Here is an 86,259-nt window from a genome sequence, read left to right as displayed (position 1 = left end):
TAAAGGTATAGGCATACTTTATATGGGACTGGTACAGGTGGTGAAAGATTACCTTATCGGCAGAGCCTTCCAGTATATTTAAAAATTCCCTTAAGTTCTGGGCTCTCTGCCCGGTGGGGCTGACCAGTACTATGCTGTCCATAAATACAAATTTTTCAGGTTTTTTCTTGCCCATTACATCCGGTTATCAATAAATTAATACCAGGGCTGACACCTAGCCATTCCCTGGTATTAATTATGTTAAAAATAAGGGCGAAATACAAATTGGTAAAATTTATCAGTCTATGAATTCCGCCTGCAAATCCACTTTGGGAAGCTTGATCAAATGATAGGGAGAGGTCAAAGCCTGGGTAACCATATCCGAAGGGTCAGGTACGGTTTCATTTATGTACACTTTAAGGTTTTCTGTTGTGCGAACCACTTTCTCCACTTCTATCTCATACCCTCCGGTGGATTGCCGGCCCTGAAAAACAGCAATGACCATCTCCTGGCCAAAATTAACAGTATCTATTTGCTGCTGATCAATTTTTTCACTAATCTGCGCAAAGTTTTGCTGGTCGGCAACTACATAGTAGTTCTTATCTTCAGCACTGCTGTTGTAGCCCCGGGCTAATGTCTCAAAATCAATTTCTTCCTCTGCTGATTCTACTCCGCACCCGCTGAGCAAAGCCAGAAGCAGGATAAATATTAAGACCGAAAATATTTTACTTCTCATAATTTATGCCTCTTTAAACCCTAAACAACTGCTACTGCTCCAGCATAATTGAATAGATAGCAGCTACTGCCTGATTATCCTGGTTCATTATTAATCCTATCTCCTGTTTTCTGGGAATCCGGGATAAATCCAGGGCATTTATATACTCTTTTCCCTGGCCACCAGACCTTATTACAATCGAAAAATAAGCCTGGAAGTTTTCAGTTACAGAGACCTGCTCCCCTATCTCCTGCTGGTTGGGCTCATTTATAAGCTGTTCTACCACCAGGTTTTTGCCATCGGTTACACCTTTTAATATGGCATTGGCAAAAAACTCTGTCTGAGGGTCCATCTCTCTTATTGAAGCCTGTTGTCCGGTATCCATAGCCAGCTGGTATATTATCTCCTGCACTAGGCCATCTTCTATAACCAGCCCCACTTCCTGGCCGGTGGGTATACTTTCTATATCCATGTTTGTAGTATGCTCCGATTCGCTGTCATTTCTTACCAGTATGCTCAGTACAGCCTGGCAGTCCGAAGAATGGGTAATCTTCTCCCCTATTTCCTGCTGGTTGGGCTCATTTATAAGCTGCTCTACATACAGGGTTTTATTGGCCTTATCATAACTTTTAAGTATAGCCGAAGCAAACATTGATGGGCCTTCCGGTTGTGGCTGGGATTCTGCAGGTTCCTGATTTGCAGGCTGCTTTTCCTCTTCCTGTTCCTGCTCTGGCTCTGTTTGCGGTTCAACCTCCTGTTCCGCTGGCTCAGCCTGTTCGGGGACCTGACCATCTGTAGTAGATCCTGTAGGTAGAAAACACCCTGCAAGCATGAGTAAACCAGAGGTAATGGCTATAATTATTATGGTAGTGATAAGTTTGGTTTTTGTTGCTGTCATCTTTACCTCCTTTTTTTATCAAGGTCAAATTATAATGGATTATTTATTATTTTCAACCGTTAGCCAGCTCTTTTATTGCTGCAGCTCTTTTAACCGGCTGGCGGTATTATGTTTGGATAGTTTGATGATCATCGCTCCGCTTCTTGCTTGTCCTATTCTCCATAGGAACGACCGTCTATAACTATCCACGCCGCCATTTCAGTATTAGTATCACATAATGTCTCATGATACTTTACGTTTGTATGTCCGAATTGCGAACAAATATGCAACTACAAGAATACCAAGGCACCATGCCAGTGCAATCCAAATGTTATTGCCGACAGGCTGGCCTGACAATAGTGCGCGGATGGCTTCTACTATCGAAGTCACTGGTTGATTTTCGGCAAAGATACGAACAACCAGAGGCATGGTTTCAGTTGGAACAAACGCTGAGCTGATAAACGGCAGGAAAATAACCGGATAGGAAAAGGCGCTTACACCGTCCGCAGATTTTGCGGACAATCCTGCAATCACCGCAATCCATGTCAAGGCCAGTGTAAAAAGCGCGAGCATACCGGCCACAGCAAGCCATGACAGTACCCCCGCTGACGAGCGAAAGCCCATAATCAAAGCTACGAGAATGATGACAATAACTGAAATTGCGTTGGATATCAGTGAAGTCAGCACATGCCCCCACAGCACTGTCGAACGTGCGATCGGCATGGAGTTAAAACGCTCAATTATGCCCCGCTGTACATCGATAAACAGGCGGTAGCCCGTATAGGATATGCCGCTCGCAATAGCAATCAGCAAGATACCGGGCAACAGGTAATTCACATAGTTGTCTGTGCCAGTTTGAATGGCACCCCCGAAAACATAGACAAACAGCAGCATAAACGCAATCGGCATAATGGTGACCGTGATGATGGTGTCCATGCTGCGAATAATATGGCGCATGGAGCGTCCCAGCATAACGCTCATATCGCTGAGGAAGTGTTTCTTTGTAGCTTCCATTTACTTTTCCTCCCTTTTGCCAATGATGGAGAGAAATATCTCCTCTAAATTCGGCTGTTTTTCCACATACTCCAACTTTGCTGGCGGGAACATCTTTTTCAGTTCCGCGAGCGTGCCATTGGCGATAATTCTGCCTTCGTGCAGAATGGCAATCCGTTCGGCAAGTTGCTCGGCCTCCTCCAAATACTGCGTTGTCAGGAATACCGTAGTGCCACTGTCGGTAAGCTCTTTGACAATCTTCCAAACCTCAATGCGCGCCTCAGGGTCAAGTCCGGTGGTCGGTTCATCGAGGAAAATGAGCTGTGGTTTTCCTATAAGGCTCATGGCAATGTCTAGCTTGCGCCCCATGCCCCCCGAATAAGTGGATACCTTACGGTCGGCAGCGTCGGCCAAACCGAAGCGTTTAAGCAAATCATCCGCTGCCAGGCACGGATTTCTCAGGTGCCGCAGTTTCGCAATCATAATCAGATTCTCCCGTCCGGTTAAAATCTCATCCACAGCGGTAAATTGCCCGGTCAGACTGATTGACTTCCGCACATTAATGGCCTTTGTTATGACATCGAATCCGTTTACGACAGCCTTTCCTGCGTCTGGTTTGAGCAGAGTGGTGAGAATTTTGACAATCGTTGTTTTTCCCGCACCGTTGGAGCCGAGCAGTGCGAAAACACTACCCTTTTCTACTTCAAAACCCACATCCCTTAGAACATGAAGTTGCTTATAGGACTTTTGCAGTCCCTTCACTTGAATTGCTTTGTTTTCCATATTCTTAATTTCTTATATAACAGTAACTTTTGATAAATTGGCATCCATTCCTTTGAGTACGGCGTAAGTCAGCTTATCCATCATCGAGCTGTCAAAGCAAATGGTTTTAATAGCACGGTAGTATTTATTAGAGAAGGTATACGCCGGATGGAAGGATACATTTTTAAGTGTCGCACCCTTAAACGTAACTTCGTTCAGCGCCGCCTGGTCAAACTTTACACCAATAAAATTCAGTCCGTCCAGGCGCAACCCCCGCAGATCAGAGGACTTGAAGTCCACTCCTTCAAAGATACAGCTTTTAAAGGTTGTTTTTCTGAGATCGGTCATGGTCAGGTTAACGTCTGTCAGTTTTGTACCTATAAATTTTACTCCTGCCAATCCCGACTTGCTGAAATTGGTACGCACAAGGATTGATTGATGGAAGCTCGCTCCCGTAAGGTCAATAGCAGACAAGTTGCAGTCTGTCAGATTTGCCCCGTCAAAATTGGCTTCGCGCACATCACTGCCTGCAAACGAGCTGCCGGTCAAATCCGCGCCTGTAAAGTCGGAGCCGCGTAACGCACTCGATTCAAATTTTCCTTTATGTGCGGTAACTCCTGCAAAGTCGCTCTTTGGCAGGTTGCTCGCGCTTAAGTTTGTCAGTACCTGCCGTTCCAGTGAGCGAGAGACATTGGCGACCTCCTGTACCGTTTGTTCGATGTCGCCAATGCTGTCAATGGTCATCTCAAAGGCTGTTTCATCATCTTTTCCCTCATCTTTGAGTTCACGGAACCGTTCCTGCAAATCGGATAGCAGGTCGGCCTTAAGTTCAGCGACGCTTTTTACTCCATCATAAGGCGCAAAAACGCCGTTCAAATACCGGTTTAATTTTTCGTTCATATTATCCATCTCCTTACAATAAGTTATCAAGTACGCGTTTTGCATACTCCCAATTGTTTTTGTTCCTGGCGTAAGTGGTTTTACCTTTTTCAGTGATCTCAAAATACTTACGCCGTCCGCCCTGAGATTCATCGCCCCAATACCACTCGATATCCCCGTCCGCCTCAAGCCGTCGTACGCTGGAGTACATCGTAGCTTCTTTTAACTCATACTCACCGCCCGAGCGCTCGGCTATCAGCTTGACAATTTCGTAACCGTATCGGTCAGCTTCGGATAAAAGCCTTAATATCATAGTATCTGTATGGCCACGTAGCAGGTCAGCTGTGATTTTGTTCTCGCTCATATCATCACCTCGTAAAAAATTGTATATTACACTACTATGATTGTCAAGGTAATATATCAATCAATATACTATGGCTATTTATATATACAAGTTATTGCACAACAAACTCAAAAATGGATGCATCTTTTCACTAATCCTTCTTACAGGGATGAGCAGCACGCCATGTTACGCAATGAAATCTGCCATCAAGATGGTGGCGGTTTTGCTTCTGAAATGCGAAAAACCCAGTATTACTGGGTTTGTCGTGAATTAGCATTTAATCTATATTAACTTCTAAATATGGCGGAGGAGGAGGGATTCGAACCCTCGAGGCGGGCTTAATACCCACCTAACCGCTTAGCAGGCGGCCCGTTTCAGCCACTCACGCACTCCTCCTGAGCAAGTATTGTATATAATAACAACAATCATCAAAAAAATCATCAGCCTATCCGCAAGCTATTGTAATATATTTAAGCTATATTTAAAAATAGAAATTTAAAAATTATATTCCTTGAGATAGCCGGCTATAGCCATTAAAATAAAAAGGCAAATACTCAAGGATTAAAGTATTATTAAATCATTACCAATCAGCTAAAAAGGCAGGCATGCAGAATTTAAAAACAATAATCAACAGAATAGACCACCGGGGCTACAAAGCCTATAAGCAATTAAAGGGAAGCTATAATTTTGATAACTTCACCCTGTATATAGACCATGTGCAGGGAGACCCCTTTGCGGCCCCTTCCAAACTGAGGGCCAGGGTTTACCTGCCAAAAGCAAAGTTTGACCCAGACCTTTTTTCCAATAAATCCAGAAGGATAGCCCTGCAGGATTTTATTACCCGGGTTTTCAACCGGGCTATAAAATCCAGGTCAAACAAGAGGATGGGCAGCGGAAAATCTGGCCTGCTTAATATAGATTGCGGCAGGCAGCAAATTTTGGAAAGAACTTCATGTTATCTGAACCAGGATTTTATAGAAGTCTGTTTCTATGCAGGCCTGCCGGCAAGAGGCAGAAGGATACTGGGTTCAGAATGTATAACCCTGCTAACCTCCATAGTGCCGCAGGCAGTTTCCAGCTCCATGTTTTACTCCGAAATAGATAAACAGCAAGCCTTAAAATTTGTACAGGTAAATGAAGACCAGGACTACCTGAGAGAGCAGCTTTCTTCCCATAACCTGGTAGCATTTATCGCTAATGATTCAATTCTTCCCCGGAGAAGCGGAATATCGGACCGGCCCCTTCCGCCCTCGGAAGCAGTACCTTTTAAATCCCCTCCCCAGCTGGAAACCACTATGACTGCTCCCCATGCCGGGAAAATAAAGGGAATGGGTCTGCCTGCGGGAATAACCCTTATAATAGGCGGCGGTTTTCATGGCAAAACCACCCTTCTTTCCAGCATAGAAGAAGGAGTCTATAATCATATTCCCGGCGATGGCAGGGAGTATACAGTAACCATAGGCAGCGCAGTAAAGATAAGAGCAGAAGAAGGCAGAAATGTACAGAAAGTAAATATTTCTCCCTTTATAAACAACCTGCCCTTTGGTAAAAATACCCAAAAATTTAGTACAGCCAATGCCAGCGGAAGCACCTCCCAGGCAGCAAATATAATAGAAGCACTGGAACTGGAAACCGGAATGCTGCTGCTGGATGAAGATACCTCGGCCACCAACTTCCTTATAAGGGATGAAGTAATGCAGAAAATAGTTTCCAAGGATAAAGAACCCATCACTCCGTTTATAGACCAGGTACAGAACATGCGGCAAGATTATGGAACTTCTACCATAATGGTTATGGGGGGAGCGGGCGATTATTTTGAAGTGGCAGACCATATAATACTTATGGACTCCTATATCCCCCGCCTGGTAACCTCAAAAGCCAAAGACATCATAAGCCAGAAAAAAGATAAAAGAAAAAAAGAAGCTCCCCCCGGTTTTGGACCGGTCACCGAAAGGATTCCCAAACCTGAGAGCATAAACCCCTATAAAGGCAGAAAAAGAAAGATAAAATCAAGGGGACTTAATCAGATAACCTTTGGCTTTGAAAACATTGACCTTTCAGCTATCGAACAGATTGTTGATCCCAGCCAGGTTAATGCCATATCGGATATACTCTATTATGCCCTTAAAAATAACTACATTAACGGCAAAAATACCCTGAACCAATGCCTGAGCCTTGTTTATACAGATATTAAAGAAAAGGGCTTAAGGGTAATATCCCCATACGGCAGCCAGCATCCAGGAAGCTACGCCCTGCCCAGAAAATATGAAGTTGGCGCGGCCATAAACCGGCTGCGCAGCCTGAAAGTCTTACCCCGTCTCTAGATTATTCAGAAATAATTTCCAGCAGCCTGGTAGCAGCCGCTCTGGGGCCTTCTGTCTCCAGGCCTTCTATTCCCAGCCTGGTCCTTATCTGGCCAACCCTTATCGATTTTTGGTAGAAAGACTTAAAATATTTCTCAGCTATTTCCTGATGCAGTTTTTTATACTGTTGGGGACCAAATATATTGGCAAAATAGGAATGGGTCAGGCCGGTAGAAGTAGTGGTGCCCTTGCTCATTACCGTACCTTCCCTGAATATCCTCAGGGCATCAAGATAATTGTCGTTTATCTCTATTACCGGGTGATCGGCATCTACATTCTCATAATTGTTGGCATACAGTATCAGGTCAATATTCCACCCTTTAAGCACCGTATCTATGCTGGTAACCGGAAGCACAATCCGGGCATTGGTCATACTGGGACTCATAATAATAGCCCGGTCTATCTGTCCGAAAGCATATCCCGGCTGCAGGTCATCCAGCCTCAGAAAAGCGCCTATCTCTGTTCCATAACCCAGAATTCCCTCAGGTGAGAGCTCTACCGAACCCATATCATCAGCTATAATAGTCATTTCCCTGATATGCTCATCACCCAGAATTCTCAGGGCCTCCAGGGTTTCCGACTTGCCTGCCCCCGAGTCTCCCACCAATAAAATGGTGGCACTGCTGCCATCATTTAACATGATGTTTACCAGCGCTCCGTGGAAGGGCCATCTCCCCTTTTTCATCATGATTATATTATGCAGAGTAAGAACCATTTTCTTAAGGTAGCCAAAATACCCAAACCGGTCACTGTTGGGAACAGCAGCTACCATAATATGGTTATCCTTATCATCATAAAATACGGTAGGAAATTCAGCCAGACCGCTTATCTGCTGTTCATCTACCCCAAACAGGTAAACTGCATCCGGTTTCTGGTTAAGCTTGTGGTCATCAATTAATTCAAAAAGATTGGCCAGGGAGAACCCCAGCTCTAAAAAATTGCGGTGAATAAATATATGGATATTAAGCGGCCCTACCCTGGCCGGATATACTATCCATTCATCTTGGTTTATTTCTATGTTTTGCAGTGGGTTGGTTTCTATTTTTTGAAAGCTGCCGGTCCTTTTGTTCATGGGAGGATTTAAAACCAGTGGCAGGTATATAAGAGCCTGCCTTATAACCGGTATCCCCTCCAGTTTTTGATATAAGCCTCCGGGCAATCCAATATCCTTGGGCTGGGCAATTGCTGCCACTTCCGAACCGGCCCTTACCTGCCGGTATACCCTGGGGTGCTTTCCACTAATATTTTCCTGAAGATCCCGGTAGGTACCCCTGATTAAATGGGTTAACTTTTCCACAGTCTGGTTAAATGTACGGTAAGGCCTCTTGTCCAGAGCTTCTATATCAGAGGTGCAAATTATGAACCTTTCAAAATTCCTCCAGTAATTATAAAGGTATTCGACAAAATCATAAAGCAGCTTTGGGTCCTGTATAAAAATTGAATACTTCCGGTCCATTTCCAGCAGCAGGCTGGCCGGAAGCCCCGCCAGCAGTTTAAGGGCGCCGGCAAGGCTTTCGGCCATTCCTTCATCTATTTTTTTATCCTTAAAAATTGCCAGCAATGGTGAATTATGCCTTTTGAGGTGATTTATGCACCGGTTAACTATCTCTACAAACAATTCACTTTCCAGCAATTCCTCCGGAGTCTCACAGATCCTTCTTCTTATCTTTATTATTACTTTTTTTCCCGATATGCTGTAAGAATATATCCCCATGTCCAACCCCTATTTGGCCAGTTTTAATATGCTTAAGACATCCTCTTTTTTGAGCTCAACAAAACTGCCCAGGTTACCGAATTCCACAGCCTTATCTGCCATCTCTTCAAACCTGTCATCACCGATATTTATATCACTTAACCTGGTAGGTAGGTTAATTTTTTTATAGAACTGCTCCAGCCTGCTTATTCCCTCCAGGGCTGTTGACTGCATGTCAAACAGGTCAGGTTCAACATTCCAGACCCTGGCGGCAAACTGTACAAACCTCTCCACATCAGTCTTAAATACATACTTCATCCATGCCGGAAAAACTATGGATAATCCTGCACCATGGGCAATATCATATATGGCGCTGAGCTCATGCTCTATCATATGGCTGCCCCAGTCCCCCTGTCTGCCGGTAGTCAGCAGGTCATTATGGGCTACGGTGCCCGTCCACATAATCTCTGCCCGGGCATCGTAATTTTCAGGCTCTTCCAGGACCTGGGGAGTATATTTAATCATGGTTTTTAAAACTGATTCACATAACCTGTCGGTTAGATCCACATTTTTTACCCTGGTAAAATACCTTTCAAAAACATGGGCCATTATATCGGAAGCTCCGCACACAGTCTGATAGGGAGGCAGGGTAAAAGTAACTTCCGGATTCATAACAGCAAATCTGGGCCGGATCAACTCACTTTCCGCCGGCCTTTTATAATCAGTACTGTCATCAGTTATAACTGAACCATTACTGGCTTCGCTCCCGGCTGCTGGTATGGTAAGCACGGCGCCTACCGGCAAAGCCTCTTCTATAGTAGCTTTGTCAGTATAAAAATCCCATACATCCCCCTGGTACGGTACCCCTATGGCTATAGCCTTGGCAGAATCCAAAACTGAACCTCCGCCGACACCCAGTATAAATTCTATATTATTCTCCCTGCAGAGCTTTATTCCTTCTTTTACCAGGCTAAGCCGGGGATTGGGTTTTACACCTGCCAATTCCACAAATTCAATATCATTCTGCCTTAAAGATTTTAGAACCTTGTCATACAAACCATTTGCCTTTATGCTTCCGCCGCCATAATGAAACAGAACCTTGTCAGTATACTTCTTTATCTCCGGACCTATATTTTTTTCGGTATCCTTTCCAAATATTACTTTGGTTGGCATATTAAATTCAAAATTTTTCATAAATCCTTACCCCCTCCAATAATGCTTTTGTATAAAATGGCGCGCCTGAGAGGATTCGAACCCCCAACCGATGGATTCGTAGTCCACTGCTCTATCCAGTTGAGCTACAGGCGCCCCCTTAAGCTGGTTAATTTATAACAAAAATAGGCAGTAAAATCAATTAACTAAAATCGTCATCAGCGGTATCATTATAAGGGTTTGGCCTATTTCTGCACCCCATTTCTTGCCAGCAGGTATTAACACCTTATTTCAACAAGCATATTACCTCAGCCTGTGGTAGAAATAACAAAATTCTTCTATAAATTGTGATTATGCTTAAATTAGTATATCCTCTCCGCTATAATTGAATCGATTTATAATGTTTGCCGAGTATGCTATAATAAGTAAAAATTAACATATTAAATCTAGCTAACTTAATAAACAGATTTAGCTGTTATTTGTAAGCTTGAATCATCCCCTCTTAGTTAATAATTAATTAAACTTTGAAGGGATAATTTAAGGTATTTTTTGATAATATCAATATTAGATGTAGGTGATCAAAGTAGAAACGGAACTTAAATTAAAACAGATAAAACAACTTATACAGAAAGGAAAAGAGACAGGATCTCTTCAATTTCAGGACATCAAACATACCATATCAGAACTGGAGCTTTCAGAAGATCAGGCCAATAACATAATCAAAGCCATAGATAAGCTGAATATAGACATAGAGGGAAAACCCTCATCAGATAATGCTCCCAAAAAAAAGGTGGCAGTAAAGAAAACCGGTGAAACTTCCTTAAAATTTTCATCCAAGGATCCGGTACAGATGTACTTAAAGGAAATAGGCCGGACCAGGCTTCTGTCAGCCGTAGAAGAAACCCAGCTGGCAAAAAAGATAGAAGCTGGCGACCTGGCAGCAAGGCAGGCTCTCATTAAAGCCAATCTGAGGCTGGTAGTAAGTATCGCCAAGAAATATTCAGGCAGGGGTTTGCTGTTCCTAGACCTTATACAGGAAGGAAACCTGGGCCTTATGAGGGCGGTAGAAAAGTTTGACTACCGAAAAGGTTACAAATTTTCCACCTATGCCACCTGGTGGATAAGACAGGGAATCACCAGGGCCATATCCGACCAGGCCAGAACTATAAGGGTGCCCGTGCATATGGTAGAGAACATAAATAAAGTAATCAGGACCCAGAGAAAACTCATCCAGAAACTGGGTAGGGACCCAACGGTTGAAGAGATATCAGACTCAACTGAATTTACCCCGGATAAAATAAGGGAAATAATAAAGATAAGCCAGCAGCCCATCTCTCTGGAAACCCCTATCGGAGATGAAGGAGATACCAGCCTGGAAGATTTTATAGAAGACACTGAAGCCAAAAAACCTGCGGATGCCGCATCCTATTTTATGCTGCAGCAGCAGCTAAACGAGGTACTCTCTACCCTAAACGATAGAGAAAGAAAGATTCTAGAATTAAGATTTGGCCTACATGATGGACATCCCAGAACTCTGGAAGAAGTAGGCAGAGAGTTTAATGTAACCAGAGAGAGAATACGGCAGATAGAGTTTAAAACACTGGGAAAGCTGAAAAAATCAAGCGCAGGCAAGAACTTGAGAGGGTACTTTTAAAAAATCCTTATTAATAATAAAAATGGCTTACTCCAAAAATTTGGGGTAAGCCATTTTTATTTGCCAATATTTCTACTTTAATATCGTTTAAAGTCTCTATTAGGCCTGCTGGTTTTTGGTCTGGCTTCATCAACCCTTAGGGTTCTTCCGCTAAACTCTGAACCATCCAAAGCCTCTTTGGCCTTTTCTGCTTCTTCGGTAGAAGACATTTCAACAAACCCAAAACCTTTATTTCCGATTAGTGTAATTTCATTTACACTACCGTATTCAGAAAACAGCTCTTCTAACTGTTCCTTGGTTGTGGAGTAGCTAAAATTCCCTACATATAGTTTGCTACCTTGCATATTTACCTCCTTCAGTAATATTATTCCCCTAAGCTTGATAATATTTTTGTGAAAGAGGAAACAGAAAGAAACAAACCTTACCCTTACTCAAAATATTACTAAACAAAGAGAGACTTAATTCTAAACTTTTTCCTATATATTTGTCAAATAATATAATATGCAAAATTTTAAGGGCTGCAGCTGGTTTGGATTATGAAAATCATATGGTCGAAAAAGAGTGGCGGACCCGGATGCAACCTATTCGAACCATTTCCGAGATATCAGCTCATATTAATAAAATACCAGTAATCCAGATTCTCTTATATAAAAAGCTTTCTAATAAAGTAAAACAACTCCGGGCGTAGGAATGTCTTATGAAAAGATAGCCAGAGAATTAAATACAAATAAGCCCATTATTTTGCGACAAGCTATTAAATATCCCAAATAGGCCACGGTAATGCTCAGGCTACCTGGAACTTTTTTATTCTACTTAGCTCAACTTCTTTATGGATTTTTTCCTCTTCTATGTCATAATCATTCTGAAGACCCAGCCAGAATTGTGGAGTATTTCCAAAGAACTTTGCCAGTCTTAGAGCTGTGTCTGCAGTAATCCTTCTTTTTTGGTGGATTATCTCTGAGATACGTGTCTGGTCTAGACTTGTTTCCTTGGCAAGCCTGTAAGCCGAGATATTTAGTGGTTCTAAAAATTCTTCTTTTAGAATCTCACCAGGGTGAATATTTCTTAGTCTTTTCATTTTACTTTTCCTCCACTAAGAGTTGTTTAGCATCCTGAGTTTCTTTCGTGCGAGATCCTGTATATTTTCTGGATATCCCTTAGAGAAAACACCATTCCAGATCTTTTCAGTCTCTTTATAATTAAATGACTTTATCATGATAGAAATATCGTTTATATAGATACTTATGTCAAGCAATACTATTACTGAACACGACTATAATTTATAGGCATAGTCTTCAATAAAGGCTATTATTTTCATCTTTTCCCGCAATGGGGACACAATAATGGATCCACTTCATATATCTTCTGTATTAACCGTGCACAAACCATATTATATTGCACATACGAAGATCCAGACTCCGGCTCTTCTAGATGATAAGTATAAAAGTTCGAATTGGCTGTACTGGCGGAGGGGGAGGGATTCGAACCCCCGGAGGGAAAACCCTCAACGGTTTTCAAGACCGTCGCAATCAACCAGACTCTGCCACCCCTCCAGGCAACCTATTATACACACAAATTATGAATAAATAAAACCTATTTTTTAGGTTTTATTTCTTCTATTCCATTCATAAAGGGAACCAGGACTGAAGGTATTTTTATATGGCCTTCCCTGGTCTGGCAATTTTCATAAATAGCTATCAGCGTCCTGCCTATGGCACAGGCAGTACTGTTCATGGTATGTACATACCCCTTTAAATCATCCTGCCTGTACTTTATATTAAGCCTGCGGGCCTGATAATCGGTATCGTGGCTGCAGGATGCAAGCTCCCTGTAATTTTGCTGTCCGGGAAGCCAGGCCTCAAGATCATATTTTTTAGCATTGGGGTTGCCAATATCTCCGGTACACATATTCATAATCCGGTAGTGAAAGCCCAGGCCCCCCATTATTTCTTCCAGGGTATCCCTGAGTTTTTCGTACTCCGCCCAGGATTGGTCCGGGTCAGAAAATATAAACATCTCTACCTTGTCAAACTGGTGAACCCTGAACATGCCGCCCATATCCTTGCCATAAGCTCCAGCTTCCCTGCGGTAGCAGGTAGAAAAACCGGCATATTTTAAAGGTAAAAGATCCTGTTCTATAAATTCATCACTGTGGTAGGAACATAGGGGCACCTCGGCTGTACCCACCAGATATAGATCATCCAGCTCGGCCTTGTAATACTGGGTCTTTTCAGCAGGAAAAAAACCGGTTCCATACATGGCTTCCTGTTTTACCATGGTAGGAGGTATAACCGGTACAAAACCTTTTTTTACCAGTATACCCAGCACGTACTGTACCAGAGCAAACTCCAGCCATACCGCTTCATTCTTCATGTATACAAACCTTGACCCTGAAACCTTACTGGCCCGTTCATCATCAAGTAAATCCAGGCTTCTTCCCAGTTCTATATGGTTTTTTATTTCAAAATCAAACCGGGGTTTATCCCCCCTGTAATACAGGGCCACGTTGTCATTTTCGTCTTTGCCCACCGGGGTACTGTCATGTGATATATTGGGGTAATCAGCCATATGGGTAAAAAACTCTTCTTCTACCTTTTTTAACTTTTCCTCCAGTACCTCCAGCTCCTGGTTTAACTGTTTCATTTCAGAAATTTTTTCTGTTCTTGCCTGTTTATCCAGCCTGGGTATAATTTTAGAAGCCTCATTCTTTTTGGCCCGCAGCTGTTCTACCTCAAATATTAATCCTCTCCTCTTTTCATCCAGCTGGATGTCCGAATCCAGGTCAATATTCAAATTCCTTTTTTTTATCTCTGCCCTTATCATATCCGGATTATTTCTCAACAGCTCAATATCAATCAATTATTTCTCCTTTGCCTCTTTCCAAGCAGGGTAAGACCCCAGTATCTTTATAAGGTAAACTTTCTTCCTTAAACTCTCAATGGCATCAAATATCTGTTTATCGTGAATATGGCCTTCCACATCTATCATAAAAACATAATCCCCCAGGTTTTTCTTGGCCGGCCTTGACTCCAGCCGGTTCAGGTTAATACTGCGTTCGGCAAACTCCTTTAAAATATTATACAGGCTGCCCGGTTTATCCTTTTTTAAGAAACAAACCAGTGAAGTCTTATCATCCCCGGTTTTGGTAGGGACAAAATTTCCTACAAATACGAACCTGGTCCTGTTTTCTTTATTGTCTTCGATGTCCCGGGCAACTATCTCCAGATCATAGAGGCCGGCAGAAATCTCGGTACCGATAGCAGCGGTATCGCTATTGGTTTCTATAAGCTTTTTAACCGCCTCGGCGGTGCTGTTGGCCGCAATAATTTCCACTTCAGGGAAATAGGTATGCAGATAATTTCTGCACTGGGCAGTAGCATGGGGGTGGGATATTATTTTCTTTATCCCTTCCGGCTTATAGCCTTTTTTAGCAATTAAACTGTGCCTGACCGGTATGGTTATCTCCCTGACTATCTTGGATTCGCTTTCAAAGGTAAGTACATCCAGGGTAATATTTACAGAACCCTCAATTGAATTCTCTATAGGAACCAGGCCTTCCTGTGCCTGGCCCATATCTACATACTTTATCACATCGGAAATCGTGGGCAGGGGCAATTTTTCTACTCCATCCCTTTTTTCCATGTACCGGTTGAGCGCCTCCTCGGTAAAGGTCCCTTCGGGTCCCAGATAGGCTATTTTAATCATGATTATGCTCCACTAATAATGATTTAAAGATTATATAATAATAAATGGGTATTATAAAGGGTGTATTTACCCTCAAATCTATCTTAAACCGGTTATTCCCACTTAAAGAATTTTACCGAAAGACCAAGGGTTACTACCAGCCAGGCAGACACCACTGCTATCTCTTTTACCACCCGGGATATTCCCTGGCCCTCAACCATAGTGATCCTTAAAGCATCTTTGAGGTGGGTGGAAGGTAAAAAATTGGAAAAAGCTACCAGGAAGTCGGGCATAATGGAAGCCGGAAAAAATAGACCTCTCAGAAACATCAGCATAAAAAATACTATCATGCAGGCAGGGGTAGCTGCCTTGGAAGATTTGATGAAGCTGGCCAGAAAAAACCCGATACTTAAGAAGCAAAATGAACCCGGGGTAAATAAGAGCCAGAACAGGAAAAAATTGCCTTTTATCTGTGCCTCAAACATAAATACCCCCACTATCAGCAGCAGAATAGTCTGGACAATCATAACCAGGTATTTCTGTATAATCTGGGCTCCCAGCAATGTAGATTTTTTTAAGAGTGTCAGCGAGAATCTATGATATATGCCCTTTTCCCGATCTGAAATAAAGCTGATGGCCGAAGCCATAATACCGGAGACCATTAAAACCATAACAATTAGTCCCGGCATCATGTAATCTATGGCCCTTATGCCATAATCACTCCACTAGGTATCCCCGTACACAAATCCGTAAAGCAGCATAAAAAACATGGGAAAAGCCAGAGTCCAGGACAGGTCTTCTTTTCGTCTTATAAATAATTTTATTTCCAGAAGTATCTGTCTGCCCAGTATATGCATCAGTTCTCCCTTATTTTTCTTCCGGTTAAATGTAAAAAGACATCTTCCAAGGCGGCTCCCCGGGTATGAATGTTTTCAAGATTCAGGTTACTGGCCTGGGCGATATTAGTCAGCTGACTTAATGCCTTGGTACTGTCCTGGGTATATAGGATAGACTTATTGCCCCTTCGTTCAGATTTGCTTACCCCTCAAGCTGCGATGTAATCTTGTGGTAAGCATCCTGGCTGCAATTAAACTCTATGCTGGATTCAAGGCCGGTATTGTTTATAAGGCTGGCAGGAGAATCCATAGCTATTATTTCCCCATAATCAATTATACCCACTGTGTCACAGAGATGTTCTGCTTCCTCCATATAATGAGTGGTCAGTATTACCGTCTTACCCTGCTGCTTCAAATCTTCTATTACCGACCATATGTTCCTCCTGGCCTGGGGGTCCAGGCCGGTGGTGGGCTCATCCAAAAACAATATCCGGGGGTCATTTACCAGAGCCATTGGCTATCCTCTGTTTCTGGCCGCCGGAAAGGGTCACATAATAGGAGCTGGCTTTATCCTTAAGGGAAACTATTTTTAGGATTTTTTCGGTGTTGATACTGTTTCTATAGCAGCTGCCAAACAGGTCTATGGCTTCTCCCACTTTTATACTGTCATATATGGTGGTAGTTTGAAGCTGGACTCCTGTAAGGGGTTTGATCTTTTCAGGGTTTGCCTGTACCTCAATGCCGCAAACACTGATTTTTCCGATATCGGGCTTTCTCAACCCTTCTATTATCTCCACAGTAGTTGTTTTACCGACACCATTGGGTCCCAATAAACCAAATATCCGGCCTTCCTGGATGCTAAAAGTTATTCCGTCTACTGCTTTAAGCTTTCCATAACCCTTAACTAAATTACTTACTTCTAAAACTGTAGCCATATAAGCCCGGGTTTTAAAAAGATTGTAAATAGTCTAGGGCATAAAATCCTGGGGATTTTTAGGTATGCCGTCAACCAGTACCTCGTAATGCAGGTGCGGCCCGGTACTGTTGCCGGTGTTGCCCATAAGGCCTATGGTGTCGCCCTGCTTTACCTCATCTCCCACATCAACATCGATTGTGCTCAGATGAGCATACACGGTGGTATAATCAAAACCATGATAGACCATAACCTTCTTGCCGTATCCTCCGTGGTAGCCGGCATAAATAACCACCCCACTGGCAGTTGCATTAACAGGTACGCCGGTACTGTTGGCAATATCTAAGCCCTTATGATTATATCCCCATCTTCTTTCTCCAAATAATGAAGTCAACCTGCCCCATGTAGGCCAGATGGAGGGAGTATGTTCCATAAGGTAAATATAGTCTTCAATATTTTCCTTATCGGCAGAAAGCTTTTCTGAGAGCCCCGGTGCAACCTGCAGCAGCTGATCCAGCAAGGCATCTATATCGTCAAGTTCCTGTTCCTGGTCCATCACATAATAGAATACTTCATCCGGATTGTTTTCCAGGTCAACATCAGCATTTAACTCTGTATTATAAACTGCAACCTCGCTTTCAAAACCACCCTGTCCGGTTATATCCCTTACCACCCGGTCCAGCTCTTCCACCTCTTTTAAGTAATTCTCCAGTATCTTGGTCTTGGTTTCAATCTCGGAAGTCTTTTGTTCCAGATTATCCAGTTCTACCGTTTTATAATTGATTTTATATTCGATTCTTTCTATTTCTGCTATTTTTTCATCAAGTTTCTGGCGAGTTATATAAAGGTTTGAAACCAGTATCACTGCAGCAGCCAGCAGTATAACCCCGCATACATACAAACCCCTTAAAAAATTAAAGGAGATTCTAAGTTTTCTAACTTTAGACTTAGCATCGGATAATACCAGTATCGTAAACGACTTACTTTGTTTTTCTTCCATATAGTATCACTGTAAATTTCAAAACTGTCGAGTATTATAACTAATAATTCCCGGTTAGGAAACCCCCCTTATTATAGCCTTATCAATTTTCCATCATAAATTTGTAAGATGAGCTATTATTGGTCAACAGGGCTTCCCCCGGAACCGGGCCTGCGGTAACCTCCAGATCGCATTTTCTGCCGGGGTAAGCCGGGAAACCAGTAAGGGTAACCGCTTTCTGTTCTGAAGGGTTTATGCTTCTAATGGTATAACTCTTCTCTTCAGCCGGATTATCCTGTGCCCGATAAGTCATAACCACATTAACCTCGTTTTCCACCACATTACCCTGATTCTCTATTAAGATGGTTACACTTATTTCTGTGCCTTTGGATAGAATAAGGTAATCACCCTGTTCATTTATTACCTTGGGATCAAACTCTACGCTCTGCTCTACTACCGCCACTCCCCGCCTTTCCTGCAGCTTGGTAACTGTTTTAAGGTCAGCTATCAATTCGGCCACACTCTGGGTATCTGTAAGGTTTTTATCCTGAAGAACCACAGAATCTATTATGGTCAGATTATTTATTCCCATCTGTTCTCCGGCAGCCTGCAGCTCTTCCTGAAAGTATCTGTAGATCTCATCACTCATAAACATATAAAGGAAGGCATTGGTCATCTGGGAACTGGAAATATCTACATCTATATCCTGCAGGGCATTAAACAGGGCAGGTTTGAAGATTTCACAGGCCTGCCTTCTGGTATCAAATACCAGCTTGAGGTACCCGTGGGCCACTTCAAAGGATTGTGGCGGATTCAGTTCATTACAATTTTCAGCAATTACTGTGCTCTCTTCAATTATGGACAGCAGTTCACTGTCCAGTTCTTCCCTGGAAATACCCTTTATTTTATCCAGGGTTATAAAGAAATTAAAAGCCATTTGGTTGGATTGCTGTACCAGCACTGATACCGAGTTTACATAATCAGCTATGCTCAGTCTCTCTTCTTCGGTTAGATCTTTCCTTCCTGCCTCGCAGCTCCACAAGCCAGAAATCCAGCTAACAATTACCGCCGCAATTATAATCATGATTATAAGGGTGATAATTGATTCTTTTCTACCTCTTCTCTCCAATAAATCCTTCCTTTAGGGTGTATTCTTGGCATGCTAAAAATCAAATTCATTATACAGGCCAATATGACAAAATTCAAACCGGCACGGGCTAATTAATCACAAATTTATTTAAATAAATCAAGGTATTTATATATAATAACCAATATTAATAATTTAGGAAGGAACAAATATGGCAGATACTGGAAATATACCGGAAAGAAAAGATGTACCCCGGCACCTAAGGTGGCAGCCGGAAGACCTTTTTCAGGATTACGGGCAATGGAAAAGCCAGCTGTCTGCTGCCGGCAGTAAATTAAAAGTTGTTGCCGGTTTTAAACACCGTCTGCCTGAATCTACAGATACACTTTATGAGGCTGTTTCCACCTATGAAGAAACCGCAAAAACAGTGGAAAAAGTATTTTTCTACGCCCACTTAAAAAAGGATGAAGATAACAGCTGCTCACAGTATCAGGCCATGCTGGACCAGGCACAAAACCTGCTGATTCAATTTGAGGCAGCTGCATCATTCTTAATACCGGAAATATTATCATTGGATGAAGCATTCCTGAAAAATGCCCTATATGAAACCAGATTCAAAGACTACACCCATTTTCTTAACAACCTTTTAAGAAAGAAAGCTCATGTACTTTCTTCCCGGGAAGAAGAAATACTGGCCCTCAGCGGCGAGATAGCCCAGGCTCCCAGGTATATTTTTTCCATGATAAACGATGCTGATATTAAGTTCCCCAGAATAGAAGACCAGCAGGGAAATACCATAGAATTAACCAAAGGCAATTTTACAAAATTTATGGAAAACAGAGACAGGAAAATAAGGAAAAAAGCCTTTAACCAGCTGTACGGAACCTACAGCAAGCAGAAAAATACCATAGCCGCCGCCCTTGCCTATTCGGTTAAAAAGGATTTATTTTATGCCCGGATTAGACAATATGGTTCTTCACTGGATGCTGCTCTGTTTGAAGACAATATACCTTCGGCAGTCTATGATAACCTCATAGAATCAGTCCACAACTACTTACCGGCCTTACAGCAATACCTTGCGGTTAAACAGCAGGCATTGAAATTAGAAAAAATGCACTCCTATGACCTGTATGTACCTCTGGTGGAAGACAGCCAGTCAGATTACCCCTATCAGCAGGCCACCAGTATTATAAAAGAATGTCTAAAAGCAATGGGGCCTGATTATCTAAAAATTATAAATCTGGCCATGGGTAACCGGTGGATAGATGTGGTGGAAACCAGGGGGAAAACCAGCGGGGCCTATTCCTGGGGCTGCTATGACTGTCACCCCTTTATCCTGCTCAATTACCAGAACAATCTGGACAGCATGTTTACTATTGCCCACGAGCTGGGCCATGCGGTACACAGCTACCTCTCCAATAAAAACCAGCCCTATATCAATTCTTCCTACTCCATATTTCTGGCAGAAATTGCCTCTACATTAAATGAAATAATGCTAACCGAATACCTGCTTAAAAATAACCACAGCAGAGAGAAAAAAATATATATACTCAATCATTACCTGGAACAATTCAGGAACACTGTGTTCAGGCAGACCATGTTTGCAGAATTTGAAAAAACCATCCACCATATGGCTCAAAACCAGCAATCACTTACCCAGAAAAATCTATCCGATGTATATTTTGACCTGAATAAAAAATATTATGGGCCCGGGCTGTCGCTTGATGAAGGCATAGAAATGGAATGGGCCAGGATTCCCCACTTCTACAACAGTTTCTATGTATACAAATACGCTACCGGGTTCTGCGCAGCTTCCGCCCTTGCCCAGAAGATAAGACAGGAACAGGGTTACCTGGATAGATACACGGAATTCTTATCTTCAGGAGGATCCGATTATGCCATAAATTTATTAAAAAAACTGGGGGTAGATATGACCAAACCTGAACCGGTAAACCTGGCTTTGGATAGTTTTGCCCGGCTGGTAGACCAGCTGAAGGATTTGATATAATATCAGAAAGGAGGAAATATGGAAAAACAAAATAATAAACAATGGAAACAGTGTCTTTCTCCTCAGGCTTACCATATATTGAGGGAAAAAGGCACCGAGCAGCCATTTAAAAATGAATACTATAACCACAAGCAACCGGGAAAGTATTATTGTGCCGGCTGCGGGTCCCTGCTTTTTGACTCCAGCCAGAAATATGATTCAGGTACCGGCTGGCCCAGTTTCTATGATTATGCAATAGAAGAAAATATATCCACCAGGGAAGACATAGGCCATAATATGAAAAGAACCGAAGTCCTCTGTTCTAACTGTGGAGGCCACCTGGGACATTTATTCGAAGACGGTCCGCAGCCTACCGGTAAAAGGTACTGTATAAATTCAGCAGCCCTAAAATTTAAGAAAGGCTAAAAACAGTCGCTTAGCACAGTTTTTATAGCTTCCACCAAATCTCCTGGTTCCAGTCCCGGAGACCTTATCCCGTATTTACTGTAAACACTGCTTATTTTTTGCTCCACAGTTTCCGTGTTCAGGGGGCAGCTGATTAGTGAATTCTCAATATGGATAATCCCGGAAGAGGGTATGAGGGTAAAATCACCGGATATATTTATATCATCAATAAATCCATTATTGGTAGCGCAGGTTACCCTTATCAGCCCTCCGCTGCATTTATGGTTGCCTTCATAAATATTAACATCTGCATTTATTTTTACTTTCCGATCCAGAAATTTCCCTTTTTTATTCAGCCAGCTTTCATCGGTTAATATCTTTCTTAACAGCTCAAGCTGCTGTTCTTCCTCAGGATTCAGCTTTTCCTCCATAGTTACGGTCCTATTAAACTCTTTCTGGACCTGTTCTAAAAATACCCTGAATATCTCCTCTTTGCCAAACAGCGGTATATTTCTATTTTTGCACTCCTGGCCAATATTGGTTACATAGTCTTTTACGTTCTGATAGATCTTATCCCTGAATTTTTCAGAGGGAACCTTCAGTATCCGGGGCATTAATTGATAATTAAAATCAAACATGAAGCTTCCCACCACTACCATTGAATTTCCAATCTCCACCGCACCGGTGCCCCCAATTTTTTTATTATCTATATGCAGATCATTTATAGGGCGGTGATATACATCCAATCCCATCTGCCTATAGGCTCCGGTTACCGGCTCCAGAAATTTTTTATATATTTTGCCTACATCCCTGGATAATTTATCCTTGTTGAAAATATAGTGGAAAAACAGCTGATCAGAATCCAAAAGCACAGCTCCCCCTCCCACTTCCCTTCTTATAACCGGTATATGGTTTTCTTTGCAGAAAGGCAGATCAACCTCTTTTTCCAGTTCCTGAAAATACCCTATACTGACATAAGTTTGTTTTGGACTCATAATAGTAATGGTATCAGGGCTATCAGGTTTAAAAGAATGGGCAACTGCATGATAAATTGCCTGTGAATCAAGCCAGGATACCTCTCCAAAATTAATAACTCTTATCTGGTTTTCAGCCATAATCATCCTCTATATTATTGATTATAAATTATAAGTATTAACCGGTTATCTTCTGGGCCCTACAGGGCCGAAAATTATTAATATATTACTTTTAAAACTGTATTTTATCAACTGCAGATAACCGTCCGGTCATTTAAACCACACTGAAATTACTGCCCATACTGGTCTATTTTCTCCAAAGCCAGGTCCAATTGCTGCTTACCTTCCTGGATTTGCTGGAATGCTGCCTGGAGGTATTCAATTTTTTTATTTATGTTTAACAGGCTGGTATCCAGATATTGGTACAGGTAACTGACTGACTGCCTAAAATGCTCCAGGGCCAGGTTAAACTGTTTATCTATACTTTCTAAACCTTCCGGGGCAACCAGCCTGCGGTAACCGGCATCTACCTCTTCTACCTGTTCTATATATTCCTTGATATAGTTATCCATATCGGTTATTTTCAGTTGTCCCTGTTCATATTTCTGGACTCCTTTCAGGCCATAATCCACAGCCTCTTCCAGCTCAGCCCCCAGCACCACAAGCCGCTGGAGATAGCCATAAGTATCCAGACCCTCCGCCGCCTGTATTTCTTCCAGACTGGTTTCATCAAATCCCGGCTCAGTAACTGTATCTTTTTTCATTTCTGTTTTACTGCTGCCCTGAGATAAAAAACAACCCAGGCCAAATAAAATAATTAAAAACAAAGCAGATATGGCCATTAACGGTTTTAAGTTTTTTATTTTCAAAACACTACTCCCTGGCAAAAATTATATGTTTAGATTTATGAGAAAATTTTCTTTATAATTCTATATTAATTAAAACAGATAAGGAAGGGCCATGGATTACAATCAGCGACTGATAGATGTTGATGACTATAAACAGTTTGTGGATAAAAAAACCATTGACAGAATTAAAGAAAAAGCCAAACCTCTGCAGGGTGCTCATGTTGCCCACGTCAACTCAACATTCTATGGAGGAGGAGTGGCGGAAATACTCTCACCCCTTACCCTGCTGATGAACAGCGTGGGCATAAAGGCAGAATGGAAAGTTATACAGGGTTCGCCTGACTTTTTTAGCATCACCAAAAAAATACATAATGCTCTCCAGGGGGCAGAGATACATCTGACCGAATTAAAAAAAGAAATTTACGAAAGGGTTCTTTTTGAAAATTCGATCCGTAACCGTATGGATCACAATTTTATTGTAGTTCATGATCCCCAGCCCCTGGGCATGATTAAGTTTTATGAAAAACGGCAACCGTGGATCTGGCGATGTCATATTGACCTTTCTTCTCCGGACAGGAAACTGTTTTCCTACCTCAATGAATATATACAGCATTATGACACAGCCATACTGACCTTGAAAGAATACCGGCAGAACATAAAACCTCCCCAGGTGTTTTTTATGCCCGCCATCGACCCTTTCTGCATAAAAAATAAGAAATTGAGTGAAAAGGAAATTGAAGACCGTTTTCAGCATTACAATATACCCACCGATCTCCCCCTGGTGGTTCAGATATCCAGGTTCGATAAATGGAAAGACCCTGAAGGAGTTATAGAAGCTTTCAACATTGCCAGAAAAAAAGTAGACTGCAACCTGGTCCTGCTGGGCAATATAGCCACCGATGATCCGGAGGGCGAAGAGATTTACCAGAACCTGCTCAAACACCAGGATGACCATATTAAAATATTGAGCCACCAGGATTCAGCCCTGGTCAATGCGCTGCAGAGCAAGGCAGCTGTAGTTCTGCAAAAATCACTTAAAGAAGGGTTTGGCCTTACCGTAACCGAGGCTATGTGGAAGGGCGCCGCGGTTATCGGAGGAAAGACCGGGGGAATAGTCCATCAGATAGAAGATGGCGTCAATGGCTTTTTAGTGTCTTCGGTAGAGCAAGCAGCCCAGAGGATAGTACAGCTTGTACAAGATGAACAATTAAGGAAAGACATGGGAACAAAAGCAAGGGAAACGGTTAGATCCAGATTTCTGCTTATAAGGTACCTGGAACAGTATCTGGACCTGTTTAACTCATTTGAAACCATATACAGGTTTAATAAACACAAATACGTTAAAGGTACTGCCGGTTAATCAGATCTCAGACCTTCTTTAAAATCATCTATAAGATTAGTAATTTCCGGGCTTATAATATTTTTTTCTTTTAGCATATCCAGAACCCTGTCTGTACCTATTCTGCTGAGTATGTATCCCAGAAGAGCGCCTACAACTGCTCCTGCTGCAATAAAGCCTGCTTTCTTCTTATCCATAAGTATACCTCCTGTTTACTTGCCCTTAGTTTTCCTTACACCGCTTATCAGGCCAGATGCCGTACTTATTATTTTTATTATGGGACTGGTTACCACAATCCTGGCTAACCTTATAATTTTTTCCAGCTGCTCCACTATGGACCCAGCACTCTGGGTTATATCATTTATTGAAGCTATTTCTAAATTAAGCTTGTTTACCATTGAACCAAGATCTTCTACCATGGGATCTGCCTTATTGCTAAAACTGCCTATTATCCGGTTGGCTTTGGATAAAAGTTTAAACAAGGGTATGGCCACCACTATGGCCACAATAGAAAATGCCGACATTAATATAATGGCCACCAGTCCAACTATCTCTAGAGAAGTCATACCTATACTCCTTACCTACAGTATAATTTTTAATTAGTATCATCTATTTATTCTTCTTGCTTTTCCTGAAAAATACATAAGCATATAAAACTGTTAACCCCAGTACCAAACCTGAAAGCACTAGTATTAATCCCAGACTTCTATGCTGCACAATCGCGAACACCAAAAACCCAATCAAGAATACAAGTGCCAGCATTGCACAACCAATACCCTGCCTGCCTACATCTTTAGTTTTTCTGGTGTCTAAAATTATCCTTTTCATTTTCAGGATTTATTTAATAATATAATAAATTAGTTTAAACCTGAACCCAAAAAAAATAATTGCTTTTTACCCTGTTTGAGAATATTATTATCTCATTATTCAATATAAGCCCTGCGAGGTGAAAATGGCAACCAAAAAATCAAAAGGCAAGAAAAAGACAAAGTAACTAAAAACAAAAGTCCTGTATAAAATACAGGGCTTTTTTTATTTGGTGGGCGAAGGGGGACTTGAACCCCCATGCTCTTGCGAGCACTAGACCCTGAACCTAGCGCGTCTGCCAATTCCGCCATTCGCCCAACTATAGATAATCTCTATAATATCTTTTTCTGCTATACTATTAAAATTATAATTCATACAAATGTCAAGCTTAGTAGCTTTAGTTTTTTTACCGTCAGAATTTATTTCTATTCTATCTATTAATTTTGCTATTATTCTTTTCCAATTAGTATCTTCTAATTTACTCATTCCTAATTCTATACTACTTAAGAGGGTTTTTAAACTATTAATCCTCTTCTCCATCAATTTTTCTTTCTTTTCTTTATTTTTTAATCCCAAATATTACATCATCAATTGCTTTCAGCGCTTCTTCTTTCTCCTTCATTTTTTAGGCAATACTACTTTTTCTAATAGATTCATAAATGTCTTCATTTAAATATAACTCTAAGCGCCTGACGACGTCTTTCCTAATTCTATTCTTGTTATTTTCAAATTAAATTGCTTTAAAGCCATTATTTAGGCTTTTTTATTCTTATCCAATAAATAGTCCCTTATATTTTCAGGATTAAAGAGAAAATGTTTTACATCATTTTTAATAACATACTCTATTAATTTTTTCCTGACCTCTGCATTCTTGCATGGGTTGCTAGTTATTTCCTTCTTCTTGCCTGGATCACCATAGTAAAGCACTATACCCTTTTTAGTAGAATATCTTCCTCCACAATAGGGATATTTACATTTATGGCAGAACAATCTTCCGGTTAAAATATACATCGTTTTTACTCTATTATTATAATTACTCTTATTAGCTGCCAATTATTTTTTGCTTTAAGGAATAACCTTTTAGAAATTATTGGTTCTTTTTTAATGCTAACCGGTTTTACAAAATCAAATTTGCTGTTCTTTGCATAAATATATTCATCTTTATAGTAAAGGTCATTGTAAACGATGCTTTTTACATTATTCCTGTCCATTTATTTTCATAAAATCTATTATATCTTTTAGACTTTAAAGTCCTTCAAAGTTTCTTGAGCCTGGTGGGAATCCCCAGGGCATTCAAATCATCCGGCACTCTGTAACAGGACCAGCCGTGGTTTGCAATTAAATCAAATATCCTTCTTACAACCCTGGCTTCCTCCTCATCTATAACCAACCTATCCTCATCATCAAGTTTATATCCATAAGTAATACTGTTTCCTCCGGATGGAAATTTACCCTGCTTAGCTTTATAGTATCTCCCCCTGGCTGTCCGCTCCGCAATTACTTTCAATTCCCTTTTGCTAAAAATACCCTGGGTGTCAGACATAAAATCATCATCTTTATTATTAAGGTCCAGCACTATATCCTGAAGCATGAGTTTTACATTATTATATTTGAGCACTTCTTTTAAAACCTGGAGGTCTTTTATATTCCGGGACAACCTATCCTGGTCAACTGCCAGTACTCTGCTGTATATACCATTGCTGCAACCTTTTAGCATTTCTTTTAAGTGAGGCCTTGCTTTAATTGTTTCACCGGGAATCCCAAGATCCTTGTAAAGGTCGTAATCCAATTATTCCCTACCATATTATCCTTTATATTGCTATTATATTATTCATAGTAATCAACCTTTACTTTGTTAACTACCATGCCCTTATTGCCTGAAATAGAAAACGTAAGCATCAATACCGACACCACGATCCTGGTATATTTTGGCAATGGAATCATAAAAATATTCGACCTAAAACCCTTCTTATCAGAAACCAGCAAAAACCACCCCACAGATATAAAACTAAACCAGGAAGGCGCCACCCTAAATGACACTATAAATATAAGTGAATATGACCTCTGGGCTACTGGTAAATTCTACGGATGGAGCAAATAAATGGTTGAATTTATGAAATACTTTGAAAAATCACAAGACCCTGTACTGGCTATAGACAGCCGTAAACATATAGCAATAAACAGTGCCATGCACAATTTACTGGCCGCTAGCCATTTGCATGGCAATGAAAAATTGACTGTCCAAAATGTTAAATCTCTTCTAAATAAAGCCATAGCTGATAAGGAGAAGGCAGCAAAGCTGGCCAACGCTTTAGAAGATGTATCACTAGATAGCTTTAGGGCAGACATTGCTTTTAAGAACAAAGGAAAAGATGTAACCTTCAGTGTCTTGGTTTCACCTCTTACAGGATCAAAAGGAGAGGCGGTTGGTAAAATTTTTGTCTTTAGGGAGGTAACAGAATATATAAGCTTGCTGGACGCATTTAAAGAACAATCCATAAAAGATTTTCTAACGGATATCTACAACCAAAGATTTTTCTATAGCTGTCTATACAGGGAAATTAAAAGGTTTGAAAGGTATAGAAACCCTTTCTGTTTGTTAATGATAGATGTAGACAATCTTAAAAAAGTAAATGATACCCAGGGCCACTTAAAAGGAGATGTGCTGCTAAAGGAAACAGCTTCCATATTAAAGGCCAATACCAGGGATTGAATAGACTATGTGGCAAGGTATGGTGGAGACGAATTTGCTGTGATATTAGTAAACACTGAAATAGGCCCAGCCAAAGAAATAGCAGCGAGGATAATGGACAGCTACAATGGCCTAAAAGTTCAAGAAACCTCGCTTTCAATAGGTATATGTCAATATCGACAAGGGTTGGATACCTATAATATAATAGAAGAAGTGGATAAGGCAATGTATGAAGCAAAAAACAGCGGAGGAGATCTGATTAAATTGTGCTCCCTACCTTAAAAACCAGTCCCTTATATTATAAAAGTACGCTTTGCCTAGTTCAAAATATATGATGTTTGTAAACCGCCTCTCTTTTTTAATTTAAAGCCCCATATTGCTATTTTATTTAGAGTATTCTATTAACATATTTGTAATCACAAAACTCTTCTTACTAATAATATATATTAAAATAATAATAATTTTTATATAATGATAACAAAATATTTTTTAAGCAAATGAATTTTACCTATAAAAAGATAATGTTTGTTGCAGCTGGATATGCTCTGCTTGTTACTGCTTTTATATACTTTCTGCCCCCAGTTGTTACAGCCGTATTATTTCTTTTCCTGGTTGTTTTTTCTGCTTGGACGTGGAGATTGGCTGGAGGGCTGGTAGCTGCTGCCTGGTCTAGTATCATAATAGGGATATCTTCTTTATACCTTCATCAGCTTTCATTTATAAACTTCCTATTCATCTTATTTGCATATTTTGCTATTGCTGTTGGATTGGGCAAACTTAGCAGCTATGTTAGAGAGAAACAGATGAAGCTGGAAAAAAATGAAGGCTTTCTTAGACAAAGCCAGAAAGCTGCAGGCATAGGAAGCTATATTGTAGATATTTCTTCTGGTACATGGGAATGCTCAGAAGTTCTGTGTGAGATTTTCGGCCTTGATAAAAAGTCCAGGTATATGTTTGAAGAATGGACTTCAATTATCCATCCTGATTATAAAGATATTATCTTAAAGACTCATAATGCAACATATGAAGAAAGTTTAAATTTTGACGAGGAATACAAAATAATCAGAAAAAGTAACGGACAGGAGCGCTGGGTTTATAATGTAGGCAAAGTAATATATGAGAAAAATGGGAACCCGGCTAAATTAATAGGCACTATATTAGATATCACCGAAATGAAGAAGAAAGATGAAAAAATTATTGCTCAAAACAAGGAGTTTTCTGTCCTAAACTCCTTATCTGCACACCTGCGGACTACTGGGAACAGCAGAGAAATGCTGACTGTCATACTAAATCATGTCTGTAACTTGTTAAAAGCTCAAGATGGTATGGTGCTGCTACTGACCAAAGATAAAAAGCACATTATAGTAGCTGAAGCCAGAGGCCAGTGGAAAGAGGGTATAGGCAAACGCTTCTCCTCGGAGCAGAAGCTTTGCAATATTATGAAGCAAATTGACAAAACCATTGTATGTAACAAACTTACTGCCTTAGATGTCCTGCATTTAGACCGCACAGCCAACCTAGACCATTTGATTTTTACCCCCTTAAAATCTACCATGGAGCTTCTGGGTATATTGGCAATTCACCGCCCCAAGGAACCAGATAGGAAGCTTTTTTCCGCTTCTAATCTTCAATTGCTAACCACCATTGGAGAGATGACAGGTTCTGCTCTACATCGCCAACAACTTCACGAAAGCACCCAAAGGCATTTGGAGGAAGTACAGACTTTAAAAAATATTGATATGGCAATAACCGGAAGCCTGGATATAAGGGTTACCTATTGGGTCATTCTAGATGAAATCACCAAACATTTAAACAGCGCTTCTACCGCCATTTTGAGGCTTGACCGGCATACAGGGTTTTTAAAATATGAAGACTGGCGCGGTTTTAACGTCTTTGACCCTAAAAGCATTAATCTCAATTTAGGTGAAGGCTACGCAGGCCGCACAGCTTCAAAACGTGAGTCTGTACATATTCCAGACCTAAAACAGGTAGAAAAGGAGCCGCACTACGAGCAGCTTATAGAACAGGAGGGCTTTGCCTCCTATTATAATGCACCCCTTATTGTAAAAGGCCAGGTCCAGGGAGTACTGGAAATCTTTCACCGGAAACCAGTTGAACACAATGAAGACTGGTTGTCATTTCTGGATACCCTGGCCGGGCAAATAGCAGTTGCTATTGATAATGCGGATCTTTTTCACAATCTGGAACTTTCCAATATAGAGCTTCTTCAAGCCTATGATTCCACCATCGAAGGTTGGGCTTATGCTTTGGACCTAAAGGATGAAGAAACCGAGGGACACAGCAGGCGTGTAACCGAGATGACACTGCGTATAGCCCAGAAGCTAGAAGTAAATAAAGAAGAGCTCGCACACATAAGGCGAGGCGCTCTTCTGCATGATATTGGTAAGATGGGTATCCCTGATTCCATTCTACTCAAACCCGTCAAGCTGACAGAAAAGGAATGGGAAATTATGAAAAAACACCCCGAGCATGCCTTTAGGATGCTTTCTCCCGTCTCTTTTTTAAGCCCTGCTCTGGATATTCCCTACTGCCACCATGAGAGATGGGACGGAACCGGCTACCCTCGCGGTCTCGAAGGCAATCAGATCCCCCTGGCCGCGCGCATCTTTGCAGTGGCAGATGTCTATGACGCCCTAACCAGCGACCGACCTTACCGTAAAGCCTGGTCCAAAGAGAAAGCTCTTGGCCACATAAAGCAGCAATCAGGACAGCATTTTGACCCCCAGGTGGTAGAGACTTTCATAACACTTTTAGACCAAAACTGAAGGGTATCTCCAGAGTAGGTTTTCTGCTACTCATCCCTCGTAAACTTCTGCACAGTTCAATAAGTATAGTATTAAACTATAAGCTAAAAATTCTACGAATAGGACAAATAAAAATCGTAAAAATTGTTCTATTGACCAATACTCTCTCTGATAAATTAATAAGTGTCTTGGGACAAAGGATAATTTTTAAAGGCAAGCTGAAATTTGCAGACGAAAGGATGCAGAAAGTAAGTAAAAATCCTAAAAGCCCGATAAAAGTCCTAAGCAAGGACCCCAAGATGCGGAGTAGCCTAAAGTGTGAAAAGCAAAGGCGAAAGGTAACTTGGAGTCTCTTTTTTATCTTCAAGCCTACCTGTGACTGCAAGTTGCAGCATTATACTAACGGTAATAGAGTCTTTCATGCATAATAACTGGATATTTAACGTTACTTTTTCTAAGTGATATTATTATTCTTATATTAATATAAAAAGTAAGGATGATTAAAATGATGATGTGGCCAAATATGATGGGCTTCTTTGGTGGAGGCGGGCTTATCTGGATGATTTTTTTCTTTATTTTTATCATAGCTATAATTATTGCAATTATACTGCTGATTGTATGGCTGGTAAAAAAAGCAAGCTATGATTCTGGCAGTAACCCCAGACCTCAAACAAAAAATGCCTTGGAGCTCTTAAAGGAAAGGTATGCCAGGGGAGAGATTACTAAAGATGAATTTGAAACCATAAAGAAAGATATCGGGTAAATGAAAAAACTTTTAATACCGTCTGCAGTATTATTAATAATAGGCATACTTGGACTATTCTCTACCCTGATTATCGGCAATCTAGGTACCAGTTTAACAAATTTTGGTACTGGCAGGGGTTACGACTTTCGTTCTGAAGACAGAGGTCATATGTTAAGAGGTTTTCTACAAGGAGGTGCAGCCACAAGCTATTCTTTTGAAGAAGTAGAGAATCTCACCAATGAATATCTTGAAAGGAATAATCTATTAGGTTTGGAGATTGCTGAAATAATGGAGTTTTCCAGAAACTTCTATATTGAAATCTTTGAGTTGGATACAGGAATAAGTGCTATGGAGCTTCTGGTGGATAAAAATACTGGTGCCATCTTTCCTGAATATGGGCCTAATATGATGTGGAATTTAAAATATGGTATGCATCCGCAGATACCATTATCTCAAAACGATATTGATATGGACATAAGTGAAGACAGGGCCCTTCAGTTAGCAGAAAGATACTTGGCTAAGACAAATATCGGCGAATTTGTGGGAGATGAGATTGAGAAATTTTATGGATATTATACCATTCATACGCTAACAGAAGATGGGGATATTGCAGGAATGTTGAGTGTAAATGAATTCACTGGTGAGGTCTGGTACCACAACTGGCACGGTATATTTATTGATATGGAAGAATACCGTTGATATTATATCGAGGCTTCCTGCAATTGCCTTGATCTGAAAATTAATATTATTTATATATTTTCTGGAGGTTAATAGTATGGAAAACCATAAAAAGCATAAACAAAAAATGCCAAAGAAAGGCATGCATACGGATCATCACCAGCATATGATTGCAGATTATAGAAAAAGATTCATTGTTTCCGCAATATTAACCATACCGGTTTTATTGCTATCTCCTTTAATACAGAAACTTTTAAGGCTAGAAAATATACTACAATTTCCGGGAGATGTTTATGTATTGTTTGGTCTCTCATCTGTAATATTTTTTTATGGAGGCTGGCCTTTCTTAAAGGGTATATACAGTGAGTTAAAATCCAGACAGCCAGGAATGATGACCCTTATTGCCCTTGCTATCGTTGTTGCATATGTTTATAGTTCCGCCGTTGTTTTTGGACTTACAGGAAAGTTTTTCTTCTGGGAGCTTGCGACTTTAATTGATGTAATGCTCCTGGGCCATTGGATTGAAATGAAATCCATTATGGGCGCTTCGAGAGCATTAGAAGAACTTGCAAAACTTATGCCATCAGAAGCTCATAGAATAACTTCTGATGGTAAAACTGAAGATATTGCAGTAGAAGACTTAAGTAATAATGATAAGATTTTGGTAAAGCCTGGAGAAAAATATCCTGCAGATGGTCTGATTCTGGAAGGTCAAACATCTGTAAATGAATCAATGCTGACAGGGGAGTCAAAACCGGTTTCAAAAACTGTTGGGGGCAAAGTTATTGGGGGTTCAATAAACGGTGAAGGTTCTGTAACTGTAGAAGTCAAAAATACCGGAAAAGATTCTTTTTTATCCAGTGTTATACAACTGGTAAGAGAAGCGCAGGCAAGCAAATCAAGAACCCAGGATATAGCAAACCGCGCTGCTTTTTGGCTGACTATAATCGCAATCTCAGCAGGTGCTATAACTCTCATTATTTGGCTGACAGTTATAAATAAAGACTTTGCATTTGCCTTGGAGCGGACAGTAACGGTCATGGTTATAACCTGTCCCCATGCATTGGGTCTTGCCGTACCGCTTGTGGTTGCAGTATCGACCTCAATATCAGCAAAAAACGGACTTCTTATAAGGAACCGGGCCGCTTTTGAAAGGGCGAGAAATATTAATGCTATAATTTTTGATAAAACCGGTACATTGACAAAAGGTGAATTTGGCATAACCGATGTCCTTATGTTAAATGAAAATATTGAAAAGGAAGAGCTATTAAAATATGCAGCTTCAGTAGAATCTAAGTCTGAACATCCGATAGCCAAAGCCATAGCTAAATCAGTGGATAACAAATATGAAACCTCAAATTTTAAAGCAATAACCGGTAAAGGGGCAGAAGCAGATGTAAATGGCAAGGATATAAAAGTTATAAGCCCGGGTTACTTGCATGAAAACAATATTGAATTTAATAATGCCCAGATTGGCAGCCTTAGCTCACAGGGTAAAACCGTGGTATTCGTCTTAATTGATAATGAGCTGGCAGGTGCTATTGCTCTTGCTGATATCATAAGGGAAGAATCAAAAGAAGCTGTTAAAAAATTAAAACAGATGAATATCAAACCGATGATGCTTACAGGTGATAATAAAGATGTTGCAAAATGGGTAGCGGACGAAATTGGTATTGAGGAGTATTTTGCTGAAGTTCTTCCGCAGGATAAGTCTAAAAAAGTAAAAGAAGTTCAGGCTGAAGGTTTTATAGTTGCTATGACAGGTGATGGCGTAAATGATGCTCCTGCACTTGCACAGGCAAATGTAGGTATTGCAATCGGTGCAGGTACCGATGTAGCTGTGGAAACAGCAGATATTATACTGGTTAGAAGTAATCCTTTAGATGCTGTTTCAATTTTAGGTCTTTCAAGAGCGACATACAGGAAAATGCTTCAAAATTTAGGCTGGGCAACTGGATATAATTTTTTTGCCATACCTCTAGCTGCTGGCGTTTTATTTCCTGTTGGTATAATCCTAAGTCCCGCCGTCGGTGCAGCTTTAATGTCAATAAGCACGGTAATTGTAGCTATAAATGCAAAATTCTTAAGAGTAAAAAATGAGGAATAAACATTAAACCTCACCTGTTTTTTAAGCTTTATATATTTTTAGAGATCTTTTAAAAGATCCTAATATTTGAGGAGATAAATATTGTCCGGAGAAATTTCTTTGATAGTTAATTTTATTTTTCTAGGTTCATTTATCTATTAAGCAACTGTAAGTCATAAATTAGCTAGAAAAAGGAGCAAATTTAGAATATAAAGGAAGAAAAAATTCAAACTCTCCTCCTCCTTCACTCAAAAAATCTATAATTAATTTAAGTAAATCACTAACTATAACTGATTGCGTATAATTTTGGGGTTGTTGCCAAAATCTTCTTCCAGCATATCCACTGTGGCCATCTTGGAGGCAGGATTTGCAATTCTAGCCAGCACTATGTTTTTAAATATATTAACTTTGGATTTATTTCTGGATGGCCTCTGTATTACTTTTTTATATCCAAGATCATCAAACAGTTTATCGTATTCCTCATGTATTCCCCTGGAGAGTCGCTGCTCTTCTTTTAGGTTTTTAACATTTACTACATAATCCTTGTCGGGGTATTCTTTTTTGGAACCGGCAAGCTTTACTATCTCTTCGGGTTTAAATAGGAACTCCTGGCCTCTGGCTTCTAGCTTGAGCTTTATTGACTCTGCTAATAATTTTAGTTTTTCCAGTTCATCTCTATCTTTTGCTACACCTACATGGCGTACTATCTTTCGGGTAACTTTTTCACCCTTTCTTAGGGACTGTACTATCTGGACGAATGTTGTAGCACAGTTATTTGATGTTTTTACTCTTACAAACAAAAAATATTTATATCATTTTCTACATTAATTTACTATATATATGATAAAATATGGCACTACATTGGACTGTTTAACCCCCCAGCTGCATATAGTGGGGTTTTTTAAATTTTGAGCTTGAAATTAAATAAAAAATACAGAAGTCGGGAAATAGAAGAGACCAGAAGGAGGGTAAACGCCCTGGAATACAAGCTGATACCCGAGCTGGAAGAAAACATTAAATACATAACCATGAAACTGACAGAAAATGAGATGTCCAATACAGTAAGACTGATGAAGCTAAAGGATATTGTAAGGAGCTATTAAGCCTAATCCAGCCTTTTAGGCAGAGCTTTATAATCATTATCCGAAAAATCGTAAACAATGCAGCAATTGCCGTAAAAATAAATGGTGTGCACCGAAAATTCCCTATAATAACTTAAAAACTACAGAAAAACAGGAACCCTCACCCAGCTTGCTTTCTACATTTATGCTTCCGTTATGGATATCAACGATCTCCCTTGCTATTGAAAGTCCCAGCCCTGTACCGTTCTTGTGGAACTGGACAGCATTGTTTGAACGGAAAAATTCATTGAAAATACTATCCAGGTTCTTTTCCGGTATTCCTATCCCCTGGTCTTCTATGCCCACATAAAGTCCGGGACCCTCTATTTTTTTTACAGTAACCCTGACAGTGCTGCCGGAAGAGGAATAATTGATAGCATTTTCAATCAGAATGGAAAAAAGTATTTCAATCTGCCTTTCATTGCCATTTATATAGAAATCTCCTTTTGCAGGCCTGTAATCAATTTGGATCTGTTTGGCTTCTGCGGGTGCCATAAACCTCTGTACTGTCCCCGATATTATAGGGCTTAAATTGATTTTTTTAAGGTCAGATGCCCTGTCCTCCCCTGTCTTTAATTTCTCTAGCTCAAGCATTTCGCTGATAACCATGGACAGCAACTCACATCTTGCCCTAATCTTTAGTACAATATCCCTGGTTGACGGCAATATCTCGCCTGAATATCCTTCCAGGATAATATCAACATAACTCTGGATAGCTGCAAACGGGGCCTTTAGCTGATGAGTGGCATGCAGAAGGTATTTGGTTTTTTCCTGGTTGATTTCATGCAGCTTCTGGCTTATCTTCTCATATTCCAGCATCTCCTTTTCAAGTCTCATATTGATTTTTTCTATATCCTCGGTTCTGTCAATGATTTTTTTCTCCAGGTTCATCTTGTACTCATTTAAGTTTCTGTTTATCTCATTATAGGAGCCGAGCAAATGGAATATTATCTTGGAGCCATTGGCCCCGATAAGGCTTGTTTTGGGCAGTTTCTTGCTGCTTAGGTCATTATAGACGCGAAGGTCCCCGGTAGCCTCAAATATGAGGTCCAGCTGTTTGTCGCTTATGATCTTTTCATAATCCGAAACATAATCGATACCGTGGTTTTTGGCAAAAAGAGCCCCCACGGCATAAGAGTCGATATCGCAGACATACTTTATCTTTATGTCAGGTATATTCAGAAGGACCTTTAATAAGGCCATTCCTCCCTTGCCGGCCCCGACTATGGCAATTATTGCCTGGCTGTTGTTGTTCATATCTATCTACCTTAATGCAGCACGCAGCTTTCTAAATTTTTTGCCCTTCTTTAAGGGTAGAACCCACTATTCCCAGCAGCTCATCCGGCTTCACCGGCTTATCCAGAAACTTGTTTACCGGAAGCCAGCTCTGGTCGACATCCTGGTTGCTGAATCTGCCCATATAGATGCCCTTCTCATTTACTACCGAAAGCATGATAATCGGTATCCCTACAAGTTCCTCACTTCTTTTAATCTCCCTTGCAACCCTGAACCCTGCTGAATTGTCTTCGGGAAATATAACATCCAGGATAATCAGGTCAGGTTTGTACCTGGAAACATTCTCAACCACATTCTCATCATCATACTGGGCGGAAACCTCGTAACCGTTTGCCTTTAGAACCATCGATATGGAGTCTACGATATCCCGATCATCATCTATTATGTATACCTTCTTCATTTAACCTCCTTTTTATAATTAGTTTTAATTATATATTACTATATACATAGTAATAATCAAAATACTAAATTATAACCAAGCAAAAAGCTTTCTACTAGGACCCGGTAGCCTGTTACGGATTTTGGCCGCTTAGAAGGGTGCAGGCAAGGTCTGAATTAAAATATATTAATTATATCTTTGTTTCCGCAGGTTAAAAACACAAAAATCCTGAATTAATTAAACTCTTTTTTCTTCCTGGTTTTTACTATAATTTCTTTTAAATACCTATCTAAAAGCCTGCCCAGCCGTACTTCATTTTTCCTGATTTTCTTCTGTCCTTCCCTGAATTGACGGTAGTTTTGGGTAACTTTTTTTATCCATCCTACATTTTCCTCTCCGATAGGCTTAGTTTTGGGCTTTCCATCCTCGGGGAAGGTAATGCACCTAAAGGGATGTACCTTTCCGCTACTACACCAGCAGTTTTTCTTACCAATTCTTCAGTACACCTCCTTATATGAGCCGGGCACCATAACCTTTATGGAGAGAATCCTGTTCAAAAATAGCTTCATCCTGGTTGTATCAAGCCTCTGGAAGGGGGTATTGTTATGTTTTCTGTTAAGGTCTTGCAACAGCCTCATTTAGCTCTCCTCTATAGTAGAACACAAGGTTTCTAAGAGAGGCCAATACCCTCTGGTATGCAATTTTACCAAATTTTCAACTAATGCTTTATCCTTTGATTTTCCAGAACGGACGGGAAGTATTACCGTACCAGAATGCTTGGTAAAATCATCATATTCAGGGTTTATATCCGGCTAGTATTTTTCAGGTGAACTAACTGCGCTCTTTAGATTATCTGGCAAAAAAACAGCTCTTTACTCAACTAACTCTTAATTAACCTCATCTGTTAAAAACTTTTCAGTTAAATCTTTAATAAATAGTAAAAAACCCGGCATATTACCGAGCTTTTAATCAAATCAATTTTATTTTCTTTTTAAATTTTAGGTCTACATTTATCTCATCATCTAGGTTTTCTGTTAAGTCCAGTCCTTTATTCTCTAAACCAATAAAGCCTGCGCCAATCTTCTTACCTCCGCCATTCGCCTCAAATACATATCGATTTTAACCAATTCAGCCAAAAATTCAACAGCCGGCCTTTATTTTTTAAAAAATAATCTTTACTATTATACCAATTAGATAAATATTTTAACAACCATGGAACACATTGCCCTTACCGACATAGGTAACTACCGCAAAAAAAATGAAGACAGCCTCTATTCAGACTCGAATCTGTTTATAGTGGCCGATGGAATGGGTGGCCACAAGGCAGGCGAAGTTGCCAGTAAAAAGGCGGTAGAGGTATTTAGAGATTCTTTCTACAACTATTTAAATAAGCACCAAAAACCAGATATTGTAGAAATTAAAAACACTATGGGACAGAGCATGCAGGATGCAAACAAGGCTGTATACAATCTGTCTGTATCCGATACCGGTTATGCGGGCATGGGGACCACCCTGACTGTATGCTACCTGACAGAAAACATTGCCCATATCTGCCATGTCGGAGACAGCAGGCTCTACTTTAAAAGGAAAAAAGAGCTTTTTCTTAAAACTCATGACCACACCCTGGTAGGTGAACTTTACAGAGACGGCAAAATTGATGCAGAGCAGGCTTTCAGCCATCCTAAAAAGAATATACTAACCCAGGTTGTGGGTATGGAAAGTAATCTGCAGCCCCAGAGCCTCCAGCTAGAGCTAAAACCTGAAGACATTATACTGTTGTGCACCGACGGGCTTAACTCCATGCTCAAAGACCAGCTTATCGGAAAGATAATGGGAAAATATAATGATCTTTCCGATATGGGCCACAACCTTATAAAGTACGCCAAGCATAATGGCGGTTATGATAATATAACCCTTATACTCATAAGATATGAATGACACATCACTGATAGCTAACCGGTACAAAATTATAAAAAAAATCGCCAGTGGCGGTATGGCTGATGTTTTTTTGGGCCAGGATAGTAAACTTGACCGGCAGGTGGCCATAAAGATACTGTCAGAAAATTATGCCAGAAATAAAAGTTTTGTGGCCCGGTTTAAACGCGAGGCCCAGATACTGGCCAAATTAAATCACCCCAATATCGTGATGATATATGACTGGGGGCAGCATAACGGTTCCTATTTTATATGCATGGAATATATTGAAGGCTACAGCCTTAAGGAAATAATTGAAAGAAGAGGCATAATTTCTCCGCAAGAAGCAGCCAAATATGCCATACAGATATGCCAGGCCCTGGAAGCAGCCCATAGCAATAACCTTATACACCGGGATATCAAACCCCAGAATATCCTGGTGACTGCAGATAATACCTTAAAAGTAACTGATTTTGGAATAGCCAAACAGGCTTTAGACGATGCTACAAAAACCATGAACATAATCGGTACCGCAAACTACATATCCCCGGAACAGGCCATGGGAAAATCCCTTGATCACCGTTCTGACATCTATTCACTGGGAGTGGTGCTATATGAAATGATTACTGCTGACCTTCCTTTCCGGGGAGAGAGCAGTGTGGATATAAGCTTAAAACATATAAATGAAATCCCAGCCAGACCGTCACTGATGGTACAGGATGTCCCCCTTGCCCTGGAAAAAATTGTCATGCATTGCCTGCAAAAAGACAGAGAGACCAGGTACAGCACGGTAAGCCAGTTAAAGAAAGATCTTTTTCGTTATCTGGAAGGGAGAAAACTTTCAATTGAACAGCCGTCTAAAAGGAGACAGCAAAAAAGGCCCTTTTTTTTTAAGAAAGTTATGGGACCGTTAAGGATTGCAGATATTTTCTTTATATCCATTTCCCTGATTCTGGCTGTGGTTGCAGCCATTTTTATATTTGGCTATGTTAAAGACCAGGACGACAGCAAACCTTTTTTAATGCCCAACCTGGCCGGACAAAACTTCCAGACCGCCCAAACTATTTTGGAACATATGGAAATAGAAGTGGAGGCCAGCTACCAGTTTCACCATACAATTTCTGAAGATTCCATAATATCACAGATTCCTTCTGCCAATTCTGCCTTATCTGAAGAAGACTCGGTAAGGTTAGTGGTCAGCAGGGGTTCCCAGCAACGTTTTTTAAGTGTACCCAACCTTCTGGGCCTAACCCGGGAGCAGGTATCAGAAGTGCTCGAGGATATGGGCCTGGAAGAGGGACAGATTGATAAAGAAGTATCCAGCAACTTATTTGCAGGAAAAGTAATAGGCCAGTCACCTGCTTTCAACCAGCAGATAGAAGAAGGCGGTACAGTTGACCTGGTCCTGGGGGAAGGCCCTCAGATGGTAGTAATTCCTAATATTGTAGGTACAGATTACCCCTATGCGGCCAGCCACCTTCAATCACTGGGATTAACCCTGGATGCGGAGATAGCCACCCGGTACGGGACAAGCCCGGGGACTGTTGTAGATACCGTTCCGGCACCCGGCAATACCGTAGAAAGCAACAGCATTATTAAAATCCTTATTGCTACCAACCAGGAGCTGGCAACTGTTCCTGACCTGAACCAGATGGAGCTGAGCCGGGCAATTGAAGCCCTTAGTTCAGTTGCCCTAAATTACGAAGTCAAAGAGGTTTCTGCCTCCTATTCAGTACAAAAAGGTTTAGTGATGTCCCAGTTTCCCCGGGCAGGCAGCTCCGTATTTTTAAACTCGACGGTAATCATCTTTGTGGGAAGTTAGTCTCTGGTGATAAATTTACCCAGAGCTTCAAATTTTTCAGCCCGTTCCTGCTTTAGCTGATCTTGTGGTTTGCTCCGGTGTTCCTTTAGGGCCAGCACCAGATGCTTTTTTACAATATTTATACTCCTGTCCATATTGTTCTGGGCCCCGCCCAGAGGCTCATGTATAACCCGGTCCACCACCTTTAGCCGGTATAGGTCCCTGGCAGTAATTTTTAAGGCCTGTGCCGCCAGTTTGGACCCTGCAGCATCCTTCCAGAGAATAGCCGCGCACCCTTCCGGTGATATTACCGAATAAGTTGAATTTTCAAGCATTAAAACTTCATTTCCTATAGCCAGCGCCAGGGCTCCCCCGCTTCCGCCTTCGCCAATCAATACTGTTATTATGGGGACACTTACCTCAAACATAAGCTTTATGCTCTGGGCAATAGCCCCTGCCTGGCCGTTATCCTCTGCTTCCAGAGCCGGGTATGCACCCGGTGTATCCACAAAAGTAATTATGGGGAAATTAAATTTATCAGCCAGCCTCATTATTCTCTGTGATTTACGATATCCGGAGGGGCTGCTCATGCCAAAATTATATTTTACCCTTTCTTTGATATCCCTTCCTTTATTATGGCCGATTACCGCCACCGTAGTTTCATTTAGTTTTCCCAGCCCGGATACAATGGACTTGTCATCGCCGCCCAGCCGGTCTCCCTTTAGTTCCATGAAATCATCAAATATACGGCTTATGTAATCTATGCTCTGGGGTCTTTTTTCATCCCGTGAAAGCTGGACTATCTTCCAGGTCCTGGCAGCCTGTCTCTCTACCCTTCTGTAATCTTCTACTTTATTTAGAAGTTCTTTTTCCGCCTGCTTGAAATGCACCCGGTTAAAAAAGGATGTCTTCTTTAGTTTCTCCAGTTTTAGAAAAGACTTTAAGGTATCTTTTAAATAGTTCTTTGGTATATTTTTTAAATCTTTTAAATCCATTTATGCCCCTTAAAAAAAGTTTAGCAACCTTATCAGGGAATCCCTAATTTGATTTCTTTCAATAATCATATCTATCTGTCCGTTTTCAACATCTCTTTCCGCTGTTCCAAAATCTTTGGGCAGCTCTTTATTTATGGTCTGTTTTACCACCCTGGGACCTGCGAAACAAAACAGTGCCCCCGGCTCTGCAATTACAATGTCGGCTATGGAAGCAAAGCTGGCACTTACTCCCCCGGTGGTTGGGTTGGTTATTATTGACAAAAAAGGTATTTTTTTATCTGCCAGCCTCCTCATGCAGGAAACTGTCTTAGCCATCTGCATCAGCGAAAGTATGCCTTCCTGCATCCTGGCTCCCCCGGAAGCGGAAAATATTATTAAAGGCAATAAATTCTTCAGGCTGTACTGGCTTAAAATCTTTATCTTTTCACCCACCACGCTGCCCATGCTTCCGCCCATAAAAGAAAAATCCATCACGCCTATGGCCACCGGCCTGTCTTCTATGGCAGCAGAACCAACCAGTATAGCTTCATCAATGCCTGCTTTTGCCCTGGCTTCATCTAATCTTTCAGAATAAGCTTTAAGGTCTACAAATTTTAGAAAATCTTCTGACCTGATCCTGTCGGCAAGTTCATTGAAACTGTCCTTGTCAACAGTCATCTCTATCCTGTCTTTAGCCGAAACCCAGCCATGGTATCCGCATTCGGAACATACATTCAGGTTTTCTGTATATTTCTTTAAGCTTATCTTCCGGCTACAGCTTTTACAGACTATGGTTTCCATTTTTTAAACCCCAGACATACATTATGGCCCCCGAAACCCATGGAATTGGAAATAGCTACATCAACTTCCCTTTCTATGCTTTGATGGGGAGTGTAATTTAATCTGCACTGGTCATCTGGATTATCTAGGTTTATGGTGGGGGGAATAATATTATTAATAATTGCCAGTATCGAAGCTACCGATTCTATAGCTCCTGCAGCCCCCAGACAGTGGCCGGTCATGGATTTGGTGGAGCTGATGTTTATATTTTTAGCATTTTCTCCAAACAATCTCTCTATGGCCGTACTTTCTACAATATCATTTAAAGGCGTGGAGGTACCGTGAGCATTTATGTAATCAACTTCATCCAGTCCAATGTCTCCCTTCTGGAGGCAATTGTTCATACACCTGGCTACATTTTCCCCTGACTGTTCCAGCGCAGTCATATGGTAAGCCTCTCCGGAAAGCCCGTAACCGAACATTTCTGCATATATTTTTGCGCCCCGGTTTAAAGCATGCTCCAGCTCCTCCAGTATAACAATTCCACAGCCTTCCCCCATTACAAATCCATCCCGGTCCCGGTCAAATGGCCGGGAAGCCTTCTGGGGCTGGTCGTTTCTGGTAGAAAGAGCATTCATGTTAGAAAAGCCGCTCATTCCCAGAGGGGTTATGGGGGCTTCGCTGCCTCCGGCAATCATGGCCAGCGCATCGCCCCTCTTTATAATTTCATATGCATCGCCAATAGCATTGGATCCCGCCGCACAGGCAGTGGTAGTAGTGCTTACCGGGCCTTTAGCCCCGCTCATTATTGATACCTGGGCTGCAGCCATATTACTTATAATCATGGGTATTAAAAAAGGGCTAACCCGATTGGCACCCTTCTCCAGCATTCTTATATGCTGTGTTTCCAGTGTAGATAAACCTCCTACTCCGCTTCCGATGTATACTCCCACCAGGTGTCCGTTATCCTTGTCAATAGCCAGACCGCTGTCCTCAATAGCCTGGCCGGCACCAGCATAGCCAAACTGGGCAAAACGATCCATCCTTTTGGATAATTTTATATCCATGAAATCCGCTGGCTTAAAATTTTTTACCTGGGCTGCAATCTTGGAGCCTATCTTATCCAGGTCAAACCCTTCAATGGTGCTTACCCCTGATTCTCCGGCAATAATATTTTTCCAGAAAGTTTCAATATCCAGCCCCAGGGCAGTAATAGCTGCAAGCCCGGTTACTACCACTCTTCTTTCCTTGGTATCTTTTTCCATACTTTTCCTTTCTATATTCCCATTCCCCCATCTACATTTAATACAAATCCGGTGATATAATCAGAATCACTGCTGGCTAAAAAAAGAATAGCCCTGGCTACATCATCAACTGTTCCCAGCCTGCCGCTGGGTATAATCTCCAGCATCTTATTTTTAGCCTTATCCGCAAGGCTTCTGGTCATATCAGTATCAATATAGCCTGGAGCCACTGCATTAACCTGAATATTTTTTCCGGCAAACTCCTTGGCCAGAGATTTGGTAAGCCCTATTAGTCCGGCCTTGGACGCGGAATAATTGCTCTGGCCGGCATTACCGTGGATCCCCACTATGGAAGATACGTTTATGATTTTTCCGCCTTTGTTTTTAATCATGGATCTCACCACATTCTTGCATAATATGAAGGCTCCGGTAAGATTAATCTCCAGCACCCGGTTCCAGTCCTCCAGAGACATGCGCATTATGAGGTTATCTTTGGTTATACCGGCATTATTTACCAGTACATCTATATTCTGGTGGGTTTCCAGAACCTTTTCTACATTCAGCTTTACATCCTCCGGATTGGATATATCCACGGCAAGGTATAAAACCCTGTCCTTACCATACTGGTTGGTGAATTCAACCTCGGTAGCTTTTCCCTGTTTTTGGTCCAGGTCAAAAATTACTACTTTGGCTCCTTCCTTCAGAAAAGAGGCAGCGATGTTTTTACCTATACCCCTGGCACCGCCAGTAACCAGGCAAATTTTATTCTGTAGCTTCATTTTATTTATCCATCACTCCTTAAACTTGTTTAACAAATGGTCCAGGTCAGAATCACTGCTATAAACATCTGCTTTGTGGCCAGACCCGGCAATAATCCTCTGGGTTAACTTGCCCAGGATATTTTTAGGGCCTATTTCAACCCAACAGTCAAACCCCTGCTGCAGCAGTTCTAAAACCGAGGGCAGCCATTTTACAGGCTCTACCAGCTGCTTCTGTAAAATTTTATTTATCTGTTTGCCAGAAATAAATTCTGCCGCAGTAGATGAAAAAAAGGGAAGATCGGTGCTGACACTATTTAAATTCTGATCCATATATGCCCTTAGTTCTTCCGCTACCCGGCGCATTAAAGGACAATGGGAAGCAACGCCAACCTTGAGGGGTAAAACTTTTCTGATACCGTTTTTTTTAAATTCCGCTATGGCCCGGAGAACATCCTGTTTGTTTCCGCTTATCACGGTCTGGGTATAATCATTATAGTTGGCAATATAGACCTGAAGGCCAAGTTTTCTTACCTGCTCTTCCACCCTTTTAAAATCCACTCCCAGCACCGCCGCCATCATCCCTTCAGAAACCTGGTTCTGTTCTGCCATTAGCCGGCAGCGGTAGGCCACCAGCTCTAATCCCTTCCGGTAGCTGTAAGCACCGGCAGCATACAAAGCGCTGTAATCCCCCAGGCTGTGCCCGGCTACTGCCTGGGCCCTGGCTGCCAGATTTGTATTCTCTTTCAGGTAATCAAACAGGGCACAGCTAAAAGCATAAATTGCCGGCTGGCTATAGTTGGTTTTATTAAGCTGCTGGGGCTGACCGGATATTATCTCTAATATATCCTGGCCAATGATATTGCTGCAAAGGTCAAAATACTTTCTATAATTCGGATTACGGGTAATAAAATCCATGCCCATGCCTTCATACTGTGATCCCTGTCCCGGAAAAATCAATGCAATTTTACCCATCTTTTCCTTTCACTATTGTATGGCAAACATAATTTCAGCGCTGCAGGCAATTTTTTCCTCCACCCTGGCTGATCCTCTGGCCTTTCCAATTCCTCTCCTGAACTGGAGCAGCTGAACTTCCATTTCCAGGGTATGTCCCGGTTTTACCAGTTTTTTAAACCTTACCCGGTCAATGCCTGCAAACAAGGCTAGTTTACCCCTGTTCTCTTCCAGAGACAGCAGGGCTATTGCCCCTGCCTGGGCCATGGCCTCTACTATCAATACGCCAGGCATAATGGGATTGGAAGGAAAATGGCCCTTGAAATAATATTCCTCCAGCCTTACCTTCTTAATAGCCTTGATACTTTGCCCCGGCTCCATTTCAATAACCTCATCCACCAGCAAAAAAGGCTCGCGATGGGGTATTATCTGTTTAATTTGTTCTTTGTTTAACACAGCAATCAACCTTTTTGTCACTTGTTTTTTAGTTAGACGGTCTGGCCTTCCCATAGTTTCATAAACATAAAATTAAACTGCCGTACCGGGTAGCAGTTTAATCTGTCTACTGTTTTTAATGGTCAGTATAAGTTGAGACAAAGGTCTGGTTAAGTTAAGTTTTCCGGATTAAGCCCCTCCAGTTCTTTGGGCATAAACCTTCCGTCTTTTCTTATAAGTTTGCCGTCAAAATGTATCTCGCCTCCACCCATATCCCTGGTCTGTATGCTTACCAGATCCCAGTGGATGGCCGAATCATTACCATTGAAAGCATCTTTGTAGCATTTGCCCGGTGTAAAATGAAAACTTCCCCTAATTTTTTCATCAAAAAGGGTATCCTTCATGGGTTTTAGTATATAAGGATTAACCCCCAGGGCAAATTCTCCAATATATCTGGCGCCCTTGTCGGTATCCAGAACCTGATTTAGCCTTTTACTGTCGCTGGAAGTAGCCTCAATTATTTTACCCTTCTTGAATTTAAAGCATATACGCTCATAGGTATAACCCTGATAAACAGCAGGGGTGTTGTAGGTAATAACTCCATTAACCGAATCTTTTACCGGAGCGGTAAACACCTCTCCATCGGGGATATTGTTTTTACCTGCACATTTTATGGTGGGAATATTCTTGATGGAAAAACTAATATCTGTACCCGGGCCTTTTATGTCCACCCGGTCAGTTTTACTCATTATATCAACCAGGCGATCCATGGCTTTGGACATCTTGGAGTAATCCAGATTACAAACCTTGAAATAGAAGTCCTCAAAGGTTTCCGCGCTGGTCCCGGAAAGCTGGGCCAATGAATTATTGGGGTACTTGAGTATCACCCAGCTGGTATTATTTATCCTTTCCTGGTTTACAGGATCTGAATAATATTTCATATAAGCATTTAAATTTTCTGACTTCAGGTCTCCCAGTTCATTGGCATTATCACTGGCCCTTATGCCGATAAAAGCATCCATGCCCTTCATCTTTACCAGGTCGCACTCAGCCATAAAGTCCAGCTGGTTCTTGCTTGTTTTTTTCAGCAGCTCTCTTTTTATGCTATTGTTTAGCAGATTAACATGGGGTTCGGCTCCCGACTCATATATCCTGGCAATCAAAGCTCTAACCAGCGGCAGGGCAGAATTGCCCACACATTCCACCATTACCCGCTGCCCCTTTTTAACCTGGCAGGAATACTCTACCAGATTTTTTGCCAGTTTATTTATTCTTCTATCCTTCATGCCTGCCTCCAATAAAATTAAATATTAGTAAACTGTCATCATTGGTTGGGCTTAAATTGCCCTGATTTGTTAAACTGTTACCCCTTCAAGTATACTATTTTTAACCTATGTTAAAAAAACATATATTTTTTATGAATGATTTTAATTTAACATTATATAAAAAAAATTTGAATACGGTGCAGCTGGGAAAACCAATCCTGTATTTTAACTTTGTTGATTCCACCAACAGCTATGCTGCCCAACTGGAGAAAATAACTGACAGCATTGCTCCGGGAACAGTGCTGCTGGCTGACATTCAGACCAGGGGCAGAGGCAAGCTGGAAGCCGAGTGGGTCTCTCCTGCAGGAGGACTTTACTTTACCCTGGCGGTTAAAAAAGAACTTAAACATAGAGACCTGCCAAAGATGACCCTGATTGCTGCCTATGCAGCCGCCCGGGCCGTCAATGCCCTCTATAAGCTGCAGGTAGCCATAAAGTGGCCCAATGACCTGTACTGTAAAGGCAAGAAGCTGGCAGGGATATTAACCGAAACTGAAAATGGCAGCCAAATTGGTTATATAAATATCGGAACAGGTATAAATGTTAATACCCATCTATCCGATTTAAAAAAATATGGTCACCAGTCCACCTCTATAAGCCAGCAGCTAAACAAGAAGGTGGCAAGGGAAAAACTGCTTGCAGAGATAATAAATAATTTTGAACAGGTTTATTTTAATTTTCTAAAAACAAAGGATTTTGCAGCCCTGTTTGAAAAGATAGAAACAATTCTAATCTATTAAAGGTCCCCCCTGCTTAATTCTGGAAATCAGTTTGGGCACTATCTCCAGCACATCCCCCACAATACCGTAATTGGCAACCTTGAAAATTGGAGCCTGGCTGTCCTTGTTAATGGCTACTATAATATCAGAGGTCTGCATGCCTGCCAGATGCTGTATGGCTCCGGATATGCCGCAGGCAATATACAGCTTGGGGTTAACCGTTTTGCCGGTCTGGCCCACCTGATGGGGGTAGGATACCCAGCCTGCATCCACTGCCGCCCTGGAAGCAGCCACTGTGCCTCCCAGAAGGTCCGCCAGCTGCCTGAGCAGAGAAAAATTATCACTTTTTCCCATTCCCCTGCCGCCGGATACTATTACATCATAATCGGAAAGGTTGATATCTTCACCCACCCCATAGTCTGTATCAATAAACCGGTAACCGCTGGTGAAATTGTCCGGTTTGATATCCATATATTCTATATCCGGCTCCATCTCCGCAGAGATTTTCTTCTTCTCAAATACATGAGGGCGTACCGTAGCCATCTGCGGCCGGGAGTTCTTGCAGACAATAGTGGCCAAGACATTTCCACCAAAAGTAGGCCTGGTCTGCTCCAGAAGCCTGCTTTCCTTATCCACTTTTAACCCGGTGCAGTCGGCAGTAAGTCCAGTTTTAAGCATGGCTGCCAGCCGGGGTACCACTGTCCTGCCAGAAGGGGTAGCTGCCGCCAGAAAAATTTCCGGTTTTTTTTCTTCAATCAGTATGGCCAGAGCCTGGCTGTATATGTCATCAAGATTATGCTCAAAAAGACTGTGGCCAAAAACATAGGCCTTGTCCGCTCCAAAACTGAAAGTTTTCTTGACCTCTTCTTCTTCAACTTGGCCTATGCATACCGCAGATATGGTGGTATCCAGGTCACGGTTAAGCTGGTAAGCTTCGCTGAGAAGCTCCAGGCCGGCATCATTTATTTTCCCCTGGCTGCTTTCCACATACACCATAATCCCCCTGTAATCAGAAAAATCCTGGACCGGCTTGACCTCAGCCATTTCTATAGCCTCAAATTCGCAGGCTTCCACACAGGCACCGCACAATATGCAGTTGTCATTAATTTCTGCTATCTTGTCTTTTATCTCTATAGCTTCATACAGGCAGGCTCTCAAGCAGAGCCCGCATCCGGTACATTTATCTTTTAGAACTTTTATATCCATTAGAGCCCCCTAAATCCTGTTCAGCGTTTTCAGTTTTTCAAATAATTTTTCTACCTGTTCCTGGGGAGAACCTTCCAGCATCATAACTTCATGTTGGGCCTGGGGTATAAATACCTTAACCACCTGAGTATAGGAGCCGGATAAACCCACCTGTTCCGGGCTCAGGCCCAGATGCTCCCTGTCCCACACAGGTATCCGGGCTTTATTTGCTTTCATTTTGCCCCTCAGGGATGGTACCCTGGGTTCATTTATTTCCTTTAAGACCGAGATAGCTGCCGGAAGATTTACTTCCACTGTCTCATACCGGTCTTCCATAAGTCTCTTTAGCCTTACCCGGGTTTTATTTATATCCACTATGTGGCTGACATAGCCCACAAAGGGAATCCCCAGGGTCTGAGCATACTCGGGCCCCACCTGTCCGGTATCCCCGTCCAGGGTCTGTTTGCCAAATACGGTAAGGGCCACATCCCCTATTTTTTTAGCAGCGGCAGCCAGTGTCTGGGCGGTAGCCCAGGTATCAGCTCCTGCAAAATCACGGTCTGAAAGCAGCACCGCTTCATCCATGCCTAAAGATATGGCATCCTTTAGTATCTGGGCTGCCTGAGGCGGACCCATGGTCAGGGCCATGCACTGGGTTATAAAATCCTGATTTTCTTTAAGCCTTGCCCCTTCCTCTAAAGCATAACTGTCAAATGGATTAATGATATTTTCAATCCCCTCCCTGATCAGGGTATTGGTCCTGGGATCAATTTTGATATCGGTGGTACCGGGTACCTGTTTTATACATACTAAAACCTTAATCTCTATCACCTCTCTGTTTTAAAATCCCTTTTTAATTAAATCAAGGGCTATTACATCCCTCTGTATCTGATTCGTTCCTTCATATATCTGCAGTATCTTGGCATCCCTCATCATTTTTTCCACCGGGTATTCCTTCATATAACCATAACCGCCAAATACCTGCACCGCATCAGTAGTTACCTTCATGGCTACATCGGATGCAAACAGCTTGGCCATGGAAGATATCCTGGAAATATCCTTTTGCTGCCTGTCTACCACTCTGGCTGCCTGGTATACCAGATTTCTGGCTGCCTCTACCTGGGTAGCCATATCTGCCAGCAAATGCCTTATAGCCTGAAAGGTGGAAATGGAAACCGAAAACTGCTTTCTGATTTTGGAATAGGCCAGGGCTTCTTCCAGGGCTCCCTGAGCCAGCCCCACCCCCTGGGCCCCTACTGCCGGACGGGATTTATCCAGGGTTTTCATGGCTACCAGAAATCCCATTCCTTCCCTGCCTATAAGGTTTTCTTTGGGTACTTTGCAGTTGTTGAATATAAGTTCCCTGGTAGCTGAGGCCCTTATGCCCATCTTATTTTCCTTTTTTCCAAATTCAAATCCTTCAGTGCCTTTCTCTACAATAAAAGCAGATGCTCCCCTGCTTCCCTTTGAGGGGTCGGTCATGGCAAATACGGTATATATGTCCGCTTCTCCCCCATTGGTAATCCACTGCTTGGTCCCATTGAGGACATAATAGCTTCCTTCAGCCTGTGCCCTGGTTTTAATCCCCCCGGCATCGCTACCGGCTTCCGGTTCGGTTAAACCAAAGGCGGCCAGCTTCTTTCCCGAAGCCAGAGAGGGAAGATACTTTTCTTTCTGCTTCTGGCTTCCCGAAATAATTATGGGCAGAAAACCCAGGCCGCTGGCCGCATATGAAGTAGCCACGCTTAAATCACCCCGGCTGAGCTCTTCGGTAGCCAGGCAAACTTCAAAAATGCCTGTGCCCATACCATCATATTCTTCGGGTATAAATAACCGGAATAAATCTGCCTGCCCTATTTCTGCTAATATATCTGAAGGAAAGATTTGGTTCTCATCCAACTCAGACCTTACCGGCTTTATTTTCTTCTCAGTTATCTGCCTGCAAATATCCACAATCATCTGCTGCTCTTCGGTTAAAAAATAATCCATAAGTTCTCCCGGATTTTTTCTTTTTATAGTTGGTTAAAAAGACGGCCGTAAGCCTCATTAGTTTCAAAATAGTCTTCTTTTATTGAAACTTTAACTGTCCGGTTCCGTCTTTTTTCAAAACAGCACCCTTAAAAGGAGGAGGTTTATGGAAGTAGCAGAAAAAGCAAAAATAAAAATTGTATTTACCATTGGTTTTGCCCTGATGATGGCAGTAGGGGCAAACTGTTTTTTTTATCTTCCCTTCACCCCGGTCCCCTTCACCCTTCAGGTATTGACCGTACTTCTGGGGGCCATTGTTCTAGGATTTCCCTATTCCTTTTATTCCCAGTTAATTTATCTGTCCCTAGGGTTTATGGGGATGGGAGTATTTGCAGGCTTTAAAAATGCCTACATTGCTCTTGCCGGTCCTACTGCCGGCTATATAATGGGATTTCTGGCAGCTTCTTTCGTATCCAGCTATATCTACACCAAAACCGGAGGAAGGAAAGGATTGATTCTGTCCCTGTCTGCCGGACTGCTGTCCATATATATTCTGGGCTACGGACATATGCTGATATATTTCTGGGGACCGGACGCCCTGAGCCTAAAGGCAGTGGCCACTACCTTTAAGCTGGCTGTAGCCCCCTTTATAGTTGCTGATATAATAAAAGTGCTGCTGGTGGCAAACATTGTTAACCGGTGGTCAACCGGAGGAAATAGCTGACATGAAAAAAATAGCAGTAAATGATCTCACCTTAAGGGATATATTCCAGAACAGCTCCCTGCACACACTGGATATGCAGGTACTGGACAATATACTTGAAAATTACCCCTCAACAGGCTTTAACAGCGTAGAGGTCCTGGGCGGGTCAACCTTTGAGAATATGCTGGAAAATTATTTTTACAAATCACCCTTCCAGATTTGTTCCTATATAAACAAGATGGCCCCCTCATTAAAGCTTCAGGTACAGATAGGGGCCAGAAACCTGGTAGGTGAAGACCTATACCCTAAAGATATAATAGACCGGTTTATAAGCCAGTGTATAGAAAATGGCATAGAGTCTTTCAGGGTCTACGATGCCTTAAATGACTTAAATGATATAGAATATACCGCCAAAAGGATACTGGATTGCGGGGCCGGCCTGCAGGGAACCATAATTTATGATTACAGCCGTCCTATAGAATATTATAATAATAAAGTAAGTCAGCTGACAGACATGGGCTGCAGCAGTATCTGCATAAAAGATGTGGAATCCACTCTTTTCCCCTCCAGAACAGCAGAACTGTTCAAATCCATAACTTCCTTAACCAGCATCCCCATATTTATAAGCGGCTACAATATGAGGGGAATCCAAATATTAAATTATTTTCAGGCTTGCCTGAATGGAGGCGGAGGGGTTGATTTAAGCTTTTTACCCTCCTCATATCAAGACTCCAGCCCCACCATCTTTGCATTCCTTTTAAGCCTCAGGCAGACAGGATTATCCCACAACCTTGACTGGACCAGGCTTATCCAGGTTTTTGAGAATGTAAAAAAGAATATATACCCTTACCTTAACCAGAGTTCTTTTTCAGATTCTTATGTACTTTCGGAACCGGACCACAGCCTGCTGCCCAAGTGGCTTATCAGCGCTATAAGCAGGCAGCTTAAAGAAATTGGGGAAGTGGAAAAGGCAGATAAGGTTATTGAGGAAATCATAAGGATAAAACAAGAGCTGGGCAATCCTTCCCTGGCTACCCCTATAGGGCAGATAATAGCCAGCCAGGCCATTTTAAATACAGTAATATCCGATAAGAGATGGGAAATTGCCTCTGATGAAATTAAAAAATTTTTAAACGGCTACTATGGGCTTCCGCCCCAGGATATGGACAGTGACTTAAAAGAAAAAATACTCAGGGGTGCAAAAGGCAGCCAGCAGTGGGAACAGCCGCCGGTAGACCTGTACCAGCAGTGTGAAAATGAACTGAAAAATATTACCGGCAAGCAGGAACATGTTCTAAGCTACTGTTTTTTTCCGGAAAAAACAGTAGCTTTCCTTAACAAGAAACAGGGGAAAACCGGGGAGGTTGGCAAGAAAAAAGCCGGTGATTACAGCCTGGATAGATTAAATATGAAAAAACTCAGAGAAATAACCGATCTGGTGGAAACCTCCAACATAGAAAACATAGATTTTGAAGTAGATGGGGTAAAAATATCCATAAATAAAAGTTCCTCCAAAGCAGAACCCGAAACAGCTGCCCGGGACCAGAAGCCCCGGTACGAAGAAGACATGATAGAGGTAAAATCCCCCATAGTGGGAACCCTTTACCGTTCACCTTCCCCTGACTCACCTGCCTTTGTTCAAGAAGGACAGCCGGTAAAAAAAGGTGATACCCTGTGTATAATTGAAGCCATGAAGCTTATGAATAAAATAACTGCTGATTATGACGGAACTATAGAAAGGATTCTGGCGAAAAATGAACAGCCGGTAGAATTTGAGCAAACCATAATGGTAATCAGGAAGGGGCAGTAATTTGTTTAAAAGAGTCCTGGTGGCCAACCGGGGGGAAATAGCCATAAGAATAATCAGGGCCTGCAAAGAACTGGGACTGGAAACAGTAGCAGTGTATTCTACTGCAGACCGGGATTCCATCCATACCAGGATTGCTGACCGCAGCATATGCATTGGCCCCCCTCCGCCTCAGAAGAGTTACCTGGATATTAAAAACATTATTTCTGCTGCAGAAATCACCAGCTGTGATGCCCTTCATCCCGGCTATGGTTTTTTATCTGAAAACCAGTCACTGGTAGATGCCTGCAACCAGAATGACCTAACCTTTATCGGTCCTCCAAAGCAGGCCATTATGCTGGCCGGCAATAAATCCAGGGCAATAGAAGTAATGAAGGAAAACAGGATTCCGGTAATACCCGGCTCGTCAGGCAACGTTACTGATACCAGGCAGGCAGCAAAGATTGCCGCCAGAGTAGGTTACCCCCTGATAATAAAAGCCAGCTTCGGCGGGGGCGGAAAAGGCATGCGGATCTGCAATAATAAAAAAGAGCTTTTAGAATATTTCCCGGTCGCTATTTCCGAATCCAGATCATCGTTTGGCACCGGAGAAGTCTACATAGAGAAATATATCCCCAGACCGCGGCATATTGAATTTCAGATTATTGCCGACAACTACGGCCATATCTCATGCGTGGGGGAAAGGGAATGTTCCATACAGAGAAGACACCAGAAATTGATAGAAGAAGCGCCCTCAACAGCCCTGTCTGCCAGAGACCGCAGAGTAATGTCGGAAGTGGCCATAAAAGCAGCCCGGTGCATTGATTACCAGAACCTGGGAACCATAGAATTCCTGCTGGACAGTCATAACAATTTCTATTTTATAGAGATAAACACCAGGATACAGGTTGAGCATCCGGTAACCGAAATGGTAACCGGTATGGATCTTGTTAAACAGCAGATTAAACTGGCTGCCGGGGAAAAGCTTAAGCCAAGGAATAACCAGCTGGACCGGGGAAACAGCATAGAATTCAGGATAAATGCAGAAGATCCCGATAAGAATTTTTCGCCTTCGCCCGGCAAAATAACCGACTATTACCTGCCGGGAGGTCCGGGAATCAGGGTGGATACATTTATACATTCAAATTACACCATATCCCCTTTTTATGATTCACTGATAGCCAAACTCATAGTTTGGGGAAATGACCGCACCGAAGCCATTGCCAGATCAAAAAGAGCTTTGGAAGAATTTAAGGTGGAAGGAATAAAAACCACCATACCGTTTTATAAGAAAGTGCTGGAAAATAAAAAATTTGTTGAAGGCAAAATACATACCCACTTCATTGAAGAAGAACTGGGAGTTTAGTCAACCATTATTTTGGAAGCTACTCCCCTGCCTATAGCCAGACGGTAATTCCTGACTGCAAGTATCACCGGCCCCAGCATGTTTCTGCTTACTACCTTTACCTTGGTGCCGGGCACCAGGCCCATATCCGCCAGTTTCCTTCTTATTCCATAGCCACCGGCTATATTTACTATGGTCATCTCAATATTTGGTTTTACCGATGCCAGCGGCATCAGATTTTTCTCTTCCATAATTTAGGCATGCTTAACTTTTTTTATTAGTTTATACTGTTTTATCCAAATGTCAATAATCAGGCCTGGTTGACATCAATTTCAAATTAGAATAACATTTACTCAACTATTTAACTATTTGTTTATGCTTGCAAGGAGAGTATAAATGGCTTCCAACACCGAAATTAAAGAGTTTAAACCACAGCCTAAAAAATTTCTGCATCTAAGATGTATGTACAGAATGCTTTTTTTCCTGGAAGAAAAGCTAAAAGAATTAATGTTTGACTGCAGATCATGCGGGCAGTGCATTTTATCCACTACCGGGTTTGTATGCCCCATGAGATGCCCCAAAGAACTTCGAAACGGCCCCTGCGGAGGTTCCCAGGATGGCCAGTGTGAGGTAGACAGCGGCAAGAGATGCGTATGGAACGAAATTTTTGAAGGAACCGAGGCCCTGAACCGGATAAAAATGCTTTACGGATTTCAGGTACCTACCGACAAACAGCTTAAGGACACCTCGGCAGTGGTAAATTATGCTGACCAGCGCATAGAAGGCATGAAGCTTGCCCTGCCCGACAAGGGAAATATACTGGGCCAGCTACTCAGGATACTTTTCCGTATAATCAGGATAAGGTGGAGAAAGCTGATACATCCTTCCAGGTACTGGTTTAAATATGAGTCCCACTACAAGGGAGCCTAATAACTGTAAATATCAACCAGCAGGCCCTCGGTGTTTCTCAGGTACAGGGTGTCCCCGCTATTATTCCATATGGGGGTATCACTTCCCCAGAACAGCTTGCCTTCCCCCTGGTTTCCCTTTCCGCTGTATATAAATACCTTTTCTCCCCTGTCAAGCAGCAGACGGGGAAATTTAAAGATATTGGTGCCGCTGTCCTTAATGGTATAGCCGGATAAGTCCACCGGCTCATCGGAGGTGCTGGTAATTACTACATATTCTTCGTTTATGTTTTCATTATCGTTTCCCGGAGCATCATAATTTATGGATATTTCCAGAGAGACATCTGTTTTTTGCCATAATCCCAGATTGTTTTTTTGGGCATGGCTCTGAGCCTCCACTAACAGCTGCTGGTACATTACATCCGGAGGATAGGTATAAGCATGGGCAAACCCCCTTTTAACCATCTCCAGATTTACAAACAGGTCGCCAACATAGACATATCTCAGCCATCTTCCATACTGGTCAGTTTCAGATACATCCCTCTCCAGGGTCAGCTGCTGTCCACCCACCATGGCTTTAAGTACTTGCCTGGATTCCTGGTAAAAATACTGGCCTTTTTCCGGGGTATTGATTCCAATAAGCCTGACCCTTTTACCGTTTTTGACTATCAGTGTATCGCCGTCAATTACTTTAGAAACTTCATATAGACCATCATGGCTGTTCCCGGCCGGCTGTTCTGCATTATAGGCCAGCCCGCATGATGATAAGAGCAGTACTATCAGTAATAGAGGTATTATGCTAATTATTCCTGATTTTAGTGAAGTCATCCAGAGCCTTTTTACTTAATCTGGTACCCAGGTTATAAAAGGAGCTTTCGGATTTTCTGTTTATCTCTTTTACTTCTCTCCTCAACTCTGATTTAAACTGATTTAGCTGCAGCCCGAACTCACGGGATGATATCCGGTATATGTTTTTTTTAAATATCACTTTCTGCTGCAGGTAATCGGAGGTAACTACAAATATTTTGCTGTGGGTTCTGTCCCGGTTAACCATTTCTTCTATTACCGTATCCGCAGTCTCGCCCCGTTTGGAATAGATAACCTTAATCTTATCAAAAGCATGGGTAGTCCTGCCGGAATTGTTGCTGTGCCTGGCATCAAATACCACTACTACTCCCCGGCCTCTGGCTTCACTATAGCCGGCAAGGTCATTAATCAGCCGGTCACGGTAGAAGGCCAGACGGTCATTATCCATCCCCTGCTCCGGGACGAAATTAAATATAAAATTGTATCCGTCAACTATTATCAGCTCGTTCATGATTTTAACCCTTTATAAATCCAATACATTATTATGCCACTAGCCACAGATACATTCAAAGACTGGATATTTTGGCTCATATCAATCCTTACCAGGTAATCACACTTTTTGGCTATAAGAGCACTTATCCCCTTAAATTCACTACCCATCACCATAACCAGGGGAAAATTTAAGGGAGCTTTCTGTATGCTTTCCGCATTCTCAACCTGGGAACCGTATACCCAGAACTGGTTATCCTTTAATTTCTCCATAGTCCGGGCAAGATTGGTAACCCTGAAAACCCTGACCTTTTCCAGGGCGCCGGCAGAGGTCTTGGCCACTCTCTGGTTTACCTGCACACTCCTGTTTTTTGCAACTATTATGCCGTCAGCCCCAAAAGCGCTGCAGTTCCTTAAAACGGAGCCAAAATTGCCCACATCGGTTACCCCGTCAAGCATAATTAAAAAACTCTTACCGGTTGTCTGTGAGTTTAAATAATGATCCAGATCATAGTAGTTGTAGGGAGAAACCTCCAGGATGATACCCTGGGCTGATTCCAGATCCAGCCGGCTTAAATGCGGTTCAAAATAGCTATCAAAGCGGTGTCCGTCCTGCTCTATGACTTGTACATTTTTTTTACGGCACAGATCGGTTATGGACTTGATAATGGGGGATCTTTTTTTATTCTTCTTTATAAACAGCTTATATATTTTCCGGTTGCCGGCATTGGTATCAAGTACTGCCATTACTGCATTATTACCGTAAACATACTCCCTGTTTCTGTCCCTGGCCATAATCAGTACCGGTTATGTTGCATTATAGCTTTCAGATGTCTTTTGGGAACATGCAGCCTGCCCCTGGAATCCTGGTAGTATTTTATAGAGTCTGACTCTGCATCTTCGGCCACCGGCTTCTCTGCCGGATAGCCTAAAGCTATTACCAGCTCAACTTTCCGGTTAGAAGGCAGATTAACAATTTCGCCTATCTTCTCCTTGTCGCAGGCCCCTATTATGCAGCTGCCTATGCCTTGTTCTGCTGCCGCCAGTATAAGGTTTTCAACCGCCAGGCCCATGTCAACTAAATAATAGTCAGATCTGGCAATTTCCTGATTAACCACCACTGCCACATAGGCCGTAGGCCGCTGACCGGCTGGCGGCGTACCCTCGGGCTGAATATAGCCTGCCCATGTGGTAAGCGGGAAAATATTTTCTGTCTGGTCTTTATCATCTACCACTACATATTCTAAAGGCTGTACATTGGCCGCGCTGGGTGCCAGCCTGGCCGCATTTACCACCTCCGCCAATATTTTCATATCTATGGGCTGTGGTAAAAATTTTCTGATGCTGCGGCGATTTATTATTAAATTATAGGTGGCTTTCTTCATTTTCATATCTGTATATGGTTCCTTCTTTCCTGTCCTCTAAAATTATCCCTTGGCCTGCTAAAAGCTGCCTGATTCTGTCTGCCTCCTGATAATCCCTGCCGGCCCTGGCCTGGTTCCTCTTATCAATAAGCTTTTTGATTTCATCCTCGCTTATGGCCTGCTGCTGGCTGCCTGATTCTATTTCTTCCTCCAGGTTGAAACCTAAAACTTTGGCCAGCTCGATTATCCGGCTGTAGGCCAACTGAAGCCCTTGTTTAAACTTTTGGCTATTCTTGAATTCCGGGTCCTGTATAACCATATTTATATTCTTGACCATTTCAAAGATATCTCCAATGGCCCCGGCTGAATTAAAATCATCATTCATGATCTGGGTAAACCGTTCTGTACCTCTATCGGCAATATCCTTAAGCCTTGACCTATCTGTTTTTTGGCCTTCTTTCTCTAACTGCTCATCCATTAAGAATTTCATATTCCTTAAAGCGCTGGCAATCCTGGAAACCGCTTTTTTTGCTTCCTGCAGCTTTTCTTCACTAAACTCAAGCGGGCTGCGGTAGTGAGTGGACAACATATACATCTTAATCATATTATGGTTGTATTGTTTAAGCAGGTTTTTAAGGATCCAGTTTTTCTTCAATCCGCTGGACTTCGACATTTTTTCGTCTTTTACCTCAATCATTCCGTTATGCATCCAGTACCTCACAAACTGTTTCTGCCGGGGGTGAGCAGCTTCTGACTGGGCAATCTCATTTTCATGATGAGGAAATACCAGGTCCAGACCTCCCCCGTGTATGTCTATGGGGTTGCCAAGTAAATCTGTGGACATGGCCGAGCACTCAATATGCCACCCGGGCCTACCACTTCCCCAGGGGCTTTCCCAGCTGGGCTCTCCGGGCTTGGCCTTTTTCCACAGGGTAAAATCCACCCTGTTTTTCTTTCCTGTTTCCTGGCCATCATCCTGGCTTTGCATCTCTTCGGTCCGCTGTCCGCTGAGTTTCCCGTAACCGGAAAACTTGCCTACCTCAAAATAAACATTCCCATCAGCCACATATCCATACCCGTTTTCAATTATGGCCTGGATGGTATCTATTATCTGGCCGATCATATCAGTGGCCAGCGGCATATGGCTGAAGGGACCTACTTTAAGGTTATCAATATCTTCTAAAAAAGCTTCTATGTACCTTTGGGTTATCTGCTTATAGCTTACCTGTTCCTGGTTGGCTTTATTTATTATCTTATCTTCAATATCGGTAATATTCTGTACAAAATCAACCATATAACCCCGGTATTCCAGGTAATTTTTTACCATATTGAACACCACTATGGGGCGGGAGTTTCCAATGGATATATAATTATATACGGTAGGTCCGCATACATACATACTTACTTTCTGCTTTTTGGCCGGAATAAATTCTTCTTTCTTTCTGGTAAGTGTATTATAGACCTTGAGCTTATCCATCTTCCTGTTTTCCCTTTCCTTTTTTTACTTTTTTAAGCTCTTGTTCCAAAAAGCTTATCCTTGCACAGCAGTCACTAAGCAATTCATTTACCGGATCCGGCAGCTTCATCCGGTGAAATTCATCGGAGAGCACCTTCTCTCCGCCGACTTTTACTATCCTCCCCGGAACTCCTACTACCGTACATCTTTCCGGAACCGGGTTGATAACTACTGCCTGTGCTCCAATTATGGCTTCATTGCCTATATTTATAGAGCCAAGCACCTTGGCTCCCGCGGATATGACTACCCCGTTACCGATAGTGGGGTGCCTCTTTCCCTTTTCCTTGCCAGTGCCGCCCAAAGTAACTCCCTGGTATATGGTAACGTCATCACCTATTTCTGTGGTCTCGCCGATGACTACTCCCATCCCGTGATCTATGAACAGCTTCCTGCCGATTTTAGCTGCCGGGTGTATTTCAATTCCGGTAAAAAAACGGCTGACCTGGGAAAACCAGCGGGGTAAAAACGGAATCTTTTTTATGTACAGCCAATGGGCAATCCGGTGGCTTACCACCGCATGAAGTCCGGAATAAGTAGCAATAATCTCCAGGCTGCTTACTGCGGCCGGATCGCGCTCTTTGGCTACCTTTACCTGTTCCCTAATTTCACCGATTAGTCCCATTAGCTTCTATTATCCTTTTCTAAAACTTACTTAAAAACATAACCTGGCCCTTAATTACTACAACAGGGCCTGCAAACTATATTATCAGGTTTGGGCCCGGTTTTAAATCATTTATAATTATCTATCCTTTTTACTTAAAAATCAGTTCCATATATCAATGGATTATAAAAACTAACCATCATAAAACCCTGCTAGGTCAGCAGAGCCACACTCTGGGCAGCAATACCCAGTTCCTGCCCACAAAAGCCAAGACCCTCGGTGGTGGTGGCTTTAACCCCTACCGCACCAGTATCCAGGCCCAGAACCCCGGCCATATTTTCTTTCATCTGCGGTATATAGGGAGCAAGTTTTGGCTTCTGAGCGATAATAGTAGAATCAATATTTACCACTGCCAGCCCATTTTTTAAAATCAACTGTTTTACCCTGGCCAGCAGCTTTAGACTGGATATACCCTTATACTCCATATCGCTGTCCGGAAAATGAACCCCTATATCTGCAAGACCGGCTGCTCCCAGCAGGGCATCCATTACCGCATGCACCAGCACATCGGCATCGGAGTGGCCGCCCAATCCCAGGTGATACTCTATTTCCACGCCTCCCAGAATGAGTTTTCTGCCTTCTTTTAGCCGGTGAACATCGTATCCTGTTCCTACCCTCAATTCTGCTCCTTCCTATCTTCTGTCTTTCCTGCTCATTATCAGCTCCGCTAGAAATAAATCAGTAGGAGTGGTTATTTTAATATTTTCATGCCTTCCCCGGAATATCTTAACCTTGTAGCCCACCAGTTCCACCAGCCCTGCATCATCGGTTCCGGTAAATTTGGATTCTATAGCCTGTTTATGGGCCGCCATAAGGGTTTGGTAAAAAAAAACCTGGGGTGTCTGCGCATGCCATACCAGATCCCGCTGTATGGTCTTTTCAATTATATCATTATCTTTAATCTTCTTAATGGTCTCATAAGCGGGAGCAGCCATTATTACCCCCTGTATATCCGGATCCTTCTGGTTGGATGATTGAAGGCTGGTTACAATTTTATCCACCTCATCCGCTGTTACCAGGGGCCTTACTCCATCATGTACCGATACAATGCTGGTAGTCTCGGGAAGGCTCTTTAATGCCCTGTAAACCGATTGCTGGCGGGTACTTCCTCCAAGCACTACTTTCATTATTTTACTGTACTTGTATTTATTGATAATATTTTTGGTGCAAAAATCCAGGTACTCTTTGGGAACCACCAGATAAATTTGGTCTATTTTAGAGGCTTTTTGGAAAGTTTCCAGAGTATGGGCTACTATGGGTTTTCCATACAGGTTTAAAAATTGTTTACTGACATTGCTTTTTAACCTGGTACCTTTACCAGCAGCAGTAATTATGGCAACATTCATATAAAAGGTCTCTGTTTAATAAATAAAAATGTTTATATCACAAATTAAGTTTTTGTACTACCCCTCCCCTTAAATTATAAGGTTCATTATACAGATAATATTCAGAGAACTTCTTCAGCTTATCATAAAGGGACTTAGCTCTTATCTTGCCCATACCATTAACTTCTATCAAATCATCAATGCCGGCAGCCATAATATTGCTCAGATTACCAAATCTTTCCATTAGGTTATTTAATACAGTCTGGGGCAGCCTCCTGGCTTCGGTAACTATTCTGATTCCCAGGGGATGGACATTAAATTCCCTGAGGTTGCCTTCAGGTTCATATCCAATAATTCTAGCTATCCGGTCCAGGTCCAGCAACTCCTCAGCAGAAAGAGAATTTATCTGATCCTTAATCTGGGAAGCAGTCTCTTCTTTCTTGGGATGAGAATAGTCTTTGATAATCTTGATGCTGTCATCAACCACATTGGCCATTAACTCTTCCACCTGCATTTTTAGAAGCCTGCCATCTGCCCCCAGCTCATAAATATATTTCCTTACCTCTTTTTCCGTCTTCTGGACAATTGCTGATCTCTGTAACACGCTAACCGCATCAAATAAGGTAACCAGATCTTCCAGTTCCCTGATAGTGAGGTTGAAGGTGAGCTGATCCAGGCCTTTCTTATATTTTTCCAGGGTCTGCAGAGCCTGGTTGGCCTTGGAAAGAACCACTCTGGGCTCTTCCAGCATATACTTTATATTATCTATATAAAGGGTTACGATATCCCTTTTCTGGGATAAAGAAATAACCAGGTTTTTGGTCTGCTTGGCTACCCTCTCTGCTGTCCGGTGCCTGGTTCCAGTTTCTGAAGTCTCGATATCCGGCCTGGGAAACAGGTGGGTATTAGCATAAAGAATTTTCTTGGCATCAGAAGATAAAATTATAGCCCCGTCCATCTTGGCCAGTTCATAAAACTTGGCAGGAGAAAATATGGTGCCAATATAAAAACCGCCATTTACCAGCTTGAGCACCTCATCCGAGTCGCCAACCACCACCAGGGCTCCGGTTTTAGCCTGAAGTATGTATTCAATCCCAGTCCTTAGCTCGGTACCCGGAGATACCCTTTTAAGGCTCTCCAGCAATAATTTTTCTTCTTCTTTGTCCATCTTCTACACTTTTAGCATGCTGCCGTTAACTTTTTTTATATCAAATATCATCTTCCCGTCTTCAGCGCTTACCCTTATAAACTGCCCGCTCTTTATTTCTTCATTAATTATCTTCTCGGATATCGGGTCCTCTATCAGGTTCTGTATGCACCTGCGCATAGGCCTTGCCCCCATTTTTTCATCATAGCCTTTTTCCATCAGCAGCTTTTTGGCGCTTTCCTGAATTTCTATCATGATGCCCTGCAGCTCCAGTTGCTGGGCCAGCCGGGAAACCATAAGGTCTATAATGCTGTAAATTTGTTCTTTTTCCAGCTTGTGGAACACTATTACTTCATCTACACGGTTCAAAAATTCAGGTCTGAAGGCCTGTTTTAATTCACTCATTACTTTATCTTTTATTTCATTATAGGAAAGTTCCCTATTATCTGAAGCCTTAAAGCCCAGGGGAGTATTCTTTTGAATTTCCCTGGCCCCCAGGTTGGAAGTCATAATAATTACTGTATTCTTGAAATCAACCCTTCTTCCCTGTGAATCGGTCAGGTGGCCGTCTTCAAATATCTGCAACAGTATATTGAATACATCGGGATGAGCCTTCTCTATCTCATCCAGTAATATTACGCTGTAGGGCCTTCTCCTGATAGCCTCGGTCAACTGTCCTCCCTCATCATATCCTACATATCCCGGAGGAGAACCCACCAGCTTGGACACAGAGTGCTTTTCCATATACTCGGACATATCTATCTGTATAAGCGCTTCTTCCTTATCAAACAGGAACTGGGCAATGGTTTTGGCCAGCTCTGTCTTTCCCACGCCAGAGGGACCCAGAAACATAAAGGAACCAATAGGTCTCTTGGGGTCCTTCAGTCCTGACCTGGTCCGCCTGATAGCCTTAGAAACAGTTTTAATAGCTTCATCCTGGCCTACCACCCTCCGGTGCAGTTCTTTTTCCATATTCATAAGCTTCCTGGACTCACTGGAGGTTAGCTTGTATACCGGCACTCCAGTCCAGCTGGACAAAACTTCAGCTATTTCATTATCATCTACCACAATCTTTTCGCTATCGCTGCCGCGTTTATTTCTCTCTTCAATCTCTCTTTTTTCCTTGGTAAGCTGTTTTTCCTTATCCCTCAGCTGGGCTGCTCTTTCAAAGTCCTGGGACTTTATGGCATCATCCTTTTCATTTATTACCCTGCCGATATCCTTATTTATCTCTTTTATATCCGGCGGAGTAACCAGGGACCTTATTCTTACCCTGGAAGCTGCCTCATCTATTAAATCTATAGCCTTATCCGGCAGAAACCTGTCGGATATGTATCTCTGCGAAAGTTTGGCTGCGCTGGACACTGCATTATCAGTGATAGTAAGGTTATGGAAAGATTCATATCTTTTCTTCAATCCATTAAGTATCTCTATGGTTTCAAACACACTGGGCTCATCTACATGTATGGGCTGAAACCTTCTTTCCAGCGCCTTATCCTTTTCTACATATTTTCTGTATTCACTGTTGGTGGTAGCGCCAATAGTCTGGATTTCTCCCCGGGCAAGCATGGGCTTAAGTATGCTGGCCGCATCTATTGCTCCCTCGGCCGCTCCTGCCCCCACCAGGGTATGTACCTCATCAATAAACAGGATTACATCACCATCTTCTTTTATTTCTGCCAGGACCTTCTTGAGCCTCTCCTCAAAATCGCCCCGGTACCTTGAGCCTGCCACCAGGGAACCAAGATCAAGGGTAAATATTTTTTTACCCTGTAAATTTGCAGGAACTGACTGGGCTACTATCTGCTGGGCCAGGCCTTCCACTATGGCTGTCTTGCCTACCCCCGATTCACCTATAAGTATAGGATTTTTTTTGGTCCTCCTGGATAATATCTGCATAACCCTTTCAATTTCCTTTTTCCTGCCGATAACCGGGTCAAGTTTTCCTTCCTGGGCCAGCTGGGTAAGGTCCTTGCCGTACTGGCTGAGGGTCTTGAGTACTTTTTTGCTGGTCCGGCTCTGGGACTGGCTATCCTGGCTCTGTGAATAAAACGGATATTTATTAAGTATTTCCTTTACCTTGGCCTTCACTGTTTCCAGAGTGATACCCAGACTGTTTAATACCCTGGCAGCCACTCCTTCCCCTTCCCGGAGTAAACCCAGCAGTATATGCTCGGTGCCGATATAGTTATGGCCCATCTGTAGTGCTTCCCTTAAGGACAGCTCCAGAACCTTTTTGGCTCTGGGGGTAAACGGTATGTGTTCATAAGATTCTGAGCTTCCCTCGGTAACCGAATCATTGACTGCATCTCTGATATCGGATGCAGACACACTCAGGCTTTCTAAAACCTTGGATGCAATGCCTTCTTTTTCATCAACTAAACCTAATAATAGATGCTCGGTTCCTATATAGTTTTGTTTTAGAAATCTTGCTTCGTCCTGGGCCCTGACTACAACTTTTCTGGCCCTTTCTGTAAACCTCTCAAACATATTAATCATTCCCTTTTAAAATTTCTTCTCTCAATATATCTGCCCTAAGGGCATCTACTTGATCTTCCGTATCTTTTTTTTCTCCAATATAATTTTTTATATATGAATTACCAATTATATTAATCAGCCGGTAAAAATCAAATTCCTTCAAATTATACAAAATTTTTAACTTTTTACCCAGCCACACCATGGACAGAAGCTCTATGGCCTCATCAAAGGATAACAACCGGGCATATTTTAATACACCGAATGACCTGTAAATATTATCCACAATACTTACCGGTGTATCCTTGCTCAAGGCTTCCGTCTGCAGGTTTTCTTCTTCAATGATATTTAAACAAATTGCTTCCATTTCTTCAACTGTATCAATATCATTGTTTTTAAGTGAACTTTCCTTGGAAACCAGAAATAAATTCCCCAGTACCTCGGACCCGTCAATATGGTAACCCTGAAGGATGCAGTCCAAATTGTTCAATCTTTTTATAAGGTCATTGATCTTAAAGCTCATAACCAGCGCCGGCAGGTGAACCAGAACCGATACCTCCAGACCTGAACCTACCATGGTGGGACAGGAAGTAAGATAACCCAAATCCGGATCAAAACAAAAACTCAGCTTGTCTTCCAGCTTCTTTTCCAGACCTGATACCCTGCGGTGTATATCCCTTATCCCCCATCCGGGCTTTAAGGCCTGTATTTTGAAATGATCTTCCTCGTTTACCATAACCGAGCTAATCATATTGCTGCCGTTATCGGTCAACCTTACGAACACTCCTCTACCGGTTACTTTGGTAGACATGGGCCTGGTTATAATGTTGCCTTCTATCAGTAATTCTCTCTCTAACCCATTTAGCCGCCTTAAGTCAAAAAAAGCAAACCCGGAAAATTCCTCTATATCGGAAGCAGCAATCCTGGCCAGGGAGAGTATCTTTTTCTTTTCCTGGGGTTTGATGGTCAATCCGAACTTGTAACCAACCAGATTTCTGGATATGCTCACCCTGCTGTATAAGATGGGGCCATTGCCGGCTACCATCTTCCTCTTTTTCAGGTATGTGGTCAGCCCTTTCATTTTTTACTCTTTACATAGAGTCTTTTTTGCAGCCTTTTTATCATATCCCTGAGCTTGGCAGCTTCTTCGAAATTCTCTATAATTACTGCTTCATCAAGCTTTGATTTCAGGTCCTTGATTTTCTTTTCCACTTTATAGGTAAAGCTGGAATTTAAAGGTATTTTACCCCTGTATTCTATGCTGCCGTGAATAGCTTCTAACAGAGGCAGAAATATTTCGCTGAATTCTTTATAGCACTGGGCACATCCTACTTTACCCGTTTTCTTTATAGTGGAAAGATCAATACCGCAATTACTACACTTCGTATCCACTTCAGGACTTTCTTTTAAAGCCCGGAACGGCTTACGGTTTGTATCCTTTTTGCCCTGGGCAAACATTTTGACCAGTATATCTGCCAGACCTTCTAAAATATCCTGTTCCGAGCCCATTGATATCTGCTGGGCGCATTCGGAACAGAGATTGATTTTTTCTATTTCATTGTCAATGATTTTTATTAAATGAACATTGGCTTTATTGATACCGCAGAAGTCACATAACATAATTGCATCACCGATTAAATTATATCATTTCTAATTCTAAATATTAAACAGGTCACTATTCGGATTCCGGCTTCATCAGGGGGAACAGCAATACATCTTTAATAGACTCTGAACCAGTAAGCACCATGGCCAGCCGGTCAATCCCTATTCCTTCACCGCCGGTAGGAGGCATCCCGTATTCCAAAGCCTTTATAAAGTCCTTATCCACCTTGCCGCCCAGCCTTTCTTCCTCATCACTGCTCCGGGCCTGTTTCAAAAACCGGGACAGCTGCTCGGCAGGATCGGTAAGCTCGGTAAAAGCATTGGCTATTTCTTCTCCCCCTATAAATAATTCAAACCTTTCTACCAGCTCCGGGTTGCCGGGATGTTTTTTAGCCAGGGGCGATATCTCTATGGGAAAATCCATAATAAAGGTTGGCTGTACCAGCCTGGGCTCCACCACAGCTTCAAATATCAGGTTTATAATTTTGCCCTTCCCAAAAAACGAAGGTACCTCTTGCCCCTGTTTCTCTGCAATTTTTGCCAGCTGGTCCCTGTCCATGTCAAAACTTACTTCAATATTACCTATCTCTGATATGGCGTCTATCATGCTTATCTTCTTCCATTCACCATCCAGGCTTATATCTTTGCCCCGGTAGCTTATCTCCAAACTTCTCAGTGCCTCACTGGCTACAAATTTTATCAGGTTTTCGGTAAGAGCAGCAAGCTCTCTGTAATTTGAGAATACCTGGTAAAATTCCAGCATGGTAAACTCGGGATTATGCTTATAGGATATTCCTTCGTTTCTAAAATTCCTGTTTATCTCATAAACCTTTTCGAAACCGCCCACTATGAGCCGTTTTAAATAAAGTTCCGGCGCTATCCTTAAATAAAGATCAATATCCAATGCATTATGGTGGGTTACAAAGGGCCTGGCAGTAGCACCTCCCGGAATAGTCTGCAACATGGGTGTTTCTACTTCCAGAAAACCCTTATTATTTAAAAACTCCCTTATTTTTTCTATAATACGTATCCTCTTTACAAAAACTTCTTTTACTTCAGGGTTAACCAGGAAATCAAGGTATCTTTGCCTGTACCTTAACTCTTTATCTTTCAAGCCATGCCATTTCTCCGGTAAAATCCTTATAGATTTGGACAGCAGCTTAAACTGATTTACATTTAGAGACAGCTCTCCGGTTCTGGTTTTAAAAAGATGACCGCTTACCCCTATCCAGTCTCCTATGTCCAGCTGATTAAACTTCTCATACCCTTCATCACCCACTACCTTCAAGCTCAGATACAGCTGCAGTTTATCCCGGGAATCTTTAATATCGGCAAAAGTAGCCTTACCGTGTTTTCTAAACCCGGTAATCCTGCCGGCTACCTGAAATTCCTCTTCGGTTTTTTCTCCCTGTTCCAGACCTGAATATTGTTCTTTTAGATCCCCAATAACAGCACTGGGCCTAAAATCATTACTGTAAAGAATCTCGCCTTTTTGCTTTAGTTTTTTTATCTGTTCTAATTTTAACTGTAAAGGCTCGCTTAAAGGCTGTTCGGTTTCCAGCAAATATTGCTCCTGGGATTTGTTGTTATTGCTCATAAAAATTACCGCCGGCTGTTAGATAATAAAAAGGATTAAACTATATCTACAATCTTAAATTTCTTCTTGTCCTGGGGGGTTTTTACTATAATCTCGTCACCAATTTTTTTATGCAAAAGAGAACTTCCAATAGGGCTCTCGTCTGAAATCTTATTCTTTTCCGGATCTGTCTCTATGGAACTAACTACCTTGTACTTTTTCTCCTTGCCGCTGTCCATATCTTTTAACACTACGGTTGAGCCCAGGTCAACATGTGATCCGCTGTTTTCTCCATTTATAATGACATGATTCTGTAAAATCTCATTTATCTGCTCTATTCTGCCTTCTGTAAACGCCTGCTCATTTTTGGCATATTCGTATTCAGAGTTTTCACTGAGGTCCCCGCCTGACTTCTTTGCATCCCTTAACCTATCAGCAATCTCTTTTCTTTTATTCTTAACCAGGTCATCCAGCTCTTTTAAGAGCATCTCATAACCTTCTCCAGTAAGACGATAAACCTTCATATGGATAATACTCCCAATTTAAATTACTTGTATTTAATTTGGGTATTATATTTTATTGGTTATAAGATGTCAAAGACTATAAATATTAATTTAACCGAACCGTCCGGTAATATAATTCTCAGTCCTTTTATCGGAAGGGTTGGTAAAAATCTTATTGGTATCTCCATATTCGATCAAAGTGGCCGGCTGCCCTATTTCCTGGGTAAGCATAAAAGCTGTTTTCTGGGAAACCCTGGCCGCCTGCTGCATATTATGGGTAACTATAACAATGGTATAATTTTCCTTTAATTCATCTATGAGGTCTTCTATTTTCTGGGTAGAAATGGGGTCAAGCGCTGATGCTGGCTCATCCATCAATATTATTTCTGAATCTACTGCCAGGACCCGGGCTATACAGAGCCTCTGCTGCTGGCCGCCGGAAAGCTCCAGAGCATTTTTATTTAACTTGTGTTTTACTTCATTCCATAGCGCCGCCTGTTTCAGGCTGTTTTCAACAATACCATCCAGTTCTGACTTACTGTGCTTTCCGTGCAAACGGGGACCGTAGGCAACATTATCGTAAATGGTTTTGGGAAAGGGATTGGGCCTTTGAAAAACCATGCCTACCCTTTTTCTCAGATCTACCACATCTATGCTGCTGCTATAAATATTGGAGTCATCGATAAGCACCCTGCCTTCCACTTTAGTATTGGTCAGAAGGTCATTCATGCGGTTAAAAGATCTTAAAAAAGTGGATTTGCCGCAACCAGAGGGCCCTATTATAGCGGTGATGGTATCTTTTTGTATATCAATATCAATATCCGCAAGCACCTTGCTAGTGCCATAAAAAAACCCGAAATCAGTTACCTTAATTTTTATATCTTTATTCATTTTTTACTTGGTATAACCATAAATTTTAAAAAAATGATAACAGAAAAACAGCCAGAAAACATCTGCCAGGCTAAATTTTAATATTTTTTTAATAAATATTATGATTCCAAATCGGACTTGTAATGGCCCAGTTTATCCTTAAGGTCAGGATACTTTAAGGCCAGAATCTGTACCGCCAGTATGGCTGCATTTTTCGATCCATTTATGGCCACCGTTGCTACCGGTACTCCTGAAGGCATCTGTACTATGGACAACAGCGAATCCAGACCGCCCAGATCAGAAGTCTCTACCGGAACTCCTATTACCGGCAAGGTGGTATGTGAAGCTATTACTCCAGGCAAATGCGCTGCTTTGCCCGCACCGGCAATAATAATCTCATAGCCCTTATCTATTGCTTCTGCGGCAAATTTTGCCGTTTTTTTAGGCATCCTATGTGCAGAAAGAATGTGTGTGTCATATTCTATACCAAACTTTTTTAATGTATTAGCTGCAGGCTTCATTACCTCTTCATCAGAACTGGAGCCCATAACTATAGCTATTTTACCCATTGCTTTACTCATAAATTTCCCTCCTCTGCCGATAATGCAATATCGGTTCTGAACTGTTTGCCCTCAAACTTAATTTTTTCTATGGCTGCATATATATTCTTTCTGGCTTCCTCAAAACTGTCGGCCATATTTACTACTCCCAATACCCGGCCCCCATTAGTTGCAACATGTCCATCTTTGCCCCCGGTTCCAGCATGGAATACCAGGATTGATTCATCGCCGGTTACATCCTTAAGACCGGTTATAATATCCCCTTTGGAAGAAGTTTCCGGATAACCCCTGGAGGCAAGTATTACACATACACATTTTTTCCGGCTCCAGGCCGCTTCACCGATTTTTAATTGCCCCCGGGCACAGTCAACCAGATAGGGCAGCAAATCGTCTTCCATCCGGGGCAATACCGCCTGGGTCTCGGGGTCTCCGAAGCGGCAATTATATTCCAGCAGGTACGGCTGTCCGTCAGATATCATCAGTCCCGCATACAATATGCCCCGGTAGTCTATCTGCTCAGCCTCCAGGCCCCTGCAGGTGGGCTCTATTATCTGGTTTACTATTTTATCCATCAAGGGTTTGTCTGCCCATGGTACGGGGCTGTAGCTTCCCATGCCCCCAGTATTTTTACCCCTGTCCTGGTCAAATATTCTTTTGTAATCCTGGGCTGTATCCAGAGGCAGCAGCCTGTGGCCATCATAAAGACAGAGCAGCGATAGCTCATATCCTTCTAAAAATTCTTCAATTATTATCTTATGTGCGGCGTTCCCAAATTTTTTATTTAGAAAGAAATCACCCAGTCCGACCAGAGCCTGACTGCGGTCATTGGCAATAATAACTCCCTTTCCTGCTGCCAGTCCGTCAGCCTTCAGCACCAGGGGATACCTGTCTATATCCTGTATATATTTTTGGGCCAGCTTATAGTCTTTTTCAGAAAATACATGCCCCCTGGCTGCAGGTATTTTGTATTTCCAGGCCAAATTTTTGGTAAATACCTTACTGCCCTCAATTTTTGCACCTTGTTTCCCGGGCCCAAATATATCCAGATCCCTCTCTCTAAAATAATCTGCAATACCTTCCACCAGGGGAGCTTCCGGGCCTACCACAGTAAGGCCTATATTTTGATCCACGGCAAAATCTGCCAGAGATTTGAAATCATTAACTCCAATATCCACACACTCAGCCACTCCAGCCATTCCGATATTGCCGGGGGCTGCAAAAATCTTATCTGCCATGGCACTCTTTGAAATTTTCCAGGCCAAACAGTGCTCTCTTCCTCCGCCCCCTATTATTAAGATATTCATAAATACTCCCTGATGACTAAATAATTGCCGTTACCCCTGAGCCAAACAGCTGGCTGCTAAAACCACTGTCTTTCATAATTATCTGGCTTCTTTCAGCCCCCACACTTACCATGGATACAGGAACTTTAATAAGTTCCTGGATACGGTGAATGTATTTCTGGGCATTTTCCGGCAGGTCATTAAATGACTTTATATGACTGAGTTCCTCTTTCCACCCATCCATGGTTTCATAAACCGGTTCACATTTATGCATTATGGTCTGATGGGGCGGAAGTTCCTTATAGATTTTATCTTCATATTTGTAACCTACGCAAATATTGATTTTATCTACACCGGTTAAAACATCCAGCTTGGTAATAGCCATGCTGTCCAGCTGGTTGATCATGGCCGAATACCTTAATACCACTGCATCCAGCCAGCCGCATCTTCTTGCCCTTCCGGTAGTGGTGCCGTATTCATGGCCTCTTTTTCTCAATAATTCCCCGGTCTCATCTTCCAGCTCGGTGGGGAAAGGTCCCGAACCCACCCTGGTAGTATAGGCTTTCACTACTCCCAGTACTTCATCTATTCTTCCCGGGCCCACTCCCGCTCCTATATAAGCGCCCCCGGCAATAGTAGAAGAAGAAGTCACAAAAGGATAGGTACCATGGTCAATATCCAGCATAGTAGCCTGGGCACCTTCGAACAGAACCTTGCGGTTGGCATCCAGGGCCTGATTTATAAGGATGGATGTATCTATGATATATTTACCTAACTTCTGTGCATACCCGCAATAGGTATCAAATACCTGCTCCGAATCTAAAGTCTCTAAGCCATATATCTTTTCCAGTATCCCGTTTTTTAGTTTTAAAGCTTCCTCGAGCTTGGTTTTAAATATCTTGGGGTCCAGCAAATCCTGAATTCTTATCCCTATTCTTGCCGCCTTGTCAGAGTAAACCGGCCCTATTCCCTTGTGGGTGGTTCCAATCTTGGATTTGCCCAGCCTTCCCTCAGCTGCCTTATCCAGAAGCGTGTGGTAGGGCATTATAAGGTGAGCATTGCAGCTTATTCTTAAATTTTCCACATCTATGCCCCTGGACTGCAGCTCTTCTATTTCTTCAATCAGTACCCGGGGATTAATTACCACGCCATTTCCTATTACACATATGGTGTCGGGGTAGAAAATACCGGAGGGGATCAAATGCAGTTTAAATTCCTCATCTTTTAACACCACTGTATGTCCGGCATTATCTCCGCCCTGGAATCTAACCACATAATCCATCTTCCTGGCTAAAAGATCGGTTATCCTACCTTTTCCTTCGTCACCCCACTGGGTACCTACCAATACTATACTTGGCATCTTGAACTCCTAGTTATTTTCATTTACCTTACTTAAATTTCTAAACATGGCATACTCTTTATAAAAATTCAGGCTTAACCTGGCGGTAGGCCCATTTCTATGTTTGGCAATATTTATTTCGGCTATGCCCTGATCTTTGCTTTTCTCATTATAATATTCATCCCTGTATATAAATATAACTAAATCAGCATCCTGCTCAATAGCGCCCGATTCCCTCAGGTCAGCCAGCGCAGGTCTTTTACTTTCCCTTTTCTCCACTTCTCTGGACAACTGAGAAATTGCTATTACCGGAATATTTAATTCCTTGGCTATACCTTTCAGGTTCCGGGATATCTCGGTTATCTCCAGCACCCGGTTGTCCCGGTAATTTAAGCCAGAACCCATAAGCTGAAGATAATCTACAATCAACAGCTTGATCCCGTAGGTACTAACCAGCATCCTGGCCCTGGAGCGTAAATCCATAACCGTAAGGAAAGCTGTATCATCAATAAACAGCTGGCTTTCGGCAAGTTTTTCAATGGAGCGGGCCAGCTTTGGCCACTCATCGTCCCTCAAATTACCACTTCTTAACCGGTGAAGATCAATCCTGGCTTCAGCGCAGAGAAGCCTCTGGGCTATCTGGTGCTTGGACATCTCCAAAGAAAATATGGCCACCGGATATTTTTCTTCCATAGCCACATGTTTGGCCAGACAAAGCGCAAAAGAGGTTTTACCCATACCCGGCCTGGCCGCCACTACAATAAGGTCTGAATTCTGTAGACCCGAGGTCTTTTTATCCAGATCTACAAACCCGGTGGGAATACCAATTATATCTGATTTATGTTCATAAAGGGTTTCTACCTGCTCATACACCTCGGATAGTATGTCCTTCATGGGAGATATACGGCTGCTGTCACTGCCCTTGTTGTAATCCTGGTATACCGAAAATATTAACTGCTGGGCTTTATCTATGGTACCAGCCAGGTCATCGGGAACCTCGTAGCCCATGGTGGCTATTTCAGTAGCAGCATATATCAGCTTCCTTAAAATATGGCTGTGGTTTACAATCCGTGCATAATAGGAAGCATTGGAAGCCAAAGGCATATTACTTACCAAAGAATGGATAAAAGTCTTTCCGCCTACCTGCTCCAGCTGTCCTTTCTTTTCCAGGCAATCAGCTATGGTGATAGGATCAACCGGTTCGCCTTTGGAAAAAAGTTCAAGAATAGCCTGGTATACAATCTGATTGGATCTGCGGTAAAAGGACCCAGGTATAACTATCTCTATGGTTTGGCTTATGGCTTCCCTGGATATCAGCATAGCCCCCAGCAGAGACTCCTCTGCTTCAATATTGTAGGGGGGTATCCTCTCCAGCTTGGAGGTGTCTATAGGGGATAATCTACTTTTATTTCTCGTATTATCCATTATTCCTGTTGTTTATTATCTTCAGGCTGAGCTTCGCTCTGCTCTGACGATTCCTCACTCTTCTCAGGCTGGGGTTCAGCTTCCACAGGCTGGTCGCTTTCCACATTTACCTTCAGGTTACATTTTACATCTTTATACAGCTTTATTTCTATATCATAATTGCCAATTTCTTTTAAATGTTCATCCAGGGCAATCTTTTTTTTGTCTACTTCTACCTGCTTTTGCTCCAGAATCTTTTCCGCAATATCCTTATTGGTAATGGACCCGTACAGTTTTCCTTCTTCACTGGTTTTTACCACAAAGGTAATTTCCATATCTTTAAGCTGTTCGGCCAGTTTTTCGGCTTCGGCAATATTTTTAGCTTCTACCTTTTGTACCGCTTTTTTAATAAGCTCCATTTGCTTTATATTGCCTTTGGTAGCCTGCAGGGCTATACCGTTGGGAATCAGATAATTTTTTGCATAACCATCTTTTACTTTTACTATATCTCCAACATCTCCCAGATTTTCCTGATATTTTTTAAGAATTATTTCCAACTTTTCCTCCTATTTGTACACTATCTTTTTAATTTTCTAATATTTACCCAGACATCTACAAGGCCCAATATGGGCAGTAAAACCACGAACCCCAGAAACAGCCCCAGCAATAGCAGTATGGCTATCCGCCAGGCAAATTGAAGTTTGTACTTTTCAAAAATTCCCCATAACACAGAAATTCCTAAAATCAGGTACAAGAAACCAAACACAATCAGCAGGTTTGCACCTATAATATATAAGAGGTGGCCATCAATGTTTAAAAAAGATGGAACCACCAGAAGAACTATTCCGGCTATAAGGCCCCATACCAAATGCCAGGGCAGATCCCATTGCCCGAACCGGGGCAATTTTTTTAAATCAATTCTGAATTTGCTTAAAACCACAGTACTTACCGCATAGTTTATCACCGATGCAAAAACCACAAAGGTTATCCACATGCCCGCAATTATATTGGGAATAAATAAAAGAACCTTCTGGGTTTGGTCTATAACCTGCTCCAGATCCTGACCCTGTGCTATTAAATTACCATAGCTGGCTATTACCGGATCGTCTGCAATGTTATTCACATACTGGTTATAATTTTCCAGAAACTCACTAAAGAAATTTATTCCGTTTATAGCTGCCACCAGACCCACATACATCAAAAAACAACCAATAAATACCAGGCATATAAACCCGATTGCCCTGTAAGGTATTACCTGTTTGGCCTTAAGCCACCGGTACAAAAAGGCGACGCCCAAAGCCATAGCCGCCATAAACAAAAACAGCACATAGTCTATAAACAGGAATACAAACACTCCCAGTATGGCGCAGATAACTGCGTCCCTTTTTCTTTCTGCCAGTACCAGCAAGGTAACAGGTACAGACATAAGAGCCCAGCCAATATAACCGGCAATAGGAATCAGCAGTGAGAACACCGCTGCCACAAAAGTTAGCAGTGAAAGTAAGAATAAATTTGGTATTTTCACTGCTGATTCATTCAAATTATCAAAGGGCATAAAAGATTACCTATCTTTTATAGTATGGTAAAAGAGCAAGTTCTCTTGCCCTTTTTACAGCAATAGCTACTTTTCTCTGGTGCTGAACACAATTTCCACTGGATCTCTTGGGCCTTATTTTACCCTTATCAGAAATAAATTTTCGCAATACATTAACATTTTTGTAATCAATATCATCTATGTTTTCCTTGCAGAAATAACAGTATCTTTTCCTCTGTCTGAGATTAAGAGCTGATAATGATTCTCTTCTTCTTTCTTTTCTCTTTTTCTTAGCCAATTAAAAACACTCCTTATTAAAATTTAATCTAAAATGGTATATCCTCATCAGTAAAATCTACTTCTTCCTCAGACTCGCTGGCCTGATAGGAACTGCTGTCTTTTGCATTTCTATTAATCTTGCAGGAAGCAAACTCCAGGCTGGGAGCCACTACGTCGGCAACAACCTCTACAGTTGATCTTTTCTGTCCATCCTTTGTTTCCCAGCTTCTCTGGTTCAGCCTGCCTGAAACCAATACCCGGTCGCCTTTGGACAGGCTTTCGGCACAATTCTCCGCCAACTTAAACCATACTGAAACATTGAAGAATGAAGGGTCATCGACCCATTCTCCTGATTGTTTATCCTGATATCTCCGGTTTGCGGCTATCCCAAAAGCTGCCACCGGGGTGCCGTTGGGTGTAAACCTTAACTCCGGGTCCCTGGTAAGATTTCCCAGTATTGATACATTGTTTACTCCATAAGCCATGATATCCCCTCTTTATGGTTAAAATAATTTATTGATCACGTTTGATTATAAGTTGTCTCAGTATAAGATCATTGATTCTGTTTACCCGGTCCAATTCATCCAGAAGCTCACCTTCTGCCTGAAAATAAACAAAGCAGTAAAACCCGTTCTCCTGCTTCTTGATGGGATATGCAAGCTTCTTTATGCCCCATTTATCCACATCGTCGACCTTGGATTTTCCTTCTTCAATGATTTTTGTTATTTTGGATAGTTGTTCGTCAATCCCTTTATCATCCAGGGATGGGTCTAAGACCAGCGCAAGTTCATAATTTTTCAACTTTTTCCTCCTATGGACTAATTTTGTTAATTAGGCCCTAATTTATAATTAGGGCAGAAGAATATAAATATTCTGTTGTCCAAGGGGATATTATAAACATTTATATTTATTAATCAACAACTTTTTGTTTATTTTCCTGCCTTATATATACATTCCTGCAGGGATAGGGAATCTCTATACCCACCTGGTCAAACTTATCCTTGATCCTCTTTCTGAGCTGCCTGGATATATCCCACTGGTTGGGAGGGACAACTTTACATATTATCTTAAATACTACTGCAGAATCAGATAGGCTGTCCACGCCCCCCTTGCCCAGTATCTGGGGTCTCTCCAGTATGCACTGGTTAAAATTATCATCTGCAAGCAGCTCATCAAAAACCTGTTCCATTACCTCTATTACCCGGTCTGTATTTTCCTTGTAATGGACTCCTACTTCAATCATAGCCCTGGACCATACATGGGTTCTGTTGCTAAGCACCTTAATCTCTCCATTGGGTATATAATGGGCTATCCCTTCCAGGTCTCTTAATACAGTGGTCCTTAGATTAAATTTTTCCACCACTCCCGAGGTACCGTCAACGGTTACAATATCATCTACCTGGAACCATTGCTCAAACAGTATAAAGGATCCATTGATCAGATCTTTTATCAAACTCTGGGCTCCAAAGCCTATTACTATTCCGGCAACTCCAGCACCAGCCAACAGAGGAGTAACATTTATCCCCAGCTGGGTAGCAATTATCATTAAAGCCACCACTAGGCTGCCTACAATTATTACATTTGTGAATACCGAAGTAACGGTATAGGAACGCTTCTTTATTTCCATCCGGTCATCGCTTATCCGCTGTTCGAAAACTTTTCTTGTTTTCCTGGAAATAAACTTAACTATAATAATTACCACTATCAGTACTGCCAATACTATGACTATACTGAGCCAGTTTTCCAGAAAAATCTGGCCAATATTGGAAGGTATAACTTCCTGGGTTTCTTCTTCCATGCCTCTCCCCCTAGTCGTCCTTTAATTTACTGTAAACCTCAATTACCTTGTCTTCATCATGCCTGTAAGCCCCGTTAAGATGGCCGGTATAATTTATCTGGGAAATATAAGGAAAGCCCTTGTGGACTACTACTACATTTATGGCTCCCTGTCTCTGTATAAGGGATCTCCACCTATCTTTGGGAACCCTTAGCCACCATACCAGCAGAGCCACAATTACTCCCCCATGGGTACAGATTATTACATCCGATCCATCCTTATTTTCAGCCAGTATACGGTTTATTTCTTCAGAAGTCCTGGCTACAAAATGGGAGAAGTCCTCTCCCCCGGTAGGAGCATTGCTGAATGGGTCATCCAGCCAGGCCTGATAATCTTCAAAATAATCTTGATTTATTTGTTGGAAGGTTAACCCTTCCCATTTTCCGAAATTTATTTCCTTCAGATCCTGCCTTACAATAATCTCCCTTTTCTTCTTAGCATTAATTATTTCAGCAGTAGCTACAGTCCTTTTTAGAGGGCTGCAATAAATATTTGAATAGTCTACATTTTGCAGGTACCCGGCAGCCAGTTCTGCCTGTCTTATCCCCAGCTCAGTTAACTCTATGTCCCTGTCTCCCTGATACCTGCCTTCCAGGTTCCACAAGGTCTGGCCATGCCTTATTAAAAAAAGTTTTACTCCCAATATCAGTCACTGCCTTAAAGTTGTACATGTTTTAATTGATTTAATACCTTCTCCCTTATGGTTACTGCAGAAGGCAAATCTTCCAATAGTTTACCATCTTTTACAGCTTCCATAAACAGCTCATTAAACCGGGAACCGCATTCCTGGCAGGTAAAATTTTCTGCCTTTTCCTCTTCAAGCACCACCTGGTCATTGAAGCAATTGCTGCACCTTATAACTTTTTTTGCCCCCGACATCTTGCCTCTTTTAGCAACTTTTCTGCCTTCTATCTCTACTATATCCAGGGCAAAATCCAGTACCCTGGCTCCCGATATGGAGGTGCCTACTCCAAATGAATCAGCTGCCTGGCCCAGTTCCATTATTTCCTCCTCATCCAGGCCGCCGCTAACCACCAGTTTAACTTTCTTGAACCCCCTTATGTTAAGCTCCCACCTAACTTCCTGTAAAATCTTTACAAAATCACCCTTTCTGGAACCAGGGGTATCCAGCCTCAGGCCGTAAATATTATCTCCCAGCTCCCGGCACACATTGATAGCTTCAAATTTTTCGTCATTGAAGGTATCTATGAGGGATATCCGGTTTACATCTTTGGATATAACCTGGTCAAAAGCCCGGGTAGCTTCTACGGTATCCCCTATTATGAGTATCAGTGCATGGGGCATGGTTCCCACCGGTTGTCCCTCTATGGCCTCTGCCCCAATGACTGTGGAAACTCCTTCTGCGCCTCCTATATATGCACATCTTTCTACCATGGGGGTAATAGCGGGGTGAACCCTCCTGGCCCCGAAGCTGTAAACAGGTTTCTGGCCTGCTGCCAGCTTGCAGCGGGCAGCTTTAGTGGCAATTCCGCTGCTCTGGCATAAAAACCCAAGTATGGCTGTTTCAAAAACACCAAAGTCAAGGTATTTTCCTTCTATCACCATAACCGGTTCATATTCCCTGAAGATGGTCCCTTCCGGCATACACCTGACGGAAACTTTCTTTCCATTGGCTAGAAGTTTCAAGGTTTCTTCGATACCCGCCAGAATCCCCCAACCATACCGGTTGGGGAAATTCTTTAAAAAAATCTCAGTTTTTACAGTCACATCTTTACCCAGTTTCTTGAGTATCTGCTCGGACCTTCGAAAATAGATATCGGTGACTTTGCCCTCTCTTATATCTTTCTCATCAGCTATATAAAACATATTTTTTCCTTTAAATAACATTTGCTTTTAATACATCCTTCATCTGCCTTAAGGCAAACCGGTGGTCCCGTTGGTTGAGGCCTATTACCGCGTCAGATACCACATCCACCTCATAACCCCTGGATATAGCCTCAAATACCACTAGATAAACACATATATTGGTAACACAGCCGGTAACTCTTAAATGGTTTACCCCCATCATGTTCAGTACACGTTCCAACTCGGTTTTATAGAAACCGGAAAAAGTTGTTTTTTTTACGATTATATCGCTTCCCTGGGGTTTCAGCTGGCCTATAACTTTGGCTCCTTCTGTATTTTTAACCGCATGCGGAGCAAACCTTTTAAACTCCGGATCATCAGGCCGGTGGCTGTCACAGAGGTATATAACTGGAAAATTCTTTAACTTTGCTTTTTCGATTTCTCTCTGTATGGGCCCGGTTATAGTCTCAATTTTTGGAACTTTAAGGGGGGCGCCTTTCAGGACAAAATCATTTAACATATCAATTATAATTAGTGCTTTCTTTGCCATAAATACCGCCTGCTTGTTTAATTTTAAGGCTATTATATAATAACATTTAGGGCTCAGATTTTGTAACAAATATTTATTTCATCCTATACAAATGCCCTCTTTTACATTAATATTTATACAAAATCAGGATAGGGGGTGGTGATTATGTTGAAAAGAGCAACGATTATTCTATTTACGGCAATACTTATATGCCTGGCTTTAACCGCCTGCAGCGGCCAGTCGGTAGACCTCTATTTTACAGTGGAATCAGAAGGCAGCTTTTATCTCCAAGCCCAGACCAGGCAGGTAAAGTCCTCACCGAATATTTACCAGGCCAGCCTGGAGCAACTTATTGCGGGACCGGGCCAATCCAACCTTTTACCAACTATCCCTGCCAGCACCAAAGTTAACCATGTGAAGGTAGATAATGGATTGGCTATAGCGGATTTTTCTGCCCATATCCTTACCGACACTTCCATTCCCCATAGTTCAACTACTGAAAAACTAGCCATATACTCTATTGTAAATACTCTTACCCAGTTTGAAGGAATAGAAAAGGTAAGGATAACTGTTGAAAATAAAAGCTCGGGTACTATTGATGGCCGTAGCATAGAAGATTTCTGGGGTCATATAGGTCTTTATGATGATTTTAGCAAAAATGAGGAAATAATACTGAAAAATGAAAACTGAGCACCAGACCCCGCTGTCCGGATGGCCCCGGGAACAGGATCACAATTTATTTGCCTGGATGTGTACCTATACCCCGGAAGAATTGATTGTGGCTGCCAAGTTAAGGCCTTTCCGCCTTTATGGATGGGCTAACCTTAATAAAGCAGACGGTTACTTCCCTATCAACTTCTGCCCTTATCTAAAGGCAAATCTGTCCCAGCTGCTGGCCCATGAAAAAAACTTTAAGGGCGCGGTAATAGTCGACTCCTGCGATGGAGCCAGAAGATTGTATGATACTATTGGCTCTTATCTGCCCCATCTGCCCCGCTTTCTTTTGAATGTTCCCCGGACCGTTAATAGCGATTCCGTAAACTTTTTTGAATACAATCTTAACCAATTTAAAGATATGCTCCAAAAATTAACCGACTCATCCATAAGCAGCCAGGAGCTGATACTGGCCATAGACCAGGTAAATAAAAAAAAGAATTATTTAAAAGGGCTAAAGCAGTCTTATACAGATAACCGGATTAGCTTAATTGACTATTACCGTTTGGTAAGGGTCTCTGCTACCAGCAGCCCGGAGTTGTTTAATTCTGAAATTGATAAGTTGCTAAAAAGACTCCCGGAAAAAAAAGACCTCCCCGGCGGACCCCGGGTAATGGTAGTGGGTAACTTTATAAATGAAGATAAGCTATGGAAGATTCTTTCAGAGCTGGACTGCCATATGGTTTATGATGATGTATGTACTTTAAGCCGCTACTTTAATCATGAGGTAACCAGCTACCAGCAGAATCCTGTACGCGCACTGGCGGTCAGCTACCTGCAAAAACCGTCCTGTATGCGTATGGCCGACCTGGGCCTGAAACTAGAAAACTTAAAACAGGCCATAGAAGACTACTGCATACAGGCAGTGATCTTTGTAAGCCTTAAATTCTGTGACAATACCCTGTACTTTTATCCTCTAGCGCGGCAGAATTTAGGCTTACCAGTGTTAAACCTGGAACTTGAATATAATAATTTTTCAGAGGGTCAGATAAAGACCAGGCTGGAAGCATTCCTGGAGATGCTGTGATGGGAATAAGGGATAAACTAAAAGACAATATCAAAAACAACCTGAACCAGAACTATATAAAAAGGTTTCTGGCTATTGCCGGCAAGAGACCGGTGCTGATGATGTTTGGGGCTACCTTTAAATCGGTATCAGACAAGTACCTTAATATCTACAGCATTGAATCCATGTCCAGAGCCTATCAGGAACAGGGGCCAGTAGCCTATGGTTCATTGTTTCTGCCCTATGAGCTAATGCATGGCCTGGGACTTGTTCCCTTTTTGCCTGAAGTTCTGGCTGGTTTTACTGCCGGTATGGGTATAGCTTCCAATACTTTAAAAAAAGCCAATTCCCAATGGTACTCCCCTGATCTATGCACCTTCCACCGAAGTGCTTCAGGGGCAGTAGAGCTGGGGCTTTTCCCAAAACCACAATTTATTATCTGTACCAATCTGGCCTGTGATGCAGCTCAAAAATCATTCTATACCTATGCCCATAAATTTAAGATGGAAGAAGATTATTACCTGATTGATGTACCCTATGACTATAATGAAGAATCTGTTAATTATCTTAGCCGGCAACTGGAGCAGATGAGTAAGAAAATTACCTCCCGGCTGGGCAAGAAAGTGGATATGGACGCTCTGGCACAGGCTATAGATAATTCCAATGACTTCAGGTACTGGGCGCAGAAAGTAAACCAGGTAAGAAAAAAGCTGAACACCTATCCTCCTGATTTTAATGGCTTGAACTTCATTTTGCCCTTCCATGGAATGGCGGGTACCCGGCAGGCGGTATCCCTCTATAAAAAGATGTACCGTGAACTCAGCTCCCTGGCCCAGGAAGAGTGCTCGGTCAGGCCCAGAAAAAGGCTGCTCTGGCTGCACCTGAAACCTTATTATAGAAATGAGATATTTTCTCTGCTTGAACAGGGAAACTGCATGGTAGCTTTTGAAGAAATAAATCACGTCTACTGGCCTAAACTGGATCCGGCACAGCCTTTTAGGAGTATGGCCATAAAGATGCTTTCCCATTATTTGAGAGGAAGTATAAACAACAGATTAAAGGTTATATCCAAATTAACCGAAGATTACCACATGGATGGGGTCATACTGTTTTCCCACTGGGGGTGCAGGCAGAATAATGCTGCTGCCCGGCTTATAAAAGACCATGCCAGAAAAGCCGGTCTGCCTACCCTGGTGATAGATGGTGACTGTGTGGACCAGAATAATTATTCCCATGGCCAGCTTCGAACCCGGATACAGGGATTTACCGAACTTCTTGGTTAACTCTCATCAGGAATTTCTGTACCTGCCCTATTCCCCTAACATAATAGCGGGCCCGGCTAGCTACATTACTATTCCTGGCAACCTTTAAATTTAAGCCACCGGAATTGGCTTCAAACATATACTCATCAGTTACATCGTCCCCTATACACAGACTAAGCCCTGGCCGGGAAGGCGACCACTTGTTTTTTAAATTCTTAAGGGCCATGCCTTTATTAATGGATGAGGCCTTTACCTCTATTACTTTCTTGCCTTCAATTACATCCAGCCCCAGCCTGCCGGTATAAACTTTTAAAAAGTTTCTTATCTTGCCTAATTTCTCCAGGTCCTTTGGCGGACAATTACGGTAGTGTATAGCCAGGGATACTTTTTTATCCTCTAAATAAAAACAGCTTTTATAGCCAGTGATCTTTTCCAGTTCTTTTTTAATACTACCAATATGTTTTATATGCCCCCGCGCAGCTTCTATTATTTCTGGTTCCTGTCCATCAATTTTTATCTCTGCACCATGGCTTCCCACCATATTTAGTTTGCCGGTCTCAATATCACGTAAAAAACCAACCAGCTGCAGGACCGGCCGCCCTGAAACCAAAATTGTGGTTATGCGGGAATTGGAGATTAGCTTAGATAATATAAGTTTGGTTTTTTTAGAGGGCTTTGCGTCCTCGGGCCTCTTTTTAATTCCCACCAAGGTGCCGTCATAATCCAGAAACAAATACAGGTGGGAGCAATTTTTTATCCTTCCCAGAACCTGTTCTAAATTATCGAACAAATACTCGATAGCTATCCCCTTTTAGCCGCATATCCCAAGAATCTCTCGGCCCAATGGTATACATCATTGTTTTTGACCATATCCCTTAAAGCCAGCATATCCTGCCTCTTCTTAGCAGAATCCATTTCCAGGGCATCTTTTATACCGTCGGCTACTTCTTCAAAGTCGTAGGGGTTAACCATCACCGAATGTTGGTGCATCTCTTCTGCCGAACCGGCAAATTCACTTAGAACCAGCGCCCCATTTCCATCGGGCTTGCAGCTGGCATACTCCTTGGCAATAAGGTTCATGCCATCCCTTAAAGGAGTTACCAGGCAGACATCCGACGCCTTATAGTAGGATACCAAAACCTCCTGGGGAATAGTTTTGTAGATATAGTTAATTGGGGTCCAGAGCTCATCGGCGAATTCCCCGTTTATATTGCCTATCAGCTGGTCTATTTCCCTTTTAAATTGCCTGTATTCAATTATCTTGGTACGGCTGGGCACCGATATCTGTATAAATATTACTTTCTTCCTGTATTCAGGATACTTTTCGAAGAAACGTTTAATGGAATACAGTCTTTCTTTGATGCCTTTGGTATAGTCCAGCCTTTCCACACTCATAATTAACTTCACATTTTTATGTGCCTTTTTAAATTCCCGTACCATATGGTTGGTGGAATTCTTCTTGGCTATGCGGTCAAACTTCCCGAAATCTATGCTTATGGGGAAATTGCTTACCTGTACCTTCTTTTCATCTTTCTCTACATTGCCATTTTTGTAATCAACAATAACCTTAAGTTCCTGTTTACAGTTATACAGAAAATTCATAGAGTCCCTGGAGGTCTGGAACCCCAACAGATCGGCCCCCATAAGCCCTTCCAGAATTTGCTTGTCCCAGGGCAGCACCCTGAATATTTCATTACAGGGAAATGGTATATGCAAAAAGAAAATGATTTTTGCCCGGGGTAATTCTTTTCTCAACATGCTGGGCATCAGCATCAGATGATAATCCTGAACCCAGATTATCTCGTCACCCTTTACCTCTTCCAGTACCTTTTCAGTAAATCTTTTGTTTATCCTTTTATAGGCTTTCCAATAATTAACATCAAAATAGCTCTGGAATATAAAGCCATGGAACAGGGGCCATATGGTTCTATTGGAAAACCCATGGTAGAAATCCTTTACATCGTATTTGCTCAAACCCAAGAATTTTACAGAATAGCCTGAATCCATTTCTACCGTTTTTTCAGCATACTTGTTCTTACCTACCAGGCCATTCCACCCTACCCATAGTCCGCCTTTCCTGGAAAGTATGGGGTCCAGGGCGGTTACCAGTCCTCCCACGCTTTTTTTGTATCTTACTCCCTTTTTGCTTTTGACTATCTTGTAGGGTACCCGGTTGGATACCACTACTGCCTTGTTTTTTTTCTTATTCATGGTTGTTTTTTCTTGCTTGGATAATAATTAAATATTTTATATGTATTATATACGTTAATGATTTTTTTTTAAAATACCACATTATTTAAAAACAGTTAATTTTAAAAAAACCTTTTACATATAAAAATTTTCCGTTATTATTAGACACTGCAATTATGAATACAACAGCCAAAAAAAAATTTACATTTTACGACAGCATAGTACTGGTCAGCCCCACCGGGCAGAGAGCCCAGAACTTAAGGGAATTTTTAAATATACTGGAAGGCTCTGCCGATAAGGTAATCTTTCACCACCTGTACCAGTCCCATATAAAGTATGCCTATACCTTTA

The 86,259-nt window shown here is 42.0% G+C and carries 93 protein-coding genes, 4 tRNA genes and 1 pseudogene; 24 read left to right on the top strand and 74 right to left on the bottom strand.

What is annotated here, in order from left to right:
* The 8 genes from K9H14_02700 to K9H14_02665 all read right to left on the bottom strand — a co-directional run.
* A partial coding sequence (locus K9H14_02700; GenBank protein ID MCG9479099.1) for a DUF5752 family protein occupies positions 1 to 175 on the bottom strand: 175 nt, incomplete at its 3' end.
* Between the two features lie 102 nt (positions 176 to 277).
* Positions 278 to 715: a protease complex subunit PrcB family protein gene (locus K9H14_02695; GenBank protein MCG9479098.1), complete on the bottom strand. Its 438-nt coding sequence runs from the start codon at positions 713 to 715 to the stop codon at positions 278 to 280.
* 31 nt (positions 716 to 746) lie between these two features.
* Positions 747 to 1,592, bottom strand: coding sequence for a hypothetical protein (locus K9H14_02690; GenBank protein MCG9479097.1), 846 nt, complete (start codon positions 1,590 to 1,592; stop codon positions 747 to 749).
* 222 nt (positions 1,593 to 1,814) lie between these two features.
* The gene (locus tag K9H14_02685) at positions 1,815 to 2,585 is read right to left on the bottom strand and encodes an ABC transporter permease (GenBank protein ID MCG9479096.1); all 771 of its coding nucleotides are present in this window, start codon (positions 2,583 to 2,585) and stop codon (positions 1,815 to 1,817) included.
* On the bottom strand, positions 2,586 to 3,347 hold the full coding sequence (locus tag K9H14_02680; GenBank protein MCG9479095.1) for an ATP-binding cassette domain-containing protein: 762 nt from the start codon (positions 3,345 to 3,347) through the stop codon (positions 2,586 to 2,588). It abuts the gene before it with no gap.
* A gap of 12 nt (positions 3,348 to 3,359) precedes the next feature.
* Positions 3,360 to 4,226 (bottom strand): pentapeptide repeat-containing protein, encoded by an 867-nt coding sequence (locus K9H14_02675; GenBank protein ID MCG9479094.1) that lies wholly within the window; start codon positions 4,224 to 4,226, stop codon positions 3,360 to 3,362.
* 13 nt (positions 4,227 to 4,239) lie between these two features.
* On the bottom strand, positions 4,240 to 4,569 hold the full coding sequence (locus tag K9H14_02670) for a PadR family transcriptional regulator (GenBank protein MCG9479093.1): 330 nt from the start codon (positions 4,567 to 4,569) through the stop codon (positions 4,240 to 4,242).
* Positions 4,570 to 4,849: 280 nt separating this feature from the next.
* Positions 4,850 to 4,944: transfer RNA gene (locus K9H14_02665), tRNA-Ser, on the bottom strand.
* 209 nt (positions 4,945 to 5,153) lie between these two features.
* Here K9H14_02665 and K9H14_02660 point away from each other — a divergent pair.
* On the top strand, positions 5,154 to 6,872 hold the full coding sequence (locus K9H14_02660; GenBank protein ID MCG9479092.1) for an ABC-ATPase domain-containing protein: 1,719 nt from the start codon (positions 5,154 to 5,156) through the stop codon (positions 6,870 to 6,872).
* A gap of 1 nt (position 6,873) precedes the next feature.
* On the opposite strand, the gene K9H14_02655 is transcribed toward K9H14_02660, so the two are convergent.
* From K9H14_02655 to K9H14_02645, 3 genes are all read right to left on the bottom strand, one after another.
* Positions 6,874 to 8,625, bottom strand: coding sequence for a phosphoenolpyruvate carboxykinase (locus K9H14_02655; GenBank protein ID MCG9479091.1), 1,752 nt, complete (start codon positions 8,623 to 8,625; stop codon positions 6,874 to 6,876).
* Between the two features lie 9 nt (positions 8,626 to 8,634).
* Complete coding sequence (locus K9H14_02650; GenBank protein ID MCG9479090.1) at positions 8,635 to 9,798, bottom strand: iron-containing alcohol dehydrogenase; 1,164 nt, start codon at positions 9,796 to 9,798, stop codon at positions 8,635 to 8,637.
* Between the two features lie 37 nt (positions 9,799 to 9,835).
* A tRNA-Arg gene (locus tag K9H14_02645) sits at positions 9,836 to 9,912 on the bottom strand.
* A 418-nt stretch (positions 9,913 to 10,330) separates the two neighbouring features.
* On the opposite strand from K9H14_02645, the gene rpoD reads away from it, so the two are divergent.
* The gene (gene rpoD / locus K9H14_02640; GenBank protein MCG9479089.1) at positions 10,331 to 11,410 is read left to right on the top strand and encodes an RNA polymerase sigma factor RpoD; all 1,080 of its coding nucleotides are present in this window, start codon (positions 10,331 to 10,333) and stop codon (positions 11,408 to 11,410) included.
* Positions 11,411 to 11,487: 77 nt separating this feature from the next.
* On the opposite strand, the gene K9H14_02635 is transcribed toward rpoD, so the two are convergent.
* From K9H14_02635 to K9H14_02595, 9 genes and pseudogenes are all read right to left on the bottom strand, one after another.
* Complete coding sequence (locus K9H14_02635) at positions 11,488 to 11,754, bottom strand: RNA-binding protein (GenBank protein ID MCG9479088.1); 267 nt, start codon at positions 11,752 to 11,754, stop codon at positions 11,488 to 11,490.
* Between the two features lie 440 nt (positions 11,755 to 12,194).
* Positions 12,195 to 12,488: a HigA family addiction module antidote protein gene (locus K9H14_02630; protein ID MCG9479087.1), complete on the bottom strand. Its 294-nt coding sequence runs from the start codon at positions 12,486 to 12,488 to the stop codon at positions 12,195 to 12,197.
* A 385-nt stretch (positions 12,489 to 12,873) separates the two neighbouring features.
* Positions 12,874 to 12,963 (bottom strand) — tRNA-Ser (locus tag K9H14_02625).
* A 40-nt stretch (positions 12,964 to 13,003) separates the two neighbouring features.
* Positions 13,004 to 14,269 carry a serine--tRNA ligase gene (gene serS, locus K9H14_02620; GenBank protein MCG9479086.1) on the bottom strand — a complete coding sequence of 422 codons (1,266 nt, stop codon included), beginning with the start codon at positions 14,267 to 14,269 and terminating at the stop codon, positions 13,004 to 13,006.
* Positions 14,270 to 15,115, bottom strand: coding sequence for a prephenate dehydratase (pheA, locus tag K9H14_02615; protein ID MCG9479085.1), 846 nt, complete (start codon positions 15,113 to 15,115; stop codon positions 14,270 to 14,272).
* 92 nt (positions 15,116 to 15,207) lie between these two features.
* Positions 15,208 to 15,756, bottom strand: coding sequence for an ABC transporter permease (locus K9H14_02610; GenBank protein MCG9479084.1), 549 nt, complete (start codon positions 15,754 to 15,756; stop codon positions 15,208 to 15,210).
* A gap of 194 nt (positions 15,757 to 15,950) precedes the next feature.
* Positions 15,951 to 16,865 (bottom strand): annotated as a pseudogene (locus tag K9H14_02605) (ABC transporter ATP-binding protein).
* 33 nt (positions 16,866 to 16,898) lie between these two features.
* Positions 16,899 to 17,843 (bottom strand): peptidoglycan DD-metalloendopeptidase family protein, encoded by a 945-nt coding sequence (locus K9H14_02600; protein ID MCG9479083.1) that lies wholly within the window; start codon positions 17,841 to 17,843, stop codon positions 16,899 to 16,901.
* Positions 17,844 to 17,925: 82 nt separating this feature from the next.
* Positions 17,926 to 18,951 carry a hypothetical protein gene (locus K9H14_02595; protein MCG9479082.1) on the bottom strand — a complete coding sequence of 342 codons (1,026 nt, stop codon included), beginning with the start codon at positions 18,949 to 18,951 and terminating at the stop codon, positions 17,926 to 17,928.
* A 169-nt stretch (positions 18,952 to 19,120) separates the two neighbouring features.
* Here K9H14_02595 and pepF point away from each other — a divergent pair, with 169 nt between their 5' ends.
* Positions 19,121 to 20,917 (top strand): oligoendopeptidase F, encoded by a 1,797-nt coding sequence (gene pepF / locus K9H14_02590; GenBank protein MCG9479081.1) that lies wholly within the window; start codon positions 19,121 to 19,123, stop codon positions 20,915 to 20,917.
* 18 nt (positions 20,918 to 20,935) lie between these two features.
* Positions 20,936 to 21,322 (top strand): peptide-methionine (R)-S-oxide reductase MsrB, encoded by a 387-nt coding sequence (msrB, locus tag K9H14_02585; protein MCG9479080.1) that lies wholly within the window; start codon positions 20,936 to 20,938, stop codon positions 21,320 to 21,322.
* On the opposite strand, the gene K9H14_02580 is transcribed toward msrB, so the two are convergent.
* Together K9H14_02580 and K9H14_02575 are read right to left on the bottom strand one after the other, a co-directional pair.
* Positions 21,319 to 22,416, bottom strand: a complete 1,098-nt coding sequence (locus K9H14_02580; GenBank protein MCG9479079.1) for a lipoate--protein ligase family protein — start codon at positions 22,414 to 22,416, stop codon at positions 21,319 to 21,321. The genes msrB and K9H14_02580 overlap by 4 nt on opposite strands.
* Positions 22,417 to 22,565: 149 nt before the next feature.
* Positions 22,566 to 23,144: a hypothetical protein gene (locus K9H14_02575; protein ID MCG9479078.1), complete on the bottom strand. Its 579-nt coding sequence runs from the start codon at positions 23,142 to 23,144 to the stop codon at positions 22,566 to 22,568.
* Between the two features lie 91 nt (positions 23,145 to 23,235).
* Between K9H14_02575 and K9H14_02570 the strand changes: the two genes are divergently transcribed.
* A complete protein-coding gene (locus tag K9H14_02570; protein MCG9479077.1) occupies positions 23,236 to 24,483 on the top strand; it encodes a glycosyltransferase in 1,248 nt (415 codons plus the stop codon).
* On the opposite strand, the gene K9H14_02565 is transcribed toward K9H14_02570, so the two are convergent.
* From K9H14_02565 to K9H14_02535, 7 genes are all read right to left on the bottom strand, one after another.
* Positions 24,480 to 24,659, bottom strand: a complete 180-nt coding sequence (locus K9H14_02565) for a hypothetical protein (GenBank protein ID MCG9479076.1) — start codon at positions 24,657 to 24,659, stop codon at positions 24,480 to 24,482. The genes K9H14_02570 and K9H14_02565 overlap by 4 nt on opposite strands.
* A 15-nt stretch (positions 24,660 to 24,674) precedes the next feature.
* Positions 24,675 to 25,028: a hypothetical protein gene (locus tag K9H14_02560; GenBank protein ID MCG9479075.1), complete on the bottom strand. Its 354-nt coding sequence runs from the start codon at positions 25,026 to 25,028 to the stop codon at positions 24,675 to 24,677.
* Between the two features lie 43 nt (positions 25,029 to 25,071).
* Entirely contained in the window at positions 25,072 to 25,290 is a 219-nt protein-coding gene (locus tag K9H14_02555) for a hypothetical protein (protein ID MCG9479074.1), read from the bottom strand.
* Positions 25,291 to 25,499: 209 nt separating this feature from the next.
* Positions 25,500 to 25,586, bottom strand: a tRNA-Leu gene (locus K9H14_02550).
* 436 nt (positions 25,587 to 26,022) lie between these two features.
* The gene (locus tag K9H14_02545) at positions 26,023 to 26,322 is read right to left on the bottom strand and encodes a hypothetical protein (protein MCG9479073.1); all 300 of its coding nucleotides are present in this window, start codon (positions 26,320 to 26,322) and stop codon (positions 26,023 to 26,025) included.
* Entirely contained in the window at positions 26,286 to 26,480 is a 195-nt protein-coding gene (locus K9H14_02540; protein MCG9479072.1) for a hypothetical protein, read from the bottom strand. The genes K9H14_02545 and K9H14_02540 overlap by 37 nt, the downstream gene beginning before the upstream one ends.
* A 44-nt stretch (positions 26,481 to 26,524) precedes the next feature.
* Positions 26,525 to 27,058: a recombinase family protein gene (locus K9H14_02535; GenBank protein MCG9479071.1), complete on the bottom strand. Its 534-nt coding sequence runs from the start codon at positions 27,056 to 27,058 to the stop codon at positions 26,525 to 26,527.
* Between the two features lie 75 nt (positions 27,059 to 27,133).
* On the opposite strand from K9H14_02535, the gene K9H14_02530 reads away from it, so the two are divergent.
* From K9H14_02530 to K9H14_02500, 7 genes are all read left to right on the top strand, one after another.
* Complete coding sequence (locus K9H14_02530; GenBank protein ID MCG9479070.1) at positions 27,134 to 27,370, top strand: hypothetical protein; 237 nt, start codon at positions 27,134 to 27,136, stop codon at positions 27,368 to 27,370.
* Positions 27,371 to 27,982, top strand: a complete 612-nt coding sequence (locus tag K9H14_02525) for a GGDEF domain-containing protein (protein MCG9479069.1) — start codon at positions 27,371 to 27,373, stop codon at positions 27,980 to 27,982.
* Between the two features lie 9 nt (positions 27,983 to 27,991).
* Entirely contained in the window at positions 27,992 to 28,243 is a 252-nt protein-coding gene (locus tag K9H14_02520) for a diguanylate cyclase (GenBank protein ID MCG9479068.1), read from the top strand.
* Between the two features lie 215 nt (positions 28,244 to 28,458).
* Entirely contained in the window at positions 28,459 to 30,747 is a 2,289-nt protein-coding gene (locus tag K9H14_02515; protein ID MCG9479067.1) for a GAF domain-containing protein, read from the top strand.
* A gap of 538 nt (positions 30,748 to 31,285) precedes the next feature.
* The gene (locus tag K9H14_02510) at positions 31,286 to 31,489 is read left to right on the top strand and encodes an SHOCT domain-containing protein (GenBank protein MCG9479066.1); all 204 of its coding nucleotides are present in this window, start codon (positions 31,286 to 31,288) and stop codon (positions 31,487 to 31,489) included.
* Positions 31,490 to 32,170: a hypothetical protein gene (locus K9H14_02505; protein ID MCG9479065.1), complete on the top strand. Its 681-nt coding sequence runs from the start codon at positions 31,490 to 31,492 to the stop codon at positions 32,168 to 32,170.
* Positions 32,171 to 32,315: 145 nt separating this feature from the next.
* Positions 32,316 to 34,256: a copper-translocating P-type ATPase gene (locus tag K9H14_02500; GenBank protein ID MCG9479064.1), complete on the top strand. Its 1,941-nt coding sequence runs from the start codon at positions 32,316 to 32,318 to the stop codon at positions 34,254 to 34,256.
* A gap of 263 nt (positions 34,257 to 34,519) precedes the next feature.
* Here K9H14_02500 and K9H14_02495 read toward each other — a convergent pair whose 3' ends face one another.
* Positions 34,520 to 35,035: a hypothetical protein gene (locus K9H14_02495; GenBank protein MCG9479063.1), complete on the bottom strand. Its 516-nt coding sequence runs from the start codon at positions 35,033 to 35,035 to the stop codon at positions 34,520 to 34,522.
* Between the two features lie 105 nt (positions 35,036 to 35,140).
* On the opposite strand from K9H14_02495, the gene K9H14_02490 reads away from it, so the two are divergent.
* A complete protein-coding gene (locus K9H14_02490) occupies positions 35,141 to 35,338 on the top strand; it encodes a hypothetical protein (protein MCG9479062.1) in 198 nt (65 codons plus the stop codon).
* Between the two features lie 102 nt (positions 35,339 to 35,440).
* Here K9H14_02490 and K9H14_02485 read toward each other — a convergent pair whose 3' ends face one another.
* The 3 genes from K9H14_02485 to K9H14_02475 form a co-directional block, all read right to left on the bottom strand.
* On the bottom strand, positions 35,441 to 36,613 hold the full coding sequence (locus tag K9H14_02485; GenBank protein MCG9479061.1) for a hypothetical protein: 1,173 nt from the start codon (positions 36,611 to 36,613) through the stop codon (positions 35,441 to 35,443).
* A gap of 31 nt (positions 36,614 to 36,644) precedes the next feature.
* On the bottom strand, positions 36,645 to 37,052 hold the full coding sequence (locus K9H14_02480; protein MCG9479060.1) for a response regulator: 408 nt from the start codon (positions 37,050 to 37,052) through the stop codon (positions 36,645 to 36,647).
* A gap of 476 nt (positions 37,053 to 37,528) precedes the next feature.
* A complete protein-coding gene (locus tag K9H14_02475) occupies positions 37,529 to 37,669 on the bottom strand; it encodes a hypothetical protein (GenBank protein MCG9479059.1) in 141 nt (46 codons plus the stop codon).
* Positions 37,670 to 38,243: 574 nt separating this feature from the next.
* Here K9H14_02475 and K9H14_02470 point away from each other — a divergent pair.
* On the top strand, positions 38,244 to 38,969 hold the full coding sequence (locus tag K9H14_02470) for a Stp1/IreP family PP2C-type Ser/Thr phosphatase (protein ID MCG9479058.1): 726 nt from the start codon (positions 38,244 to 38,246) through the stop codon (positions 38,967 to 38,969).
* Entirely contained in the window at positions 38,962 to 40,767 is a 1,806-nt protein-coding gene (locus K9H14_02465; GenBank protein ID MCG9479057.1) for a protein kinase, read from the top strand. Before K9H14_02470 ends, K9H14_02465 begins: the two co-directional genes overlap by 8 nt.
* Here K9H14_02465 and K9H14_02460 read toward each other — a convergent pair.
* The 7 genes from K9H14_02460 to K9H14_02430 all read right to left on the bottom strand — a co-directional run bounded on the left by K9H14_02460 (position 40,764) and on the right by K9H14_02430 (position 47,177).
* Complete coding sequence (locus K9H14_02460) at positions 40,764 to 41,741, bottom strand: acetyl-CoA carboxylase carboxyltransferase subunit alpha (protein MCG9479056.1); 978 nt, start codon at positions 41,739 to 41,741, stop codon at positions 40,764 to 40,766. The genes K9H14_02465 and K9H14_02460 overlap by 4 nt on opposite strands.
* 9 nt (positions 41,742 to 41,750) lie before the next feature.
* Positions 41,751 to 42,521, bottom strand: coding sequence for an acetyl-CoA carboxylase, carboxyltransferase subunit beta (gene accD, locus K9H14_02455; GenBank protein ID MCG9479055.1), 771 nt, complete (start codon positions 42,519 to 42,521; stop codon positions 41,751 to 41,753).
* Positions 42,509 to 43,765: a beta-ketoacyl-ACP synthase II gene (gene fabF / locus K9H14_02450; protein MCG9479054.1), complete on the bottom strand. Its 1,257-nt coding sequence runs from the start codon at positions 43,763 to 43,765 to the stop codon at positions 42,509 to 42,511. Before fabF ends, accD begins: the two co-directional genes overlap by 13 nt.
* Before the next feature lie 11 nt (positions 43,766 to 43,776).
* Positions 43,777 to 44,532: a 3-oxoacyl-[acyl-carrier-protein] reductase gene (gene fabG, locus K9H14_02445; protein MCG9479053.1), complete on the bottom strand. Its 756-nt coding sequence runs from the start codon at positions 44,530 to 44,532 to the stop codon at positions 43,777 to 43,779.
* A gap of 3 nt (positions 44,533 to 44,535) precedes the next feature.
* Entirely contained in the window at positions 44,536 to 45,477 is a 942-nt protein-coding gene (locus tag K9H14_02440; protein ID MCG9479052.1) for an ACP S-malonyltransferase, read from the bottom strand.
* Positions 45,478 to 45,489: 12 nt separating this feature from the next.
* Positions 45,490 to 45,912, bottom strand: coding sequence for a 3-hydroxyacyl-ACP dehydratase FabZ (gene fabZ, locus K9H14_02435; protein ID MCG9479051.1), 423 nt, complete (start codon positions 45,910 to 45,912; stop codon positions 45,490 to 45,492).
* A gap of 149 nt (positions 45,913 to 46,061) precedes the next feature.
* Positions 46,062 to 47,177, bottom strand: coding sequence for an aminopeptidase (locus K9H14_02430; protein MCG9479050.1), 1,116 nt, complete (start codon positions 47,175 to 47,177; stop codon positions 46,062 to 46,064).
* Between the two features lie 131 nt (positions 47,178 to 47,308).
* Between K9H14_02430 and K9H14_02425 the strand changes: the two genes are divergently transcribed.
* The gene (locus K9H14_02425; protein MCG9479049.1) at positions 47,309 to 47,956 is read left to right on the top strand and encodes a biotin--[acetyl-CoA-carboxylase] ligase; all 648 of its coding nucleotides are present in this window, start codon (positions 47,309 to 47,311) and stop codon (positions 47,954 to 47,956) included.
* Here the strand turns inward: K9H14_02425 and K9H14_02420 are convergent.
* From K9H14_02420 to K9H14_02410, 3 genes are read right to left on the bottom strand one after another with little or no spacing between them, the layout of a single operon-like run.
* The gene (locus tag K9H14_02420; protein ID MCG9479048.1) at positions 47,945 to 49,141 is read right to left on the bottom strand and encodes an FAD-binding protein; all 1,197 of its coding nucleotides are present in this window, start codon (positions 49,139 to 49,141) and stop codon (positions 47,945 to 47,947) included. The two genes, K9H14_02425 and K9H14_02420, sit on opposite strands and share 12 nt — an antisense overlap.
* A gap of 9 nt (positions 49,142 to 49,150) precedes the next feature.
* On the bottom strand, positions 49,151 to 49,942 hold the full coding sequence (locus K9H14_02415; GenBank protein ID MCG9479047.1) for an electron transfer flavoprotein subunit beta/FixA family protein: 792 nt from the start codon (positions 49,940 to 49,942) through the stop codon (positions 49,151 to 49,153).
* 18 nt (positions 49,943 to 49,960) lie between these two features.
* Positions 49,961 to 51,109 carry an acyl-CoA dehydrogenase family protein gene (locus tag K9H14_02410; GenBank protein ID MCG9479046.1) on the bottom strand — a complete coding sequence of 383 codons (1,149 nt, stop codon included), beginning with the start codon at positions 51,107 to 51,109 and terminating at the stop codon, positions 49,961 to 49,963.
* Between the two features lie 145 nt (positions 51,110 to 51,254).
* On the opposite strand from K9H14_02410, the gene K9H14_02405 reads away from it, so the two are divergent.
* Genes K9H14_02405 through accC form a run of 3 tightly spaced genes read left to right on the top strand, consistent with a single transcriptional unit; the run spans position 51,255 to position 54,943 of the window.
* Complete coding sequence (locus tag K9H14_02405; protein ID MCG9479045.1) at positions 51,255 to 51,812, top strand: biotin transporter BioY; 558 nt, start codon at positions 51,255 to 51,257, stop codon at positions 51,810 to 51,812.
* Position 51,813: 1 nt separating this feature from the next.
* A complete protein-coding gene (locus K9H14_02400; protein ID MCG9479044.1) occupies positions 51,814 to 53,601 on the top strand; it encodes a hypothetical protein in 1,788 nt (595 codons plus the stop codon).
* A gap of 1 nt (position 53,602) precedes the next feature.
* The gene (accC, locus tag K9H14_02395; protein ID MCG9479043.1) at positions 53,603 to 54,943 is read left to right on the top strand and encodes an acetyl-CoA carboxylase biotin carboxylase subunit; all 1,341 of its coding nucleotides are present in this window, start codon (positions 53,603 to 53,605) and stop codon (positions 54,941 to 54,943) included.
* Here the strand turns inward: accC and K9H14_02390 are convergent.
* On the bottom strand, positions 54,940 to 55,173 hold the full coding sequence (locus K9H14_02390; GenBank protein ID MCG9479042.1) for a ferrous iron transport protein A: 234 nt from the start codon (positions 55,171 to 55,173) through the stop codon (positions 54,940 to 54,942). The genes accC and K9H14_02390 overlap by 4 nt on opposite strands.
* 145 nt (positions 55,174 to 55,318) lie before the next feature.
* Here K9H14_02390 and K9H14_02385 point away from each other — a divergent pair, with 145 nt between their 5' ends.
* On the top strand, positions 55,319 to 55,852 hold the full coding sequence (locus K9H14_02385) for a methylenetetrahydrofolate reductase C-terminal domain-containing protein (GenBank protein MCG9479041.1): 534 nt from the start codon (positions 55,319 to 55,321) through the stop codon (positions 55,850 to 55,852).
* Here the strand turns inward: K9H14_02385 and K9H14_02380 are convergent.
* The 28 genes from K9H14_02380 to K9H14_02245 form a co-directional block, all read right to left on the bottom strand.
* Complete coding sequence (locus K9H14_02380) at positions 55,849 to 56,658, bottom strand: thermonuclease family protein (protein ID MCG9479040.1); 810 nt, start codon at positions 56,656 to 56,658, stop codon at positions 55,849 to 55,851. The genes K9H14_02385 and K9H14_02380 overlap by 4 nt on opposite strands.
* A complete protein-coding gene (locus tag K9H14_02375; protein MCG9479039.1) occupies positions 56,630 to 57,148 on the bottom strand; it encodes an NYN domain-containing protein in 519 nt (172 codons plus the stop codon). Before K9H14_02375 ends, K9H14_02380 begins: the two co-directional genes overlap by 29 nt.
* Positions 57,145 to 57,921: a 23S rRNA (guanosine(2251)-2'-O)-methyltransferase RlmB gene (rlmB, locus tag K9H14_02370; protein MCG9479038.1), complete on the bottom strand. Its 777-nt coding sequence runs from the start codon at positions 57,919 to 57,921 to the stop codon at positions 57,145 to 57,147. The genes K9H14_02375 and rlmB overlap by 4 nt, the downstream gene beginning before the upstream one ends.
* A 2-nt stretch (positions 57,922 to 57,923) precedes the next feature.
* Positions 57,924 to 58,517 carry a nitroreductase family protein gene (locus tag K9H14_02365; GenBank protein MCG9479037.1) on the bottom strand — a complete coding sequence of 198 codons (594 nt, stop codon included), beginning with the start codon at positions 58,515 to 58,517 and terminating at the stop codon, positions 57,924 to 57,926.
* Positions 58,492 to 59,967, bottom strand: coding sequence for a cysteine--tRNA ligase (cysS, locus tag K9H14_02360; GenBank protein MCG9479036.1), 1,476 nt, complete (start codon positions 59,965 to 59,967; stop codon positions 58,492 to 58,494). The genes K9H14_02365 and cysS overlap by 26 nt, the downstream gene beginning before the upstream one ends.
* Positions 59,960 to 60,628: a serine O-acetyltransferase gene (gene cysE / locus K9H14_02355; protein ID MCG9479035.1), complete on the bottom strand. Its 669-nt coding sequence runs from the start codon at positions 60,626 to 60,628 to the stop codon at positions 59,960 to 59,962. The genes cysS and cysE overlap by 8 nt, the downstream gene beginning before the upstream one ends.
* Before the next feature lie 191 nt (positions 60,629 to 60,819).
* Complete coding sequence (gene ispF / locus K9H14_02350; protein MCG9479034.1) at positions 60,820 to 61,287, bottom strand: 2-C-methyl-D-erythritol 2,4-cyclodiphosphate synthase; 468 nt, start codon at positions 61,285 to 61,287, stop codon at positions 60,820 to 60,822.
* Between the two features lie 12 nt (positions 61,288 to 61,299).
* Complete coding sequence (gene ispD / locus K9H14_02345) at positions 61,300 to 62,013, bottom strand: 2-C-methyl-D-erythritol 4-phosphate cytidylyltransferase (protein ID MCG9479033.1); 714 nt, start codon at positions 62,011 to 62,013, stop codon at positions 61,300 to 61,302.
* Between the two features lie 37 nt (positions 62,014 to 62,050).
* Complete coding sequence (gene disA, locus K9H14_02340) at positions 62,051 to 63,160, bottom strand: DNA integrity scanning diadenylate cyclase DisA (GenBank protein ID MCG9479032.1); 1,110 nt, start codon at positions 63,158 to 63,160, stop codon at positions 62,051 to 62,053.
* Positions 63,161 to 63,163: 3 nt separating this feature from the next.
* On the bottom strand, positions 63,164 to 65,629 hold the full coding sequence (locus K9H14_02335) for an ATP-dependent Clp protease ATP-binding subunit (protein MCG9479031.1): 2,466 nt from the start codon (positions 65,627 to 65,629) through the stop codon (positions 63,164 to 63,166).
* Position 65,630: 1 nt separating this feature from the next.
* Entirely contained in the window at positions 65,631 to 66,695 is a 1,065-nt protein-coding gene (locus K9H14_02330) for a hypothetical protein (GenBank protein MCG9479030.1), read from the bottom strand.
* A complete protein-coding gene (locus K9H14_02325; GenBank protein ID MCG9479029.1) occupies positions 66,692 to 67,234 on the bottom strand; it encodes a UvrB/UvrC motif-containing protein in 543 nt (180 codons plus the stop codon). The genes K9H14_02330 and K9H14_02325 overlap by 4 nt, the downstream gene beginning before the upstream one ends.
* 55 nt (positions 67,235 to 67,289) lie before the next feature.
* On the bottom strand, positions 67,290 to 68,813 hold the full coding sequence (gene lysS / locus K9H14_02320) for a lysine--tRNA ligase (GenBank protein ID MCG9479028.1): 1,524 nt from the start codon (positions 68,811 to 68,813) through the stop codon (positions 67,290 to 67,292).
* Between the two features lie 35 nt (positions 68,814 to 68,848).
* The gene (gene greA / locus K9H14_02315; GenBank protein MCG9479027.1) at positions 68,849 to 69,316 is read right to left on the bottom strand and encodes a transcription elongation factor GreA; all 468 of its coding nucleotides are present in this window, start codon (positions 69,314 to 69,316) and stop codon (positions 68,849 to 68,851) included.
* A 90-nt stretch (positions 69,317 to 69,406) separates the two neighbouring features.
* Positions 69,407 to 70,186, bottom strand: coding sequence for a phosphate ABC transporter ATP-binding protein PstB (pstB, locus tag K9H14_02310; protein MCG9479026.1), 780 nt, complete (start codon positions 70,184 to 70,186; stop codon positions 69,407 to 69,409).
* A gap of 98 nt (positions 70,187 to 70,284) precedes the next feature.
* On the bottom strand, positions 70,285 to 70,734 hold the full coding sequence (gene purE, locus K9H14_02305) for a 5-(carboxyamino)imidazole ribonucleotide mutase (protein MCG9479025.1): 450 nt from the start codon (positions 70,732 to 70,734) through the stop codon (positions 70,285 to 70,287).
* Between the two features lie 8 nt (positions 70,735 to 70,742).
* The gene (gene purD, locus K9H14_02300) at positions 70,743 to 72,029 is read right to left on the bottom strand and encodes a phosphoribosylamine--glycine ligase (GenBank protein ID MCG9479024.1); all 1,287 of its coding nucleotides are present in this window, start codon (positions 72,027 to 72,029) and stop codon (positions 70,743 to 70,745) included.
* Positions 72,030 to 72,045: 16 nt separating this feature from the next.
* Entirely contained in the window at positions 72,046 to 73,368 is a 1,323-nt protein-coding gene (locus tag K9H14_02295; protein MCG9479023.1) for an adenylosuccinate synthase, read from the bottom strand.
* A 9-nt stretch (positions 73,369 to 73,377) separates the two neighbouring features.
* Positions 73,378 to 74,772: a replicative DNA helicase gene (gene dnaB, locus K9H14_02290; protein MCG9479022.1), complete on the bottom strand. Its 1,395-nt coding sequence runs from the start codon at positions 74,770 to 74,772 to the stop codon at positions 73,378 to 73,380.
* Positions 74,772 to 75,308, bottom strand: a complete 537-nt coding sequence (gene rplI / locus K9H14_02285; protein ID MCG9479021.1) for a 50S ribosomal protein L9 — start codon at positions 75,306 to 75,308, stop codon at positions 74,772 to 74,774. Before rplI ends, dnaB begins: the two co-directional genes overlap by 1 nt.
* Before the next feature lie 20 nt (positions 75,309 to 75,328).
* A complete protein-coding gene (locus K9H14_02280; GenBank protein ID MCG9479020.1) occupies positions 75,329 to 76,306 on the bottom strand; it encodes a YybS family protein in 978 nt (325 codons plus the stop codon).
* 10 nt (positions 76,307 to 76,316) lie between these two features.
* Positions 76,317 to 76,583: a 30S ribosomal protein S18 gene (gene rpsR, locus K9H14_02275; protein MCG9479019.1), complete on the bottom strand. Its 267-nt coding sequence runs from the start codon at positions 76,581 to 76,583 to the stop codon at positions 76,317 to 76,319.
* Positions 76,584 to 76,611: 28 nt separating this feature from the next.
* Positions 76,612 to 77,049 carry a single-stranded DNA-binding protein gene (ssb, locus tag K9H14_02270; protein MCG9479018.1) on the bottom strand — a complete coding sequence of 146 codons (438 nt, stop codon included), beginning with the start codon at positions 77,047 to 77,049 and terminating at the stop codon, positions 76,612 to 76,614.
* A gap of 28 nt (positions 77,050 to 77,077) precedes the next feature.
* The gene (gene rpsF, locus K9H14_02265) at positions 77,078 to 77,365 is read right to left on the bottom strand and encodes a 30S ribosomal protein S6 (protein MCG9479017.1); all 288 of its coding nucleotides are present in this window, start codon (positions 77,363 to 77,365) and stop codon (positions 77,078 to 77,080) included.
* 109 nt (positions 77,366 to 77,474) lie between these two features.
* Entirely contained in the window at positions 77,475 to 78,362 is an 888-nt protein-coding gene (locus K9H14_02260) for a mechanosensitive ion channel family protein (GenBank protein ID MCG9479016.1), read from the bottom strand.
* Positions 78,363 to 78,372: 10 nt separating this feature from the next.
* Entirely contained in the window at positions 78,373 to 79,044 is a 672-nt protein-coding gene (locus K9H14_02255) for a histidine phosphatase family protein (protein ID MCG9479015.1), read from the bottom strand.
* Between the two features lie 14 nt (positions 79,045 to 79,058).
* Positions 79,059 to 80,228 (bottom strand): nicotinate phosphoribosyltransferase, encoded by a 1,170-nt coding sequence (locus tag K9H14_02250; GenBank protein MCG9479014.1) that lies wholly within the window; start codon positions 80,226 to 80,228, stop codon positions 79,059 to 79,061.
* A gap of 10 nt (positions 80,229 to 80,238) precedes the next feature.
* The gene (locus K9H14_02245) at positions 80,239 to 80,757 is read right to left on the bottom strand and encodes a cysteine hydrolase (protein ID MCG9479013.1); all 519 of its coding nucleotides are present in this window, start codon (positions 80,755 to 80,757) and stop codon (positions 80,239 to 80,241) included.
* Between the two features lie 144 nt (positions 80,758 to 80,901).
* On the opposite strand from K9H14_02245, the gene K9H14_02240 reads away from it, so the two are divergent.
* Genes K9H14_02240 through K9H14_02230 form a run of 3 tightly spaced genes read left to right on the top strand, consistent with a single transcriptional unit; the run spans position 80,902 to position 83,739 of the window.
* Positions 80,902 to 81,426, top strand: a complete 525-nt coding sequence (locus K9H14_02240) for a GerMN domain-containing protein (protein ID MCG9479012.1) — start codon at positions 80,902 to 80,904, stop codon at positions 81,424 to 81,426.
* Entirely contained in the window at positions 81,416 to 82,477 is a 1,062-nt protein-coding gene (locus K9H14_02235; protein ID MCG9479011.1) for a 2-hydroxyacyl-CoA dehydratase family protein, read from the top strand. The genes K9H14_02240 and K9H14_02235 overlap by 11 nt, the downstream gene beginning before the upstream one ends.
* Positions 82,477 to 83,739 (top strand): 2-hydroxyacyl-CoA dehydratase family protein, encoded by a 1,263-nt coding sequence (locus K9H14_02230; protein MCG9479010.1) that lies wholly within the window; start codon positions 82,477 to 82,479, stop codon positions 83,737 to 83,739. The genes K9H14_02235 and K9H14_02230 overlap by 1 nt, the downstream gene beginning before the upstream one ends.
* Here the strand turns inward: K9H14_02230 and otsB are convergent.
* Both otsB and K9H14_02220 read right to left on the bottom strand, forming a co-directional pair.
* Positions 83,720 to 84,508, bottom strand: coding sequence for a trehalose-phosphatase (gene otsB, locus K9H14_02225; GenBank protein ID MCG9479009.1), 789 nt, complete (start codon positions 84,506 to 84,508; stop codon positions 83,720 to 83,722). The genes K9H14_02230 and otsB overlap by 20 nt on opposite strands.
* Positions 84,509 to 84,519: 11 nt before the next feature.
* On the bottom strand, positions 84,520 to 85,929 hold the full coding sequence (locus K9H14_02220; protein MCG9479008.1) for a trehalose-6-phosphate synthase: 1,410 nt from the start codon (positions 85,927 to 85,929) through the stop codon (positions 84,520 to 84,522).
* A 155-nt stretch (positions 85,930 to 86,084) separates the two neighbouring features.
* Here K9H14_02220 and K9H14_02215 point away from each other — a divergent pair.
* On the top strand, positions 86,085 to 86,259 hold a 175-nt coding region (locus K9H14_02215), incomplete at its 3' end, for a DUF5752 family protein (protein MCG9479007.1).

This window comes from Actinomycetes bacterium (assembly GCA_022396035.1).
Taxonomy (GTDB): domain Bacteria; phylum Actinomycetota; class Humimicrobiia; order Humimicrobiales; family Humimicrobiaceae; genus Halolacustris.
The sequence above is the reverse complement of the archived record's forward strand: the minus strand, read 5'-3'. Positions and strand labels throughout refer to the sequence as shown.

Excerpts from the sequence above, each read along its gene's own strand:
- K9H14_02695 (MCG9479098.1), bottom strand. The coding sequence starts at position 715 with ATGAGAAGTAAAATATTTTCGGTCTTAATATTTATCCTGCTTCTGGCT.
- K9H14_02690 (MCG9479097.1), bottom strand. The coding sequence starts at position 1,592 with ATGACAGCAACAAAAACCAAACTTATCACTACCATAATAATTATAGCC.
- K9H14_02685 (MCG9479096.1), bottom strand. The coding sequence starts at position 2,585 with ATGGAAGCTACAAAGAAACACTTCCTCAGCGATATGAGCGTTATGCTG.
- K9H14_02680 (MCG9479095.1), bottom strand. The coding sequence starts at position 3,347 with ATGGAAAACAAAGCAATTCAAGTGAAGGGACTGCAAAAGTCCTATAAG.
- K9H14_02675 (MCG9479094.1), bottom strand. The coding sequence starts at position 4,226 with ATGAACGAAAAATTAAACCGGTATTTGAACGGCGTTTTTGCGCCTTAT.
- K9H14_02670 (MCG9479093.1), bottom strand. The coding sequence starts at position 4,569 with ATGAGCGAGAACAAAATCACAGCTGACCTGCTACGTGGCCATACAGAT.
- K9H14_02660 (MCG9479092.1), top strand. The coding sequence starts at position 5,154 with ATGCAGAATTTAAAAACAATAATCAACAGAATAGACCACCGGGGCTAC.
- K9H14_02655 (MCG9479091.1), bottom strand. The coding sequence starts at position 8,625 with ATGGGGATATATTCTTACAGCATATCGGGAAAAAAAGTAATAATAAAG.
- K9H14_02650 (MCG9479090.1), bottom strand. The coding sequence starts at position 9,798 with ATGAAAAATTTTGAATTTAATATGCCAACCAAAGTAATATTTGGAAAG.
- K9H14_02635 (MCG9479088.1), bottom strand. The coding sequence starts at position 11,754 with ATGCAAGGTAGCAAACTATATGTAGGGAATTTTAGCTACTCCACAACC.
- K9H14_02630 (MCG9479087.1), bottom strand. The coding sequence starts at position 12,488 with ATGAAAAGACTAAGAAATATTCACCCTGGTGAGATTCTAAAAGAAGAA.
- pheA (MCG9479085.1), bottom strand. The coding sequence starts at position 15,115 with ATGATTAAAATAGCCTATCTGGGACCCGAAGGGACCTTTACCGAGGAG.
- K9H14_02610 (MCG9479084.1), bottom strand. The coding sequence starts at position 15,756 with ATGGTCTCCGGTATTATGGCTTCGGCCATCAGCTTTATTTCAGATCGG.
- K9H14_02600 (MCG9479083.1), bottom strand. The coding sequence starts at position 17,843 with ATGGAAGAAAAACAAAGTAAGTCGTTTACGATACTGGTATTATCCGAT.
- pepF (MCG9479081.1), top strand. The coding sequence starts at position 19,121 with ATGGCAGATACTGGAAATATACCGGAAAGAAAAGATGTACCCCGGCAC.
- msrB (MCG9479080.1), top strand. The coding sequence starts at position 20,936 with ATGGAAAAACAAAATAATAAACAATGGAAACAGTGTCTTTCTCCTCAG.
- K9H14_02580 (MCG9479079.1), bottom strand. The coding sequence starts at position 22,416 with ATGGCTGAAAACCAGATAAGAGTTATTAATTTTGGAGAGGTATCCTGG.
- K9H14_02570 (MCG9479077.1), top strand. The coding sequence starts at position 23,236 with ATGGATTACAATCAGCGACTGATAGATGTTGATGACTATAAACAGTTT.
- K9H14_02565 (MCG9479076.1), bottom strand. The coding sequence starts at position 24,659 with ATGGATAAGAAGAAAGCAGGCTTTATTGCAGCAGGAGCAGTTGTAGGC.
- K9H14_02560 (MCG9479075.1), bottom strand. The coding sequence starts at position 25,028 with ATGACTTCTCTAGAGATAGTTGGACTGGTGGCCATTATATTAATGTCG.
- K9H14_02555 (MCG9479074.1), bottom strand. The coding sequence starts at position 25,290 with ATGAAAAGGATAATTTTAGACACCAGAAAAACTAAAGATGTAGGCAGG.
- K9H14_02540 (MCG9479072.1), bottom strand. The coding sequence starts at position 26,480 with ATGGACAGGAATAATGTAAAAAGCATCGTTTACAATGACCTTTACTAT.
- K9H14_02530 (MCG9479070.1), top strand. The coding sequence starts at position 27,134 with ATGCCCTTATTGCCTGAAATAGAAAACGTAAGCATCAATACCGACACC.
- K9H14_02525 (MCG9479069.1), top strand. The coding sequence starts at position 27,371 with ATGGTTGAATTTATGAAATACTTTGAAAAATCACAAGACCCTGTACTG.
- K9H14_02515 (MCG9479067.1), top strand. The coding sequence starts at position 28,459 with ATGAATTTTACCTATAAAAAGATAATGTTTGTTGCAGCTGGATATGCT.
- K9H14_02510 (MCG9479066.1), top strand. The coding sequence starts at position 31,286 with ATGATTTTTTTCTTTATTTTTATCATAGCTATAATTATTGCAATTATA.
- K9H14_02505 (MCG9479065.1), top strand. The coding sequence starts at position 31,490 with ATGAAAAAACTTTTAATACCGTCTGCAGTATTATTAATAATAGGCATA.
- K9H14_02500 (MCG9479064.1), top strand. The coding sequence starts at position 32,316 with ATGATTGCAGATTATAGAAAAAGATTCATTGTTTCCGCAATATTAACC.
- K9H14_02485 (MCG9479061.1), bottom strand. The coding sequence starts at position 36,613 with ATGAACAACAACAGCCAGGCAATAATTGCCATAGTCGGGGCCGGCAAG.
- K9H14_02480 (MCG9479060.1), bottom strand. The coding sequence starts at position 37,052 with ATGAAGAAGGTATACATAATAGATGATGATCGGGATATCGTAGACTCC.
- K9H14_02475 (MCG9479059.1), bottom strand. The coding sequence starts at position 37,669 with ATGAGGCTGTTGCAAGACCTTAACAGAAAACATAACAATACCCCCTTC.
- K9H14_02470 (MCG9479058.1), top strand. The coding sequence starts at position 38,244 with ATGGAACACATTGCCCTTACCGACATAGGTAACTACCGCAAAAAAAAT.
- K9H14_02465 (MCG9479057.1), top strand. The coding sequence starts at position 38,962 with ATGAATGACACATCACTGATAGCTAACCGGTACAAAATTATAAAAAAA.
- K9H14_02460 (MCG9479056.1), bottom strand. The coding sequence starts at position 41,741 with ATGGATTTAAAAGATTTAAAAAATATACCAAAGAACTATTTAAAAGAT.
- accD (MCG9479055.1), bottom strand. The coding sequence starts at position 42,521 with ATGGAAACCATAGTCTGTAAAAGCTGTAGCCGGAAGATAAGCTTAAAG.
- fabF (MCG9479054.1), bottom strand. The coding sequence starts at position 43,765 with ATGGAAAAAGATACCAAGGAAAGAAGAGTGGTAGTAACCGGGCTTGCA.
- K9H14_02440 (MCG9479052.1), bottom strand. The coding sequence starts at position 45,477 with ATGGGTAAAATTGCATTGATTTTTCCGGGACAGGGATCACAGTATGAA.
- K9H14_02430 (MCG9479050.1), bottom strand. The coding sequence starts at position 47,177 with ATGAAGGATAGAAGAATAAATAAACTGGCAAAAAATCTGGTAGAGTAT.
- K9H14_02425 (MCG9479049.1), top strand. The coding sequence starts at position 47,309 with ATGAATGATTTTAATTTAACATTATATAAAAAAAATTTGAATACGGTG.
- K9H14_02420 (MCG9479048.1), bottom strand. The coding sequence starts at position 49,141 with ATGGATATAAAAGTTCTAAAAGATAAATGTACCGGATGCGGGCTCTGC.
- K9H14_02410 (MCG9479046.1), bottom strand. The coding sequence starts at position 51,109 with ATGGATTATTTTTTAACCGAAGAGCAGCAGATGATTGTGGATATTTGC.
- K9H14_02405 (MCG9479045.1), top strand. The coding sequence starts at position 51,255 with ATGGAAGTAGCAGAAAAAGCAAAAATAAAAATTGTATTTACCATTGGT.
- K9H14_02400 (MCG9479044.1), top strand. The coding sequence starts at position 51,814 with ATGAAAAAAATAGCAGTAAATGATCTCACCTTAAGGGATATATTCCAG.
- K9H14_02390 (MCG9479042.1), bottom strand. The coding sequence starts at position 55,173 with ATGGAAGAGAAAAATCTGATGCCGCTGGCATCGGTAAAACCAAATATT.
- K9H14_02385 (MCG9479041.1), top strand. The coding sequence starts at position 55,319 with ATGGCTTCCAACACCGAAATTAAAGAGTTTAAACCACAGCCTAAAAAA.
- K9H14_02380 (MCG9479040.1), bottom strand. The coding sequence starts at position 56,658 with ATGACTTCACTAAAATCAGGAATAATTAGCATAATACCTCTATTACTG.
- K9H14_02375 (MCG9479039.1), bottom strand. The coding sequence starts at position 57,148 with ATGAACGAGCTGATAATAGTTGACGGATACAATTTTATATTTAATTTC.
- rlmB (MCG9479038.1), bottom strand. The coding sequence starts at position 57,921 with ATGGCCAGGGACAGAAACAGGGAGTATGTTTACGGTAATAATGCAGTA.
- K9H14_02365 (MCG9479037.1), bottom strand. The coding sequence starts at position 58,517 with ATGAAAATGAAGAAAGCCACCTATAATTTAATAATAAATCGCCGCAGC.
- cysS (MCG9479036.1), bottom strand. The coding sequence starts at position 59,967 with ATGGATAAGCTCAAGGTCTATAATACACTTACCAGAAAGAAAGAAGAA.
- cysE (MCG9479035.1), bottom strand. The coding sequence starts at position 60,628 with ATGGGACTAATCGGTGAAATTAGGGAACAGGTAAAGGTAGCCAAAGAG.
- ispD (MCG9479033.1), bottom strand. The coding sequence starts at position 62,013 with ATGAATGTTGCCATAATTACTGCTGCTGGTAAAGGTACCAGGTTAAAA.
- disA (MCG9479032.1), bottom strand. The coding sequence starts at position 63,160 with ATGGACAAAGAAGAAGAAAAATTATTGCTGGAGAGCCTTAAAAGGGTA.
- K9H14_02335 (MCG9479031.1), bottom strand. The coding sequence starts at position 65,629 with ATGTTTGAGAGGTTTACAGAAAGGGCCAGAAAAGTTGTAGTCAGGGCC.
- K9H14_02330 (MCG9479030.1), bottom strand. The coding sequence starts at position 66,695 with ATGAAAGGGCTGACCACATACCTGAAAAAGAGGAAGATGGTAGCCGGC.
- K9H14_02325 (MCG9479029.1), bottom strand. The coding sequence starts at position 67,234 with ATGTTATGTGACTTCTGCGGTATCAATAAAGCCAATGTTCATTTAATA.
- lysS (MCG9479028.1), bottom strand. The coding sequence starts at position 68,813 with ATGAGCAATAACAACAAATCCCAGGAGCAATATTTGCTGGAAACCGAA.
- greA (MCG9479027.1), bottom strand. The coding sequence starts at position 69,316 with ATGAAGGTTTATCGTCTTACTGGAGAAGGTTATGAGATGCTCTTAAAA.
- pstB (MCG9479026.1), bottom strand. The coding sequence starts at position 70,186 with ATGAATAAAGATATAAAAATTAAGGTAACTGATTTCGGGTTTTTTTAT.
- purE (MCG9479025.1), bottom strand. The coding sequence starts at position 70,734 with ATGGGTAAAATAGCTATAGTTATGGGCTCCAGTTCTGATGAAGAGGTA.
- purD (MCG9479024.1), bottom strand. The coding sequence starts at position 72,029 with ATGAATATCTTAATAATAGGGGGCGGAGGAAGAGAGCACTGTTTGGCC.
- K9H14_02295 (MCG9479023.1), bottom strand. The coding sequence starts at position 73,368 with ATGCCAAGTATAGTATTGGTAGGTACCCAGTGGGGTGACGAAGGAAAA.
- dnaB (MCG9479022.1), bottom strand. The coding sequence starts at position 74,772 with ATGGATAATACGAGAAATAAAAGTAGATTATCCCCTATAGACACCTCC.
- K9H14_02280 (MCG9479020.1), bottom strand. The coding sequence starts at position 76,306 with ATGCCCTTTGATAATTTGAATGAATCAGCAGTGAAAATACCAAATTTA.
- ssb (MCG9479018.1), bottom strand. The coding sequence starts at position 77,049 with ATGGCTTATGGAGTAAACAATGTATCAATACTGGGAAATCTTACCAGG.
- K9H14_02260 (MCG9479016.1), bottom strand. The coding sequence starts at position 78,362 with ATGGAAGAAGAAACCCAGGAAGTTATACCTTCCAATATTGGCCAGATT.
- K9H14_02250 (MCG9479014.1), bottom strand. The coding sequence starts at position 80,228 with ATGTTTTATATAGCTGATGAGAAAGATATAAGAGAGGGCAAAGTCACC.
- K9H14_02245 (MCG9479013.1), bottom strand. The coding sequence starts at position 80,757 with ATGGCAAAGAAAGCACTAATTATAATTGATATGTTAAATGATTTTGTC.
- K9H14_02240 (MCG9479012.1), top strand. The coding sequence starts at position 80,902 with ATGTTGAAAAGAGCAACGATTATTCTATTTACGGCAATACTTATATGC.
- K9H14_02235 (MCG9479011.1), top strand. The coding sequence starts at position 81,416 with ATGAAAACTGAGCACCAGACCCCGCTGTCCGGATGGCCCCGGGAACAG.
- K9H14_02230 (MCG9479010.1), top strand. The coding sequence starts at position 82,477 with ATGGGAATAAGGGATAAACTAAAAGACAATATCAAAAACAACCTGAAC.
- K9H14_02220 (MCG9479008.1), bottom strand. The coding sequence starts at position 85,929 with ATGAATAAGAAAAAAAACAAGGCAGTAGTGGTATCCAACCGGGTACCC.